This window comes from Niallia sp. FSL W8-1348, assembly GCF_038006745.1.
GTDB classification, from domain to species: domain Bacteria; phylum Bacillota; class Bacilli; order Bacillales; family Cytobacillaceae; genus Niallia; species Niallia alba.
Genome location: NZ_JBBOVV010000001.1, coordinates 173,014 through 288,356 on the forward strand (window position 1 = coordinate 173,014; position 115,343 = coordinate 288,356).

Consider the following 115,343-nt stretch of genomic DNA (forward strand, 5'->3'; position numbering starts at 1 on the left):
TGATTTATATAAACATAGTAATGGCTTCTGTGATTCGGCTTGCAACTAATATGATGCCCCTTCAACTTTGTGAAGCTTTCTTAAACATTTCGAACTGTTTTGATAACAGATAAAATTCTTCCAAATAGTATTTGTTCTCAATATGCTTATCTTTGTTTATATCAAACGTGTCAATAATTAACTTTACATCAGGACTGCTGGGGATATTTTTGACTTTATCATTCCAAAGTTTTCTATACGGCATTAACAATTCTTTCACTAAAGCATCTATTTTTTCATGCTCCAGATCAGAGCCATAGTTTACTAGAAAAATAGGCTACAATACAGGGATCTCCCTTACCTATCAAAATCAATTATTATCTTCTGCTCAATCTAAGGAGTCTATCTCTTTATTTTTGTGATTCTTTGTTGCCTTAATAGCGAAGAACTGCGGAATCAAATTCAACAGACTAACCAAAATTAATAATTGATATGGAGATATTGGCTTAAAATAGCCCTCCCATCTTTCGTTCCCTGCCATCTCGCTGATAAAATAAAAAGAAATGATGACAGATAATAGATTACCAATTATAAGAAAAAGTGTATGGCTGTATGCTTTCCCGAAGTAAGCAAGAAACACAGTCACCACAATCATTACTACATAGCCACGCATGGAACCATTTGCAAAATCCTGATACATGGAAAAATAAACAAAAGGAAAACAATATAAAATAACAAGCAGAATTCCTATTAAAATTTTTTTCATTTGCCACCTCTCTTACATAAATATTGTTCATCATTCCCTATTCCGTAATCACTTCAATATCCTCATACGTAGGTTTTTCCTTTGTGTAGGTAATCCAATATTTATATTCTCTTGAAAAATTAGCTGTAAAATGTTCTATATAGGTTACTGCCTTTGCTGATTCTCCCAGCACTTTTACTTCTTTAATAGTTTTATCTCTAAATGGCAAGGTAATGGTAACAGAAATATCCTCTCTTTCAAATATCATAGATGTATCACTAGAACCCATACGATCCTCTGGACCCGCTACCCATTTTAACTTTCCTTCTTTATTCTCTAAAATTACTAAGTCAGGATTATGCGTGTTGCCACTTTCATGTTTATTTTTAAAAATAACATAAATGAAATCATCTTTTAGGTCATAATCAATTATTTCTTGATTCTTTAATTTGTTTTCTGCCATTACATTCATGATTTGTTCTTCAAGTGATCCAGTATCTGTTGATTTTTTCCCATCATACTCTTTCCCTTCATCCAAACACCCTACCAATACGAACAACATTAATAAAGAAAAAAATATCTTTTTCATATAATAACAGCTCCAGACAGTTTTCTTTAATATACGGTTTAGAATAGAGAAGAGATTCAATAAGTGATGTTATTATACAATTTTTACACTATATGGATTTTTTGTAAGATGGGTATTTCTAATGAATGAAAGATTATATATTGGAAAATTTCTTGAACAAGTGTTATTGTAAAATACTAAAAACAAAACAATTATCGGCAAAAAAGAAGCCTATCTTATATGAATTACGCTCTTATATAAAAAATTAATACGTTGTGGAAAACTTACTTCCCATTTTCTTTTATGTAATCACCCATTAGTTCTAAAAATGTTTTAAACAATTGATTATCACTTTTTTCAAATTCGCTTATAAGTTTGTCTAGATATTCTTTATTAATGTCATAACTAGAAATTATCATCTTCCATGCTGCTATTCCAGCTTCATCAACTATCTCTTGATCAGAATGTTTTAATAATCTTAAGATATTATCAAGTTGTTCTGCTAAGATTTCTTCATCATAAAGCATGTTATTGAATGCCTCTATCCCTGTTAGAACATCTATTTTTTCTTGACTTAATACTAACTTTCTCGCTTCTTCCAAGGTATAGGATATCACTTCTTCTCCCTCATCATCTTCTTGCATTTCTTCCTCTATTTCTTCGTGAAGATAGAGATTTTCTAGCATCTTATCAAATGAAGAATATATTTCTATTATCCTCTCATTATCTGTTTGTATGAATATCACTTTAGGCTCTTCTGTTTTATCGTAATCTAACGCAAGCCATTCATGCCCATCCCCACTTAATAAAATGATATTTCTCCTTTTGATTTCCCATTCTTTCACATAATAATCCGTTTCCATAATTCCGTTATTTTCTTTTATTCCTAATAAGTGGTCTATTATAATATGGTTATCATTTTCCCATCGATCCAGGGATATTGGTAATGCATTATAATGTAATTCTCCACCGTTTTTTTGCTTTAAAAGATTTATATATGCTTTAGGAAGCTTCACATTAAAATGCTTTTCTGCTAGATTAATATCTTCGTTCGTTAAACGACTTAAAGTATAACTACTCTCGTCTTCTTTCCAGATATCCATACCTAAATTCCCCTTTCTCCAAAAAACGTTATTATTTCCATTTTTTATTATATTATACAAGTAGGTTTAATAACAAAAAATCTCAATTAATAACAAGACTATACAACTATTAAATATTTAAATAGTTGTATAAATTTTCCTTTTAACCTTCCTTTCTTCACAAAAATTGCAACTTTTTCAATTACCAACCGTATAACTAGTAAATGATCCTAAAGGCGATGATAATTATGTTTAAATCTGATTTAGCAAACTTAATTTCTAAGCTAGTTTTTTATTTTATTATTCATATGATTGTTTTAGTTAATGGTTTCTTTAATGATCGATTACATTTGATCTTTCTAAGCCTTTTTATATTGTGGGTTTCCATAGACGACATCATAAAATATAAAAAACGAAAAAGGAAGGAGTCTTAAAGAGCTTCTCTTTTCACCCTTTCTTTCCGTTTATAAGTTACAAATTTAGACATAAATCACCATTTACTGTAACCTCCAAGAATGTTAGGCTTTTATTATATAGGAGGTTACGTACTGTGAAGGATAAACTTTTATATATAATATTAATTAGTATTTTACTTACTTTTACTTTTGTTGGATTTGGTATTCAGCAATTAATTGAACAATGCTATTCAACCAAAGGTTCGAACTGCGACATCTTTTTTCTTTAAAATAGATTGTTTCTGTTTATTATAGAAATGCAAATTATTCCATTAGAATAGAGTGTCTAAGTTGAAGATAGAAACTAACGACAAATTATAGTAATACATAATTCTGACTCCATTTTATTAAAAGATTGGCAAAGCGCATTGGATCTTATTATGACAATTAGCAGCGAAACTGGCAGTAATCAAAGAAGCTATATCCGATGATTTTTCAAACTTTGTACAAGACTTGTTGGAGGTATCCTTCCAAAGTTCATTAACTACCAGTAATGCCTTTCTTACTTACTGTCTGCTTTTCCTCTACCTTTGTAATAGACTCTTTTTTGTCCGTTCGGTGTATAGATTAGGAGATGCTCTCCTTTTTCATCATGTTCCGATTCAGCTAAATTACCAAATATGTAAATTAGGCCAAAACCATCACATTCCATTATTAAACGATATGCTTGCTCCTGGTTATAAGCAACAACTAAGTGGTTTTGGTCTCTTGACCTAATCAGATAATCAGACACCAACTGTTGTTTTACTTGAACGGGTCACTTCTAATGTGACATCATAAGAAGCAGTAATTATTTGTTTTTATTTAGGAGAAAAAGTAATCATTCATTTTATAAGAGTACCGTCTACTTCAAATGCATTCATTAAACCAACAAAACTTTATAAACCTATAACACTATCGCCTTTCCCAGAAATAAAATCGTTGCATGCAAGCCTGATATACCCTAAATATTCCCATGTAAAGTCTTTGAATGAAGTATCTTGTGTAACTGAAACTAATTGATTTCTATTTAAGAATAAGACCTTTTTTTACCTTCTAACATTGATTTTCTAGCTCCAACCCAGTTCACAGTAAACCTTCCTCACAATAGTTATTGAATCGTTAAATATTAATTGCTAAGTGTGTTATCATAGATAGAAATACGCATAAGAATAAACCGAACACTGCTCCAAAAATCCCCACTATTACATAACCCTTCATGTTCTTATCCCACATAAGTTATCAATTTAGCAATAACCCAATTATCACTAGACAACCATCTCTTTAATTTATTCAACATAAAATAAAACAAAAAATTAATGGAGGTATAGGTTAATGCAACGAACAATAATTACCGGTCTTAATGGTGGTGCTATATACCAAAACTTTCCGAATCCCACTTATGGAGCATGGAACCAACAATTGTTAGGATATTCACCCTATCATTATATGATTGGAAATCAATATTACCAAATTGCTCCAAGACCACCAGGAACACAGATTTCTTCTCCCTATTTAGGACCTAATGTTCCGTTCAGTATTAGAAGAGTGTTTTAATATCTTATATTGCTCTTCCTCCCAAAGGAAGGAGAGCAATATTAAGATATTAATCCAATTCTTGGTTCCGACACAAATGTCGGTAGCAAATACCGAACAATAGTTTCAAGCTGCACAACAAAATAAACATTTACTAAATTTAATTATTGATGTTAGTATTCTTAATATAAAAAATTCGGGGGCGATATTATGTCATTTGCAAACACACCAAAACCACCCTATTACGCTGTGATTTTCACTTCTAAAAGAACAGAAGAAGATGATAAAGGTTATGGTCAAGTTGCTAATTTAATGGTTGAACTTGCTTCTAAACAACCAGGCTTCTTAGGTGTAGAAAGTTCTAGAGATCAAGATGGCGTCGGCATTACTGTTTCATATTGGGAAAATCTAGAATCTATAAAATCTTGGAAAGAAGTAAGCGTCAAATAACTCCCACCTTTATCAAGATGGGAGCCTATAGTATTATTTAGATAACTTATTAAAGACTATACAATTTACAGGAGTTGATGATGACCAAGGAAGCAATTGATCTAAGGCTTTATCATCTGTCAAATCAATATTGGGAAGCTGCTCAAACAGATAGCGAAGGTAGTAAAATGGATTTAATCCATTTGCTTTGGCTGTCTCCACAATGCTGTATATAATGGCACTTGCTCGTGCACCCTGCGGTGTATTTGCGAATAACCAATTTTTCCTTCCAATAATTACTGGTTTAATGGAGCGTTCGCTTCGATTATTATCTATCTCCAAACGTCCATCCTCTAAATAGGCCACTAACTTATCCCATTGATTTAGACTGTATGCAATAGCTTTTCCAAGTGCACTCTTTGGTAAAACTTTTTGTTCTTGTATTTTAAGCCATGACAAATAAGCGTCTAGTACTGGTTTACTTTGCTTAAGACGTTCATCATAACGATCTTTTGGATCAAGTTCTTTTAATTTACGTTCAATCGCAAAAAGTTGATTACAGAAATTTAGACCTTCTGTTGCTGTAACTGGTTTTGTGCTATTTGCTGGCATGGATTTTAGTGCATCCGTGTACATTCTACGGGCATGACCCCAACAGCCTACCAGTGTTACATCGGGTACCTTATGGTACCCGGCATAACCATCAACTTGTAAGTATCCTTTAAAACCATTCAGGAAGTTCTTCGGATTTTCTCCTGCCCTTGTTTCCTGGTAATCATAAAGAATAATGGGTGGTCCTTCTTTTCCTGTGCGATATAACCATAAATAAGATTTAGATGTGGCTGGTCTGCCAGGTTCGTGTAGAACTTGGAGAGTAGTTTCATCAGCCATCAATAAATCCAGCTTTAATAAAAGGGAATGCATCCGATTATATAGTACACTTAACCACCGATCCGTACCAATAATCATCCAGTTGGCAAAAGTTTGACGAGACAGATTAATACCCATCCTATTAAATTGTTGTTCTTGACGATATAAAGGAAGACCATCTACATATTTTTGAGTCATAATATGTGCCAAGATAGAAGGAGATGCTAGGCTTCCCGGTATAGCCGGTTTGGGCGTAGGTGCTGTTTTAATAGGTGTATGAATCTCCTCATGCTCACAATGGCGACAAGAATAAACATACTTAACATGTTTTTTCACTTTCAATTCCGCAGGAATATAAACTAGCTCTTGTCGAATGTCTGTACTCATTTCATGTAATGCTCCACCGCAACACGAACAGACCTGTTCCTCAGTTGGCAAACGATATTCAATCGTTTCCACAGGCAGGTTTTCTAACATCGCTTCACGTTGACCACGTTTTTTACGACGACGCTGAAAGGAAATAGATTCTAAAACAGGTTCTGGTAACTCAGAATTTGATTCCTTTTCGATCTCATTAAAAAGTTCCAATTGACCAGGGAGAGTTTTTTCGCTTGATACGCCGAATCTTTTATGTTGCAGAAGACGAAGCTGTTCTTCAAGCCATTTTAATTTGGCTTCTAATTCGTTTTTTTCTTTGAGCTTCGCCTCTAATTCTGCATTTTGCTTTTCCAGCATTTCTAAGCGTTTTAGAAGTTCTTCAGTTGTAGGAGTTTTGGTAGATAATTTCGCTGTCTTTTTCATGAATTTATTATACAACAAGATAGACAAATTTTCGATTTTTCATTATTTAAATAACGGTTCTTGCAGTTACGACAGGATGGGCATGTTTTTGTTCCAAGGATAACCCATCTAGTAACCAATTTAGTTGTCGCCTAGTTATTATTAAAGGAGTAGAACCATTGTCATCTGATGGCCATTGGAATTGTCCCTTTTCAAGTCGACGGTAATAGAGCCAAAATCCATTTTTATCCCAATATAAAATTTTCATTTTATCTCGCTTTCTATTACAAAATACAAATAGATTAGGAGAAAAAGGATCTAGATCAAAGGCTTCTTGAACAAGTACAGCTAATCCATCAATCGATTTTCTCATATCCGTGACTCCACGTGCGAGATAAACGCGATCAACAGTAACTTCATTCAACATTCTCTTTCAATACCTTTATGACATTTGTAAGAAGTGTAGGATCAAAGCCAGGATTTACTTCGATAGAAACAGTGCCGACCTTGATCATTAAAGAACTGCATTGTGTTGGTTTAGTTTCTTCTATGATTACTGAAACCCACGAATTATTCTCTTTCTCCTTATGTTGATCTTTAATTCTTTTTTTCCAATATCCAAATTGATGATAACTTACACCATTAGCCTCACACCATTTAGCCTGGGATTGACCACTTGCTTTGTGGGCGGCAATTCTCTCTTCCCATTCTTTCCGTAATGCTAGATTGCGGCTTTTAGTCATGAAAAAACCTCCTCAAATTTATAGTATTTGAAAAGATTATCTCAAAGATTATTATATATAAACATGTGGGAAGAGTTTGACGCTTACGGAAAGAAAACATGCCTCACCAAAAAGCTCAAGAAAAAGGTAAAAGTGATTGGTATTCCAAATACATAACTCGCATTAGTAAAGTGGAAAGAGATTATTCTTTTAGCATATAAAAATTGATCTGTGGCTTCGTGCAATCGAAGCTCTTTTTATTACACATTAGTTATCTTTCTGCAGCTCCTCCCATTACTAACACCGTATCGCTAGGACTCCATTTTTTAGATGTTTGAGCAACTATCCCGCGAACCATAGCATACAAATCATTGGACTTAGTTGTATTGCATCCGAAATTAATGGTAAAAGAATCTTTATCGATATACTTTCCGTCCACAAGACTAGCACAATTTATTGTCGCACTTCCTGCATCTATTATTCTCACTAGTACTGTTTGTGGATTACTCCAAAACGCCGCTCCTCCTTCTGCTGCTACTTCTACACGATTTATTTTGATTGTCTTTTTCACTCCGTTTAAAGTTAGATCGTGAGAGCCTAGTAACATGTTCTTGATCCGTTCTTTTTCTATGGAATATGCTTTTTAATTGGCTGACCAACAACAATCTGATATGTTGTTCCAGGTAGATGATGTAATGCTAATAAGACTCTTATTTTTGTATCCTCATGGGCTTTGCTATCTACCATAAGTGAGCCGCCAAACTCCGATTCAGCAAGCGCCAGAGTACCTGCAAAACCTTTTCTACCGTTAAATTCGAATATCATATCATCCTTTCCGTGACTACTTTCTATGTGCCTATTACGGTATTCTCCAATAGCACTTTTAAACTTAACTATTCCAAATCTACTTGCATATTTAACCTCCTCATTTCCAGGATCAATGCCTACTATTTCCATGAGTCTCACCTTCTTGCAAAATATTAAGTAGTTAATATACTATATGGCAGTTATCTCTATTAATGCCTGTCTATCAAAATAAAAGTTAAAAAATATCTAAATAAAAATTAAAAAGGATTTTACAAGATTGTACAGAATATTGATACTGAGGTGTTTATAGATGAAAGTACATATTGATAAGTACATTGAAGAAAGTGGATTACGGAAAGGCTTTATTGCGAAGAAGTTGGACATTTCATCTACTCAACTATCGAATGTCCTAGCTGGTAGATCTTTCTTAAGAACGCCTAAATTATTTTTGTTGGGGAAAATATTGAATTGTAAAGTGGATGACTTTTACGAATTTGAGGAGGATGATTATTTGAAATAAAAACAGCCCAACTCATTTGAGAAGGGCTTCTTTTAAACTACATTAACCAAATTTATATTCTTACTATTTCTTTATCTTTCATTATCATTTAAATACTCAGATATAAGATAGAGAAACGTTTTAAATATTTGATCTTGTCTTTTTTCAAAATCTGAAATGACATAATTTATAAATTCTCTTTTCACATTATAGCCCATTGTAATGGCACTCCAAGCCTTTTGTGCAGCGTATTCGACCACATCCTCCTCATCATGTTTTAACAATCTAATGATATCATCTTGGTGTTCGGCTAAAATGTTGTCCTCATATATATAATGTTCGAATGCATCAAGTCCATTTTTAATTTCAGAAATATCATTACTTCTTACTAATTTTCTTGCTTCTTCAAGTGTAATTATAATTGCACCTTCGCCAACTTGATCATTTTCATTTTCTTCTTGAATAAAAAGATTATCTACCATTTCATCAAACGATGAATATAATTCTATAATCTTGTCTTCCTCTGTATCGATATAGATAACTTTAGGATTCACTGAATGATTGTAATCTAATGCAAGCCATTCATGGCCATCACCACTTAACAAAATAATATTTTTTCGTTTTATCTGCCATTCTTTCACATAATAATCTGTCATCATGATACCCTCATTTTCTTTTATCCCTAATAGGTGCTCAATTAATAAATAATTATCACCTTCCCAACGATTTAGAGATATTGGTAATGCGTTATATAATAGATTCCCTCCGTTCTTTTCCCTTAAAGTATCAATATATGCCTTTGGCAATTTTACACGAAAATGCTTTTCTGCTTTATCTATATCTTCACTTGTTAAATTATTTAGAGTATAACTACTCTCTTCAGATTTCCAAATATTCATAATTTTAACATTCCTTTCATATAAATGTTTATTTTTGTAAAAAAATAATATATTATGTAATTTAGGTAAATATTCTGACTTGTTACAATAATATACCAATTTATTAAAAAGGAGAAGAGTTGTGAAAAAATATATTTTAAAAATAGCAACAGTATTATTACCAATTCTATTAATTTTTAGTACATTAAGCGAAGCAAATATTAACGCTGCACCAAATATAAATATATACCCAAAAGATCCAAGCGATCCTGTTACAGAAGAACAATATGAATACCTTGAGCCAGATTTAAAGACTTATGAAGATATCAATATAGACGAACTAGAAACAGTACCAGTTGAAACCTTAGAAGATGAACCTGAAAATATTGATGATTTTGATGATGAACCAATTATCGATTTTGATTCTGATTCAGAATCACCTGATAAAGCGCCTGCAATAGAAGAAGCTGAAAAAAATAATAATCCTCCCTATGGTGGAGCTATAAATATCTATCCTACTACAAGAATAAAAACAAATGGTAAAACTAAAACAGTAGAAGTTCAAGTTTTTAAAGGAAATGGTAAGAAGGTATATGAAACGGTTAAAAATGGTCATATGGCTAATAAATATCACCCAGTGACTAAAACTTTCTATAATAAAAATTCTTTCCCCGTATTCCCTGGTAAATCTTTTACAGTTTCATCTAAATATTGGAAGTCGTCTAAATCAACGGTTTGGAATCAAATAAAAGGTGATGTAAAAAAGCTGTGACTTCTGATTTCAATTATTCTAAATTATTTAATCAAAAGCAGATTAATCAAATAAAAAATGGAAAATTCCCTGATGACTTTAGATTACATCACCATGAGAAATCAGGAAATTTCCAATTAGTTCATAAAAATTTACATGATAAAACTGGCCATACCGGCGGCAAATCTATTTGGGGTAGCTGGTAAACAAATAATAAGATAGAAAATATCCGCCTTTATATTTTATAAAATTCGGAATATTTACCCAATTAAAGGATAAGCCCCTCTCACCTAAGAGAAGGGCTTTTGTGTGGAGCCTAAGCTGTACAACTATTTTATATCCATCCACATTACTTTATGCGGATTTTTTGCTTTGGATAGATTTTATCAATATTTTTAATACTTGGATTTAACTTTTTGATTGCTGTAACGGTTGTACTATATTTCTTAGCAATCTTAGTTACATTGTCTCCACTTACAACTGTATGATATTTCTTAGTGTGTACTTTAATGTTTGTCCTACATAAATTTTATTCGGCCGTTTAATTCTTGCAGACGTTTAACTGTAGTACCCCATTTAGATGCTAGTTTACTTAATGCATCTCCACTTTTCACCTTATATGTCTTAGTAACTTTCTTAGTTGTGCTTGCGGCTGGTTTGGCAGCAGTTTCTTTTTTATCTACAGAAAACTTTAACTTTTGGCCAGCTTTAATTAAATTTGCATTTTCAATATTGTTCCAACTGGCTAGATCTTTGACAGTCACGTTAAAATCATTCGCAATCTCTGAAAGAGTATCACCACTTACAACCGTATATATGCCATCAGAATTCTTCTTACATTTGCTCGGAGCTGATGGTTTTGTAACGATTTCACTACCTACTTTAGTTTCTTCTGGAACAACAACTTTCACATCTCCCCAATGACCAGGTTCTTTTTTAATATCATTTCGGTCAATCGCTACTCCTGCAACTTTGACATCATTCTCAAACTGATGCATGTGAATAAAATCAGCAACATGACCGCGACTCCATGCATATGTTTTCCAATAGTAATCAACTTTTCCTTTCACCGCTTGCATTACATTGTAGGAACCATATATCCCAACCTTATAATCCTTCAATTATGATTTAATACCTTCCACAAACTTTAAAATTTTGCTCATATGACTAGACTGAGCATTGAAATCTACAGCAAAGTAAATAGCTGTCCCTTCTGGCTGTTCAACTGCTTTTGCAAAACCCTCAGCTTCTTTCGCATGAGAAATTCCCTGCTCCTTGCTAAAAAATTGAATTCCATTATTACTTTTCTGAAAAATACTAATCAGCTTTAAACCAGCATCTTGAATTGCCTTTGTCTCCGCTTTATCAAAAGACTTCCAACTATTCCCGAGATAACGAGCCACATATTCAAAGCCCTCTTTTCTCAAACCAGCTGCTGTTATACTATTTAATTTAGTTGCACAATCAAATCCTTTTACCATTATCCATTCACACTCCATTTAATTTTTTATAAAAGAAATTTATAAAAGAAAAAGGATAGCCGTCATAGCCATCCCTTACTTTGTTATAGATTTAGCTCCACTGTATAATCCACAAGCTGACAAACCAATGATTAGTCCATATACAATCCCTGTTTTCAGGTCCACATCCAAATATAAAATCCCTACCGGTACCCCCAAAAGAACAGAAACTAAAGGAGCATACCTAACTGGTAATCCTAAACTTTTCTTAAACAACTCCACTAATGCAATAAATACTTCAACTGTTAATTCTCCCACTTCCAACCTCTCCCTTACTTTAATTTTTGCTTGATATCATCCAATTTCGTAATGACTAAATCATACTTATCACTAAACTTATCAAGCAGATCCTACAAACGATTTTCCCTCTCCTTGTTATTCTTCATAACATAAATAAGGAGCCATACGAATAATAACGCAAATGGCCCCTGAGTAAGAAAGTATTTAGTTAGTTCTAATTCCAAAATGGTTTCACCTCCTCAAAAGGACATAAAAAAGACTCCTCCTAGTGGAAGAATCCAAAAATACCATTAAATTTAACGATAAAAACTTGCAACAAAATTTTTCACATTCTCATCTGAAACAACATTCGTGTATGCAATATTAACATTCAATCTATTTGTACTAGGCTCTGCTACTATATCTATATAGCTAACCAAATCATACCTAGCATTGGGAATTACAAGTTGAACAAGCTAACCAGGATTGAGTATCAAAAACATTTAAACCGATTAAGTGAAAAATATGCTAAAACAACCGTACAAACCATCCATTCCATTTTCTGTACTGCCATAAATAAAGCTGTTGAACTTGAGTTATTGCAACATAATAATTTTCTAAATCTGAAAGTTCAAAAAGATAATGAAATAGAAAAGAGAAATTATTTAACTAGGGATGAGGTCAGTACTTTTATTAGAACAGCAAAAAAGGCAAGCCTCATCACTACTTGATTGTATCCTTCTTATTAAGAACAGGTCTTCGAAAAGGTGAACTATTAGCATTAAAAAGGCAGGACATTAATTTTGAAAAAAACTTATTGTCATTTCGAAGTCTAGAAATGATAAAAAAGTCATAAAATCTAAGACGTCTTCTAGCTTCCGAACAATTCCTATAGGTGATAAGCTTATTAAAGATTTATCAGCGTATAAAGATTGGCAAAAACAGAATAAAGAGAGATACGGGGAGAAATACATTGATCAGGATTATGTCATTACAACGTGGAGTGGAAGACCACTAGGTCCATATGGTATCAACAAAGTACTCAAAAGCATTATTGATAAAACAGATCTTCCTAAAATTAGTCCACACGGCTTACGTCATACACATGCTATTATGATGCTCGAGAGTGGTAATGATATTAAGGTTGTTAGTGAGAGACTTGGACACCCAGCACTTAACGTGACCTCTGATGTATATTTATATATAACCAAAAAGCACGAGTTGGAAAGTGTTAACCGATTAGAAAAGTATCTAGAAGGAGATGAAGAAGATGAGGAATAAAAAATTGGGGGGGAAATTGGGGGCAACGAACATTTTCACCCCCTCATAACCCCTGTAAATCCCGCTACATCACGCGTTTAAATATGCATTTTCGTAAAGTTTCATATGTTTTCGATATGTATTTATTTAGTAGGATTTTTTAAAACTGTTGAATAATTATTTTTCATTTTATTTTATCGTGTGATTGCACATTGGTGGTCAATTGTGTGGTCACATGATTTTTTGGTGGTCATTTTTTTCAAATTGCTTTCCCTACATCTGCAAGCAAAGATAAAAATAATGGTGACAAATTTACAAGCACATAACCAAGACTACAGTTCATCATTAATTTATATCCATAATCTTTTTGGCCAATCATTATAAGCAATGCTCCACCAGTAATCATTACTCCCGCAATAGGAAGAGATAAACCAACCATCAAATCAATTAGTGGATCAAATGCATGTGCGATTGTATCCATCGCTGCAGCTGGTACTGCTTCTTGTGCAAAAGCTGATTTAGTTGCTAATTGACCAACAACTGGTACCACAGTGCCCCATTTAATAAAACTTTTAATCTTCTGTTCCTTTATCGTTTTCTTTTCTTCTTTATACTTTCCAGACATAAAGGTGTTAAAATTAATCGTCTCAGTATACATGTTCATCCCCTCATTTCACTTTTTTATAAATGCGATATAAATCAAACCCTAATTTAGCTGTCTTTTTCATGTTTCTACTATTAAATAACTTCCTTTTCTTTTTCTTCTTTTTGGTCACTGTAACCACCTCACAGAATTATTAAATATAGCAAAATTGATCCGATTGCATACATTCTAGTCGGCTTAAAAGTAAATAAAGCTAATATAAAGATACACACAGCAATTGCACCAGTTGGATCTCCATAGATTTGTGTAAATAGCCATCCTCCAAACTCTTTCATTAAATCGCTAAATTTATCTAAGTAATCAATCATGATGAACCTCCTTACATGATGTCATTAGCCGTATCATAAATGGAGTTTGAACAATTGTGGACCTCAAATTTTTATAAATGCCCCTACCTGGTATGTCCGGTAAATCTTCCGCTCCTGCTTCATCCAATACAACATTTGAAGCAATAGAAGTGTCGAGAACATAACATAAACGCGCAATTATATTCCGTTTAGTTTGAGATGGGATTACTTCAATTGTTGGGTATTGGGTGCAAAACACTAAATAATAACCAGCTGATCGTCCTCGACGTGCTATATCTGTGATTATTTCCATAGCCTGTGGGTAATCGGCTAAGTCTGCTGCTTCATCGATAAAAACAAAATGACGTTCCTTTATTCCCGCTTCTTTTACATCTTTATAGCCGTTGTCTACAACTTTTTTAAAACTGCTATTCATTCTTTCTTGTATTTTTTTTAATGTCTGTTCTGCTTCTTTAGGATCTCGAGCGTAGTATTCAACTTGTTTGCAATCTTTATATCTGTGAAAAGCCGAACCACCTTTTAGATCGATTAAACTTAATTTTGTATTAATAGGCTCTTGATGAATAAGACTAGTTACAAATAGTTTCATTGCAACACTCTTTCCATAACCAGTAGCTCCAGCAATAATAAGATGTTTAGCTTTATCAAAGTCATGCACTATCGGTTTGCCTTCTCTTGTATAGCCAACAATAACTTTAAAATTCTTCAATAACATTGATTCATTCCATTCGATTTTAGGTGGCATTGGAGAGTTATAAACTTTAATTCGCAACATGCCATCAAAATCAAATACAACTTCTTTTTTGCTTATTTTTTTAGTGGTTAGAATGGTTTTAATTTGGCGTAGGATTGTTTTATCTAGTTTGATAGTTAGGAGGTCAGAAGGTTGAAATAGAAGGTATTTATGGCGTGTATTTAGTCCGTCTTCAAGTATTTGTTTATTTGATTCTATTTTGTTTCGGTCAAATCCTAGTGGCAATTGAAATACATATTCTGTTCCATTTTTAAATTTACTTTTCCGATGCAATCGCATGGTTTCTCCATTTGCTCCAATCCAACCAGAATTACGGAAAATTGTCTTAATTTTTTCTGTGTCATTGATTGGGGAGGAAGATGTTTGTAGATAAGAGTATCCAGCAACACCAGCCATCAAAATTGATGAAGCGATTGAGAAAAACATTTTGCCACCTCCATTTAGGTATTTACATAGTAAATAGTTACTGTTGTTTAGAATGTTCTGATACAAGCTAAATCGAAGGAATAATAGAGTTCGAAATATTCTTTTCTGAATTCTGTAAGAGTACAAAGAACAGAATGGTTAAATAAAGCTTTTGGCTATCCCTTTTTTCTTCGATGACTCATTTGAAACTTCTATTATATTGGTAAATGTTTTTTCTTTATCTCTTTGTATAAGTCGTTTAATATACTTTGAAAAAACACCGTTCTTGTTAGCATACTCATTGAGTTCAAATTCAAATGGATCGTCAAGATTAAATGACACTGGCCGTACTTTTCTGTTATCCATATAACTCACTTGCCAGTTCATAGCATCCTACCGCATTAGCAAATGTTGGTTGCAAAATTTTTAAAACAGTCCCCACTCTAATTTTGGGTTTTATTACGATTGCCTTTGCAAAATATTGACTTAATAAAGGTGCAACTAATTCAGCAATTCCTCCACAAACTCTTATGTGTTCCGTCTTCTTCCACCCCTTGATAGTAGCCTTAGCAATTATTGCTGAAGCTAGATTTTTTATGTCGTAGACCTCTTCGCTATTTGCTCCAAATGTTAGTGTAAAACTTTCTAAATCAATAAATTCACCATCTAGGATAGTTGCTGCGTTAACAGTGCCACTACCAACATCAATTATTCTTTCTAGCTTATTTGGTTTTTCTAGCGCCCAATAACTAATTGCTCCCTCTGGTGCCACTGATATTTTGTTGATTCTCATTGTTTTTGTCATATCGTTGACTTTTATCACATGTTTTCTCTGTATCATATCGACCATTTTTATTTTGTCCTGCTTATGTTTGACAATTGGTTGATTAACAACTATGTCAAAGTCATTATCATCAGTAAATCGATGCAAAGCTATTAAAATGCGAATTAAGGCATCTTCATGCGCTTTACTATCTCCAGCCATTTGACGTTTAAACAAAGACTCTTTTAATGCTAACTTTGCAGCAAATCCTTTTTCTCCTTTAAACTCGTAAAAAATATCCTCCTTCCCTAATCCTTTATCGATTTTTAATTCTCGATATTCTCCTAGGCAAGATAAAGTTTGGAATGCACCATAAGGAGTAACTATCTTTGTTTCATAATTACCTGGATCCATACCAACTATCATTAATATCACCTCATCTCGTATTACATCCGTAATACCTACTCTCTCTAATTTACTTTCTTGTGTTACGGTTGTAATACATTCTTATTTTGAACACAAAAGAAATATTCACTTTTTACGTTATTTTTTATAATAAAATACGTTATATACGTACTTAATAAAATAGAAGGAATATTGTTGGAAATAGTGAATATAAATAGTAAGTTGACCATGAAGGAGTTTTATATATGAAATCTCAGATAGGTGAAATAAGGAAGGCTAAAGGATTAATGCAGAAGTATGTTGCTCAACAGGTAGGAATTTCTCATCAACAATTAAGTGATTTTGAAAATAATAGGACTTACCCACGTATAGATAAAGCTTATAAGATAGCTAAAATACTTAATTGTACTGTAAATGACTTGTATATTTGGGAAGACTAAAAAACCCTACTCGCTATTAAGTAGGGTTTTAAAATTACTACATTATTTTATTAATCTCTAAAATTAAACAAGTATATTAAATGGACTTATTTTATAGGCTCTGAACGAGTTAGTTCAACATTAACATCATTTTTATTTACAGCTGTACCAGAGGCAGTTTCATAATAGTAACCTACTAGTGAAGATCCTCCTGGAGCATATTTTTTATATCTTAATCTACCATTATCATATCCACCAACAGCATAAGCAGTTATATAGTGTGTAGTTTTTGGAGGAACTTCTTGTTTCACTCCATATTTTTTACCCTTTGTAGTAGTTTTTGAGTAGTCATAGCTCCCACCAATTGTTGCTTCAATCCCAGCAAGGAATGACTTACCTATTGTTCCTTTACCACTTAAGTTAGCGGAAACTTTCCAATTTGTTGTTACAGTTTCTTGTTGTTCATATTGCGCTTCTGCTTTAACCGTATTTTTATTAGCAATTCTAAATACCCCCAGGTTTTGGAAATACCAATCTTTCCTAGGACTATTCTTCACATAAGAATCAAAAGAGTATGTATACCCATCCTTAGGAGGAGCAAATAAAGAAATTTCTCCACTTTTAACGCCATTATTTCTTTCGCTTAAAGGTGTAACCTCCGTAATATTACCATTTAAATCTTCTTCCCATGCTTTAATTTCCTCAACCTCATTTTCTGAAATTTCTACTTTTTCATTTGCTAAATCAATTACTTCTTGCGGTATAGAATCATTCTTCTCTGCACCGACAATACTACCTCCATTACTTATGAAGGCCCCCGTAAATAAAGCGCTTGCAATAATTCCTTTAAATATTACTTTTTTCCTCTTCATAAAAACTCTCCCTCTAATTATATTTAACTACCACATAACAATACCATATATCACCAATTAATAAAACATTTTTTTACATTTTACCCAAAAAACGCACAATGCTTTTTCCTGCATCTACAGTATCATCCATAGATATTTGAGCAGTGGAAGTCTGTAATATAGTGAATAGCAAATTTTTATAACTTATGGTTAAAATGTCATTATTGATTAAGCTCTCATCTAAATCATATCCCTCATAAGAATTATAGAAAACTAGATCATTCCCTATAAAAGCATCCGTATATGATATAGTAATTGTTAAAAGTCTATCCTTATTTTTATTTAAAAAGTACATCGTTTCTTGTGTTGATTCCCAAGAGTTCGATCCATCAGCTGTAAGGAATTCTCGCTTGCCAAAACTTAAATCACTATCTACTATAATGAGATCATTACCTAAAGTGCTCTTGTCTAAAGAGTAACCTGATATTACCAATCCACTTACTAATTTTTCAAATAACGACTGATATTCTGTATAAGAAATAATAGGATCAGTTTTTACTCCGTCGTTATTTTTCGTTTCATTATTCTCTTTAGTTTCAGCTATTCCACCACTACTATCATCTATTATTTCTTCTCCTTTGACACAACTAACCAATAAAAGTGTAATGGTAAAGACTAAAACTATCATTAATTTACTATTTTTAATAATAAACAACCCTCTCTATTAGTTTTTGATAATATCATATCATACTAAAAATAGAAAACAATAGATTTATTTCCAAAATACGTATTTTTTAAAAGAAATATCCTGTTAATAATTAACACTATTTTGGGAGACTATTTAGATGAATATGATCATAAATTATCTTAAATCTAATATAAGCTCAATTAATAACCTGAATCTAAAAACCTAGACAATTTTGTAAAATAATAGTAGTAATATTGGAATACCAAAGGAAGCTTATCAAAGGTGAGAATGATAGTGTTTTTACAGAATATGATTTTTACATTAGTGGCACCATAAAGTGCATCGATACTTTAACCACAGCCTAAGAAATAACACGGAAAGGTTGCTTACTTATTACTTATTACTTTATACATCGTCATTCGGATTGATCAATAGGAAAGTTTTCTAAGAAGGTATCAATAAGGAGTTTAAGTTCTGCGGAGTTATTAGTGGATTCATACTGTTTTTTGCAAAATAAAAATACACAATGTTGCAGAGAATTTGGCGTAGCCCAACTTTACATGGAGAGGCGGGTATGATAGCCTTGTTTGGCTAAGCCAGCCCTTGATACAGCTGGCTTCTTGGCTTAGCAGTCATGCCCGCAGAGGCTCCATGTCAAGTTGCAATTCTCTGCATTCCCCGCTGCACAACTATGTATTTTTCAATTGCACAAAACATTCATACTGCTCTTTCAGTTGGAGTAATAAATCATAGTCGTTCATTTTATCCCTCCTTTCTGTTAGGAGGTTTCTTTATTGCGGAGGGAAATTCCTTTATGTTCAATAAAAAAGACAAAATTATAAAATTAGAATACACTTTCCATAATTGTATATTTATGTTAAGTTAAAAGAGTGATATTTCAGAATTATCACACAATTATTTCTAGGAGGAGAAAAAAATGGGAAAAAAGTTTTAGTTTTACTAAGTTCATTTTTACTTGTAATTGGTACTCTTTTACCAACTGGACAAGCATTTGCTTCAAAGACATTAGAAAAGGAGAATTGGGAAACAGAGAATTTGGAAATGGTTTATATAACCTTGTATTCAGATGACAATCAACAAATTATTGCAGAAGTTCCGAAAATTCATGAACAAGAATATCTAAAAAAATTAGAAAATAGTGACTTTAGAAGCAATGAAATTAGAAGTTCAGTAAGTTATAATGTCCCTATTAGTATTTCTAGTAACGATGGGTTAATTACCCCCTTCGCTAATAAAGGGGACGAACCAGGTGGTCAACCATACACAAAATACTTTACAAAGTATGATGTTTTTAAAGTAATTGATTCAATCGACAACTCACGAAATTGGATGTCGTATGCATCTAACCCGTTAACTGATGCAGTAGTTGGCGCTGCTGTAAAGGTAATCACAAAAAGTAATTGGTTAGGAGCTTTAACTGCTGCAAGCATTTGGGCAGCTGCAGATATTGTTAATAGAAGTAACGCTTGGTGGAAAGATTCAGCTATTATGATAGTAAGAGGACAAATTAAAGGAGTTAAAGTAACAGTAAAACCTAATCCATCAGGTTCAAATTATCCTGCTGCGATTAGAACTTATACAAGATATTAATTAAAGGATAGGGATGAATATAATGACAAAAAAAAGAATCATAAACATTATCGGATGGATATACATACTTATTTTAGGTATTGGCAAAATAATTGCTCCAGAAAAATTTTCTTTTGTTACTACAGGATTAGTTGGATTTATCCTTCTGATAATTGGCTTATTTTTGATATTCTATCCTTTCCACAAACAAAAGGTAAACTAAATTAGAAAAAAGCATGGATTCTATACAGCTCCATGCTTTTTTTCAGTAAATGATAAATATTTGTTACCTGGGACTATCTTAATAATAGATTTTTTAGTGATAATCAAGTTGTACTATTCTTATAAATCCACCCCTATTATTTTATGCAGATTATTAGCATTAAAAAAGCCTTATTCTAGAATCGAATATGGTCCAAAAGAAGAAGTGATGTGGGAGGACAATTATTTAGTATATATTATTCTAACTTATACAAATGCCCCACTCCGAAGAGTAGGGTTGTGTGAGATAATCATGCTGTACAACTATTTTATACCCATCCACATTACTTTATGCGAATAGTTTGACCAACTTTTAATTTCTTTGGATCAATATTTGGATTTAATTTTTCTAATGTACCATGTTTCAATTGCTTCGCTTCTTCTATCCCCCAAAACTGGAATGAGACGAGGAGAATTACTTGGTTTAAGATGGGGAGATGTAGATTTTGATAATAAACGAATTGTCGTTAAACACTCATTATATTTCATAGGCGGTAAAGGTCTGGTTTTACAGGAACCAAAAACAGCAAGTGGAAAAAGAAATATTGCTATTGACGAAAATATTATTAATGAACTTAAATCATACCGTCTGAAAAAACAACAACAGCTTTTACAAGTTGGCCAAAAATTGAATGATGAACATTTTGTTGTATCAGCTTTTGGTGGAGAACCAGTTAATCCAAATACAATCCATAAACAGTTTTTGTATGATATTAAATTAGCTGGAGTAAAAAGAATTAGATTTCATGATTTACGACACACACATGCAACTATCATGTTAGAGATTGGAGAAAATACAAAAATTGTATCAGAAAGATTAGGTCACGCGAACACATCCATCACTCTCGATAAATATAGTCACGTGACACCTAATATGCAAGACTCATCAGTCGAAAATTTCACAAAAGCATTCCTTAAATCTAGCTCAGACAAGTAAAAGTGGTCAAAATGTGGTCAAATCTATCTTAATCACTCAACAGACCCTTATAAATAAAGGATTTCTTCTACTAAATAATTACATCACGCGCTTAAACATCTTCTCCATCTCATAAGTAGAATAATGCACAATAATCGGTCTCCCATGCGGACAAGTAAATGGATCCGATGTAGTCCGAAGTTCGTCGAGTAGGCTCTGAATTTCGTCGTTTCGCAAATGACGGTTTGCTTTGATTGAGCCTTTGCAACTCATCATGATGGCTGCTTCTTCTCTTAATAGTTTGATGTCTACTTTTTTCATGGAGAGAACTTGTTCGATCATTTCTTCGATTGTTTCTTTTTCTTCGCCTTTTGGGAACCATTGTGGATGAGAGCGAACTAGGTAGCTTTGCTGGCCAAATGGTTCGAGAAATACGCCTACTTTTTCTAATTCGACTTTATTTTCTTCTATTTTCATCCACTCATCTAGCGAATAATCTAAAGTTAATGGAATGAGCATTTCTTGTAATTCATTATGAACTTCTCCGACTTTTTCACGGAAAAATTCGTATTTGATTCGTTCTTGGGCAGCGTGTTGATCGATAATGTACAGCCCTCTTTCATTTTGGGCAAAAATATACGTTCCATGCATTTGACCAATTGGATAAAGTGGCGGTACTCTTGATCCTTCGACTACATCGGCTATTTCTTTCTCTTCCCATGTTTCCTCTTCTACCTCGGCTGGTAATGGTGGAAGGATAGTATTCGACTCTCCGCCTAAAAAGAATGGTGCACTGTCCATTGGATTGTTCTCTACTTCCTCAGCCGGCCAACTACTTGGTGCATCTTCAACAGGCTGATTCCATGTCGATTTTTCTTCTACCTCTACTTTTGGAATCGAAAAAGTTGGTTCGGTCTTTGGAATAGATGGTATCGCCGGTTCTCTTATCGTGTCAAAGCTAAAAGCTGCTTGTTCTTCCTTCGGAGCTGGCTTTTTCTCCCGGATAAGCCCTGCTGGAATAAGTTCTTTTTTCTTGAAGGCAGCTTTAATCGTATTACTTACGAGTTCATATAATTCTTGTTCTTTACTGAAGCGAACTTCCATTTTCGATGGATGGACATTAACATCTACTAAAATTGGATCCATTTCTACATTTAAAAGAACAATTGGATATCTGCCAATCGGCAATAACGTGTGATACCCTTCTTGAATGCTGCGAACAAGGGAATAGTTTTTAATAAACCGTCCATTAATCATCGTGGAAATGTAGTTACGTGACGCACGAGTGATTTCCGGCAGTGCCATATAACCACTTAATTTAAAATCAAGGGTGCTTGCGGAAATAGGAATCATTTTTTTCGCTATATTTAAGCCATAAATGCTCGCAAGAACCTGTCTTACATCCCCATTACCATTTGTATGAAGTAACTTGCGGTCATTATGGACTAAACGGAAACTTACATTAGGATGTGCAAGTGCCAGTCGGTTAACGATATCGGTAATATTGCCAAGCTCTGTATGAATCGACTTCATATATTTCAGTCTTGCCGGTGTATTAAAGAATAAATCGCTGACGATTATCTCTGTTCCTTTTCTTCCGGGTGCGCCCTCTTGTTTTACTAAATGGCCACCTTTCAGCTCAACTGTTGTTCCTTGTTCTCCTATCGAAGTCGTTAAAGTGACATGGGAGACTGAGGCAATACTCGGTAGTGCCTCTCCTCTAAATCCAAGAGTGCGAATACGGAATAAGTCATTTTCATCCTTGATTTTACTTGTCGCATGTCTAGAAAAAGCTGTTAAGACATCCTCTTCCTCAATCCCTTGTCCATTATCGAGAATGCGAATGCTTTGTAAACCAGCTTCCTCGATAAATATTTCAATCGACGTACTTTTGGCATCTATGCTATTTTCCACTAATTCTTTTACAACAGAGGCTGGCCGCTCAACAACTTCACCTGCAGCAATTTTATTCGAAAGTGCATCATCCAGTTGAATAATCTTTGCCATTGTTTCTCCTCTTTTCTTTCCTACTTTTAATCAGATTAATCGGCATATGCATAAGATTGAACTGTAGTACTAATTTCGGCGTTCAACTTGTACATGAAGACCATTATTTTCGGTGTTTCTCTGTTTTTGGCTTTCATCTTGCTTATGAACACCATTTTTTCAGGCGTTTATCTATTTTTCGGCTTTCATCTTGCTTATGAACGCCACTTTTTCAGGCGTTTCTCTATTTTTCGGCGTTCATCCCACTTATGAATGCCACTTTTTCAGACGTTTCTCTATTTTTCAGCGTTCATCCTGCTTATGAAAACCACTTTTTCCAACATTCCTCTGCTTTCAGCGTTCATCCTGCTCATGAACGCCATTTTTTCAGACGTTTCTCCATTTTTCAGCGTTCATCCCGCTTATGAAAACCACTTTTTCGAACGATCCTCTATTTCATAGCGTTCATCTCACTTATGAACACCATATTGACTCACTTTATCCGTCGTTTCGAACTTTTTTGTGAAGTTCATACAGTGTATTTAATGCCTGCATTGGTGTCATTTCTAAAATATCCAAGTCTTTAAGTTTGTTTACAATTTGCTTTTCCTTTGTAGAAAGAGCTTTTTGAGGCTTTTTCACTTCTGTATCAAAGAAGGATAATTGTGCTTCTTCCTCGATTTTTTCTGCTTTTACAACAGGTTGTTCGATTTGCGTGACTGCTGCTTCTCCAGCAAATTGATCTTTTTGCTCTAGACTTGTTAATAGTTCTTGTGCGCGTTCAATTAGTGCTTCTGGTAATTCAGCAAGCTGGGCAACGTGAATTCCGTAGCTTTTATCTGCTGCTCCTTCTTTAATTTTATGAAGGAAGACTACTTTTCCATTTTGCTCCATTGCGCTAACATGAACATTGCTTAATGACTGAAGCTCTTCCGCAAGTACAGTTAGTTCATGATAGTGGGTCGAGAATAACGTTTTAGCGCCGACTTCATGATGGATATATTCAATAATCGCTTGGGCAAGCGCCATTCCATCATAGGTGCTTGTACCGCGTCCAATTTCATCAAAGAGAATTAAGCTGTTATTGGTTGCATGTAAAAGTGCATTTCTTGCTTCTAGCATCTCAACCATAAATGTGCTTTGACCAGAAATAAGATCATCTGCTGCACCAATTCTCGTAAAGACTTGGTCAAATAATGGCAATACTGCTTCGTCTGCTGGTACGAAACAACCGATTTGCGCTAAAATGCTTGTTAAGGCAATTTGGCGCATATACGTACTTTTACCAGACATATTTGGTCCTGTAATTAACAGCAACTCTCTCTCTTTATGCATCGTGCAATCATTAGCGACATAGTTCTGCGCGTTCATCACCTTTTCCACTACTGGATGACGGCCATTTTTAATAGAAAGAGTTCGATCACTTGAAAACTCTGGCTTCACATAGCGACGATCTTCACTAACAGTTGCAAAGCATTGTAATACATCTAGCGTACTGACTGTTTTTGCTAAATTTTGCAAGCGCGGGATATATTCTTTGATCGTTTCTCTGATTGTTGTGAAAATCTCATATTCTAGTTCAACCATTTTTTCTTCTGCTTGCAAGATTAAGCTTTCTTTTTCCTTTAATTCTGGTGTGATATAACGCTCTGCATTGGCAAGTGTTTGTTTGCGCTCATACTGTCCTTCTTGTAAAAGATGAACATTTGCTCTTGTTACTTCAATGTAATAACCGAATATACGATTATAGCCGATTTTTAATGATTTAATGCCTGTTTTTTCGCGTTCTTCTCTTTCCAGCTGGGCGATCCACGTTTTACCGTTTCGACTTGCATCACGGTAGCTGTCTAATTCAGAATGATAGCCATCTAAGATGATATTTCCTTCTTTAATGGAAAGTGGTGGATTTTCAACAATTGCCCGTTCTAATAAATCGGTTATATCTTCACATGGATCTAGTTCATCAGCAAGTCTGGTTGCTTCTTCTGATCCGAACGATGCAACGATTTGCTGAATGATTGGCACTTGTTGTAGCGATTTTTTTAGCTGTACAAGATCTCTTGCATTTACATTACCAAATGCCACTCGGCCTGCTAGACGTTCTAAATCGTACACTTCCTTTAGCTTTTCCCGTAAATCTTGGCGTTCAAAGTAATGACCGATCATCGTCGCTACTAAATTTTGACGATATTCAATCTCCTCTTTATTTAAGAGTGGGCGGTCAATCCACTGTTTTAAAAGTCTTCCGCCCATCGCTGTTTTCGTTTCGTCCAATAACCAGAGGAGCGATCCTTTTTTCCCTTTTGAACGAATCGTTTCTGTTAATTCTAAATTTCGCTTGGAATAATAATCTATTTTCATAAACTGATCGATTACATAAATCGAAACAGGCTGTAAGTGATCCAAGCTTCGTTTTTGTGTTCGATATAAATAATTAAACAAGCGTGCAACGGTGTTTTTCAGCTGTTGCTTTTCGACTCCTTGCAATAAAGGAGCATGCATATCTTTTTCATCGGTATCATTTTCGATTGAAAGCGTTAAAGTTCCTCGCTCCTGCAATCGCTTCTGATACTCTTTGGAAAAGTCATCTGAAATAACAACTTCTTTCGCTCCTGACAAAGATAGTTCATTTAATAACGAATCGATGCCAGTTAAAATGGTTGCTTTACTTTCCCCAGTCGATAAATCGCTATAGGCAAAGCCAAATTTTTCGTCTGCAAATAATGAAATAGTGGCAATATAGTTGTTTTCTTTATCGGAAAGATTTTTTCCTTCCATCATCGTACCAGGCGTGATGAGCTGAACAACTTCTCTTTTCACGACTCCTTTTGCTTGCTTTGGGTCTTCTGTTTGTTCACAGATTGCTACTTTGTAGCCGCGCTCGACAAGCTGTTCAATATAGTTAGGAGCAGAATGATGAGGAACTCCACACATCGGAATTCGCTCCGCTCCCCCACCTTCTCTACTCGTTAACGTAATTTCGAGCTCTTGTGATGCTTTGATTGCATCATTAAAGAACATTTCATAAAAATCCCCTAAACGAAAAAATAAAAAGGCATCCTGATAATCTGCCTTTACTTGTAAGTATTGTTGTATCATTGGCGTATATGTCGTCATAACTTCCTCCAAAATCCAAGTCCAAATCTATTATTCTCCCATTATAACATAAAGAAATAGAATATTTCAGTGGGGGGTTTTGGGAGATTGAGTCAAGTTTTTGTGGGAGTTTTTTTTGGATAGAAAAACTCCCCTCTTATTTAGTTATATTTCCCACCTAAATGAAAGCGTTATCTAAACAATTTAGTTTTGTTTTTGTTCATTTCCTTCATTTTTTAAAAACCTCGTAAGGCTTGTAAAGCATGGTATATCGGCTTTCCTTTTTGCCGATTTAAATATGATAAATTATTTCTTGTTAGCTCTCCGACTGAACTCTTTAACTTTTCCACATAATATTTTGGCTGAGAAACAGAAGCGGTTTGATCGTTAGGGTTAATTCGTCCTAAAATCGTCTTGATTTCTAATTCATCCTTCATACCAACCATAAAGTCAATAAATGCTTGTATTCCTTTATCGCACCAGCTGCGGCCGTTTTTAAGCCGTTTAGCGAATACACTCATCGTTCCTTCCGCACTTCCCATTGGACGATAGTGGCTTGTGTCTATGTCTTTTTCCTTCAACCATTCGCGATAATCTCCAAGGGCCTGAGGATATTTTGACAGCTGTTGTATGAACTCTTCTAACCGTTCTTCTTTCTTTTCGTTTTCAAGAGTACCAACTGCACTATTAAGTTCCACTAGGAATCCTTTCGCATCATATTGAGCCAGTTTCTTACGAATGACTCTATATCTCTTATGGCCTTTGAAAAGCGTTTTAACCTCACGAGCTACATGGAATCGGTCGATGACAAAGAATGCATTCTTATAGTGATCCTGACAAGCCGTAATCCACTGGGCTCCATCCCCATTAATTACGAGGTGATGTTCACTCGGATTGTAGTTGTAATTATCTATTAAGAACTGCTCAAATCCTTCCCAGAACGCTTCTTTACCTTTGTGGACATAGTGACGTTTTGCGATTAAGGATGTTCGTTTCCCGTTGACTATCCAGCCCTCATGTACGGAAGCAATCTTTTCTTCCCGCCCACGTCGTTTTCCACGTTGCCTTTTCACATATAGTCCGTCTACTTCTACAAAGAGCACTTTCCTCAATTGGTCGGTCGGCTTGACGAAAGTAACTTCTGTTTGTAGAAGGTGTTGACGAATAGTCTCATGGCTGATTACTTTGTAACCTAGTAGTTTCTCAATCATGGAGGAAGCATGACGATAGGATGTACCTTGAACTGCCATTTCCATTGCCATCGTTTCAACTAGGGGACTGAAACCTTTTGACCCCTCAAACTCTAAATAGTGATCAAGGAGATAAACGTATCCACCCTTTTCCCTGTCCCTATAGTAATTCCGATTGATGATAATAGAACCGAATGAAGTATCCATCTCTACGGCTCGCTTATCCTGAAGGTAAAATCTCTTTTTATCTCTATTTTCTGCAATCTGTTGATCCATTTCTTCGAGTTGCTTCGTGAGAACTTCACCAAATGTCTTTTGAAGCATAACAAATAAATCTTTTTCCAGTTCTTTTAATGTGGGTAATTGTATGGTATCTTTTTTCATAGGACTCCTCTTCCTTGTATTTGTGGTTTTCGCAGACTTTACTATACAAGAAGAGAGTCCTTTTTTCATTTGATTTTATTTTCCATCTACCGCACTTCCGTTTGGTGACCTGTTTCTCAATGGATGGATCTACGCCCCATCCATTGAGAAACAGGGTACAACATCTCCCACAAACATTTTACTCATACGTTTTGGGAAAAGACATCAAATTTATCCTTATAAAAAATTAGCTGTTTTCATGAAGTAAGATGTGATAACTAGTTCATTCCATTGCGCTCGAGACATTCCACTATCTTTTTAAAAATAATACTAGTAATTCGCAAGCAAATCTTCTATAATTTAGCTTGCTACAAAAGTTAATATTAGGTAAAGGAGCAATTATCTTGAAACGTTATTTATCGATTCTTTTAGCTATAGTTCTCATGTTTAGTTTTATGCCGTTTTCAAGTGCTGATGCAAAGACAAAGGTTAAAACGTACAAAAATTGTACTGCCCTTAATAAGGATTATAAGGGTGGCGTTGCTAAATCTAAATCCACAAAAAATAAAGGTGGAAAAACGAAGTACAAACCTTATGTTTCGAAAGATTTATATGAAGCAAACAAAAAAAGCGACCGTGATAAAGACGGAATAGCTTGTGAAAGATGATAGGAACGCCTTTCTCCTATACATATAGGAGAAAGGCGTTTTTATTCTTTATAAGGTTAAGCAATACTAACCAGAACCCCCATTATAAGAAAAAAAGACTAGGAAAAGCTCCTAGCCTTTACTCCTCTTCTCCGCCTACGAGAAAGTCTGGATTTAATTCTTCAAATTCTTCGTCTTCTACTTCATCTTTAAACCATGCATCATCATCTTCTTTGCCGCATTCGTCTGTGCAAACTTCTACACAGATTTTTGTTTCTCCAATAACTTCTACGATAAATTCTCTTTCTACATGAACAATAATTTTATTGCCATTTGGAGAAATAACTGCTTCGATGCAGTTTGGTTGTTGTAATACGCGTGCAATCACATCGTGGTCTTCTAGGCAATCAGGGTCACGATATTTTAGTTTAATGACATCTGTATATTTTACACGCTCTGTAACAACTTCTGTTTGTGTGTTGTCATTATAGGAATACCAAACGTTAATGTCATAGTATCCGCAAATTTCTACTGTTTTACCAACCTTTTCCGCTTCATACGTATGGTTGATAATCCAGCAGCCCAAGATGCTTGAAGGGCTGTTGTCTGGGCAGATCGTATGATTGGATTTTGTGAATTTACGTCCTTTCGCTACGACTGCCTTTGTAATAATCTCTCTATATTCTCCCATGTTCGAGCGAAACCTCCTCATTCATTTTCATTTCATCCTATGCGGGATAGGAGTCTAGTGTGCGACAATTTTTAAAGACTATAAATAATGCTTAAATCTACTTCATTGTATGTAAAACTTGGGTAAGTGTGCCGATATTAACCATTTTTCTAGACGAATAACCTCTCCTTTATCCCCTTTCCACACTGCTTTGTTAACCCACATATACGGAATTCTCTTCTTAGGTAAAAACCAGCTTTCCATCAAAACTATCTTAACCATGAAAAAAATATGCGTTTGTATTAATACATTCGCGGATACAGCTTGTTCGAATCTTTATATACTGTAGTATACGGTAAGGGGGTGAGGAAGTTGGCAGGGTTATTTAATAAAAACGATCAGTTTGATTTTAAATTCAATGTGAATGGTAAAGAGGTTACTGGAGAGGACGGAGCTAAATACGCACAAGAATTAATCGAGAAGCTATCAACAGAAATGGGTGGCTTAGTACAAAAATTAACAAAAGGTGTTTCTGAAAATGTAGCGGGAAGTACGATTGAATCGCTAAAAGATAAGGTTGCAACAAATGTTGATTTGGATTCTATTAAGGAAAAAGTATTGCCTAATCTTAATCCAGAAACGCTTAAGAGTTTACTAAATCAAGATACACTAAGTAAACTCCAAGAGAAATTACCTGTCATTGATGCTTCAAATGATGATGGGAATCTTAAATTAAACGTTAATGGCAAGCCTATTTTTTCACTAGATATTTCAGATTTCATCAAAAAATAACGATTAAATCTCACTTTTGAAAGGAGGTGAAATCATATGTTGTCTAACTACACATCTGATTGTCACAAAGGTAACGGTTCAAGACTTGCTGGTACTGATGTTACTGCTAAAGGTAAAAGCATTGGAAATAAAGGGGCAGAACTTCGCGGATTCACTAACGCTACTCAAGGAAATGGTAACCTTGCTAACCAATTTACTGCTTCTGGTGCTGCTGGTGGTGCTGCTGTAGGTGTTAACTTATTAAACTTCTTTGTTGGCGGTATTTTAGTTAATGCTAATGTTGCAGGTGATGCTACAGCTGTATCTTACAATGAGAACAGACCTGAAATGGTGAACGAAGGTTAATCACCTTTATTGAATAATCACTCCTACAAGAGATAAGCATATAATAAAGGGCAACATCTACTTGATGTTTGCCCTTTTCTTTTTTTACATACCTAATAGGAGGAGGGGAAAAGAATGGCGAAGGATAAAAATTCTGGATTGACTGCTGAAAAATTAAAAGAGCTTGGTGTACCAGAGGAGTTAATTGATACAATTCTTGAAACAGGAGGGCCTTCTGTTAATACACATGCAGAGGGCGGAAATGGCGGAAGTGCTGTCAGTCTTACTTATGTGGATAATTATTCTGTTCTATTTCTTGTCTATACGTTTCTTTTGCAAACAGTTAATGATGGAAACGCAAAAGATAAAGAAATGAAGCAGCTTAATAAAGCATTGCTATCGACCTTACAAACGGCTATGAAGGAACAGCAGGAATATCGCAAGGCTTTCTTACGCGCGATTAACATTTTAAATAATCAGAATAAGTAAAAACCAAGCAAAATTATGCTTGGTTTTTCTTTTGGATGTTTTAATTGTATTCGTAAATAAATGGAGCTCGTTGCTTTCCGCTTCAGACACAAGATTCGTCTGTGGGGACTAACATTCCCCCTCATCTCCTCCAGGAGTCAAGTGTGCTTCACCCTAAACAACACAGAATGCTAACGTTATTTAACGAGAAACAATCCAATCTTACAAAAAGCCATTTTTTACTCTTCTTTCTTTTTCTCAATGGAGGAAAGAATTTCGGTTTCGACTGTTTCTGAGATTGTTTTTGTTACCATTTGTAGCATGTCATTGACAATTCCCTGTGATTCTTTAAATTCACTGACAATTGGTAGTTCGTCGATTTCCTTTTGCAGTGCATCAATTTTTGCTTCTGTTTCTTTTAGAGCAGCAATTTTCCCATAATGTTGGAGATTAACTGCTTGCTTTTGCAATTTTTTGATTTGGGCAATTCGATCATTCACTTTTTGGTTTTGATTGATTTGCTTTTCTGCACGCTGATAAAACTCAACTTCTTCTGTATCACGAATCATTTTGGCTAGTTGTTCTGTTCGCTCGATGATTTCTTCACGTGTGTACTTAGCCATTAATTTGCCTCAACAGCTTCTGCTTCTAATACCTCAATCATTTCTCCATTTAATGACCATGTTTTCGCATCTGTAATTTTAACAGAAACAAGTTTGCCGATTGCTGACTTTGGTCCAACAAAATTCACTAGCTTGTTTTTGCGAGTATAACCAGCAAGTACATCTGGATTATTCTTACTTTCCCCTTCCACAAGAACCTCCACGATTTTGTCTTGGTAGCCCTTCATGGAATTAGCAGAATACTCATTAACTAATGCGTTTAGGCGCTGTAAGCGTGCCTTTTTCACTTCCATTGGAACATTATCTTTCATTCTTGCAGCTGGTGTGCCTTCACGTGGAGAATAAATGAATGTATAAGCAGCTTCAAAGCCAACTTCTTTATAAAGAGATAATGTTTCTTCAAATTGCTCATCTGTTTCATTTGGATATCCAACGATAATATCCGTTGTTAAGGTTAAATTAGGAATAGCTGCTTTCATTTTGCGTACTAATTCTAAATACTGCTCTCTTGTATATTTACGTGCCATAATTTTTAACACATCAGAGGAACCAGACTGAACTGGTAAATGGATATGCTCCACTAAGTTTCCGCCTTTAGCTAGTACCTCAATTAAATGGTCATCAAAATCTCGTGGATGACTTGTTGTAAAACGAACACGTGGAATATCAATTTTACGCATTTCTTCCATTAAATCTCCAAAACGAAATTCAATATCTGTGAAGTCTTTTCCATATGCGTTTACGTTTTGACCAAGTAGCGTAATTTCTTTATAGCCTTGTGCAGCTAAATGGCGCACCTCTTGAATAATATCCTCTGGACGGCGACTACGTTCTTTCCCGCGAGTATAAGGAACGATACAATAGGTACAGAATTTATCACAGCCGTACATAATATTTACCCATGCTTTAATTTTTCCGTTACGTACTTTTGGAAGGTTCTCGATTACGTCCCCTTCTTTAGACCAAACTTCGACTACCATTTCTTTCGACATATATGCTTCATGAAGAATGTTTGGTAAACGGTGAATATTATGAGTACCAAAGATCATGTCTACTTGTGTGTAAGTTTTTAAAATCTTATTTACTACTGATTCTTCTTGGGACATACATCCACAAACACCTAATAAAAGGTCTGGTTTTTCTGTTTTTAAATGTTTTAAATGGCCTAACTCGCCAAATACTTTATTTTCTGCATTCTCACGGATTGCACATGTATTAAGAAGGATAACATTTGCATCATCCACTGAATCTGTTGCTTCATAGCCTAATGCTAAAAAGATCCCTGCCATTACTTCTGTGTCATGCTCATTCATTTGACAGCCGAATGTGCGAATATAGAATTTACGTCCTTCTCCCATTCCACGGAATTGTTCGGGAATAGAGAAATCTTTTTCATATCGAACTTCTTCTTTTCCACGTCTTTTTGCATCTTTTAGAGAAGGTGCTTTATATACTGTCTCGAAATATTTGCTATAATCCTTTTCGGATTTTTTGTCCGAAGAATTATTGCTTTCAATTTTTTGTCCTTCTAAACGTTGTTTTTCGTTCATTTCAACTACTCCTCTCTTATCGATGATTTGGTTTCATCCATAAGTTTGTTAATATACATGTTTTAGATTAGTTCTTATAGATTGTTATTTTGCTTATGTTAGGAAGTTGGTTGTTTTCGTCTCAGGAATTTTTTCGCAAGGGAAGTTGAGCATCCCTTTTATCTACAGAAAGTAAACTTAAAAACTTCCTAGATTTTATAAGCAAAAATCTATATAATAGCAGTTGCTTTTATATGTACTATTCTTTATAGACATATTTTCATTATTCTAGTATAAGCCTTTCACCATTTGAAAACAATAGCTAGGTTACAAAGAAAAATTTCTACTGTTTTCTTTATGTATAACTTATAATTCACAACAACAGGCAGTTCAAACCCTCCCTCACAAGGAAGAAATTAAACTGCCTGTATAGCTAGATTGGAATACCCTTTATTTAGGGAATCTTTTTACCATATTCGTATATAAAAACTTCTCTACTTGCGTACTAGTATAATATTTTGTTAGTTCGTTTATTAGATTAGGATAATCAGCAATGGAAGCTAGACCTTTTACCGTTTGAGAGATTCCATCAAAATCGGAACCAAAGCCGACATGATCTTCTCCTCCGAGTGAGCAAATATAATCTAAATGCCGCAATATGTCCGTAATAGTTGCTGTATTTGTCCCACTTAAAAACTGTGGGACAAATGTAATTCCGATTACACTATCCGCTTCTATCATTGCTTTGATTTGCTCATCTCGTAGATTACGAGGATGGGGGCAAAGATTATACGTATTGGAATGGGATGCATAGGGATGATCTGCTTGCTCCATTACATCCCAAAAGGCATTTTCTGATAAATGAGAAACATCCACCCATATATCTTGCTTATTTAAGAGCTTTACTGTTTCTTTACCAAATAAAGATAAACCTGCACCTCGAGGTTCTAAAGCACCATCAGCAACAGCATTCGCATAATTCCAAGTTAGACCGACTGCCGACACACCTAATCGAAGCAATGTTTTTAATTTCAATAAGTCTCCACCAATTGCATCACAACCTTCAAGTGTTAGAAGCGCACCGGTTTCCCCATCTTTCAAATCCTCGATATCTTTTTTCGTACGAATAAATTTAAAATCTGGATTCGGCTGTAAGATTTTTTCGTAAAAAATTGTCGCCATCGATAGTGCTGCTTCAAAACGCATATCGGGATGAACGGACTCTGGAACATAGAGGGCAAAACACTGAATCTTTGTTCCCCCTTTTTGCAACCCCTCCTTCGTTACATGAAGCTTATCACTATTCTGAAAATTGATTGTTTTATCCATAAACATTTTATATAATACATCACAATGCCCATCAAAGTATTTCAAAAAAACTTCACTCCTATACGAATATGTTCTATCTTTTTCTATGTAAATCTTGGCGGCTTTCCATCAAGACATCATTAATTACAAACAATTTAATCCTATCCTTATATAAAGAAAACTTCCATCAGTGGAGTTCTTATTGACCGTTAAGAGTGAGATAAATAAAAAGAAAGGGCGTCTCATTCATTCGGTTTGCTTACGCACAGAGTCAAGAGTCTAGTTGGCGAAAGTTCGTTTTCCAACTTTTCATTCTTGCTGTGGGAGACTAAACCTTATTGATGAGACACCCCCCTCCTTTTCGGAGGTTTGCTCTATTTTTCTAAACAGAATCTCCCTCAAGAGGATTCTTTTGGCCGAGCATACCACTCATAAGAAGGGATAAATTGGGAAAGTAATCAAAATCATACTTTCTTATTTTTCATCTAATCTTATTTTCTCTTTATCTAGGCTCCACAATGAGCTTGATGGCTGTTCTTTCCTCACCGTCAATAACGATATCAGTGAAGGCAGGGATACAAATTAAATCCACTCCGCTAGGTGCTACAAATCCTCTTGCGATAGCAACTGCTTTAACCGCTTGATTTAATGCACCTGCACCAATTGCCTGGATTTCTGCTCCACCTCTTTCTCGTAGAACACCTGCAAGCGCACCAGCTACAGAATTGGGACTAGACTTTGCTGAAACCTTTAATATCTCCATTTCTAGCTCCTCCTTGTTTAACCCCCCCGCATGTACATTAAGATTAATGAACATATCAGGATATATATCATTCCAATGTTACTATATTCCAAGTTAATTACACATATTCCAGCTTGGACATAAAAACTTAGAAAATTATTTGATTTTTCAAGGAAGAGCTAATTTTCCATAAAGAAAATTTCCATCAGTTGGGATTTTTCCTCATCCCACTGATGATTAGTTGCACTTATCAAGCCTTTACGAGAGGATTCGATTAGGAATAAAAAGGATGATCGTCATTAATTAAGATTCGTTCGATTTTTTTCGCTTTGCCAGTCTTGTTATCCACTTCAATTAGACAGCCGCTTAACTGAGCTCTCCCGCTTTTTGGCGGCTCAAATCGTGTTGGCAAATTTGTTAAAAAGCGATTTAGTACTAATTCCTTTTGCATACCAAGTATTGCATCATATGGACCTGTCATGCCGACATCTGCCATAAAGGCTGTTCCATTTGGTAAAATGCGATTATCAGCTGTTTGCACATGTGTATGTGTTCCAACAACAGCTGTAACTTTTCCATCTAAATACCATCCCATTGCTTGCTTTTCACTTGTTGCCTCTCCGTGAAAGTCAACAAAAATAAGATCGGTACGTTTTTTCGCTTCATTAACTAAACGATCGATGACGATAAATGGATCGTCACTCGGATTCATAAAAGTCCGCCCTTGTAAATTTATAACTGCTACTTCTATATCGTTAATTTTAACAAAGACCATCCCTTTACCTGGATTATTTTCAGGAAAATTTGCCGGTCTTACTAAATATTTCGCTTTATCGATAAATTCAAATATTTCGCGATTATCCCATGTATGGTTTCCCATTGTTACCGCTTGAGCACCAATTTCTAAAAAGCTTCGGTAAATTTTCTCAGTAATTCCTTTTCCACCGGCAGCATTCTCCCCATTGATAATCGTTAACTGTGGACGATATTTTTCCTTTAGCTTTGGTACGTACTCTTTAATCATGTCACGGCCCATAGAACCTACAACATCACCAATAAATAAAATATGCATGTCTTTTATCCTACTTTCTACTCTTCACTATGTAACAGTGTAACATACAATTCCCTTTCGTTCACAATCCCATTTGACTCTAATTAAACTTCCGGAAATTATTTGCTTTTTCATACAAAAAAACGGTGCAATCGCACCGTTTTTTATTTTGCATATTCAACCGCTCTTGTTTCCCGAATAACGGTTACTTTTATATGACCTGGATAATCAAGTTCTTCTTCGATTTTCTTACGAATATCGCGAGCTAATCGATGAGACTCTAAATCATCTACAAGATCTGGTTTCACCATGATTCGAATCTCACGACCTGCTTGAATAGCGAATGATTTCTCTACTCCATCATAAGATTCTGAAATTTCTTCTAGTTTTTCCAGACGGCGAATATAGTTTTCTAATGTTTCTCTTCGCGCCCCTGGTCTTGCAGCTGAAAGTGCGTCAGCAGCAGCTACTAGTACAGCGATGATTGAAGTTGGTTCCGTATCACCATGATGGGATGCGATACTATTGATTACAACAGGATGTTCTTTATACTTAGTAGCAAGCTCAACCCCAATTTCCACATGGCTTCCCTCTACTTCATGGTCAATTGCTTTACCAATGTCATGTAGTAAGCCGGCTCTGCGGGCAAGGGTTTGATCTTCCCCTAGTTCAGCAGCTAAGATTCCTGATAATTGTGCCACTTCCATACTGTGCTTTAATACATTTTGTCCATAGCTTGTACGGAATTTTAGACGTCCAAGGATTTTGATTAAATCTGGATGTAACCCATGAACACCGACCTCAAACGTAGTTTGTTCCCCGATTTCACGAATATGTTCATCCACTTCTCGACGTGCTTTATCAACCATTTCTTCAATACGAGCTGGATGAATACGACCATCCTGAACGAGCTTATCTAACGCAAGTCTTGCAGTTTCGCGTCTTATTGGATCAAAACCAGATAGAATAACTGCTTCTGGTGTATCATCAATAATTAAGTCAATTCCTGTTAATGTTTCAAGTGTGCGAATATTACGTCCTTCTCGACCAATAATTCGACCCTTCATTTCATCATTTGGAAGGTTAACAACGGAAACTGTAGTTTCTGCAACATGATCAGCTGCACATCGTTGGATTGCAAGTGACAAAATTTCTTTAGCCTTTTTATCTGCTTCTTCTTTTGCTCTAGTATCACTTTCTTTAATCATTATCGCAATATCATGAGCAACTTCTTGCTCTGTACGCTCTAAAATGATGGACTTAGCCTCTTCTCGAGTCAAGCCAGAAATGCGCTCTAGTTCTGTTTGCTGCTTGCGAACCATCTCGTCCACTTTGCTTTCCATCTCTTCCATATGCTGTTGTCTTTTATTAAGAGAATCGTCCCTCTTTTCTAAAACCGATTCACGTTTATCTAACGCTTCTCCCTTGCGATCAAGATTCTCCTCTTTTTGCAATAAACGATTTTCTTGTTTTTGTAGTTCATTTCTTCGATCACGAACTTCTAGTTCTGCTTCACTACGAAGCTTGTGAATCTCATCCTTTGCTTCTAACAAAGCTTCTTTTTTCAATGCGTCTGCTTCACGCTTTGCATTTTCAATAATTTGTTCAGCAGTCATGGTTGCATTGCTAATTTTTGCATTAGCATTGGACTTTCGAATAAAATATACGACAAAGCCAACAACGGCAATAACGATTAGAATAAGCAAAATGGAGATGAGTGTTATTAGATCCATCATTTTCACCTCCTCTTGCTATCAAATTGTGTTTGTTACGATTTTAAAAGTATTGGCTTAATGTTCCTTTTTTCAATCGAATTTCCCTAGTCATATAATTTGTTTTCTAGGTTTTCATACTTATAAAAATGTAAAATATACAATTCAATTGTATAGTTGTACCAATTTATTGTCAAGACTTTGAACTAGTAGGTTTCACCTAATTCTCATTGGCTATCTAACTATTATTTTTCTCTAACAATTGCTCTATTCTTCCTATATGTATGAAATGTCACTTTATTAAAGCTGTAATAGATTATCCAAACCTAACCTATCATCCGTATTATGGTCAGAAAAAAAGCTTGTTAAACCTGATTGAGTCTTTTATTCCGTCCGTTTTTTTCAAATGCATTATTGATTGGTGCACTAACAATTATATTTTGCATTAATATATCTATGAAAAACAAGTATGTTTTCTAAAAAACACAAAAAAGATGGTAAGCTAGAAACGCCGTTTACCATCTTTTTTAGCATTAATCGATTAATTCAAATTGTTCTTGGTCGTCATTTTCAGGCTTCAATGGTACTTCTTTATCTAGCCCGTAATGGTCGCGAATTTTCTTTTGAATTTCTAGGCGCATTTCTACATTTTCTTTTAAGAAAAGCTTCGCATTTTCACGGCCTTGTCCTAATCTTTCGTCATTATAGGAATACCAAGCTCCGCTCTTCTGAACAATATCAAGTTCTGAACCAAGGTCAATTATCTCGCCTTCTTTAGAGATACCTTCTCCATACATGATATCAACTTCTGCCACTTTGAAAGGTGGTGCAACTTTATTTTTTACAACTTTAATTTTTGTCTTGTTCCCTACCATATCTGTCCCTTGTTTTAGCGTTTCTGCACGACGCACTTCTAAACGAACAGATGAATAGAATTTCAACGCACGACCACCAGGAGTTGTTTCAGGATTTCCGAACATTACTCCAACTTTTTCACGAATTTGGTTGATAAAAATAGCAATCGTTTTTGATTTATTAATTGCTCCAGATAATTTACGAAGAGCCTGTGACATTAAACGTGCTTGAAGTCCAACGTGAGAATCTCCCATTTCTCCTTCAATCTCCGCTTTTGGTACAAGTGCTGCTACAGAGTCAATTACTAGAATATCAACTGCTCCACTTCGAACTAAAGCTTCTGCAATTTCTAATGCTTGTTCCCCTGTATCTGGTTGGGAAAGTAATAACTCATCAATATTAACGCCAAGCTTTTGTGCATAAACTGGGTCTAATGCATGCTCTGCATCAATAAATGCTGCTTGTCCGCCATTAGCCTGAACCTCAGCAATAGCATGTAGTGCTACTGTTGTTTTACCTGAACTTTCAGGACCATATATTTCAACGATACGACCTCTTGGATATCCACCAACACCTAGGGCTGCATCTAAAGCTAACGATCCACTTGGACTAGTAGAAATGACTTTATCAGCTTGCTCTCCCAGCTTCATGATACTACCTTTACCGAATTGCTTTTCTATTTGTTTTAACGCCATTTCTAATGCAGCTTGACGATCACTCAAATACGTTCTCCTCCTTATATAAAAAATGAATCTCACTATCATGATTCATTCGTTGTTTAAAAGATTATATACTTAATATACCTTTTTTCTATTCATTTGTACAGTAAAAAATCGAACATTCATTCGTTTTTTTATTTTTTCACGGAAAGGAGCTCTAACTTTAGTAGAACGTAAGCCACTACTAGTCATTATCTATTTCCCAACATTTTTAATAGAAAGTATTGACCGTATTTCACACTTCTAACTCGATTGCCGGCTCTTGTTCCACTTAAAGCTAACGCCTCTACTTTTGTCGGCTCGCCTTTTTTGGCAATCCCAATATAGACCGTACCAACCGGGTTACCTTCTAATTCATCTGGACCTGCAACCCCTGTAAAGCTTATTCCAATATCCGCATTTAGTAATTGGGCAACATTTTCAGCCAACTCTTTTGCGCATTGCTCGCTTACAACACCATGCTCTTGTATCGTTGACTCTTTTACATGAAGAATTTGGTGCTTTACTTCATTCGTATAACAGACAACACCACCTTGAAAGATGTTCCCAGCGCCAGGTATGCTTGTAATTTCCTGCTGGAATAATCCGCCTGTTAGACTTTCTGCCGCTGCTAAGGTCAATTTTTTCTTTAATAACACATGAGAAAGTTCATTCATTAAAGTTGTATCATCATAGCCATAGAAAAATTCGCCTACGCGCGCAAATATTTCCTCTTCTGTCTTTGCAATTAATTTATCTGCTTCTGTTACCGAATCATGCTTACATGTTATACGTAGTGTTACCTCGCCATCTCCCGCAAGCGGTGCAATGGTAGGGTTTGTCTGTGCATCAATTAAATCTTCAATTTTTGTTTCTAATAACGATTCACCAATTCCGAAAAAGCGCAGCACGCGAGAAACAATTACATCTATACTTGTCATCTGTTTCTGAAGCGCTGGAAATCCGTATTTTACAAACATCGGCTGAATTTCTTTAGGTGGTCCTGGTAAAAGCATATAAAAATGATCGTCTTTTTTTAGAAACATTCCCGGAGCCATCCCATGGTCATTTGGAAGAACATCACATTCTTCTAAAACTAATGCTTGTTTTTTATTATTTTCTGTCATTGTGCGCTTTGTCCGCACAAAATAGTCTTCAATCGATTGTAGTGCTGTTTCATCAAAGACAAGCTCTTTTCCTATATGATTAGCAATCGTCTCCTTCGTTAAATCATCCTTTGTTGGTCCAAGTCCTCCTGAGAAAATAAGTAATTGCGCCCGTGTTTCTGCAATTTTAATTGCTTCCTTTAAACGACCAGCATTATCTCCAACAACAGTATGATAATAAACATTTACTCCTAAGTCTGCTAAATGTTTAGAGATAAATTGTGCATTTGTATTAGCTATTTGCCCTAGTAATAACTCTGAGCCAACAGCGATAATCTCTGCATTCATCTATTGCTCCCCCTTTGTCTTCTTAAAGGATGTTTTCTAAAAGATTGTTGTTTTAGCTTTTTAAGAATACACGTAGACTCTTGCAGGAATTAGTGAAACAGGGAAAACTCCCAAAGGCTGGTGCCGAGGAGGTCCCCGCTCGCTCCAAAAAAATTGAAGTGTATTCAGAGACTGCGGGTTACAAACAACAAAATTTACGAAAACAGCCTCATAAAAAAAGACATCTCTTTATAAAGCAATATTCGCTTGTAATAGTAGATGTCCTCTTTTTTTATTCCTCTATTTTATTTGGATGAAACAAAAGCTTGTTTGTTTTTTGCAAAATAATCCCAACCAGACCAAACTGTAAAGAACAATGCAACCCATAACGCAATCAAGTCAAGCGGAAGAGATATAAGTTCAAAAATCATATTATGTAATAAAAGTGCCGAGATGGCAACAATTTGTGCCCAAGTTTTTATTTTCCCGAGCATGTTTGCAGCGACCACTTCTCCACCACCAGCAAGCACTAAACGCAAGCCAGTTACAGCAAATTCTCTGCTTATAATAACAATAGTAATCCACGCAGGGGCCATATCTAATCCAACTAATACAATTAATGCAGAAGAAACGAGTAATTTATCTGCTAAAGGATCTAAAAATTTCCCTAAATCCGTTACTAAATTATATTTTCGCGCAAAGTGTCCATCAATCCAATCTGTGGTTGAAGCAATAATAAAAATCAAGGCACCGATAAAATGTGTCATCGGCAATGTGACACCTAAAAGCGTCAGCTCTCCCCATGGAAAATCTATTAGCATGATTACTAGAAAGACGGGGATTAATAAAATTCTTGCTACGGTAATCCTATTTGGTAAATTCATCTTACATCCTCCATTACCATGACGATAATCGCCACTTCCATAAAAATAATTAAAAACATTAGTATTATAACCTAAATACGTTAGAATAGCGAAAAATAGCCATCGAATGGATGACTATTCTTCTTTTAAATATTTAATGACAAGATCCTGTCTAGAAGAAGAATCACCAAGCTCTAATTTCTCATCATTAACAAAAACATCTACCTGACTATTTCCGATTATGATATGAGCTTCTGTTTCTTTTGATAAATCTACTTCCTTGGATTCAGATCCACCTTTTTCAATAATACCTTGGAAAAAAGAATAGTTTTTGCCATTTTGAATATCTACCCAAACTTTTCCTGTTGCCACAAGCTTAACAACAAACTTTTCTGCATTTTTAACTTCATAAGTAGTTGTTCTTCCAACTGTATCTTGTTTCGTAATCTCTTGTTTCGGTGTCTCTTCTTCTACTTTTTCCTCTTCTTCTATTACTTTTTCTTCATCTTTATTAGCATCTTCGTTAGCTTTCTCTTTTTCCTTCTCCTCTAACGCATCAGATCTCATATAAACTGAATTTTGTTCACCTGTATTATTGGATTGTTTTTCTGGATTAGAATCTTTTGCAAACACAAAATACCAAACCAAGAAAACAACTGCTAACACAAGGATAGCAATAAGGATAGTAGGCAGAATATCAAATACTTTCGAACTGCCTCCATCTAATGATCTTCTCGAGTTTACTCTTGATAAATTTTGCGGCAACTCATCGTTTACCGTCGTCGGTACCTCATCTTTATACTCTTCAAATAATTCTTCTGGTACTAAATCTACGGCTTCCGCGTATTGTTTGATAAATGCCCGCGTATAGAATTTACCTGGCATCATACTGTAATTACCTTCTTCAATGCCAACTAAATAGCGGACTTGAATTTTTGTAATTTCTTGTAATTCTTCTAACGTTAGTCCTTTGGCTTCCCTAGCTTCCTTTAATCGATTTCCTAATTCACTCAAGATAACACCTTCCAACTTACTAAAAATCAAAACCCTCGAATTCACTTTCTAAGGCAAAAGTATTCTTTTTATGAACATCATAAAGAATCTCCTCGCCTGGCTCATGTCTTAACTCAATAATATAATCAAAATCATCTAAAGTGTATTCTGTATTATGTACAAAGGCGTCGGGATGTTCTACCACTTTGATGCATGGCAGGCGCATCACTTCTCTAATTACTGCCCAATGTCGCTCATTAATTTGCTTGGAAGATACAATTCCATCCATAATAAATAAATTGTTTTCATTATATTCTCCTTGCATTAAGGACTGGCGAATTGTTTGCTTTAACAAAGTGGAACTTAATAAAAGCCATCTCTTATTGGCACAAACACTAGCAGCAACAATAGACTCGGTTTTACCTACACGCGGCATCCCTCTTATGCCTATTAATTTATGGCCTTCTGTCTTAAATAATTCAGCCATAAAATCGACCAACAGTCCCAGCTCATAACGAACAAAACGAAATGTTTTTTTATCATCAGCATCTCTTTGAATATAACGACCATGTCTCACCGCAAGTTTATCTCTTAAAGATGGTTCTCTAAGCTTGATTACTTTTATTGTGTCCATTGTATAGAGAATAGATTCTAACCTTTTTATTTGTTCCTTATTTTTTGCTAACATTAATAAGCCGCGACGTCCATCGTCCACCCCATTAATGGTGATAATATTAATAGAAAGCATCCCTAGTAAAGAGGAAATATCCCCTAATAGGCCAGGTCGGTTTTTTTGAATTTCGTATTCTAAATACCATTCCTTCTGTTCCAAAAAAATCCTCCTACAATTATCAAGTGAAATTTTCTAGTCTTTTAATTTCTATCATATAGGAATGGTATAAATAATCAAGAAAAAAGGGGTAAAAATAGAAAAAAAGATAGACCTTTACTCGAAAGTCTGTTTTCTAGAAGAATCATGCTTTATTTTTTAAAGGAAGACCGTAAATTTCTGTATTTATTTGAGGATGAGTGGCGATATTTGATAATGCACTTCCTCTGTTACCTTTTGCTTTGTTTTTTCTTGCGCTCGGTCACTGACAAGCTCTCTCTGTTCCCTTTCCCTTTTTTTCCAAAGTCAATTCAGTCACTGATCCAACTTTCCGACAACGGAAGAAGCTCGATAAATAGACTTATTCCTTCGTCTATTTATCGAGCTTCTTTTCCTAAAATTATTTTGTTCCGTTATTGTGCACTAATTTTACCATCATATTGGCAATTGCATGTTGTTCTTTTTCATCTGCAACTGACCATAGATCAGAAAGAATCTTTTCTTGTTCGTTTTTAGGTTGAACTTGGTTAGATAAGTAATCTCCAATTTGGAAAGCAAGGTCTCCGATTACCGCTTGGCTCATGCCCTCATTTTCCGCATGATGAAGACGATCTGCTAAAAAGTCTTTCCATTGATCCCAATTTTCTAATATAGACATACTGAAATTCTCCTTCCATTGCTTAAATGAATTACATCATTATTTTGGTTAGTTCCAAGTAATAATATGCATGGAAAGCAATTGGAAAAGCTATCTATACATACCAGCCACCATTTAGAGAAAGGATTTGGCCAGTCATATAAGAAGATTTTTCTGATAATAAAAAGGCCACGCTTTCTGCCACTTCTCTTGGGCTCCCCAATCTTCCCATTGGTATTTCTTCTGTAATCAGCTGCATTTCTTCTGGCGAAAATGTATGAAGCATATTCGTTTTAATGGCACCAGGCGCTACAGCATTGACACGAATCCCGTTGTAGGCTAATTCCTTGCTTAATGCCTTTACAAAGCTTATTTGTGCCCCTTTAACGGCAGAATACGCTACTTCCATCGCCGCACCTACCTGTCCCCAAATACTTGTAATAACAATAATATTACCACTTTGTCTAGATAGCATTTTGGGTAATATTGCTTTTGTTATACACATTAATGAATGAACATGGATATTCCATAAAGCTTTCATTTCTTCCTCTTTGAGATCGGTAAATAATCCGTATGTACTGATACCACTCGCATGAATGATTCCATCTATTGTAAAAATATTTTCCACTATTTTTTTATAGTCGTTTTCTTGTTGTAAATCTGCTTGAATCGGTAAATATTCTCCATCATACGCAGATAGTGATTCTAAAAGCTGCTTTATTGCCGTTTCATTTTGATGATAATGCAAATAAAGGGAATAACCTTCTTTAGCTAACTGTTTCGCAATTGCTTGGCCGATTCCCCCAGAGGCACCAGTAATTAAAATCCATTTCCCCATTATTACTCCACTCCATTGACTTTTAGTTACACATAAACAGCAACAGACACAAAGAAAACTATTTCTTTGTGTCTACAAATGCTTATTTAGGCACCACTTGACAAGTGGTTATTCTTTCTTCTGCTAATAATTTATTCGCTGCATTCTTTATATCTTCAACCGTAATTTCTTCAACTGCTGGTACTACATCAAATAAATTCATCTCATTAAATGCATAGCGCGTAAATTGGTTAGCGATGTATTCTGGTGAATTAATCGCGCGCAAAAATGCACCAATTTTCTTTTTCTTTGTTCTATCTAGTGTTTCATTTGCGAAATCCGTAGTTTTTGCTTTCATTAAGATATCTTTGATTGCACTTTCCAATCGATCAGGATCACTCGTATCGCCACCGATCATCGCAAATCCAAAACCATGCTCCTGTGTGTAATCATAAGAAAAAGTATCATCAATTAAGCCTTCTTGAAAAAGGTTTTGATAGTTTTCAGAGCTTTCGCTGAATAGAAAATCTAATAATAAATTAATGCTCCACTCTTGTTTCATCATTTCTTTTCCTGATTGCTCTACATCAATTCCTTTAATTCCAATCAAGCATTTTGACGTATGCACATTCATTTTCAATACTTGCTTTTCTTTATTTACATGCTCTGGTTCACTAGCAAATTTGCGCTGGATTTTACTATGATTGGTATAATCTTTTTTCTCCTGATTTTCTTTTATATGGGCCATGTATTCTTCTGGATCAACTGGTCCCACAATAAAAAGTAGCATATTACTTGGATGATAGAACGTATTGTAGCACTCATATAACATATCTTTCGTAATGTGTGAGATTGATTCAATCGTGCCAGCAATATCAATTTTCACCGGATGATTTACATACATATTGTCAATTAAGCCAAAATATAAGCGCCAATCTGGATTATCATCATACATCGTAATTTCTTGACCGATAATTCCCTTTTCTTTTTCCACGGTTTTTTCCGTGAAATAAGGCTCTTGCACAAAGTTTATGAGCGTTTCTAGATTATTAGCTACATTGGATGTACTCGAAAATAAGTAAGCTGTTCTCGTAAAGGATGTAAATGCATTAGCACTTGCTCCTTGTTTACTGAACTCTTGAAAAACGTCTCCGTCTTCTTTTTCAAATAATTTATGCTCCAAGAAATGGGCAATCCCATCAGGAACTTGGGAAAATTCAGAACCGTCAAGGGGAATAAAGGTGTTATCTACCGAACCATAATTAGTTGTAAACGTACAAAATGTTTTATTAAAACCTTTTTTCGGCAAAATATATACTTTTAGTCCATTCGCTAATTTTTCATAATATAATTCTTCTTGCAACTGTGCAAATTCTATTTTTTCCATTATGCATTCCCCTCCGATCCGGTTAAGAAATAAATAGTGTCTAATTCAATCTTCTTGGCAGCTTCGATAATTTCTTCTCTCGAAACTTTACTCATAATGTGGAGCCACTCGCCCATTTCGACATATTTGTCACTTACGCTATTATGATAGAATAGTTCGATCATGCCGCGGGAGGTGTCTAACGTTTCAAGCATTTGATTATGAATCACTGCTTTTGTTTGCATTATTTCTTGATCAGAAAACTCGCCTTTTTTCATTAGCTCCATCTGTTCCTTAATAATCTTTACTGCTTTATCGTAATTTTGATTATCAATCCCCGACATTACGAGCAGCAACCCTTTATGACTTTCAAGACGACTTGCTGCATAATAAGCAAGACTTTCTTTTTCCCTAACATTAATAAATAACTTGGAATGCGAGAAGCCTCCATAAATGCCGTTTAGCACTTGAAGGGCAAAATACTCTGGGTCTCCATAAACAACATTTGTACGGAATCCCATATTTAATTTCCCTTGTTTTATATCCTGAACTTCACGAACCTCTTTTACTTCTCTAGCTTCGTGAGGCGTTCTGCGATCAATAGACTTTACCGTTCTTTCTTTAAACGGAAATAATTCCTCTAGATATGCGTCTACCTCTTCTTCCTGAATATCACCGACCATATACAGATCAATTTGATCCTCTGTTACTGCTTTTTTGTAATAAGAATACAGGGATTGTGGTGTAATGCTATCAACTTCGTCTTTTTCTCCATATACGCTTAATGCATATGGTTCATCTTCACACATTACATCAATCACACGTTGGTTAGAATAACGCATTTTATCATCATAAATGGATTGAATTCTTTGCTTTAAAGCCCGTTTTTCATTTTCAATTACGTTTTGATCGAAACCATTCTCGGAGACATTTGGCTGAAAAATAACCTCTGCTAAAAACTCCAGTCCCTTTTTCAATAAAGGAGTTGGATCTGATAAAAACTTTTCGTTTGCTATTTCTAATGAAAAAGAAACAATATGGTACTCACCTTTTTTCGCAAGATCAATAAAAAAAGTAGCTCCGTAAAGTTCTTCCACATAGGAACGAAGCTTTGCTGTGGATGGATATTTCTTCGTGCTATTTTGCATCACATAAGGAAGAAGCGCCCTGTGTGTCGCATTTTCTTTTGTAATGGGAGTTCGCCATTTCACCACAATCGTATTCGTTTTAAATTTTCCTGTCTTTACTGTATGTAATTGAAAGCCGCTATATTTCGTAATCTTTTCTGTTGCTACACTCATAACATACCTCCTACGTATCCTTCACTAATCATACACTATTTGTTAGTATTAACTCTATTCATAAGGTTATTCTTACAAAGTCTAGATTAGGATAATTTTTCCCATCATCTTATGGATTCTACTTGGCCTATATCTTTTCCTTCTTTATGGTCTAGCTAAACACGGAACAAAAGGTTTTCTTATTTTTCACATCCACATCTATGAAAGTTATTCCATTTAATATGCAAAAAATTGCGTTTTATCCCTATTAACTGTTTAAAAGATTATTTAAAGAGAAATAAGAACAAAATAAAGCGAAACTTCCATAAGTGGGGGTTTTCCTTCATCCCCCACTTATGGTTAGTTGAACCAATCGGACCTTTACATGTGCTTGAGGTGGAAGTCTTACTGTCCGTTAAGAGTGAAATAAAGGAATCATTAAAAAGATAAAAAGGAGAAATATGCTATGCCGAAACTTGTTTTAATCCGTCATGGAGAAAGTCTTTGGAATGTAGAAAATCGTTTTACTGGCTGGACTGATGTTGACCTGTCTGAAACAGGATTAACAGAGGCTAGAGAAGCTGGCATTATTTTAAATAGTAATGGTTACACTTTTGATATTGCTTATACATCCTATTTAAAAAGGGCTATCCACACATTATGGATCATCCTTGCTGAAATGGATAGCATGTGGATTCCAGTGTATAAAACATGGAAGTTAAATGAACGCCATTATGGTGCACTGCAAGGACTTAACAAAGCAGAAACAGCTGAGCAATATGGACTGGATCAAGTACAAAAGTGGAGAAGATCAATGGATATCAAGCCGCCTGCATTAAGCAAAGATGATCCTCGATATACGATTAACGACCCAAGGTATCGAGAGCTTAAAGACGGGGAATTCCCTTTAGCAGAAAGCCTTGCAGATACGGAAAAAAGAGTGTTAACATTCTGGAATGAAGAAATAGCACCAGTGTTAAAAGAAAACAAAAAAGTTATCATCACAGCACATGGTAACACACTTCGAGCTATCATACAGTATTTAGACAACATTTCACCGGATGGGATTGCATCCTTGAACATTCCTACGAGCATTCCTCTAGTATATGAATTAGATGACAACACACTTAAGCCAATTCGTCATTATTATTTAGATATGAAGGGCGAAGTACCTGCGAATGTCATTCCAAAACATATTCCGATTGAGTTACTGGATAAAGAAGTAAAGAGCAAGGCGATTAATACCCATGAGGAATAAATAAATTGATCCTATTTATTACGTATATATTAGGTGATTTGTACCTATTGTTGCTTCGAATATGAAAAAAGCGCCCACTTTAAAAAAGTCGGTCACTTTTTTCATTTTATAAAAATAACTAGGAAATTTTATTTATCTACTTCCTTTAATATAAGGAACACCAGATGCTTTTGGCGCATCTGCACGACCAATAAAGCCTGTTAATGCAATAATCGTTAATACATATGGTGCAATTAACAGATACACATTTGGAATGTTTTCTAAAAACGGTAAACTGCTACCAACAATACTCAAACTTTGAGCAAAGCCGAAGAAAATCGCAGCTCCCATAGCCCCAAGCGGATTCCATTTTCCGAAAATAAGGGCAGCAAGTGCCATGAACCCTTGTCCACTAATAGTAGCATGTGTAAAATCATTTGTAATCGACTGGGCAAATACACCACCGCCGATTCCGCCAAATGCCCCAGAAAGAATAACAGCAATATAGCGCATTTTTGTTACGTTAATTCCCATCGTATCTGCAGCCATTGGGTGTTCCCCTACCGAACGAAGACGCAGGCCAAACGGCGTTTTATACATCACATACCAAGCTATGATAGCGATAATAATTGCTAAGTAAGAAGTCCAATACGTATTGGAGAAAAATAAATCACCAATCACCGGTATATCTTTTAACACGGGAATATCAATTTTCTTAAAGCTATAGCGAATGGTACCTGTTTGCCCTTTTCCATCATAGATTAATTTCACTAAAAACATAGCAAGACCTGCAGCAAGCAAGTTAATTGCCACACCGGAAACGGTTTGATCGGCACGGAATGTGATACTTGCCACCGCGTGTAGGATTGAAAATATCGCCCCAACAACCATCGCAACAAGCAACGAAATCCAAGGTGTCCAAGCACCGAGACTATCTGCAAATGTTAAGTTAAAAACAATGGAGGAGAAAGCTCCCATCACCATTAGACCTTCTAATCCAATATTAACAACTCCAGCTCTTTCGGAAAAGTTACCGCCAAGAGCAGTAAAGATTAGCGGAGCAGCAAACAATAGCGAAGAGGGTATGACAATTAATAATACATCCATTAATCCCATTTACTTCTCCCCCTTTTTACTTTTATTTTTACTTAATCTATCCAAGAATAAGCGGATCATGTAACTTGATGCAACAAAGAATACGATTAAAGCAATAATGATATCAACCATCTCATTTGGTACACCTGCTTCAAGTGGCATATTTAAGGAACCTACTTTTAAGAAACCAAACAAGCATGCTGCAAGTACAATTCCTAGTGGTCCATTTGCCCCAAGTAACGCTACCGCAATTCCATCAAATCCAACACCAGTAAATCCACCTTTATTACTTACATATTCGAAAGTTCCTAAGCCTTCCATTGCTCCTGCAAGGCCTGCAAAAGCACCAGAGATAACCATAGATAAAATAATATTACGGTTAACATTCATCCCAGCATATTGAGAAGCCTTTTGGTTAAAACCAACCGCTTTTAATTCATAACCTTTTACTGTCTTTTCTAAAATCACCCACATAAGAATAGCGCAGCCTACTGCGATTAAAATCCCCCAATGAAGACGAGAATAATCGGTAATACTAGCTAAAAACTCTGAGCGTAAACTAGCAGATGGCGGAATTGTTTCTGTACGGTCTGCCTTGTCTGTAAGAACATTTCGAATCAAATAATTAGATACATGTAGGGCAATATAGTTCATCATGATACTTACGATAACTTCATGTACTCTAAATCTTGCTTTTAAAAATCCTGGCACAAATGCCCATAGTGCTCCAGCTGCTGCAGCAGCTAATACTGCTAGTGGTAAATGAATGATTTTTGGTAGATCAAACGCAATACCAACCCAAACAGCAGCAAGCCAACCAACAATTAATTGTCCTTCTACCCCGATATTAAATAGTCCTGTACGAAAAGCAAAGGCAACTGCCAGACCTGCAAGAATCAATGGAGTAATTTGGCGAACTACTTCTCCAGTGAAATAGATTTCACCAAACGCACCATTCCAAAGTGCCGTATAGGCATCTCCAGGATTGTATCCTGTTGCAAACATTATGATTGTACCAACAATAACCCCTAATAATACGGAAATAATTGGAATACTAATTTTCTTTATTGTATTAGACATTATTCTCCACACCCACTTTTTTAGCATTCGATCCTGCCATTAATAATCCTAACTCTTGTTCTGTTGTAGTCTTTGGATCAACAGTAGCAATAATTTCCCCGTCGAAAATAACGGCAATTCGGTCACTCACATTTAAGATTTCTTCTAGCTCAAAGGAAATTAATAATACTGCTTTTCCTTTATCTCGTTGTTCGATTAAACGTTTATGAATAAATTCAATCGCGCCGACATCCAGACCTCTCGTAGGCTGAGCTGCAATAAGCAAATCAGGATCACGGTCTACTTCTCTACCAATAATTGCTTTTTGCTGGTTTCCACCAGAAAGTGCTCTTGCAGGAGTGTGAATACTTGGTGTTCTCACATCAAATTCTTCGATTAATTCGCTTGCCTTTTTCTCTATTTCTGTTTGATTTAAGAATCCATAATTAGAAAATGGTCTTTTATAATACGTTTGCAATGCCATGTTTTGTCCAATTGAAAAATCAAGGACTAAGCCATGTTTATGTCTATCCTGTGGAATATGACCAATTCCACTTTCCGTGATTTTCCGTGGCGTCAAGACACTAATTTCTTTGCCATTGAGGGTAATGCTACCACTATTTTTCTTCATTAATCCAGTGATTGCCTCAATGAGCTCTGATTGACCATTGCCATCTACACCGGCAATCCCGACAATTTCACCTGCTTTAACATCTAGGTTAAGAGAGTTCACTACATGAACACCGCGACTGTCTTTCACCGTTAAATCTGTAATGTTTAATACTGTTTCTTTCGGATTTGGAGCTTTCTTCTCTGTTTTAAAGGACACTTCACGGCCAACCATTAAGTTTGCAAGTTCATTTGGGTTTGTATCTTTTACATTATAGGTTCCGATACCTTCGCCTTTTCGAATGACCGTCACACGATCACACACTTCCATAATTTCTTTTAATTTATGGGTAATTAAAATAATCGATTTTCCTTCTTGAATTAGCTTACGGAAAATGCCAATTAATTCTGTAATCTCTTGCGGCGTTAAAACAGCAGTTGGTTCATCAAAAATTAAAATTTCTGCTCCGCGATATAATGTTTTTAAAATTTCTACCCTTTGCTGCATTCCAACAGAAATATCAGCAACTTTCGCTTTCGGATCAACCGCAAGACCATATCGTTCAGAAATTTCTCTTACTTCTTTTTCAGCTCTTTTCAGATCAATTTTCCCTTTGCTTACTGTTTCTTTTCCTAAAATAATATTTTCCGTAACAGTAAATGTATCAATCAACATAAAATGCTGATGAACCATTCCAATTCCTAAATCATTTGCGATATTAGGATTTGAAATGTTAACTACTTCCCCACGTGCACGGATTTCCCCTTTTTCTGGCTGATACAACCCAAAAAGAACATTCATAAGCGTTGACTTTCCTGCACCATTTTCCCCTAAAAGTGCATGAATCTCACCTTTTTTTACTTGAAGGGTAATATTGTTGTTTGCAACAATACCAGGGAATTCTTTTCGAATATTTAACATCTCGATTACATATTCCATCTAATCCACTCCTTCTTTACCTCACAGATAAATGATTAAGCTTTAAAAAACAGTATGATGTCAAAGAATTTATTTTTCTAAAACAATCCACAAAGGAAATTATGTAATTTTTATGTTACGATAATTCCAGCTTATAAAATTTTGAATAAAGAATAGAATAACACTTCTACTCTTTAGTTAAAATTCTATTTTTTGTCGTAAAAAAGGAATAAGTGTTTGCATTGCAAACCACTTATTCCTGGAAAATTAGCATATGCTATTTACTTAACAGTATCAGGAACAGTGTACTCACCGTTTTTAATTTTTGCAGTCCATTCTTCAACAGCTGCATCGATTTCTGCTTTGTTTTCTACTTCTTCATTAATTGCTGCTAGACCAACACCATCTTCTTTTAAGCCGTAAACAGTAGTTTCGCCACCAGGGAAATTACCTTCTTTGGCTTTAGTTGAGATATCTTGTACTGCAGTAGAAACACCTTTTAATGCAGAAGTTAACACAATATTATGATCTCCTACAGCGCCTTCTGCTGCTTGGTCAGAGTCAACACCGATTGCCCAAATGTATTTTTCAGGGTCTTTTTCTTTTAAATCACGTGCTTCAGAGAATAATCCAGCACCAGTTCCACCAGAAGCATGGAATACTACGTCAGCACCAGAAGAGTACATTTTACTTGCAATTGTTTTACCAATTTCAGGTTTATCAAAAGCACCAGCATATTGTACATCTACTTTAATATCAGGGTTTACCGCTTTAACGCCATCAACGAATCCAGCTTCAAAACGCCCGATAACTTCTCCTTCTACACCGCCGATAAAGCCGATTTTTTCAGATTTAGTAGCATGAGCAGCTGCTACACCAGCTAAGAAAGAAGCTTCTTGCTCTTTGAAAGTAATACTTGCTACGTTTGGTTGATCTACTACAGCGTCAACGATACCAAAATGAGCATCTTTTTGTTGTTGAGCGATTTCTGAGATTGCGCCTTCCATCATAAATCCAATACCAAATACTAGATCATTTCCTTGACGAATTAAGCTGTTTAAGTTAGTAGCATAATCTGAATCTGATTGTGATTGTAGGTAATCAATACCATTACCTTTTGATAGGCCATTATCTTCACCAAATGCTTGTAAACCTTCCCAAGCTGATTGGTTAAATGATTTATCATCAACACCACCTACATCTGTTACCATTGCAACTTTAAATGAGTCTTTATCCTTATCACCTTCTGCTGCATTGTCGTTACCTTTGTCATTACTTCCACAAGCACTTAATACAGTCCCAGCAGCTAGTACTAAAGACAGTGCTAAGCCAAATTTACGCTTCTTCAAAGCTTGTACCCCCTAGATTTTGTTATTTAGTAAGAAAATTTACGATTAGTTTGTCCAGCTTTTAAGAATAAATGCGTTTTCTTAATACTTGAAAGCTAAACTTATCGGATCGAAAATAATTTACTGAATAAAGAATCGGCTCATCCTTCTCATCATAATGCATCTGTTTTAAAACAAGCAGAGCAGTTTCTGGTTCGCATTGCAGAATGGGAGATACTTTCTCATGATATCCAATCGGTTCGATTTGTGCCACAGCGTATGTAATATGTCTTTGACTATCCGATTCCAAGAACTGAAAAATCGATTCTTGATCGTATGAAAATCGGTCAGGCAAGATTTTCTGCGGCAATTTATCAATACAATAAACAACCGGTTCGCCATTAGCTGTTCGAACTCTTTCGATAACGAGCAGTTCTTCCTCTTGCATAGCGGAGAAGCGTGTCGCATCTTCTTCAGTGGCAAACATCGTGTTTGAGCTTAGAAATATGGTGCCTGGATTCATTCCTGCCTGCATAATCATATTCGTGACACTATTTAATTGTTCTATGCCAGAATTAAACAATGGCTTGCTGTTAACAAATGTGCCAACACCATGTCTTCTGACAACCACATTTTCTTCTTCCAATGTACGAAGTGCTTCTCTTAACGTCGCACGACTTACACCTAAAGTTTTTGCAAGCTCGAATTCAGAAGGGAATTTTTCTTTTTCTTTATATACTCCCATCTTAATGTCTCTTTTCAGACGATCAACGACTTGCAAATATAAATGTCTCGTATCCGATTTAATTAGCATATGATGTTCCTCCAAACATTTCTAAGACATCAGACCTCTGATGTTCAATCATTCCTACTAATCGAAAATACTATAACACTTTTTGACTAATAAATAAATAGACTTTTAAGAATTTCGTCGAAAAAATACTGAAATGAGAGATTGTTCGGAAATCAATCGTTTTCAATTGTATATTCTTGTAAAAATAACGGTTAATCCCCCCTCTTTTTCCTCCGTTACTCGTAGGATTGTTCTGAATATACGATAAAAAAGGAACCTGAAATAGGTTATACTATTTCAGGTTCCCTTTGTTAAATATGATTATTTACTATACATTTCAATAGAGTTCTTTATATTTAAATATGGATCATTTCTATTCATGCATACTAATTCATATTTATATTTTATTGTATATTCATTTCTTCTGGCCCTTTTGAAATGAGGACGGTTCTAGGTTTACTACCCTCATATGGTCCAACTACCCCGCGGGCTTCCATTTCGTCAATTAATCTTGCTGCTCTCGTATAGCCAATACGAAATCTTCTTTGTAACATGCTAACAGACGCTGTTTGCATTTCGACTATTAATTCAACTGCGTCGTTATACAGCTCATCTTCGACTGCTCCTGTGACTTCGACAATTTCATCTGGGATCATTTCTTCCTGGTATTGTGCCTTCTGCTGTCCAATAACGAAATCGACTACTTCTTCTACTTCTTCATCAGATAAGAATGCACCTTGTACCCTAACCGGTTTACTTGCACCATAAGGGAAGAATAGCATATCTCCTCTTCCTAGTAGCTTCTCTGCTCCTCCCATATCTAAAATAGTACGAGAATCGGTCTGAGAGGAAACGGCAAAAGCAATTCTGGATGGAATATTAGCTTTTATAACTCCTGTAATAACATCAACAGATGGACGCTGAGTTGCAATGATTAAATGGATTCCAGCGGCACGCGCCATCTGGGCAAGCCTTGTAATGGCATCTTCTACATCAGATGAGGCTACCATCATTAAGTCAGCAAGCTCGTCCACAATCACAACAATAAATGGCAGAAGGGGCTGCTTTTCCTGTTCTTCTGCATTATAGCGTTTGATATATTCGTTGTATCCTTCAATATTTCTTGTCCCTGTATGAGAGAATAAATCGTATCTCCGCTCCATTTCACTGACGACCTTCATCAATGCTTGCGATGCTTTTTTCGGATTGGTTACAACTGGTGCAAGTAAATGAGGAATACCATTATAGACATTTAATTCAACCATTTTCGGGTCAATCATCATTAGTTTCACTTCATGTGGCTTTGCTCTCATTAAAATACTTGTAATGATCCCATTAATGCAGACACTTTTCCCGCTTCCTGTTGCTCCAGCAACAAGTAAATGGGGCATCTTATTTAATTCAGCACATACTGCTTCTCCTGTAATGTCCCGTCCAAACGCGATCATCAACTTAGAATCAGGTTTATCATTTTTACTTGATTCTAAAACTTCTCTTAGCGAAACTACTGCGACTTCTGAGTTTGGCACTTCAATCCCAATAGCAGATTTCCCTGGGATTGGTGCCTCGATCCTAATATCTTTCGCTGCTAGCGCTAATGCTAAATCATCACTTAAATTGACTATTTTACTTACTTTTACCCCTTCGCTTGGATGAACTTCATACTTTGTAACTGCTGGTCCTAAATGTACCTCTGTTACTCTCGCTTTTACTCCAAAACTATGGAATGTTCTTTCTAATTTAGCAGCATTTGCATGAATTTGCTCATATTCACCACTTTGATCTGCCTTTCTTGGCAGCTTTAATAGTTTTAAAGGAGGAAGCTCATAATCTTTATTCTCCACTTCCGTAAAAGTAATTGGGACAACATCCCCCTCATCTAACGGCTCGTCCATTGGTTCTACAACAGAATCTTCCGGAATGGGCTCATCTTGGTATGCTCTTTCCGCAAAAGTATTAATGATTGGCTCTTGTATGTAGGCTTCTTCCTCTTGAGATGAAGGATTCACGATGATGGCTGGAGTTGTATTTTGCTCACGCTGATTATTCTCTCTCCTTGCCTGTTTGTCTGCTTTGCGTTTTTCTTTATTTTTTTGGATAGATTCTTTCCAATCTTTCATATCTTGCACAAAAGCAGCCCATTGATCTTGAGTAAAATTCCAAATACTTGATAATACTTTTTTAAAGGCACCACTTAAAGTTTTACCTGTAAGCAAGATAAAACCAATCATAATCACAATAAAACTTATAATCTGTGTACCTACCGTATCGAATAAATAGTGGAAGAGGGCAAACAAAACGGCACCGATCATTCCACCGCCTAAATCAATATTCGTTGCCTGCTTTTCTACTTCCATCCAAAATAATTCCCAAGTATTATAAATCACACTTGGATTCGTAAAATTGCCTTGACTTGCAAGCAACTTAAATAGTGTCACATGACTGAGTAACAAAACGGCACTAACAATCAAATAAATGCCATTTAATTTTGTATGGAACATATAAGGCTTTTCTCGCTTCCACATTAAATAACCACCGTATACGATTAGCCCAATTAGGCAAAGCATATACCACTCTCCGAAAAAGAAACGGAAAAAAGAAACCATTGTTGCTCCTACGGCACCTAGTTTAAGAATAGAGATAAAACTTAATGCCATTATGACGAGAGCTGTTAGTTCATATTGTATCGTTAATTTAAGATGTTGTTTTTTTCTTGTTTTTCTTTTTTTTCTTTTAGCCATCTTGATCACCTAATATTTAAAATTATCTTCCTCATTTGTAATAAAGAAGCAGCCTAAGGCTGCTTCTTTATTGATTACTATATTATATCATAGTTTATAAAGCGAAACTTCTATCAGTAGGTTTTTTTATCCTTTGCTGTTGATAGAAGGCGGATGTTTGCTGTTGCGTTTTTTGGTTTGGCTGATTTGCTGTCTGCTTTGGCTGATATCTCGTTCGGTTGGCTGATTTGCTGTCTGCTTTGGCTGATATCTCGCTCGTTTGGCTGATTTGCTGCCTGCTTTGGCTGATATCTCGTTCGGTTGGCTGATTTGCTGTCTGCTTTGGCTGATATCTCGTTCGGTTGGCTGACTTGCTGCCTGTTTTGGCTGATATCTCGTTCGGTTGGCTGATTTGCTGTCTGCTTTGGCTGATATCTCGTTCGGTTGGCTGATTTGCTGTCTGCTTTGGCTGATATCTCGTTCGGTTGGCTGACTTGCTGCCTGTTTTGGCTGATATCTCGTTCGGTTGGCTGATTTGCTGTCTGCTTTGGCTGATATCTCGTTCGGTTGGCTGATTTGCTGTCTGCTTTGGCTGATATCTCGTTCGGTTGGCTGACTTGCTGCCTGTTTTGGCTGATATCTCGTTCGGTTGGCTGATTTGCTGTCTGCTTTGGCTGATATCTCGTTCGGTTGGCTGATTTGCTGTCTGCTTTGGCTGATATCTCGTTCGGTTGGCTGACTTGCTGCCTGTTTTGGCTGATATCTTCCCAAATTTGCTAATAAATCAAATTTCAAAGTAAGTTTCTTTCCTTATTATTCCCTCTAATCGACTTTTTCAGATAAAAAGCCATTAAATTGTTGGAATTTTTGCTCCTGGTTGCATTTCTGTATGCAGATAATGATTTGGATCGGTGCTAAGTACTCTAATGACTTCAAATTCATTTGACTCATTTCTAGCCACTAATAAAGGTATACCGTTATACTGAATAACTTGTTGTCTTTCATAGATGTCTTGACTCATTGGGAAAATTAATTCTTCAGGCATCATTGTATACATAATCATTGAATAATCCCTTCATTCTGTTCTTTATTGGCATCAATCAATTCATTTAGCTTTTTCATAGCATCTCCTACGCCGCCAACAGAGTCAATAAGTCCAGAAGTAACAGCATCACTTCCAATTACATTTGTCCCGATATCTCTTGTTAGATTTCCTTTAGCAAACATTAAGTCTTTAAAATTTTCTTCACTAATTTTGGAATGTTTTGTTACAAAGTTAACGACTCTCTCTTGCATTTTATCTAAGTATTCGAATGTTTGTGGGACCCCGATAACGAGACCTGTCAAGCGGATTGGATGAATCGTCATTGTTGCTGTTTCTGCAATATAAGAATGATCACAGGACACAGCAATTGGAACACCGATTGAATGCCCTCCTCCTAATACTAAGGAAACAGTTGGTTTAGAAAGAGCAGCAAGCATTTCAGAAATAGCTAATCCAGCTTCTACATCGCCCCCAACAGTATTTAAAATAACAAGTACCCCTTCAATTTTCGGGTTTTGCTCGATTGCTACAATTTGGGGAATTAGATGCTCATATTTCGTTGTTTTATTTTGCGGTGGTAATTGTAAATGTCCTTCAATTTGACCAACAATCGTTAAACAATGTATTTTGGAATCCTGAGATAGCTGCGGTACATTTGTTTGTCCCAACTGTTGGATTTTTTCCATTAAGCTAGATGGTTTATCCTCTTTCGGCTGTTCCTCAGGTTGAGCGTTATTATTATTTACTGAAACCATAAAGTTCTCCCTTCCTAAAAACCATAATAGTCTTAGTATGAAGCGAGAATCACTATTTCATGCGGCTGAAATCGAAAAGACAATTCACCACATTTACTATCGAAATGAAAGAATATTATTTTACGGTGTTGCTTTTAATTTTTGCATTCACATCCGAGTAATAAAATGTTAATCAACTGTCTGAATGCATAAAAAACAACCGTCTTACCAATGTATTCAATCGATAAAGACGGTTGTGTGTATTATTTTCTAGCCGGTTTTACTTCCATAATAATTGGCAAGATCATCGGTCTGCGTTTTGTTTTTTCATAAAGGAACTGGTTTAATGTATCTCGTATATCTTGCTTGATTCCAGTCCAATCAAAGCTATCCTTGCTGATACTTTTTTCCACAATATCTCTTACTCGGTCAGAAGCTTCTTCTAATAACTTTTCTGATTCACGAACATATACAAAGCCTCGTGTAATAATTTCTGGACCAGCAGAAATCTTTCTTTCCGCCTTATTTAACGTTACGACAACCGTTAAAATACCATCCTGAGATAGTAGCTTACGATCTCTTAAGACAATATTTCCAACATCTCCAACACCGCTGCCGTCAATTAAAACATTTCCTGCTGGAATCTTGCCGCCAACACGGAGCGTATCTTCCTTATATTCAAGAACCTCTCCTTGTTCAGGAAGATAAATATTTTGCGGAGCTATTCCGCATTCAATCGCAATTTTCTCATGCGCTTTTAATACACGGTACTCTCCATGGATTGGCAAAAAGAATTTAGGCTTCATCATATTAATCATGAATTTTAACTCTTCTTGGCTGCCATGATTGGAGCTATTGAATGTTTTATAGCCTGCAAGTAGTGTTGCACCTGCTCGATATAGTTTATCGATTGTTTTTCCAACAAATACTTCGCTTCCTAAGAAGGAAGACGCTGCAAATAAAACAGTATCTCCTTCCATAATGCTTGCTTGTTTCTGATTTTTCTTTACCATCTTTTGCAGTGCTTCAATAGGTTCCCCTTTTGTGCCAGTTGTAATGATTACCATTTGGTCTTGTGAATATGTTTGAAGCTCATTATAGGAAACGATTGTTTCTTCGTTCACTAACAAATAGTTATGCTTTAAGGCAATTTGTAATACTCTTTGCAAATTCTTGCCAATAATTGCGACTTTACGATTTGTTTTTTCTGCAGCATCAATTATATGCTGGATTCGATTTAAGTCAGTAGCAAAACATGCAGCAATGATACGACCCTTTGTGTGTAAAAATGCTTCAATTAAGCTTTGTGTTACAATAAAGTCAGTTGTAGAATAACCTGGTTTATCTGCATTCGTACTATCAGAAAGTAAAGCTAATACTCCCTCTTCGCCTATCTTTGCCATCTCACCATATTCTGGCTTATATAAATCACTTGCCGTCTGGTCGAATTTGAAATCCCCAGTATGTACAATTGCGCCTTCTGATGTATGGATAACGATCCCAATACTATCAGGGATACTATGATTCGTCTTAAAGAAGGACACCTTTGAGGAAGCAAATGTTAGAACGGATTTAGAGGTAACAATTTCAAATTGTGCTTGTCCTTTGAAGTCCTGCTCTTTCATCTTTTCCTTTGTCAGTTCAGCTGTTAAAAGCGTCGTGTAAACTGGAACATCCAAATCTCTTAAAATATAAGATAAGCCTCCAATATGGTCTTCATGTGCATGTGTTAGGAAAATCCCTTTTACTCTGTCTTTGTTTTGCTTTAAATACGTGATATCTGGAATAACAATATCAATTCCCAACATTTCATTTTGTGGATACATTAAGCCAGCATCAATTATAAATATGTCTTCATCCACTTCGACTACAAACATATTTTTTCCGTTCTCGCCCACTCCACCGAGTGCGACCAGCTTTATTTTTTCATTTTTCATCACTTTTTGTTTCCTCCTATGTTGAGTTAAGCCGACCATTGATCAGTTATGATTATTATACTTGATGTTTAAAAATGTTTACAACCAATTTTATGAAATCTTCCTTTTGAAAGAGCTTTTTCTGCCAAAAATCGGGATGTTTACTTTTGGTATCCACCTTGATTTCATAGGCTTTTTCCATAGAAAATTACTATTTATTTTTCACCGCTTATTCGACTGAAATTTAAAAATAGAAATAAATATTACGACTGCAAAACAAGCTAAACATGCCATAATACTAATTCGGTTTGCCTCATCGAACAAGAAACTAATACTAATAATTGCTAAGCATATAACCGTAAAAATGGGAATAAACGGATAACCCCAAATTTTAAAGCTTGGCTGAAATGGATAAGATCTTCGTAACTTTAGTTGCGCTAAACATATCGTTATCCAGACAATCGATACAACAAAACCTGGAAATGCCATTAATAAAGAGAATACTTGATCTTGCTTCACTAATGCAATCATAGAGCCTGCAATTAAAATAACAGCTGTAACCATTAAACTATAAAGAGGTACTCCACTTTTATTTACCTTACTAAATGCCTTTGGACCTTGTCCTTCTATAGCAAGGGAATACATCATTCTTGTACATCCATATATACCCGAATTTGCTGCAGATAACACGGCAATAATTAAAACAAAGTTCATAATATGTGCTGCGCCAGACAATCCGGAAATAGAAAGTACTTGTACGAAAGGACTAGAAGCTTCTGTTAGCTCGTTCCAAGGAATTAGTCCACAAATAATTAGAATTGGTAGTGTATAAAATAAAATAATTCGTAAAATAAAGCTTTTAATTACTTTAGGTAGTATTTTGTCTGCATCTTTTACCTCTGTTACCGTTACTCCAATCAGTTCAGAGCCACCATAGGAGAACATAACAATTAATAATGCTGAAAAAACAGACATCCAGCCATTTGGGAAAAATCCACCATTCTCTGTGTAATTTTGCAAATAATTCGTTTCTCCTGATGGAATGATTCCAAATAATACCGCTGCTCCTAATATAATAAAGAGAATAATCATTCCAATTTTAATACCTGCAAACCAAAATTCAAATTCACCATAATTTTTAACATTCATTGTATTTACTGCGATTAATACAACAGAACAAATAATACTTAAAATCCATAACGGGATATCTGGCAGCCAATATTGCAAAAAGCTTCCAGCAACAACAACTTCAATCACGCATACAGCAAGCCATAGAATGCAATACATCCAGCCAATAATGAACGCCATTCGATCACCAAAAGCTTTCCCGATAAAACCTTTCATATTAGTATTCGGATAAATAATAGCCATTTCTGCAATACTTCCCATTACGACAAGCAATAATAGTCCAGCAAATATATATGTAAAGATAACGCCTGGGCCGGCAATAGACACTGTTTCGCCGCTTCCTTTAAATATCCCTGTTCCAATTGCTCCTCCCATTGCCATTAGACTAATATGTCTTGGCAACAGATTTTTCTGTAACTGATTTTTTGCCATGTCTTCTCCTCCGTACTTCACTCATTACTTTTAAAATTTTCTTCTACATTCGCACATTCACTATGTATCCAATCATAATCAATTACAAGTTTAGAAACAAGCTTTTCTTGTGATGCTATCCAACAAAAAAGTCAGAAGAGCTAGCATTCTCTGAAGGAATAACCAATGGCAATACCATAATTTATGGTATGCTGCAGGCTTACCCGTAATAAAAGAGAGAGCTAAATTCTTCTGACACATATACATTAAATAAAGCTTATTTATCGGTATGAAGGAAATTCACAAAATTATTTTCGTATTTTTATAAATTATTTTGGATAAGCGTAAGCTAACATAACTTATAAAAATCTTGCAAGTTCTGTTCGTTCTTCCTCTGTTAATGGTACTAAAGGTAAACGAACTGAACCAACATCAAATCCTTTTAATTGCAGTGCAGTTTTGACAGGAACAGGGTTAGGTGCTTTAAATAAAGCTAACATAAGAGGAAGTAATTTTTGATGCATTTTAGAAGCAGCGTCTATTTTTCCATCTAAAAAAGTACTTACCATTTCTTGCATTTCCTTACCGATTACATGAGAAGCAACCGAGATTACCCCAGTTCCACCTACAGATAACAACGGCAATGTCAAACTATCATCTCCACTGTATACATAAAAATCATCTGGTGTAGATGCAATAATTTTCGTGATTTTATTCAAATTTCCGCTAGCTTCTTTTACTGCTACTATGTTTTGAATTTCGGACAAGCGAATAATAGTTTCTGGTTCAATATTAACAACAGAACGACCTGGAATATTATATATCATAACGGGAAGTTTTGTAGATTCTGCAACTGCTTTAATATGTTGATACAAGCCTTCTTGATTCGGTTTGTTATAGTATGGTCCAACTACCATAACCGCGTCCACGCCTGCAAGTTCAGCTTGTTTCGTTAATTCGATGGACTCATATGTGTTATAACTGCCAGTTCCTGCAATGATAGGAACTCTCTTTTCCACTACCTTTACCACATGTTTAAATAAAGCAATCTTCTCTTGTTTGGATAATGTTGGCGATTCTCCAGTTGTACCAGCTACCACTAAAGAATCTGTTCCGTTTTCAAGTAAATGATTAATTAACTGTGTTGTTTTTGGAAAATCTATATGTCCCTTGGCATCAAATGGTGTAATCATGGCCGTTGACACCCTACCAAATAAACCCATCGTTCCACTCCTATTCTCATCTCGATCTCGTCGTATCTATATCGTATCTTTTCTATTCTTTCTCTAGTTCAAATGCATCATGCAATACATTAACAGCACTTACTAAATCATCCTGTTTCACAAGTACCCATATCGTCGCATGGCTATCAGCTGATTGGAGAATTCTAATTCCTTTATTTGATAGTGCTGTAACGATTTTAAATGTGACACCAGGTACACCGGCCATTCCAGCACCAACAACGGATACCTTTGCACATTCTCTTTCAATAACAGGTTCATAACCCATATTCTCAAGAACAGCTATCGCTTTGTTTGTCATTTCATTTGTAACTGTATAGACGACACTGTTTGGTGAAATGTTGATAAAGTCTACACTAATTTCTTCATTAGCCATCGCTTTAAATACTTGTGCTTGCAAATCATATTGGTCTTTTTTCGCAAATACCTTAATTTGTGTTACATTCGCTACATGAGCTATGCCAGTAACAGGTCTCTCTTTAATATCACTGCCTCTGCTTTCTGGATTGCTTGATGTAACAAGTGTACCAGTACCTTTAGAATACGTAGAACGAATTCGAATCGGCACCTTTGCCTGCATAGCAATTTCTACTGCTCGTGGATGGATAACTTTCGCCCCTTGGTATGCCATATTACATACTTCTGAATAAGTGACAACCGATAATGGACGAGCATTTTCTGCAATTCTTGGATCAGCTGTCATAATCCCTTCTACGTCTGTAAAAATATCAATATATTCAGCATTAAGTGCAGATCCTAAAGCAGCTGCTGAAGTATCGCTTCCGCCTCTACCTAATGTTGTTGTATCGCCATTTGGTGCTGCTCCTTGGAAACCAGCTACTACTACGACATCATGATCCTCCAACTCTTGCAAAATTCGGCTGCAATCCATTTCCATAATTCTTGCGTTGGTAAAATCATTATTTGTCTTAAAGCCAGCTTGCGCACCTGTTAGTGAAGTTGCAGAAATCTGATTTTCTAATAATAGCTGCGTAAATACTACACTAGAAATAATTTCGCCACACGACATTAACAAATCATTTTCCCTTCTGCTAATACTCGATTCGGATCCACCGACTAAGGATAATAATGTATCGGTTGCGTATGGCTCCCCTTTACGTCCCATTGCGGAAACAACTACAACTACTTTATACCCTTCACTTAATGCATCTTTAATATGATCTTTTGCTTGAATTCGGCTTTTTTCATCTCTTACCGATGTTCCACCAAATTTTTGAACCATTATCTTCACAATAAACACCTCTGAACACTTTCTAAAAGAGTGTAATATAAGGGTGCCTTTTTCTAGAACAAATTTGAGGTCTCTCTATCAATAAAAACTAAAGATAGAGATTAGCCTCATTCATCATTTTACTAGGAGGATCCCTTGTTGATTTGGACTTAGTTACTTTACCCTTGAGTCCGTTGATTTTACGAAAAGTATTCCTAAAAAAGAGAATCTCTTTCAGATAGATACTTCCTGATATGAAAGACAAGAATTTGGCACGCCAGCCATTGCGGTGTCCAAACTTGTACTTCCTGTATGTAGAAATAATCGAATCTACTTACAGGCACATTCCTGCATTCCATTCTTACAGTCTTGCCTTTCTAAGTTGCTTAAACAAGCTCTAATTTAATTAGACTTTCTGCTATTTGAACAGAGTTCCATGCGGCACCTTTTAATAAATTATCTGAAACTACCCACATATGGAATCCATTTTTCACATCTAAATCTTGACGAATGCGTCCAACAAATACATCGTTGCTTCCAACACAGTCTGCAGGCATTGGATAGATTTGATTATTTGGATCATCTTGAAGCACAATACCAGGTGCATCACCCAGTAATTCTTTTATTTCAGCAACCGTTACTTGATCATTATCTAATTCAAAATAAACAGATTCAGAGTGACCTGTAGCAACTGGAATACGTACACATGTTGCCGCAACTTTTAAGTCATCTGCATGCATGATTTTTTTTGTTTCATTAATCATTTTCATTTCTTCATAAGTGAATCCATTTTCTGTAAACACATCGATTTGCGGAACTGCATTGAAAGCTATTTGGTAATGTTTTTTATCACTTTTCACTGGAAGAATTTTCGCCTCAAACGCTTCGTTATTTAGAATAGCTTGCGTTTGACTATTTAATTCCTCTACTGCAGCTGCGCCTGATCCAGAAACAGCTTGATAAGTAGATACTAATACTTTAGATAGCCCATATTTTTCTTTTAATGGTTGTAAAGCTACAACCATTTGGATAGTAGAACAGTTTGGATTAGCAATAATACCATTATGTTTATGAAGGTCTTCTTCATTTACTTCTGGTACTACTAATGGCACATCTTTATCCATACGGAATGCGCTTGTATTATCAACAACAATCGCTCCATGTCTAACTGCATGTGGAGCAAGGTCCTTCGATACCCCACCGCCTGCGCTAAATAACGCGATATCAATTCCTTTAAAACTATCTGGAGTCGCTTCTTGTACCACAAATTCCTTCTCTTTATAAAGAACTTTTGTCCCTGCTGAACGTTTTGATGACAAAAGAGTTAAGGTTGAAATCGGAAAATCTCTGCTTTCTAATGTTTTAATCATTTGTTGACCAACAGCCCCTGTTGCTCCAACTACTGCTACGTTATATCCTTTTAATTGCTCCATTTAAGGTTCTCCTTCCAAAGGCTTTCTCTAATAATCATAGGCAAGCGTAAAGCGCCGCCTTAAATAATATTATCTATTTTAACATATTCAAGCAGCAATAAAAGAAACTTTTATCAGATTCTTTCAAAAAACACCGATTGGCGCTATGGATTCCCAATTGGATACCGACAAGCGCCATGTTTTATCGGTGAGTTTTCAAAAAATACTCGGATTAATCTAAATACTTTTCCACAATTACTGGTTGAATCTGTTTATATTCTAATGCTGCCTCAATTGTTTCTGCAAGCATAGACATTCTTGCTACCATGGAATTTGGTTTTTTTATTGGATCATCCTGACCAAATGGAATAAAGAAAATATTTTTTGTTGCCATTAAACGCATTAGATTAATGCCGTTTAATCCTAACGCATCATTGGTAGAAATCCCTAAGACAACAGGTTTTTGGTTGCGTAATGTTGCTTTAGCTGCCATTAGCACTGCATTATCTGTCATCGCATTCGCAAATTTACTCATGCTATTTCCTGTTAAAGGTGCAATGATCATACAGTCAAGCGGTGCTTTCGGTCCAAGTGGCTCTGCAGCGACAATACTGTCAATTATGTTCTGCCCCGTTATTTCTTCTATCTTACTAACCCAATCTTTCCCTTTACCGAAACGTGTGTCTGTATTTTTTACATTGCCCGTTACAACTGGTACTACTTCCGCCCCAAGTGATACTAACTTTTCTACTTGCGGTACCACTTCTTCATACGTACAGTGAGACCCAGAAATTCCAAACCCAATTCTTTTTCCTTGTAGACTCATTCTTCTATTCTCCTCTCATTATCGCAGCTGATCTTCTAGTAATTGAGATAGGACATCTGCCAAAATATTCCCGGCTGTTTTTGGCGCTACGATACCTGGTAAACTTGGTGCAAGTAATGCCTTAACCCCTCTTTTTTCAGCATATTGAAAATCCGTTCCGCCTGGTTTAGATGCCAAATCAATTACCAGCGTGTGTAAAGGCATTTTTTCAATGACATCAGAAGTTACGACAAGATGTGGAATCGTATTGATACAAATGTCAATATCTTCGACCGCAATCTTTAAATTATCTAAATGTACAGGAGTTAATCCCATTTCTATAATGCGAGCAATATGTTCACTTTGACTTGCTGCAACCTTCACTTTTGCCCCTAATGCGTGGAAAGTCCTTGCAACACTCATCCCTACACGTCCTAGCCCAAGTACAATTACCTTTGAGCCATGAATCGTTGTATCTGTATGTTGGATTGCCATCATAATCGTACCTTCTACGGTTGGAATGGAATTTAATATTGCTACATCATCTCGATCAAATAATTGAACGAGTTTACGTTTTGTTTCTTTCATTAGCAAACTTAAATATTGATTCGTTATCCCTGAATATACGGTGCAATGCTCTGGGGTTTTTTCTAATATTTCTTTTGTTAAAATAACTTTTTCGTTCGAAAAGATAGTATCGACTTGCCCATTTAGATCTGTTCCTCTAACGGGTAAGATAATAGCATCTATTTCTGAAAAATCTACGTTATCGATTTTTTCTTTTGTAGCCCCAGTGAATGCATGGTCTAATTGCTCGAAGCCGATTAATGAAAGAATTGCTTGTTGTTCCGTTAGTTTTCGAACAATCTCAAGCTGCCTTGCATCACCGCCGATAACCGCGATTTTCATCCCTTTCAGCATGAATATTTCACCTTCTTTTTTTAAAGATCCTATTTTTCATAGCTCGCTACTTCAACATCTTATGTGATTACTCATTATTAGGTGAGTTGTTTAAATTAATTCCACAAAAAGAAGGCTTTCTTCCTTATATAGAACAGAATGAGTGAAAATAATCCATTTTAGAAGTAATTAGTATAGCTAAATATCATTTTTAAGCTAGTTGACTGTAGGGAAGGTGCGAGTCTCCTGAGGGGATTGGCGGAAAATATGAGCCCTCCGAAAGTGAGCATCCTTGAACGAAAAAGCAACCTACTAATGCACAGAGGAATTTTTCTCCACAAAAAAAACTAGGAAACAGAAGTAATTTCTGTTTCCTAGTCCTCATTTAATTTATGTAGCTGTTGTTTTTATAGTGCTTTTGGTAGTTGTCCGTCTGGACTAATTAATGAGACGGAGAATGTGTCGGTGAATATATCATTTGCCATTTGATCGACATCCTCTTTTGTGACACGGTCAATATCGGCAATGATATCATCTAAGGAACGATGCTTACCTAGCAACAGTTCGTTTTTGCCATTTCTGCTCATTCGACTATTTGTGCTCTCCAAGCTTAGCATTAAGCTTCCTTTTAACTGCTCTTTACTATTTAAAAGCTCTTTTTCTGTAATTCCTTCTTTTTTCAAGGTAGTAAGCGTATTTTGAATCGTATCGAATAATTCATCAAGCTGTTTTGCCCCTGTACCACCGTAAATAGTCACGATTCCACTATCTTGGTATGCGGAATGATAAGAGAATACAGAATAAGCCAAGCCTTTCTGTTCACGGACATCTTGAAATAGTCTGCTGCTCATACTGCCACCAAGAATATTATTTAAAGAAACAAGTGTATACATTTTATCATGACCAACTTGTAATCCATTAAAGCCTAGACAAAGATGCGCTTGCTCTGTTTCTTTTTTTCTTGATAAATTATTAGCATGGAAGGAAGGCTTTACTAGCTCTAATTCCGATTTACCTGCTTCATATGTTCCAAAATACTTTTCTACCTCAGCAATAAATGTTTCGGTTATGTTACCCGCAATCGAAATAACGGTGTTTTCCGGGGTATAGTGATTAAACATATACTCTCTTAACGTGTCACCATTAAAGGTAGCTAATGTATCCTCTGTACCTAAAATCGGAAACCCGAGAGGATGTTTATCATAAATTGCCTGACTTAATAAATCATGGACAATATCATCGGGCGTATCATCATACATTTTAATTTCTTCACAAACAACATTTTTTTCTTTCTTTAACTCTTCTTCGTCAAAAGTAGAATTAAAATACATATCTGCTAGTACTTCTAAAGCCATATCCGCATGAGTATCTAGCACTTTTGCATAATAGCAAGTATATTCCTTTGAAGTAAAAGCATTTACTTGACCACCAATACTATCAAATGATTCTGCTATTTCTCTAGCGCTGCGTGTTTTTGTTCCTTTAAAAAACATATGCTCTAAAAAATGGGATACACCATTATTTTGTTCATCTTCTTTCCGAGACCCTGTACCAATCCATACGCCAATAGCAACAGAGCGAACGGTCGGAATGTTCTCCAATACGATTCTTACTCCATTTTGGCAAGTATATCTTTTGATCAATTATGTTCCTCCTGTTCTTCTACCATGTTGTAAAAAATAGTTGCGACTGCTAGTATATCTTATTCCTCTTGTTTTTTACAAAACATTGTTTGAATATAATAATAACATATAACAGTTTTAAATATGAAATAGCGCATATTCCCCTATTAAACGCAATGATATCAATATTTTCAATGTTTTTTTGTTTTTCTATTAGGGGCAATCCCCTTACAAAAACGTTTTCTTCTTATAGAATACTATAAGATGGGCCGAACTACTATTTTTTTGTATTAAAGCTTTCTCTTTCTTCACTAAGCATGTCACTGACGGTATCGATTTTATACCCCTTTTTATCAATTTCAATAATTAGTCGTTCAAGACTGTTAGTGGTAACCTCTGTTGGATGCATAAGAATGAGCGCTCCATTATGGATTTTTCCTAGTACTCTTTGGAGTAAAGTATCTGGACTCGGTTTTTGCCAATCAATCGTATCTACAGACCATATTACTGTTTTAAGGTTCTGCTGATCGGCAATTTTTACTACCTCATTATTAAAATACCCACTTGGTGGCGCTAATAATGTGACTTGCTCTCCAGTTGTTGCTTCAATGACATCATTTGTCTTTACTATTTCCTCGTGAATCTTACTGCTACTAATTTTACTCATATCCGGATGCGTATAGGAATGATTTCCGAGCTCATGCCCTGCTTCTGCGATCATTTTTGCAAGGTCTGGGTTTTTCTGGACCCATCTGCCCTCTAAGAAAAAGCTGGCTTTGACATGATGCTTTTTCAAAGTTGCTAATATATCAGGTAAAAATTCGTTCCCCCATGCTACATTTATAATAAAGCTTACCATTTCTTTATCTGGATTTCCTTTATATACAGGAGCAGGTGGTAAATCATTTAATGTAATATCTGGTTTCACTTGCTTAAAGACTAATTTTTGTTCATCGAATTTCCCCTCTTTTTTCATATTCTTGTAAGAGGCATCCACATCGACTTTTAGCCCATTTAAGCCAGGAATTGCTTTCCATACAGGATCTAATTTTGCATCAATCGGTTTCTTCTCATAGTCTTTCGCTTTTTCACTAATCGTTGTGTATAAGGAATTATTTGTTGTGACCGCAACCGAATTTTCTTGTAAAGTACTAACATATGAATCAGCTAAAGGATTATTAACTAAAAACCAAGAGATAACAAGAATCCCTACTAATGGAACTAATTTCTTCATCACCTTTTCCCCTCCTAGTTACTACAATATGATAATAAAGGACAAGGTAGAACGTTGAACTATGGACTTTAGCTTATCCTTATTCTCTATTATTTTGTTCAAGATGTTCCTTTTCATTCCACAAAAAAAAGTGCCTGATAAAAAAACAATAGCAGTTTTTTTATCAGGCACTTTTATTTTGTATTTCAATTAGTTTTTAGCATTCTCTGCTTGCTCTTTTTGTTCTTTTAAAACCGCTTTGCGTGATAGGTTAACTCTTCCTTGTTTATCGATTTCTGTTACTTTCACAAAGATTTCATCACCGATGGCTACAACGTCTTCTACTTTGCCAATTCTTTCTTCAGCAAGTTCAGAAATATGAACAAGTCCATCTTTTCCGTTGAAGATTTCAACGAATGCACCGAATTTCTCGATTCGTTTTACTTTACCAAGGTACATTTGTCCGACAACTACTTCACGAACAATATCTTCAATAATTTGTTTTGCTTTGTTATTCATTTCATCATCAACGGAAGAAATGAACACTGTACCATCTTGCTCAATATCAATTTTCACGCCAGTTTCTTCAATGATTTTATTGATTTGTTTTCCGCTTGGTCCAATAACATCACGAATTTTGTCTGGGTTAATAGACATCATTAAGATTTTTGGTGCATAAGAAGATAAAGATTCTCTAGGTGTATTAATTGTTGCCATCATGGAATCTAAAATTTGCATACGACCAATTTTTGCTTGTTGTAGTGCCTCTTCTAAAATTTCACGAGATAATCCATCAATTTTAATGTCCATTTGAAGTGCTGTTACCCCTTTAGAAGTACCAGCTACTTTAAAGTCCATATCTCCTAAATGATCTTCCATTCCTTGAATGTCTGTTAAAATACTGTAATGTTCACCAGATTTAATCAGACCCATTGCAATACCAGCAACTGGTGCTTTAATTGGCACCCCAGCATCCATCATTGCAAGTGTACTTGCACAAATACTCGCCTGTGATGTAGAACCATTGGATTCTAATACTTCTGATACAAGACGAATTGTATATGGGAAGTCTTTTTCAGAAGGAATGATCGGTTCTAATGCTCTTTCCCCTAATGCACCATGACCGATTTCTCTTCGTCCAGGTCCACGCATTGGTCCTGTTTCACCAACACTGAAGTTAGGGAAATTATAGTGATGCATGAAACGTTTTTCTTCTTCTACACCAAGACCGTCCAATATTTGTACATCCCCTAAAGCGCCTAATGTACAAATACTCAAAGCTTGCGTTTGTCCACGAGTGAACAGACCAGAACCATGTGTTCTTGGTAATAAATGAACTTCAGAAGATAGTGGGCGAATTTCTTCTAATCCACGTCCGTCTGGGCGAACTTTATCTTCTGTAATTAAACGACGAACTTCATTTTTCACTAATTTATCTAAAATTGCTTTCACTTGCTTTAATTCTTCATCTTCTGTTTCTTCTGCTTCATACTTCGCAATAACAGAATTTTTTACTTCTTTAATAGCTGCTTCACGAGCATGCTTTTCTTGTACACGAATCGCATTTAGCATTTCGTTTTCACATAGTGCGCGCACATCTGCTTCGATGTCTTTATCCAATTCGTATAGTACAACTTCCATTTTCTCTTTGCCAATCTCTTCAGCAATTTTTTCTTGGAATGCGATTAAGCGTTTAATCTCATCATGACCAAACACAATTGCTTCAAGCATTACTTCCTCTGGTACTTCATCTGCACCAGCTTCAACCATGTTGATTGCATCCTTTGTTCCTGCAACAGCAAGGTTAATATCACTTTTTTCTGCTTGCTCTACTGTTGGATTGATAACAAATTCGCCATCGATTCTTCCTACATATACTCCAGCGATTGGTCCACCAAATGGAATATCGGAAACAGATAATGCTAGAGATGATCCAAACATTGCTGCCATTTCAGATGTACAATCTTGATCCACACTCATTACTAAGCTGACTACTTGAACTTCATTACGGAAGCCATCAGCAAATAATGGTCGAATTGGTCTATCGATTAAACGACTTGCAAGAATGGCTCTTTCACTTGGACGTCCTTCTCTTTTAATGAAACCGCCTGGGATCTTACCAACTGCATATAGGCGTTCTTCATAGTTTACTGTTAATGGAAAGAAGTCTAAGTTTTTCGGTTCTTTTGAAGCAGTAGCTGTGCTTAATACAGCAGTATCACCATATCGTACGAGCACTGCACCATTTGCTTGTTTTGCTAATTGTCCAATTTCGACTGTAAGCTTTCTTCCAGCCCAGTCAATGGAATAGACATGCTTATCTTGTCCCATTCATAAACCCCTCTCTACTCATTCACTTCATGGAGGTTTCCGGCTAAAAAGTACTACCTAAAACCTACGTTATTTCATAAAATGGCTGTTTTCGTAAAGTTTGTTGCGATTACCCGCAGCCGGAATACACTTCGCTTTCCGTGGGGCGAAGCTTAAGCCTCCTCAGCTTCGCCTCCGGGGTCTCAGACTGTCTCACTAATTCCACAGGAGTCTACGTGCATTCCGGCTGCTCCAATTTTCCAACTAATTCTTTTTTTATTGCAAAAACAATAATCCATTAGAAAACAGCCTATAAAATAAAGAATACTTTACCTAAATTTCTCTTCTACTAGTATACACATTTTATGTAACTAAAAAACGAAATTAATTTATGTAATCTATAGAAACCATATGTTAGATTCGCATTTATTTACAATAAAAAAGCGGGAAAAATATCCCGCTTTTTTTAACTATCTACGTAGACCAAGTTTGTTAATTAAAACACGGTAACGTTGAACGTCTTTATTACGTAGGTAAGTTAAAAGATTACGACGTCTACCTACCATTTTCAAAAGACCACGACGTGAGTGATGATCCTTTTTATGCGTACGTAAATGTTCATTCAAGTTATTGATTGACTCAGTAAGGACAGCGATTTGAACTTCTGGAGATCCAGTATCGTTCTCATGCGTTTTGTACTCATTGATAAGTTCGTTTTTACGTTCTTGAGTGATTGCCATCCTGTTTCACCTCCTAATTCTATTACACTAATCCCCATTTACCGAGCAAAACGTTGGTGATTCGATTTGCCAAGCAAAGGTTGTTTTTAGTACGTCTTTAAGAATACCTGTTTTCGTGTGAAAAATCAAGATAAAAGCTATTATTTTTCAAAATAAAGTAATACCATCACGAATCTTTCAAATTTCTACGTTGGGATATATTTCATAGTATTGCCAATTTTCTTCTGAATTATAACTAGTATTTTCTTATGTCTATTGTGCTTTATCGTAAAAATAGTGTAAGGCGGTTTGCTTATCTTTTTCGATTTGGGCTATTAGTTCGTCGATTCCGTTAAATTTCTGTTCGCTTCTAATTCTTTTATGCCATTCGACCGTAACAGAATGACCGTAAATGTCTTGATGGAAGTCAAAAATATGAACTTCGATACTGGCATTCTTCTTTTCTGGATGAAAAGTTGGTTTTGTCCCTAAATTGCATACTCCTTCATACCATTGATTATTTACAAGTAACTTTACTGCATATACACCAAGGGGCGGTAAAATAACATCACTTGCTGGCTTCACGTTTGCGGTTGGAAAACCAATTGTTCTTCCACGCTTATCGCCATGAATGACAGTACCATTAATCGTATAATATCTGCCTAATAGAGCAGGAACTTTTTCCATATCACCATTATTAATAAGCGAACGAATTAAGGTCGAACTTACTTTTTCTCCTCCAAATGTTTCTTTGCCAATAATGGTTGTTTCGTATTTACCACGAGAATGCTCAGAAAGTGTTTCCGCTGTTCCTTGCGCTTTCTGCCCATAAGTGTAATCAAACCCTGCTATTACATGCTTTACATTTAAGTCAATTAAGTACAAATCAACAAATTCTTGTGGTGGTAAACTAGCAAATTCAATTGTAAAATCAACAATAAATAAATAATCAATACCTAATTTCGCTAATTGTTCTACCTTAGATTCAAAAGAAGTTAAGTAGTCTACTTTTTTTGTTTTTCCACCAAGTACGATGGATGGATGAGGATCAAATGTCATAACTGCACTGCTCCATCCATTTTGATCAGCTACTTTTTTTGCTTCGCCTATTACTTTTTGGTGGCCAAGATGTACTCCATCAAAGGAACCTAACGCGATGGAAATTGGTGGATAATCATGCTCTTTATTTCTTTCTGAATGATTTATTCTTACTATCTTCATTATGCTACTCACCTTTTCTAGCTCAAATTTCTTTATTTGCTTTGCCAAACTTTCTTTTCAAGGTGTACGAAGCATCAATTCTTACTCCAAGATTTTTAATATTTTGGACGGTTTAATTAATCCTTTTTTTGTTGGATGCTGAATGTATATGGCTAACGCTTCCCCTAATGTTGTTTGAATGACAATTGGCTCCTGTTCATCCAATAAATGAGCAGGAGCTTCTAATACCGATCCATTTCGTACCTTCAAAGCTAATGTATCATTTATTTCATATTTCGGCAAATGTAAAAGCGCCTCTTCTATAGGATAAATATGCTTGTCGAGAACTCCTTTTTCTATATATTCCTCTAGTTCATCGAAGGTCACACACTCTTTCTCCGTAAATGCCGCTGAACGTGTTCGACACAAATCTGACATATGAGCAGGATATCCTAATTTTTCTCCGATCATCACAGCAAGGGTTCTAATATATGTCCCCTTACTACAGCTAACTTTAAAACGGAATGATACAGTATCCCCCTTTAATTCTTTCCATTCCTCTATTAATTCTAACGAGTAAATGTTTACTTGTCTGGAGGGACGTTCAATCACTAGCCCTTGTCTTGCGTATTCATAAAGCCTTCTTCCATTTACCTTAACAGCAGAATACATCGGTGGTGTTTGCGTAATAGTTCCCGTTAAATCATTTAAGATTCCTTCTATTCTATCTCTAGTGACTGTTTCTGTTACTTTCTTTTCCTCTACTTTTTCTCCAGAACGATCTTCGGTTGTAGTGGAGTAACCAATTGTTACCTCCCCAACGTATTCTTTGCCTGCATCTGTTATGTATTCCGCTACTTTCGTTGCCCTACCTAAACAGATTGGCAATACACCCGTTACATCAGGATCCAGTGTTCCAGTATGGCCAATTCTTTTCATATGTAAAATCTTTCGTAACCGAAAAACGCAATCATGAGAAGTAAGCCCCTTAGGCTTCCATAACGGTAAAATTCCTTCCATATATCTCATCCTTTATTCATTTATAAATTAAATAATTAATGCGAAAATAGATCTTGCTCTTTACTTGTAATGTCATTTAAAATTCTGAGTTGATTGTAGTGGGAGGGAACTTGACTCCTGCGGGAGATGAGGGAAATGAGAGACCCCAAGGAGGCTCTCATCCCTCCCCGCGGAAAGCAAGTTCCTGGAACGGAAATCAACGGGCTTTGTTCTAAAGTTAACTTTATTCAAGCCTCTATAAAAAACTCCTATCGTCCATATCCATAACCATGGAAAAAGTCCGATAGGAGCATATTTTTACATCATCTTATTTTTCGTCGTTACTAGACGGATTTTCTTTTGCGATTTGATGCAATAATGTATCAATTCTATTTCCGTAATCTATCGACTCATCAAATTCAAACGTAATTTCTGGGGTTTTGCGTAAACGAATTCGTTGTCCTATTTCAGAACGAATAAAGCCTTTCGCTTTTGCTAGCCCTTTTAATGTGTTCTCACGTTGTTCTTGATCGCCAAGTACGGAAATATACACAGTTGCTTGTTGAAGATCACCAGTAACATTCACATCTGTAACTGTTACGAAACCAATGCGAGGATCTTTTATCTTACGACTAATAATCTCGCCTAGTTCCTTCTTCATTTGTTCACCAACACGATTTGGTCTTAGACTCATCGCGCAATTCACCTCATTTTTTTAAAGCCATTCTATATCTGTAATGGTTCTCTCTATTTCCGGAAAAGAATCGATAAACTGCTGTGTTTGTTGCAACACGCCTTCTGCAGAAACACGGACGGAAGCAACAGTAACAATTGCAAGCTTTGTTCTTTGCCAAGTATCTTGATACTCGACTTCTGAAATAGAGATATTAAATTTTTGTTTTAAGCGGGTCATAATTCTTTGCAGAACCGCCCGCTTTTCTTTTAATGAGTGGGCATCATAAATGATGCATTCCACTGTCATTAAACCAACAATCATTTACGCTCAATTTCTTCCATTACGTATGCTTCAATTACATCGCCTTCTTTAACATCATTAAAGTTTTTGATTGTAATACCACATTCGTAACCTTGAGCTACTTCTTTTGCATCGTCTTTGAAACGTTTTAAGGCATCGATTTCCCCTTCGAAAATAACAACACCGTCACGGATTAAGCGAATTCCGCTATCTCTTGTAATTTTCCCGTCCGTTACGTATGAACCTGCAATTGTACCGATTTTAGAAACTTTGAATGTTTGACGAATTTCAGCCTGACCAATAATTTTTTCTTGGAACTCAGGATCAAGCATTCCTTTCATCGCTGCTTCAATTTCTTCAATTACTTTATAAATAATACGGTGTAAGCGTACATCTACTTCTTCAGCGTCTGCAGCTCTTTTCGCATTTACATCTGGACGCACGTTAAATCCGATTACAATTGCATTTGATGCTGCTGCAAGTGTAATATCTGACTCATTAATTGCCCCTACACCAGTATGAATGATTTTAACGTTAACACCTTCTACTTCTATTTTATATAGAGCGGCAGCTAACGCTTCTGCTGAACCTTGAACATCGGCTTTAAGAACGATGTTAATATCTTTCATTTCCCCTTGTTTCATGTGTTCAAACAGGTTGTCTAAGCTGATTCTTGTTTTTTCTGATCTTTGAGCTTGAATGGCTTGAGTAGAACGAGCTTCCCCGATTTGTCTTGCTGTTTTCTCATCATTGAAAACAACGAAGCGGTCACCAGCTTGAGGAACTTCATTTAATCCTGTAATTTCTACTGGAGTAGATGGTCCAGCTGTTTTCACACGTCTACCTAAATCATTTACCATCGCACGAACACGACCAAATGTATTACCAACTACAATAGGGTCACCAATGTTTAGCGTTCCGTTTTGAACAAGCAATGTTGCCACAGAACCTTTCCCTTTATCTAGCTGTGCTTCAATAACAGTACCTACAGCGTTACGTTTTGGATTTGCTTTATATTCTTCTACTTCACTTACTAGAAGGATCATTTCAAGTAATGAATCAATACCTTCTCCAGTTAACGCGGAAAGTGGAACAAAGATAGTTTCCCCACCCCAAGCTTCCGGTACTAATCCATGTTCTGTTAATTCTTGCATTACACGGTCAGGATTTGCTGTTGGTTTATCCATTTTATTGACTGCAACAATAATTGGAACTTCAGCGGCTTTCGCATGGTTGATTGCTTCAATTGTTTGTGGCATTACTCCATCGTCTGCAGCGACAACAAGAATCGTGATATCAGTAATTTTTGCACCACGTGCACGCATTGTTGTAAAGGCTGCGTGTCCAGGTGTATCAAGGAATGTAATTTTCTTACCATTTTCCTCGATTTGATATGCACCAATATGCTGTGTAATTCCACCAGCTTCTCCTGCTGTTACTTTTGTATTACGAATGCTATCAAGTAATGTTGTTTTCCCATGGTCAACGTGTCCCATAATTGTAACAACAGACGGACGCTCTACTAATTCTGCGTTCTCATCATCTGTAAAGTATACTTCTAGATCGGTTGTGTCGATTTTCACTTCTTCTTCGACTTCAACACCGTAATCTGTACAGATTAATTCAATTGCATCCTTATCTAACTCCTGGTTGATTGTTGCCATTACACCAAGAAGGAATAATTTTTTAATGATTTCAGATGGTTCACGATGCAATTTTTTTGCTAATTCAGCAACTGTCAAAGACTCGCTGAATGTAATTTTTTCCGGTAATTCTTTTTCTTTTTTCGGAGCTGGAGGTGCAACTGGAGCAGCATTTTGCTTCCCTTTGCGATTATTGTTGTTTCTATTCTTATTGTTGTTATTATTAGTTTTTGGTTTATTAAAACCTGGTTTATTATCTTTAGTATTTTTCACAGATTGATTTACTTTCCCCTTTTCAGCCATTTCATCGCTTTCTTTTTCATACTCGTCCGCGATATTTTTAGCAGCCGCTTTTTGAGCCGGTGCTTTTGGCTTATTTTCTTCACTCTTTTTATTATATACACTATCCAATTTTTTAATTGCGTCCTCTTCCAATGTTGTCATATGGTTTGAGACTTCTACATTCATCTCTTTTAATTTAGCAATAACATCCTTGCTTGAAATGTTATATTGTTTTGCGTATTCGTATACTCGCACTTTACTCATCATTTCACCCCCGCTAGAATTAATCGAGCAGCGTTAAAAGTTTTTTTGCAAATCCATTATCCAAAACAGCGACAACCACTCTTTGCTCTTTCCCTATTGCTTTCCCTAGGATTTCCCTATTTGAAACAAGCTTCACTGGTACTTTATAGGAACGACATTTATCGGTGATTTTTTTTGTCGTGTTTTGTGATGCATCTTCCGATAATAATATTAGTTTTGCATTACCGCTTCTAATTTCTTTTACGGTCAATTCCTCACCTGAGGTTATTTTCCGTGCTCGATTTGCTAAGCCAAGTAATGACATCCACTTGTTATCGTTCATTTGGATTGTCTTTGCTCCTTATCTATTAGTTCTAACAGCTCATCGTAAACAGTATCATCTACTGTCACTTCAAGCTGGTTAGAAAGAATATTCTTCTTCTTGGCTAATAGTACTGCTTCTTTGTCCAATGAAAGATATGCTCCTCGACCGGATTTTTTTCCCGTTAAATCGACGGATACAACCCCTTCTTTGGAACGAACGATGCGAACTAGTTCTTTTTTCGGCTTCATTTCACCGGTAGCAACACATTTACGCATTGGTACTTTTCTTGGTTTGTTCACACACATTCACCTCAAATCTCGAAATCTTCCGTGCTCAAACGGAAATCATCCTCTTCGTCTGCCTCATCATCAAATTTAATCAATGAATTTTCAGTTGGATATATTCCAGCCTCTCTTGCTTCTGATTCAGATTTGATATCAATTTTCCAGCCAGTAAGCTTCGCTGCTAAGCGTGCATTTTGGCCTCTTTTACCGATTGCCAATGATAATTGATAATCGGGAACAATAACAGTTGTTGCTTTTTCTTCTTCGTTTACAATAACTTCTAGTACTTTCGAAGGACTTAAGGCATTCGCAACAAATACTGTTGGATCACTTGACCACTTAACAATATCAATCTTTTCCCCTTTTAACTCATTCACAATCGTCTGCACACGAGTTCCTTTAGGACCTACGCAAGAACCTACTGGATCTACTTCTTCATTATCAGAATGAACGGAAATCTTTGAACGATCTCCAGCTTCACGCGCAACTGATTTTATTTCTACTGTTCCATCATAGATTTCAGGAACTTCCATCTCAAACAATCTTTTCAGTAGACCAGGATGTGTTCTAGATACAAAGATTTGTGGACCTTTTGTTGTCTTTTCCACTTTTGTTAAGAAAACCTTAATGCGATCATGTGGTTTATAATGCTCATTTGGCATTTGTTCATTTGTAGGTAAAATTGCTTCAATTTTACCTAAGCTGACATAAATGAATTTACTGTCTTGACGTTGAACAATCCCTGTCATAATATCTTCTTCGCGATCGATAAATTCAGAATAAATAATTCCTCTTTCAGCTTCGCGAACTCGTTGTGTAACTACTTGTTTCGCAGTTTGTGCTGCAATACGTCCAAAATCTTTTGGTGTAACTTCTAGTTCAACAACATCTTCTACTTCATAGTTCGGATTAATTTTTTGTGCATCTTCCAAAGAAATTTCAAGACGTGGATCAAATACCTCATCAACTACTTCTTTTCTCGCAAATACACGCATGGACCCTGCACCTAAATTCAAATCAATTCGTACGTTTTGTGCCTGGTTAAAATTACGGCGATAAGCAGAGATCAATGCTGCTTCAATTGCATCCATGATCACTTCTCGCGATATTCCTTTTTCTTTTTCAAGTAACACTAGAGCATCAACTAATTCACTGCTCATGAGCGTGTATCCCCCTTTATTCTCTTTTATCAAAAATTATTGATCATTGTAAAGAAGCTGTCATAAGCTGTCTCATTTGATCTTTATAATTAGGAAAAACTAACAGCAAGTCTTGCTTTTGCCACTTTTTCATATGGAATTTCAATCGTTTTCTTTCTAGTCTTAATTTTGACTTCGACTGTCACTGATTTCCCATCAAAAGCTGTTAAGATTCCTTCAAATGTTTTTTCCTTTTCAATTGGTTCATATGTTTTAATATAAACATTTTTCCCAATCGCTTTTTCGAAGTCTTTGTCTTTTTTCAATGGTCGTTCTGCTCCAGGTGAAGAAACCTCAAGAAAATAGTTCTCTGAAATCGGATCGACTTCATCTAACTTCTCACTTAGTTTTTCACTAACGACTGCACATTCATCAATATCTACACCAGTTTCTTTGTCAATATATACACGTAAAAACCAGTTTGGTCCCTCTTTTACATATTCGACATCTACTAATTCTAAGTGTAGTTCATCTAAAATGGGATGTACCATTTCTTCGACTATTTCTGTTACTTTGCTCAAAATTTTTCCCTCCTTAAGCAAGGAACCTTATTATGTTTTTAGAGTCAACTTAGCAAACTAAAATATGTACACTTGTTGCTCATCCATCAATTTGTGCGATAATATTCACTCTGTTTTTCAAGAAAAAACCCTAATACAAACAGGAAAGAGTGGGTTGCCCCACTCTCCATTCGCGAAAGTTATCCTTAGTATTTCCAACTAAACTATACCATAACCGCTTCAGTTATGCAAATGAAAGTCCGTAACTTCAACGTTTCTTCCCCTATCCAAAAAAATTTTAGAATAAAGAAAGCTGGTTTTGATCCGGCATATCAGCCAAGCAACCATGATTGTCAAGATATTGCATAATTGTTTTCGAAACTTTTCCGCGTTGTTGTAAATCCTCTTTCGATAAGAATTCCCCATTTTTTCTTGCTTCGACAATGTTAATAGCAGCATTTGTTCCTAATCCTGGGATACTGTTAAACGGCGGTATAAGAGCATTTCCTTCAATAATAAATTCAGTAGCACTTGATTTATATAAATCCACCTTCTTAAAGGTATATCCTCTTTCTACCATTTCGAAAGCAAGTTCCATTACTGTTAACAAGTTTTTCTCTTTCGTAGATGCATCTAACCCTTTTGCACTAATATCATCTATTACTGCTTTAATACTATGAGATCCCTTTACCATCGCATCAACATCAAAATCATCGGCACGAACAGTGAAATAGGCTGCGTAATATAATAATGCATGGTGCACTTTGAAATAGGCAATCCTAACTGCCATTAATACATAAGCAGCAGCATGCGCCTTAGGGAACATATATTTTATTTTTTTACAAGAATCAATATACCATTCCGGTACTTCGTTCTTTCTCATCTCTTCTTCCATTTCATCTGTTAGACCTTTCCCTTTACGTACACTTTCCATGATTTTGAAAGCAAAACTAGGATCAAGTCCTTGATAAATCAGATAGACCATGATGTCATCACGACATCCAATAACTTCACTTAAGTTACAAATATTATTATGAATAAGTTCTTGGGCATTCCCTAACCATACATCCGTACCATGAGATAGACCAGATATCTGTACTAACTCAGAAAATGTAGTTGGCTTCGTATCTTCGAGCATTTGCCGAACAAATTTTGTTCCAAACTCAGGAATACCAAATGTACCAGTTTTACAATATATTTGTTCCGGTGTTACTCCAAGGGACTCTGTACCGCTAAATATTTTCATTACTTCAGGGTCATCTGTTGGAATCGTCTTAGGATCTATCCCACTTAAATCTTGAAGCATTCTGATAACAGTTGGATCATCGTGACCAAGAATATCGAGTTTTAATACATTGTCATGAATAGAATGGAAATCAAAATGGGTCGTTTTCCATTCCGAATTTCGGTCATCTGCTGGAAATTGAATTGGCGTAAAATCATATACATCCATATAATCTGGAATAACAATGATCCCCCCCGGATGCTGACCAGTTGTTCGTTTAACACCTGTACAGCCAGAAGCTAATCGATCAATTTCCGCTCCGCGAATTTGTAAATTATTATCGTTTTGATAAGCCTTAACATAACCATATGCTGTTTTATCAGCTACTGTACCTATTGTTCCTGCACGGTATACATACTCATCACCAAACAGTACTTTTGTATAGTTATGGGCGATCGGCTGATATTCACCGGAAAAATTCAAATCTATATCAGGTACCTTATCCCCTTTAAATCCAAGGAAAGTTTCAAACGGAATATCATGACCATCTTTCTTTAAGCGAGCCCCACAGTTTGGACAATCCTTATCAGGCAAATCAAATCCAGATCCAACAGAACCATCATTAAAGAATTCCGAATATTTACATTCTGCACATATATAGTGTGGGGGCAATGGATTAACCTCGGTTATCTCTGTCATCGTGGCAACAAAGGAAGAACCAACAGATCCACGAGAACCTACTAAGTATCCATCATCTAATGATTTTTTCACGAGTTTATGAGAAATCAAATAGATAACGGCAAATCCATGCCCGATGATACTTTTTAATTCTTTTTCCAAGCGTGCTTCCACGATTTCCGGCAATTCATCTCCGTAAATTCGTCTAGCCATGCTATAGCTCATTTCTCGCATTTCTTCTTCTGAGCCTTCAATTTTTGGTGTATAAAGATCATCCTTAATCGGTTTAATGACATCAATCATATCGGCGATTTTATTAGTGTTCGTTACTACTAATTCTTTCGCCTTTTCTTTTCCAAGGAAGTTAAAACAGTCTAACATTTCATTCGTTGTCCGAAAATGAACATCAGGAAGCTTATGGCGGTTAAGTGGATTCGCTCCACCTTGTGAACCGACTAAAATTTCTCGATAAATCTTATCATTTGGATTTTGATAATGAACATTTCCTGTCGCCACTACTGGTATGTCTAACTTGTCGCCAAGTTTTACAATATTAGCGATAATTTCTTCCAATGCTTTTTCATCTTGGACGAGCTCCATCTCCATTAAATGAGCGTACACTTCTTTGGGCATTACCTCTAAATAATCATAAAATGGGGCAATATCTTCTACTTCCTCAGGAGCCTTTTGCATCATTGCCTCAAAGACTTCCCCTTTATCACAGGCTGACCCTACAAGCAAACCTTCTCTATATTTTTGCAACACAGATCTTGGAATACGCGGGACACGATAGAAATAATTAATATGAGAGATTGATACGAGCTTAAACAGATTTTTTAAGCCAACGTCGTTTTGAGCAAGTACCGTACAGTGATAAGGACGAGCTCTTTGGTATGCATTTCCCTGCCCCATATTATCGTTCAATTGATTATGATTAATGATCCCTTTTTCAGAAGCATCCTTCAACATTTTTAAAGCAAGGTATCCAGTTGCTTCTGCATCATAAATAGCTCGGTGATGCTGAGTTAATTCGATATCAAATTTCTTCGCCAACGTATTTAAACGATGGTTTTTCATTTCAGGGTATAAAAATCTACCCAGCTCCAATGTGTCTATGACTGCATTAGTCGATTTAGGCAACCCTGCTTTCTGATAGCCGACATTTAAGAAACCAACGTCAAACGATGCGTTATGCGCAACTAGAATACTATCCCCTGTCCAATCGGCAAACTTACGCAATACAATATCTATTTCAGGTGCACTTTCTACCATATCATCGGTAATACCTGTTAAGTTAATCGTCGTTGCGGAAAGGCGATGATGTGGATTCGCAAACGATTCAAATCGATCAATGATTTCGCCATTATGAATCTTAACTGCCGCAAGCTCTATAATCGTATTATAAACGGCAGAAAGTCCTGTCGTTTCAACGTCAAACACGACATACGTAGCATCCTCGAGTACGATATCTTTTGGATTATAGGCAATCGGTACGCCATCGTCTACTAGATTCATCTCTACCCCATAAAGAATTTTCACATCATTTTTCTTTCCAGCTCCAAACGCTTCAGGGAATGATTGCGCAACAGCATGATCTGTAATAGCGATCGCTTTATGCCCCCATTTTTTTGCTTGAGTAACAAGCGTAGCCACTGATGAAACAGCATCCATTTGACTCATTGGTGTATGAAGATGCAGCTCTACACGCTTTTCATCCTCTTTCGCTGTATCTTTTCGTTCGACAGGCTTAATTTCATTTAAATCATTCCCGATCATTACTAAATCGCGAACAAATGTATCATTTTGAATACTTCCTCGTGCTCTAAGCCACATGCCCTTTTTCACTAATTGAAAAAGCGCTGCATCTTCTTTATCACGTGAGAACATTTTTACAAGAATAGAACTTGTATAATCTGTTATTTTAAATGTCAACAATGTTCTTCCACTACGAAGCTCTTTTGTTTCTGCAAAAAAGACATATCCTTGCACGGTAACACGTCTTTCTTCATCCACAATTTCTTCGAGGCGACGATAATCGCTATCGTCTTTAATTGTTAATCCAATTGTTAATGGACCACTCGGGATTGGAGAATCACCAGCTTCTTTTTCAGCTTCCATCTTCTGAATGTCTAGTAAAGCTTGCTTTCCTCTTTCCTCATCCTCTTTTTGCTTCGCAAGTAAAAATTGTTCATACTCTGAATTTGATTTTTCTTCTACTATTTCTGTATCTAAGCTCATGGCAGGGAAGCCAAAATATTGATAGGCATCCGTAATCAAGTTAGCATATTTCCTCTTGATCGCTAAGCCTTCCATCTCGTTTCTAACTTGAATGGTTAGCTTATTCCCATTAAATTGAGGCACTTGTTCATTTAATAGCTTTAAAAGGGGTGGAGAAATCCCTTGCATCTCCTCTATACATGCAGACCAATAGTCACGAATTAATACGTCTGTGACGATTCCATTTCTTACTCGAATATCATACGTAATAGTAGCAATATGCGAAAAGCTACTTCTTAACTTGGTAGTAAATAATTGATAGACTTGAAATGGAATGATATCATCAAACAAAAAATGAAAATGCCATTTTTTGGACCGCTTTTCGACAACAATTTTTTCAATGCTGGCGTTGCGAAAATGGGAAATATATGGATCGTCCGTTAATTGCAATTGCTGCAACAAAATCTGGAAACGATCCACTTTTCCTTGTATATCACTCATTTATGTCGCTCCTTCCACTCTTGCTAAATTCTATAAAAATATTATATCACAGATAAAAAACTGTTCATTTACTTAAAGCAGTTTAGCATACAATCCAATACACAAAAAGAAAAAGATTTAGCAATTGGCTAAATCTTTTTCTTTTATCCTGTTTTTCGCTTATCCCTTTACTTGTGTTAATCGAAGGATCGTTGCCACTAACTCACTTTCATGAACTTCCAGCATTTCTCCTGTACTTCTTACTTTCACTTCAACAATTCCTTCAGCTGCTTTTTTACCAACTGTTATGCGAATTGGCAGTCCGATTAAATCAGAATCAGCAAATTTAACACCAGCACGCTCTGCACGGTCATCAACTAATACATCGAAGTGATTGGCTTTTAACGCGGTATATAATTTATCTGTTAACTCATTTTGCGATTCGTCTTTTGTGTTTACAGTGATTAAATGTGCATCAAATGGGGCTACAGCGTTTGGCCATACAATTCCCCTGTCATCATTAAACTGCTCCACAATTGCCGCCATCGTTCTGGAAACACCAATTCCATAGCAACCCATAATCAACGATTGGCTTCTACCGTTTTCATCTAAATAAGTAGCTCCCATTGCTTCACTATAGCGAGTGCCAAGTTTAAAGACATGACCTACTTCAATTCCTTTTGCAAAAGTAATTGTGCCTTTTCCATCTGGTGAAAGGTCGCCTTCTTGAATGAAACGAATATCTGCATATCGGTCGACTGAGAAATCTCGGTCAGCATTCACATTCACATAGTGAAAATGCTCTTCATTTGCCCCACAAACACCATTAATAATTGCTTTCACAGCGTTATCTGCAATTACTTCCACATCTTTAACATTAATTGGACCTAATGAACCAACCTTGCTTCCTAATATTTTTTCCGTATCTGCATGGTCTGCTAGTTCAACTACATTTGCTTCTAATAGGTTTTTCACCTTTATGTCGTTCACTTCATGATCGCCGCGAACTAACACAAGCACAAATCTTTCATCCACTTTAAATAATAGAGACTTAATGCATTTATCTGCATGAACATTTAAGAAAGAAGAAACTTCTTCAATTGTTTTCTGATCTTTCGTTTCTACTTTTTCTAGCTCTTTTACCGGCTCTTCTACTTTTTCATAAGAATTTATAACTGGTGCCATTTCAATATTTGCAGCATAATTGGATTCTGTTGAATAAGCAATTGTATCTTCTCCAACATCAGATAATACCATGAATTCATGCGTATCTTTCCCACCCATTGCACCACTATCTGCGATTACAGCACGATAGTTTAAGCCACAGCGCTCGAAAATATTGCAGTACGCTTGAAAAATAGCATCATAAACTTCTCCTAAACTTTCATGAGAAGAATGAAAACTATAAGCATCCTTCATAATAAATTCTCTGCCGCGCAGGATACCAAAACGTGGTCTTTTCTCATCTCTGAATTTCGTTTGGATTTGGTAAAGTGTTAGTGGTAGTCTTTTATATGATTTTACTTCGTCTCGCACTAAACTTGTTATTACTTCTTCGTGGGTTGCACCTAGTGCAAATTCACGACTATTGCGATCTTTTAGGCGCATTAATTCTGGTCCATATGTAAACCATCTGCCGGATTCTTGCCATAATTCTGCTTGCTGCAAGGCAGGCATTAATAATTCGACTCCGCCAGCGGCATCCATTTCTTCGCGAATAATTTTTTCAATTTTCTTTATTACTTTGTTTGCCAATGGTAAATAAGAGTAAATCCCACTTGCATTTTGTCTAATAAACCCTGCTCTTAATAATAGCTGATGGCTTTTAATATCTGCATCTGCTGGCACTTCTCTTAATGTTGGAATTAACATTTTACTTTGCTTCATCTATGTTTGCACCTCTATTATTTGTATATGTTTATAATGTTGTTACGAAGAAATAAAGTTTATTACCCCGAGTTCATGCTGCTCCGACACAAGACTCTTGTGGGGAAGGGGAGACCTCACAAGGAATACCCCCTCTCTTACGGTGAATCTTATGTCCATGTGCCACTATCAACGAGCAGCATTCATCTACAAAAAACCTTCTCCACAAAACAACATTCCCCTTTCAACAAGGGGAATGAATAGTACCCTACTTTATAAAAAATCGTTGGATATCATTCCAAGTGACGACAATCATCAGTAGCATTAATAAGGCAAAACCAATAAAATGAACTAATCCTTCTTTTTGTCGGTCAATTGGTTTACCACGAACTGCTTCAATTGCAAAGAACAGTAGTCGCCCACCGTCTAATGCAGGTAGTGGAAGTAAGTTCATGATACCTAAATTAATGCTTAGAACAGCAGCCCAATTCATTAAAGAATAGATGCCTGATTGAGCTACAGTGTCTGTAGATTGATAAATAGCTACTGGTCCGCCTAATGCATCAATCGAGAACTGACCAGTGACAAGTTTACCGACTGCCCCAATAATATTCTTTGTCCATGTAAAGGTTTGTGTAGCTCCATATTGAATAGATTTTAATGGTGATTTTTCCATCGGGCTATAGACACCGACTAGACCTATTGTTTTCCCATCTACTTCTGTTTCTTTCGGTGTAACATCAATGGTCATTTCTTGTCCATCACGATCGATTAGAAATTCTAGGTTTTCCCCGGGACTCTTTTGAATGATGGAAACAACCTCTTTCCAAGATCCAACGGATTGACCATCAATACTTATAACATTATCCCCTTCATGCAGTCCTGCACTGAGTGCTACTCCATCATCTGTTAACTTTCCAAGCTTTGCCTCATTTGATGGGATGCCTTGCAATAGAGCTATAACAATAAAGATTAGAAAAGCTAATACGAAATTCATCGCTGGACCTGCAAAAATAGCAAGCGTTCGCTGTCCTAATGATTTACTTGCAAATTGACGGTCATAGGGTGCAATTTGTGTTTCAATCCCATTTTCAACAAAAACAGCATCTTTTTTCACCGGAAATACGAGAAGATTTTCTTCCGCATCTTCCTCAGCGTATCCTTTAATAAAAAGCTTATGTTCTAAATCAGCATCTTCTACATTAATAACACGTGCATTTGGATACTTTTCTTTGTTGTTAATAATCAATTTTGTTACTTCTTCTTTTTCATTAAGAATTAAACCAATTCGATGACCTGGCTTAATATCAACCATCTCAGGATCTTCTCCTGCCATACGAACATAGCCTCCAATTGGTAGAAGACGAATCGTATAAACGGTTTCTCCCTTTTTTAAGGAAAGAACTTTAGGTCCCATTCCAATAGCAAACTCACGGCATAAAATACCTGCCCGCTTAGCTAACACAAAATGCCCTAATTCATGGAAAAATACTAATGCACCAAAAATGATGATAAAAGCTATAACTGTATACAAAATTTAACCACCTTTTTATAGAAGTGTGCTTACTCTTTTTCTTGTTTCTAAGTCTACCTCTTGGATCACTTCAAGACTAGGGTTTAGTATATTCTGATGACTATTTAGCGCTTTTTCGATTAAATCCTCAATTTGTAGAAAGCTAATTTCCTGATTCAAGAACTTTTGTACGGCTACTTCGTTTGCTGCATTCAATACAGTTGGTAAAGTTCCACCTGCTTTTCCAGCCTCATAGGCAAAACGAAGACATCTAAATCGCTCCAAATCCATATGTTGAAAGTGTAATTTTCCAATTGTAGCTAAATCTAATCGCTTCCCATGTGCTACAGGAAGACGCTCTGGAAACGCAAGAGCATATTGGATTGGTATCCGCATATCTGGGGTACCTAATTGAGCAATCACACTGCCATCCTGAAATTCTACCATGGAATGAATAATACTTTCTTTATGTAGTAATACATCTATTTTCTCATATGGAAGCCCAAATAACCAGTGTGCTTCAATTACTTCTAAACCTTTATTCATCATGGTCGCAGAATCAATCGTAATTTTTGCTCCCATTGACCAGTTTGGATGGTTTAGAGCATCTTCTATTGTAACTTTCTCTAAATCTTTTCTGCTTAGATTTCGGAAGCTTCCGCCTGAAGCAGTAATAATAAGGCGTTCAATATTCTTTTGATTTTCCCCTTGTAAACATTGAAAAATAGCAGAATGCTCACTATCAACTGGTAATACAGGTACATTATATTTTGCAGCAGCCTCCATCACAATATGCCCTGCAGTAACTAATGTTTCCTTATTTGCAATTGCTATAACCTTTTTAGCTTCAATTGCTTGTAGCGTTGGATGGAGACCCACGCTTCCAATTACTGCATTCACGAGTATATCCGCTTTATCGAAAACAGCTACCTCAACCAAGCCTTCCATTCCATAGCTAAAACGTATAGTCGGAAAGATTTGTTTTAATTGGTCATAATCTTGTTTTTCGGCAACAGAAACAAGCGATGGTCTAAATTTTTGGATTATCTTTTTTGTAAGTTCCATATTTCTTCCTGATGAAAAGGCAACTAACTGGAACATGTCAGGATGATTTTTAATAACATCCAAGGTTTGCGTTCCAATCGAACCAGTTGCCCCAAGCAAACTAATATACTTCACTACCTCACTCCTACACCCATATTTCCTACTATTTATTTTAAATTAGGCTGTTCTCGTATAGTTTGTTGCTATTACCCGCAGCCGGAATACACTTCGCTTTCCGTGGGGCTAAGCTTAAGCCTCCTCAGCTTTGCCTCCGGGGTCTCAGACTGTCTCGCTAATCCCACAGGAGTCTACGTGTATTCTGGCTGCTCCATTTTTCCAACTAATTCTTTTCTCCTATTGAAAAAACAACGATTTTTAAAAAAAACAACCTTAAATTAAATCAAGAAATCGTTCAAAGATAAAATAAAGAAGTGGCCAGACAAAAATAAGGCTATCAAAACGATCAAGAATCCCGCCATGTCCTGGTAATAAACTACCAGAGTCTTTTACATCATAATAACGTTTTAACGCTGATTCTGTTAAATCCCCAATTTGTCCAAAAATAGATAAAATAACGGTAGTAAAAGCAAAGCCTATAGACCATTGTATGTAGTCAAACACACTAAATAGAACTCCTACCACTAAAGCACATAGAATACCACCTAAAAAACCTTCTACGGTTTTATTTGGACTGATTTCCGGCCATAGCTTTCTCTTACCAATAGCTTTACCAATAAAATATGCGCCAGAATCAGTTGCCCAAATGATAAATAAGGAATAAATAAGATACGCTAAATGCGTTTCTCTAATTTCAATGAAGAAATGAAAACCTGTTCCTATGTAAATAACAGCTAATATGGAGAATGCAACATCATCAAAGGTAAATCGATTTTTAGAAAAAACCATATAAGTTAAATATAACAAAACAGCAATTAAACCAATTTCTATTTTTGTCATATTCAAATTAGCAAGATAATGGTTTGGCAATACTATCATCCATACCGCTAATAATGATAGTAGCCCTGGAACAGAAAAAAAGGAGATTTTTCTCATCCGATACATTTCAAATATACCGACTCCAACTAATAGAAAAGTAAACAACACTAATGGTAGTTTCCCAATTAATACAAACGGTAAAAATACGGCTATTGCAATAACTGCTGTAATGATTCTTTGCTTCATCTCTCTAACCCAACTCTCTTCAGACTCCACCAAAACGGCGTTGTCTGTTTTGAAATTCTTCGATTGCTTCGATTAAATGTAGTTCACTGAAATCCGGCCATAATACATCAGTAAAATATAGCTCGGAATAAGCTATTTGCCATAACATAAAATTGCTAATTCTTACTTCCCCACTTGTACGAATTAATAGATCAGGTTCAATTATTTTCCCTGTCATTAAATAAGTAGAAAACATTTCTTCTGAAAAGTTATCTATCTCTATTTTCCCCGTTTCACTGTCTTTTACAACATTTTTAACAGCATCTATGATTTCAGCCCGAGAGCCGTAATTTAAAGCAAAGTTTAATTGAAGACCCGTATTATACTTTGTTTGTTCCACGGCATGATTTAGCGAATTAAGTGTAGACTCCGGCAACCCTTCTGTATAACCAATAGCAGTTACTCGAACATTTTTTTCAATCAATTCAGGCAAGAACGTACCGAGAAATTGTTCAGGTAGTGACATAATATAATCTACTTCCGATTTTGGCCTTTTCCAATTCTCTGTGGAAAAAGCATATAAAGTTAACACTTTAATTCCAAGATCATTTGCACTTGTTGTAATTCGCTTTACACATTTCATTCCTTCATGATGGCCGGCAATTCTAGGCAAGGTTCTTTTTTTTGCCCATCGACCGTTTCCATCCATGATAATTGCAACATGTTCTGGAATTTGTCGCATTTTAAGTGCTGATATACGGTCTTGGAGATTAGAAGAAACAGGTTTCTTCTTCCATAACCTTATTTTGTTAAACATAAAATAGCTCCTCCAAAATAGATCCCTTATGTATCCTTCTATTAACAGTAATATATATACGGTAAATGACCTGTATCTATTTATATTCTCTACTAAACGATTATGATGATAATCATCAAGATAATGATATTTATTCGTTATAAACAAGGATCCACTTTTCTATTAAATTCTTTTGTCTAATAATCTTATCCAATAATAGGATAACAGAATAAGTTCCCTTTCTATATTATAGGAAAATAGTCAGCTTAAGCAACTATGAAATTAAAAACTCCCTTGTTTTGACTATTTTAGGGCAAAAGAATTAATATTTTGGACATTATTTAAATCTGGTTTTTGATGAGATGAAGAAAAAAACCCCCTATATAGTAGAGGGTTAAATCAACATATATATAAAGCCTGTTGATTGCACCAAGGAGTTCTTGCTTTCCGTGGGGAGGGATGGTGCTCCTCGGCTTTACTTGTGGGGTCTCACACTTCCCTCATCCCCCGCGGGAATCCCGTATCCTACGCTTAATCAACTCACCATATTAAACTTCGCATTCCATAAGCTAATTTAGTGTTATACTTCTAAAATTTCTTTTTCTTTCTCTTTTGTCAAAGCATCGACTTTAACGATGTATTCGTCAGTTAATTTTTGAATATCATCATTATAACCGCGAAGATCATCTTCTGTGATATCTCCGTTTTTCTCTAATTTTTTCAAGTCATCATTACCGTCTCGACGAATATTACGAATAGCAATTTTCGCTTCTTCGGATTCTTTTTTCACATTCTTCACTAATTCCTTACGACGTTCTTCCGTTAGCATAGGAATAGAAAGACGGATAACACTTCCATCGTTAGAAGGATTTAATCCAATATCTGATTTAAGAATTGCTTTTTCAATGTCCCCAAGAATACTTTTATCATATGGTTGAATAACAAGCAATCTAGCTTCTGGAACACTGATACCAGCAAGTTGATTAATTGGTGTTGGTGCTCCATAATAATCTACGGAGATTCTGTCTAATAACGAAGCATTTGCTCTTCCAGCTCGAATACTTGCAAGTTCACGCGAATAACTTTGGATTGCTTTATCCATTCTTTCCTTTGTATTAGCGATAATTTGTTTAGGCATTATTTTTCCCCCTCACTATTGTTCCAATTGTCTCGCCCATTACAGCTCTTTTAATATTACCGTTTTCCATAATAGAGAATACAATTAACGGAATATCATTGTCCATACATAATGATGAAGCGGTTGAATCCATTACAGCTAGACCATCTTTAATGACATCAAAATAAGTAAGTTCTTCATATTTTGTAGCAGATTTATCCACTTTCGGATCTGCTGAATATACGCCGTCTACATTATTTTTTGCCATTAAAATAACATCTGCTTCAATTTCAGCAGCTCTTAGGGCAGCTGTTGTATCTGTTGAGAAATAAGGGTTTCCTGTTCCTGCTGCAAAAATCACAACACGTTTCTTCTCAAGATGGCGAATCGCACGTCTTCTAATATATGGTTCAGCTACCTGTCTCATTTCAATAGAAGATTGGACACGTGTTTCGATGCCCATTTGCTCTAAACTATCTTGAAGCGCCAATGAATTCATTACTGTAGCAAGCATTCCCATGTAATCAGCGTTAGCACGGTCCATTCCCATTTCTTCCCCGATTTTACCGCGCCAAATATTTCCGCCGCCAACTACTACAGCAGCTTCTACACCAAGATCTGCAACTTCCTTCACTTGCTGTGCTACATTTTTTATTACGCTAGGGTTAATACCAAATCCAGCTTCACCGGCTAATGCTTCCCCACTTAATTTCAGAACAACACGTTTATATTTTGGATTACTACTCATGGAAACCTCCGCTTTATTTTTAATATCTTGAAAAATAGGGAACACCATGGTGCCCCCTATGAAAACATTAATCGTTCACTTATTATTTCTTATTTACTTGGTTCATTACTTCTTCAGCGAAGTTATCTTCACGTTTTTCGATACCTTCTCCAACTTCGTAACGAACGAATTCACGTAAAGTTGCACCCTTAGATTCTACAAATTGACGAACCTTTTGATCTGGGTTTTTAACAAATGATTGATCAAGTACACATACATCTTCAAAATATTTACCTAAGCGGCCTTCAACCATTTTCTCAACGATATTAGCTGGTTTACCTTCGTTAAGTGCTTGTTGTGTTAATACTTCTCTCTCATGTGCCACTTCTTCTTGAGAAACTTGGTCACGAGAAACATATTTAGGGTTTAATGCAGCGATGTGCATTGCAACATCCTTAGCAGCTGATTCATCAGTAGTTCCTTCTAGAACAGTTAGAACACCAATGCGTCCGCCCATATGAAGGTAAGCACCAAATGAATCGTTATCTGTTTTTGTTTTGATTTCAAAACGACGTAAAGATAATTTTTCACCAATTTTAGCAATAGCAGCATTGATGTGTGATTCAACAGTAGTTCCTTCAATGATGTTTGAAGCATGTGCTTCTTCAACAGTTGCAGGCTTAACTGCTAAGATATGTGAAGCAAGTTCTTTTACTAAGTTTTGGAAACCTTCGTTTTTCGCAACGAAATCTGTTTCAGAGTTTACTTCAAGAATTACTGCTTCGTTTCCCTCTACTGAAATGTAAGTAGAACCTTCAGCAGCTACACGATCAGCTTTTTTAGCAGCACTTGCAATACCTTTTTCACGTAAGAAGTCAATTGCTTTATCTAAATCACCATTAGTTTCAGTAAGTGCTTTTTTACAATCCATCATTCCAGCACCAGTTTTTTCACGTAGTTCTTTTACCATTTGAGCTGTAACAGCCATAGTAATTTGCCTCCTTAAGGTTTATGTATTATTTTTTTAACCAATTTATTTCATTTTTAAGCAGGATGCTTGAAAAAAAGGTGATAAGAGGGTTGCTCTTTATCACCTTTTCCACAAGTCCCTAAACAATTACTTATTATCCATCAAGTTTATTTATCTAATGATCCTAAACTAATACGTATAACAAGTCATGCGGTTCTAATTAAGCAGTTGTTACTTCTTCGCCTTGTTTAGCTTCAAGAATAGCATCTGCCATTTTTGCAGTTAATAATTTAACAGCACGGATTGCATCATCATTCGCAGGAATAACAACATCAATTTCGTCTGGATCACAGTTAGTATCAACAATACCAACGATTGGAATATTTAATTTATGAGCTTCTGCAACTGCAATACGTTCTTTACGTGGATCTACGATGAATAAGCAGTCAGGAATTTTTTTCATATCTTTAATTCCGCCTAGGAATTTTTCTAAACGCTCAAGCTCTTTGTTTAATTGAACTACTTCTTTTTTAGGAAGTACGTCGAATGTACCATCTTCAGCCATTCTTTCAATATCTTTAAGACGCGCAATACGTTTTTGGATAGTTTCAAAGTTAGTTAAAGTTCCACCTAACCAGCGTTGGTTTACATAGTATTGACCAGAACGGATAGCTTCCTCTTTAACTGAATCTTGTGCTTGCTTTTTAGTACCAACAAAAAGAACTGTACCGCCGTTTCCAGCTAATTCTTTCACATAGTTATAAGCTTCTTCAACCTTTTTAACTGTTTTTTGAAGATCGATGATGTAAATGCCGTTACGCTCTGTGAAAATATATTTTTTCATTTTTGGGTTCCAACGGCGAGTTTGGTGACCGAAATGTACACCAGCTTCAAGTAATTGTTTCATTGAAATAACTGACATGTTTTTTCCTCCTAATGGTTTTGATTTCCTCCGCTTTTTTCATTTTTAATCAAAACTGTAAAATTACAGCACCAATGATTAAATCCAAAAGCGTGTGTATTAACACCATGTGTTAATATAGCATATGTAAACTTTGCAATCAAGTATATTTACGAATTTTGTCTAAATTTCAGTAGCAATTCCATTTCAGTCTTGCCTTTGTTTAACGATTTTGCTATTTCTTCGATACTTTTCCCTTCTGCTTGCATCGATTTTGCTATTTCAAGAATCGACTTTTTCTTCGGCTCTTTCTCTGAAGGTAGTATTAAATTCAATAACTCATTCACATCTTCTTTTTCCAAGCGATCTTCTTTTTTACTTGTCGTTTCAATAGTAGGAACCGTTTTCTGATAGACATTTAGCATTGCTTTATTCACTTTCAACTCTTTCGGCTTAAAATCAGGACTTGCTGATTCATCCTTGCTTTTTTCCTCTTCTCTTTCATGTGATGACTCTTTTGGGTGAGAATAAAGTTTATCCAAGAACTGCTCATTTTCCTCTTTAATTTCCGAGATAAAAGTGGCGATCACTTCTTCCATTTCTTCTAAAGTCTTTTTCTGATCCTTTTCTAGGTCCGCAAACCGATTTTGACGAACATACAATATTACGATACAAAGAATAGCAATTAAATTTAAAGTAATACTTAAAAAAAGTAAAAAATTAACCATTTCATCCCTCTATCCACTAAAGTCGATACTTTGTCCTTTATAAGGATGTATCGTTTGTCTACTCTCTATTTCATCTAGTTCTATTTCTTCTTCGCTATTTTGTTGACCGAATACCTGTTTATCTTTTTTCTTATGAGAAGTAACTTTCCCTTTTCCTTCTCCCTTTATAACCGTTGTTCTTTTCCTTACCTCTTCCTTACCGGCTTCTTGTGAAGCAATGGAATACATTTGCTGATGTTTTTGATCCTGTTGTTCTTGTAGCTTTCCTGCATCATAAGTTCTCGGTAATGCAACTTGCATCTCTATTGCTTTTAAACTCATGTGCACCACACCCTACTCATTAAATTACTTTTTCCAATGAATGCCTTAATTTAAAAATAGCTTTTGAATGAATCTGCGATATTCTAGAAGTAGATAAGTTCATTACTTGTCCAATCTCCGTTAAGGTTAATTCCTCCTTATAAAACAAACTGATTACAAGCTGTTCTTTATCATTAAGCTCCTTAATTTTGTCTGCCATCTCTTGAACTAGCTCATCTTTTACTACTTTTTCTTCTGGTATAACCGTTTTATCATCTCGAATCGAGAAACTTTGTGCCTCTTTCTCTTCGCTCTCATTCATTTGCTCATCAATAGATAGGATATTAGCAAAAAAGTGTTCATTCATTGTTGCATACACTTCATCTACACTAGTCCCTAACTCATCAGCAATTTCTTGAACCGTAATATTTCTCATTAATTTTTGTTCAAGTTTTTCAATAGTAGCCTCAATCTTTTTTGATTTTTCCCTTGTTCCCCTTGATAGCCAATCTTCTTTACGAAGTCCATCAATTATACTACCTCTAATTCGAAAAGATGCATATATATCAAATTTCAAGTCTCTATTCGGATCAAATCGTTGTAAAGCATCATATAAGCCCATCATTCCAAGACTTGTTAGTTCATCTCGGGATACGCTTTTTGGTAATCCTATTGAGATTCTTTGCACATGAAAACTGACTAAGGGCATATACTTTTTTATTAATTGATTGCCAGCCTCTTGATCTCTCGAATTAATCCACATTTCCCAAGCTTGCTTTTCTTCTGTTGTTGACTCCTTCGCCATTAAATACCCTCCTCTTAGAACAATGAACAAACCCAAACATATCTATAAAGTGAAACTTCCATCAGTGGGGGCTTTCCTTCCTCCCCCACTGATGGTTAGTTGAACCAATCGGACCTTTACGGGCAGTTACCACCTAGCTTCCTCGTATTCTTATAAGCTTGAGGGGGGCGTCTTACTGTCCGTGAAGAGTGGGATAAACGCAAAAGAATATAATACAACTTAACCATTTATATCCCCTTTTTTTCAACAAAAAAATCCCATTTGTGTAATAGTTCCAATAAATTACTGAATATTCTTCTTTCATACCTTTACTCTCTATGTTATATAGCATTCTATTTTACCTATTTTATTTCAACCGTCTTTATATAGATTGGCACTATTTCATTTTCTCCAATAATCAGCTTCTTTATTTTTATCATTTACATTCCTATCCATTCAGCCAAAAAATAAGAATTGTAAGCCAAAAAACCCTCACACTTTTTATGTATATATTTCACTATTGATTTTAGCAGAAGACATGATTTTTTATCTATTCTTTCTAATACCAACACTAAAAATAGGCATAAAGACCCTAATTGTTTTTCTCTATTTTTCCAACTCATTCATTTTTCCGTTTTTAAAAATAGAACTTCCCCACCTCAACTCTTATTCGATTTTTGAGGAAAGGGTCTTCATGCTAAAGATGATAAAAAAGACTAGCTCTAAATAACAGAATTCATCCCAAAATAATAAGATTGGATGCTTCAATTTAGAGCTAGTCTCATTTCTAGATAGTATTAAATAACGTATTCCCTACACTAAATAATATGAATCCCTTTATTCACGGTACGAATCGTCAATTGATGCGTAGCTGGAGAAAATTCAATCGTTCTACCGCTATTTCCACCGACATCTTCGCTAACTAATTTAATTCTTAATAATTGTAACGTATTTTTTACTGCTTCCACGTTTCTAGGACCGATTCTCATGATATCACTTGTTCCGTTGAACTGAAACATTTGTGCCCCTCCAGCAATTTTAGCTAGCATCGTGCTTTTCTTTACCCCTAATACTTCTAATCGATCTGCTAATTCTATAATCGCAGTATCAGCAAATTTCGCCTTATTAAGGCTTCCTGATTTCGCTATGGATGCTTCTGGAAGCATAATATGAGCTAAACCAGCAATTGGTTTTATTGGACTATATAAAACAATTCCAACGCATGAGCCAAGTCCTGAAGTTCGAATTGTATTAGGGGACTGCACCACATTCATATCAGCTATCCCAACTTTAATTACTGTAATTTGTTCAGTCACCATCTTTCACTCCTAATGACTGAAATAAAGGGGTAAAAGAATCTGGATCAGGTAATAAAAAGAAATGGCCATTTACAGTATTAGACAGACTTGTATTTTCCTCATTTAATTCTGTGTTGATCACAATCGCATAATCACTTACTTGAGAAAGTTCCACTAATCCATATGTAACAATAGCGCCAACCATATCAATCGCAAGGGCTGGAACAGAAGGATACAATGATAACTGGGTAAAATCAGATAAAGAGGATAAATAGGAACCTGATAAAATATTGCCTAATTCCTGTAACGCAGAAATAGATAGCTCATCATATGGTGGCGCAGCTAAGTCAACAGAAGTATCTCCGATCATATCTTGGACAAATGTAGTCGCTTGCTCTAAAGGAAGGATGAAAAACATGCTTCCTGGGATATCTCCCTCAATTCTTAAGAAAACGCCCGCAACGATATTATCTGCACCACCTGCCATTTCCATCATCTCATCAAACGTAACAATTTGAACATCTGGTACCTTCATATCAATCTTTTTATTAAGCAGCTTGGACAAAGAAGTGGCAGCATTTCCTGCTCCTATATTACCGATCTCTCTTAAAACATCTAATTTTAACGAATTTATATCATTAATATATCCCATATTTACTCATCGCTTTTTGCATTGGAATATGTTCTTAAAATATTTCGATCAAATACTTTTTCCAAATCAACAAGAATTAGTAAACGCTTATCAAGCTTCACTACCCCTTTTATATAATCGACTTCATCACCATTAATTGTCTCTGGAGCAGGCTCATAAAGCGAAGTATTGACATCTACAACATCATTAGCAGAATCAACAATAATTCCTACTTCCATATCTTCTATCATGATAATAATAATTCTTGTGCTGTCTGTGTAAGGAATTTCTTCTAAATTAAAACGAAGTCGTAAATCAATAATTGGAGTAACGACTCCTCTTAAATTAATCACACCTTTAACAAAAGGAGCGATATTTGGAATTCTAGTAATATGCATGTTCTTCTCAATCGACATCACTTCATTGACAGAGATAGCATATTCCTTCCCCTTCAGTTCAAATATTATTAGTTTTTCTTCTGTTGAAACTACATCGCTCATTTCTTTCATCCCTCTCAAGTTAACCTGTCTGCTTTACATAAAATGCAAAGCCCTATATCATCACCATCATATTGTCTAGATTAATTTATCGTAAAAAACAATGGAATATCCGCTTTTCTTCAAGGCTGTTTCGTATCGTTTGTTGCTATTAACCCATAAGTCTGAATACACTTTGCCTTCCATGGGGCATGCTATACAGGATCTCACCTGTCTCGCTAATCCCTCTGCTATCTACGTGTATTCAGACTACTCTGTAATTCTTTTTAGAAATTCCCCTATTGAAAACAAGCTTGTAGAAAACAACCTTCTTCAACATGTTTCGATCTATTAAAAAGGTCAATACTAAACGAAAAAGCTTTGTTCAAAATTCATTTATCTTTCATGTAATGATTATTTAATTAAAGCATTACAATCCATAATTAACGCTACTTGTCCATCTCCTAAGATGGTTGCTCCAGATATAGCATAAGCACTTGATAGATAAGAACCTAGTGACTTTAAGACAACCTCTTGTTGTCCAATAAATCCATCTACAACAAGTCCAGCTAATTTATCGCCTTTTCTTACAATTACAACAGAATAATAGTCACTTTCCAGTCCTGCTGAAGGAACATCAAATATATCTTTTAAGAATAGTAATGGTACCACTTTGCCACGGAAATCAATTACTGTTTGATTATGGGCATACATGACATCATTTTTATTCACAATAGCTGTCTCAATAATAGAAGACAATGGAATAGCGTATTTTTCTGCTTGAATTTCAACTAACATAACGGAAATTATCGATAAGGTTAATGGCAATTGGATAGAGAAGAGCGAGCCTTTTCCTTCCACTGATTCGATCGTAATCGAGCCACCTAAGGATTCAATCGTATTCTTTACTACATCAAGTCCTACCCCACGTCCTGAAATATCAGAGATTTGATCTGCAGTCGAAAAACCAGATGCAAATATAAGTTCAGCAATTTGAGAATCAGTTAATGTTTTAGCCATTTCTTTTGTAACGATTCCTTTATTAATCGCTTTAGAAAGAACTTTCTCTTTATTAATTCCAGCACCGTCATCTTCCAACTCAATAAAAACATGATTTCCGCTATGATAAGCACGAAGAACAACCGTTCCTTCTTCCTCTTTATTATTAGCTCTTCTTACTGCTGGCGTTTCTACTCCATGGTCAAGCGCATTTCGGATTAAATGCACTAAAGGATCACCTATTTCATCAATAACTGTACGATCAAGCTCTGTTTCGGCACCAACGATTTGCAAATTAATTTTCTTATTTAAATCACGTGCAAGCTGTCTCACCATTCTAGGGAAACGATTGAAGACAGTCTCAACAGGAACCATACGCATATTTAAGATAATATTTTGAAGATCCCCTGTGATTCTGGACATTCTCTCAACTGTCTCATGAAGCTCTTGATCTTTAAGGGTAGAGGAAATTTGCTCTAATCTTCCTCTGTCGATAACGAGTTCTTCAAATAAGTTCATGAGAATATCCAAACGCTCAATATTCACACGAATGGTTTTATTGGAAACTTTAGTCGTTGATTGCTTCTCAGCTTGTTTATTGTCTGTAGCGGTAGCCTTCTCTGGAACTTGCGGATTCATTATTTCTTTCTCCACTTCTTCCACAATCTGAGTTTCTGTTAGAACTTGTTCCTTTTGATTAACAGATTGACTATTTGTATAGAACTCTCTTACAACTACCTTTTCTACTTCTGAGACTTTCATGATAGCTGCTTCAATTTTATCTGCTGTTTCTTTTGATATAAGGGTAACCATAAAATCATACTCAAACTTTTCTTCCTCAAGTTCTTCTACTGGAGGAATCGATTTGACAACTTCTCCTAATGATTCTAAAGCTTCAAATATCATATATACCCTTGCAGCTTTTAATAAACAGTCACTTTTTAACGTAATGTTAATTTCATAAGTGAAAAAACCTTGATCAGATGATTGCTGTAATACAGTAGTTTCAAATTCATCATACTGGTTTATTGTTGCTGGTGCCTCCTGCATGACATCTACAGTGGCCGCAACCTCAGTTTCTGAAGAATTGATTTGATTTAAAGGAAGTCCTTTTTCAATTTGTATAAGCTTTTCAACAACTGCCTCTACATTTCTTTTCCCATCTCCACCACTAGCAATTGACTCCACCATTGCATCCAGATCATCAACAGCTAAGAAAATGACATCCAATATTTCTGGAGAAAAAACAATTTTCTTATTTCTTATAGCATCGAGAACATTTTCCATTTGATGGGTTAGACTTGCTAAATCCTCATAACCCATTGTTGCTGACATTCCTTTTAATGTATGAGCTGCACGGAAAATCTCATTTACTATTTTCAAATTTTCCGGGTCCTTTTCCAATTCTAATAAATGTTCATTACATGCTTGTAAGTGCTCTTTACTCTCTTCAATAAAAACTTCTAAATACTGACTCATTTCCACTTGCTTCACATCCCTTGACGTTATACATATTTCATAATAGTTTCAGCAATATGATCTACCTTCTGAACTTCATCAATATAATTCGTGGCAATAGCTGTTTTGGGCATTCCGTAAACTATACATGTTTCCTGTGACTCAGCGATAGCTTTGACATTGCCTTTTCTCGCTAACTTCTTTAACCCATCTGTTCCATCTGATCCCATTCCAGTCATAATAACTGCTATTTTTGCATAGGCTTTCAAATCACTTACCGATTCAAACATGATATCAACAGATGGTCTATGCCCATTTAGAGGGGCTGACTGGTCCAAATCAATTGCTGTATGGACACCAACTGTTTTCACCTTTAAATGCTGGCCTCCTGGAGCGATATAGGCAACTCCATTACGGATAATTTCGCCATGCTCCGCTTCCTTTACCGTAATTGCAGATAACGTATTAAGACGATTTGCAAGAGAACGGGTAAATCCTGCTGGCATGTGTTGAACGATTAAAATCGGCGCTTCTATATCACTTGGTAAATTAGTTAATACTTTCTGTAATGCCCTTGGACCACCAGTTGATGTTCCAATGATTACTATCTTTTTCATGGATTGCATCCAATCATTAGGCGAAACAGTCTTTTGGACTATTCCCTTAACATCTTCTCTTGGTTCCATTTTACTATAAGAAGTTCGTGAAGTAATAGTCTTTTTTCCTTCACTTGAGAGATTTAATAATGTTTTCGGCTTTACATTGCTTGCTAATATAACTTTTTCTACTAATTCCTGCTTTACTTTATATAAATCTAGTGAAATAGATCCAGAAGGCTTTGTAATAAAGTCGATTGCTCCTGCCTGCATGGCTTGAATGGTGCTCTCTGCTCCAACCTTCGTAATACTTGATAGCATAAGAACTGGTACAGGATGTTCATTCATAATTCGCTTTAAAGCACTTAATCCATCTAAGATGGGCATCTCGACATCAAGTGTTACAACATCAGGTGTTAATTCCTTGATTTTCTTAATACCATCTTCGCCATTCCTTGCTGTACCAATAACGGTTATTCTCGAGTCTTCGGAGAGAAAATCTGAGATTAGCTTACGCATAAATGCAGAATCATCAATAACGAGAACTTTTACTTTCTCCACTTTACTCAACTACCTTTCAAACAAAAACCTTTTTAATTTAGACACAAAAGTATGTCTATTAGTTGAATAGGATTCTGTAAACTGTTGTTTACCATATCTATCGGCAATTTCGCGCAAAGCTTTAGCTGCTTCTGATTTTTCATTATAAAAGACAAAAGGAATTTGTTTTCTTACAGCTTGTGCCACATTTTGATCATCTGGGATATATCCTAAATTAATGAGATCTCGATGGAGAAATTTCTTTACTACTTGCTGAAGCTTTTGTAAGGTTTCCACACCATCTTTTCTCGTAAATGTTCGATTTACGACTAGATATAATGGGAGTAAAGGATTTCTGGTATGAATAAATTTCATTGCCGCATAAGCGTCTGTTATAGAGGTCGGCTCAGGTGTAGTAATGACAATACAATCATCAACAGACAAAATAAATTTTAAAGAATCTGTACTGATACCCGCTCCCATGTCAAATAAAATATAATCATAGCGATTTAATAAACCTTGAAAATGCTGAAAGAAGCTATCTAACTTCTCATCCTCCATATTCACAAAATCACTTAGTCCAGACCCGCCTGCAATATACTCTAAACCATCAAATCCTTTAGTAATGATATTCTCAAAATCAATACTATTTCTAAAAAAATCAACAATAGTATATCGAGATTGGGTTCCCATTAAAATATCAATATTTCCCATACCGATATCCATATCAATAAGCAAAGTACGATATCCTTGATTATGGAGGGAAAGGGCAAAATTTAGAGAAAAGTTAGACTTTCCAACCCCACCCTTACCACTTATAATCGCCAGCGTTTTATTATTCGATTGACTTTGTCGATTTGCATTCAATTGTTCGATTTTTTTTCTTAAGATAGAAGCCTGGTCAGTCATTCTTCATCTACCTCAATTATTTTATTTACAAGCTCTAGTGGGGTTGCTGGAACTATATCATCTGGAACATTCTGCCCTGTTGTCATATAAGCAACACCTTTTTTACAAGTTACAATTAAATTAATCATTGCACCATAAGAAGACGTTTCATCTAATTTCGTAAAGACAAATGAATCAATGTTTATTGCTGAAAATTGTTTATAGATCTCTTCTAAATCCTTTTGTTTTGCTGTCATCGATAAAACGAGCAACGTTTCCATTTCCCTTTTATAATCGACCACTTGCATTAAATCTTCAACATATTTTTTATTGCGGAAATTTCTTCCTGCTGTATCAATTAAAATAACATCGCAATCCTTCAGTTTTTTTGTTGCATGTTCAAAATCTTCCATGGAATAACAAACTTCTAAAGGAACATCTAATATATTTGCATACGTTTTGAGTTGTTCGATTGCCCCAATTCTATATGTATCTGTTGTAATAAATCCTACTGTTTTTTGTTGTTTTAAAATAATATTTGCTGCAATTTTAGCCAAAGTAGTTGTTTTCCCAACACCTGTAGGTCCAATGACATTAATATATTTTTTAGATAAAGAAACTTCCCCAAAGGAATATGGGGAAATTTCTCCTAAAAGAAACGCTTGTGCCCACTTGAAAACATGAACATCTAACACATCTTCGCCAGCTGCATACCATTTAGCCACAAGATCTTTTACCAATCTAGCTTTAATCATTTCGTTGATTTCCTGTTTATCCAGCAGTTTTACTACATTTTTTATTGGTGTGGGAATAGAAAAAGACACATTATTGCTTCGTTCACCGAAAGCTTGTACATTTTGATTAATTTCATCTAATTGCTTTGCGATATCTGGAAAATCAGAAATCTTTTTTTCTTTATTTGCAATAGATGAACCAGCTTGATTAATTGGTTCTATCCGTGATGATGGTTCTTTAATTAATACAGAATTGCGCACTTCACGATTCTTCGTTTGGGGCGGGATAGGTGTATCAGAAATACTTGGATCAATGGCAGCAAGTACTTCGATATTTCTCTTTTTAAAAAGGCCTAAAAATCCCCCTGTATAAATTACTTTCGAATGGAGAATTACTGCATCATTTCCTAATTCTGCCCGGATCTTCTTCATTGCCTCTGGCATATTTGGTGCTACATACTTTTGTATTTTCATTCGATATTCACAACTCCCACACTTTGAACTTCCACATTTGCTTCTAATTCATTGTAAGATAATACTGGAACTTGTGGAAAATAACGTTCTGTCAATTGTCTCACATACATACGAACAGCAGGCGAACACAGGAGGATTGGCAACTGCTCCATTACAGATAGTTGTTCTATTTGTCCTGCAATACTCTCTAGGATAGATTGAGAAATGCTTGGGTCTAATGCTAAAAAGTTTCCATGTTCTGTTTGCTGAATATTATCTACTATTAGCTTTTCCACTTTACCTGACAAAGTTACAACCTTTAGGGAATCATTTTGATTCGTATACTGATTAGTAATTTGACGTGCTAATGACTGCCTTACATACTCAGCTAAAAGATCGGTATCTGATGTCATTTTTCCAAAATCAGCTAACGTTTCAAAAATCACTGGTAAATTGCGAATGGAGACATTTTCTCTTAACAGTTTTGCTAAAACCTTCTGAATTTCTCCAATCGACAATGGAGTCGGCGTAACTTCCTCGATTAAAATTGGATAGCTTTCCTTTACATGATCAACTAATTGTTTAGTCTCTTGTCTACCTAATAATTCATAGGCATTTGCCTTAATAACTTCTGTAATATGAGTGGAAACAACAGATGGTGGATCCACTACTGTATAGCCAAATATTTCAGCTTGTTCCTTTGTGCTCTCCGTTATCCATTTAGCTGGTAAGCCAAAAGACGGTTCAATTGTATCGATTCCTTCAATAGAATCATCATCCATACCAGGACTCATCGCTAAGTAATGGTCAAGCAATAGTTCCCCGCGTGCTCTCTCATTACCTTTTATTTTTAATCGATATTCATTAGGCTGTAATTGAATATTGTCACGAATTCGGACAACAGGAATAACTAACCCTAATTCTATTGCTAACTGCCTTCTTATCATGACTACGCGATCTAGTAAGTCTCCCCCTTGGTTAGCATCTGCAAGTGGAATCAGTCCATAGCCAAACTCAAATTCGATTGGATCTACATTCAATAAACTTACTACACTTTCTGGACTCTTTAGTTCATCTGTTTGTATTTCTTCTTCAAGGTCTTGGATTTGCTCTAAGTCCTCTTTTGGTTTTCTCGATAAATAATAAGCACCAAAAATAAGAAGTGCTGCAATTGGAATCGTTAAAAAATCATCAATCGGCGTAAATAACCCTAATAAAAAGATTGTACCACCTGCAACATACAGCATTTTAGGATATGCCATTAACTGAGAAGTGATATCTGAACCAAGATTACCTTCTGAAGCGGCTCTTGTAACGACAATCCCTGTTGCTGTTGAGATTAATAAAGCAGGGATTTGACTGACGATTCCATCTCCTACTGATAATAATGAAAAATGCTGTGCAGCATCCCCTGCCGCCATTCCAAGTTGAGTCATTCCAATTACTATTCCAAAAATCAAGTTAATAAAAACAATAATAATACCAGCAATTGCGTCCCCTTTGACGAATTTACTTGCCCCGTCCATGGAACCATAAAAATCAGCTTCTCTACTAACTTTTTCGCGACGTTGTCTTGCCTCTTGTTCTGAAATAATTCCTGCGTTTAAATCAGCGTCAATACTCATTTGCTTACCTGGCATTGCATCTAACGTAAAACGCGCAGCAACTTCTGAGACACGCTCAGACCCTTTTGTAATAACAACAAATTGAATAATAACAAGAATTAGGAAAACCACTAACCCAACAGCGATATTACCGCCAACAACGAATGTTCCAAAGGTATGGACTACCCCACCTGCATCTCCAGTAGACAAAATAGATCTTGTCGTAGATACATTAAGCCCAAGGCGAAATAAAGTTGTTAATAATAATAGTGAAGGAAAAATGGAGAATTCTAGAGCTTCACTCATATTCATTGTTAATAATAGGATGAGTAGTGCCAACGTAATATTAAGTAATATAAGAACACTTAATAACCAGGTTGGAAAGGGAATAATCAACATTGCAATAATGAGAATTACACCAATCACTACAATTAAGTCTCTTCTTGCCATTTCTTCCGCTCCTTAAAAACATACATTTGTTTCTTTATTATTTACAATAATTCATTTACTAGTTATTCTTCCGTTATTTGTCTCTACTCTGGTAGACAAATGCAAGAATTTCTGCAACTGCTTTATAAAATTCTTCAGGCACTAGATCACCTATTTCTACTTGATTATACATAGCTCGTGCTAATGGACGATTTTCTACCATGACAACATTATTTTCTTTTGCAACTAATTTTATTTTTTGTGCTAGAAAATCTACCCCTTTTGCAACAACATAGGGTGCATCATACTTTTCTTCGTCATACTTTAAGCAAATAGCATAATGCGTTGGATTCGTAATAACGACATCAGCAGTAGGGACATCTTGCATCATACGGTGCATCGCCATTTCTCTCTGTTTCTGCTTAATTTTAGACCTTATTAGCGGATCTCCTTCCATGTTTTTGTATTCGTCTTTAATATCTTGTTTTGACATTCGTATATTTTTTTCATAGTCATAGCGCTGATACATATAATCCATAAGCGACAAAATTAAAAGCGACACAGAAGCATAAAGACCCATTTGCACCGTTAACTTCGCAATTGTTACGGCAATAGAACCAATAGATTTATGGGAAAGGATAAGAATTTCGTTCATTTTGCCCCATAAAACAGAAAATACCACGATACCGATTACCGTAATCTTTAGCAATGACTTCAATAGCTCTACGATCGAGCGCAGCGAGAACATCCTTTTAAATCCTGCAATAGGATTTATTTTCTCTAATTTAAATTTAATGGCTTCTGGAGAGAACAAAACACCAACCTGCATATAATTAGCAATGATGCCTCCTACCATAGCCGCTATTAGAATAGGACTCAACAAAAGTGCCACTTCTTTGACAATATCAAAAAACAATGTCTGGAGATTATTCACAGATAAATTAATGGACGAAAAGTCACTAAAGGTAAAGGTAAGAATGGACATTAATCCATTTAACAGGTATTCGCCTGTAAAACTTAGTACACCAAAAACAACTAAAAGAACAAGTGCTGTATTCACGTCCTGACTTTTTGCCACTTGTCCTTTTTTTCTCGTGTCTTGTCTTTTCTTTGGAGTTGCCTTTTCTGTTTTTTCTCCTGCAAAAAACTGGAGATCTAATGATAGGAGTTTCATTTAACCCGCTCCTCCTAAAATATTCATAATCCCCCTCATTGTCGTTACAATGGAAGAGAATAAATGAGATACTGTTGACATTAGTACACCCATTACAATAAAAAGAACAACTAAGCCTGCAATTATCTTGATGGGTACACCAACTACAAAGATATTTAACTGTGGTACAGTTCTTGCGACAATTCCCAAACCAACATCCACTAAAAAGATGCTTCCGACAACAGGAATCGACATCTGAAAAGCAATCATAAACATCAAACTGAATGTTTTTATGAGAAACTCCGCTAGCTCCCCGTTACCCAAGTTAATCCAGGGCTGTTCCAGCGGAATAAACTGATAACTATAATAGATACCATCCAGTAATAAATGATGTCCATTAGAAGCTAGTAAAAAGAACATGGCAATAATCGTTAAGTATTGACCTGTTAGAGGACTTTGCATCCCTGTTTGAGGATCTATGACGTTTGCGATCGCAAAACCCATTTGGAAATCAATAAATCCTCCTGCGATTTGAATTGCGGCAAATAACATGTATGCGGCAAATCCAATTAGCAGTCCGACCAAAGCTTCTTTAAGAATAAGAAAATAGTAACTTGTATCAATTGTTAATACTGGTACATCCATTCCCCAAAACATTACTAAAGATAAAAAAAATCCTAAACCTACTTTAAAAGTCGTAGGAATCGTCCGATAAGAAAATAAAGGTAGCATTAAAAAAAACGAAGTGACACGAACAAGAATTAAAAGAAATGCTGGGAAATTTGATAAAAGTTCATCCATCATTCTTCTATCCAATAAACCTTGTTAAATTTGAAAAAATATCTTTTGTATAGGAAAGCATATGACTCAGCATCCATGATCCAAAAAAAACAAGGCCAACAAGGACCGCCACAATTTTTGGTACAAATGCCAATGTTTGCTCTTGAATTTGTGTTGTTGCTTGAAAAATACTTATGATTAGCCCGACTGCTAATGCAATAATTAGCAGTGGACCGCTGATAATTAAAACGGTAAGGACACCTTTCTCAGCAATAGAAATAACCATTTCTTGTGACATATTTTCACCTTCTTAAAAACTTTCTAGCAGTGATTTTACAACTAAATACCAACCATCAACCATAATGAATAACAGAATTTTAAATGGCAATGAAATCATAACAGGCGGAAGCATCATCATCCCCATGGACATTAAAATACTTGCTACAACCATATCAATGACTAAGAATGGAATAAAAATCATAAACCCTATTTGAAAGGCTGTTTTTAATTCACTTATCGCAAAAGCAGGTACCAATGTCGTTAGCGGGATATCCTCAATCGATTCTGGAGCTTCTGCTTTAGAATAATTTAAAAATAAGGCTAAATCTTTCTGCCTCGTATGCTTGCTCATAAATTCTTTAAGGGGTAATGCAGCATTGTCATAAGCTTCTTCCAATGTTATTTCTTCATTAAACAATGGAGTTAATGCTTTATCATTCACTTCCTGAAAAGTAGGAGCCATAATAAAAAATGTCAAAAACAAAGCTAACCCTACGATTACTTGGTTAGGAGGCATTTGTTGTGTTGCAAGCGCCGTTCTGACAAAGGAAAGAACAATCACTATTCTCGTAAAGCTAGTTAGTAATATAATGATACTAGGTGCTAAAGAAAGGACGGTTAATAATAATAACAATTGAACAGAAGTAGAGACATTACCTGGGTCATTGTTATTAAAAAACTGCATAAACTCATTCATTTTTTTCTGACGATCCTTTCTTTTTCTTCTCTAGTACTTCCATCTTTTCCTTACGTTCACTTGATATTCGTTCTAATTCTTTTGACAAACGAATGGAAAAAGATTCTTTTGTCTTCGAAGTAGAAGGATTAGAAGTTACTATATTCTTCACCTTTGTCACAATATCGCTTGGTTGTACTAGCTGATCTAATTTTCGATTATACTCTTCCAATATTTCTTTGTACTCTTGTTCATCCTCAATCTCTTTTATTAATTGGATGCTATCCCCAACGCCTACTATTAATAGACGTTTTCCCACTTTGATTAATTGAATCGAACGATTGGCACCTAGTGCTGTACCACCAATATTTTCAATTATTTGCGAGCTTTTATATCCGTGGTTTCTTTTATTTATAAATCGTAAAATAAAATACATTAAAAACACGACAAAAATTGTTGCAAAAATCATCTTAACAAAGTCCCAAATCGTCACTCCTATAGAACTTTCTTCTTCCGCATTTGTTTCTTCAAGAAGTAAGTCTGATTGATCCGAATTTTGTTCATTGGTTTTAGAATCTTCTTCTACAGTATCTTTTTTAGTACCTTTTTCAGTATCTTCTTGAACATTATTCTCTTTCGATTCATTATGTAATATGTCATATACACTTTTATCAATTTGTTCTGCATAGGCTTGATTTCCAAAGCCTAGCAGAACAATGATGAGTAGTGAACATCGAATTAAGAAATTTGCTTTATTCACATTCGGCACCCTCTAATTTAATTTTTAGCCTAATGTTTTACTGATTGCTTCCAAGACACGATCTGCCTGGAATGGCTTAACAATAAAATCTTTTGCTCCAGCTTGTATTGCATCAATAACCATCGCTTGTTGTCCCATTGCTGAACACATAATAACTTTCGCATTCGGATTAATATTTTTGATTTCTTTTAATGCAGTAATTCCATCCATTTCTGGCATGGTGATATCCATTGTTACTAGATCTGGTTGTGTTTCCTTATATTTTTCAATTGCTTGCATGCCGTCGGCTGCTTCTCCTACGATCTCATATCCATTTTTAGATAGAATATCCTTGATCATCATACGCATAAAAGCTGCGTCATCAACGATTAGTATTTTTTGTGCCATTTTCCTCAAAACCCCCAAAAATTATTTTAAATTCTTTAATCGGTCCTTTTGACTAACAATATCGGTTACACGAACACCGAAATTCTCATCAATTACCACTACTTCCCCTTGTGCAACCAATCGATTATTTACAAGAATATCAACAGGTTCTCCAGCTAACTTGTCCAATTCAATAATAGACCCTGAAGATAATTCTAATATCTCTTTAACAGATCGTTTTGTTCTTCCAAGCTCAACCGTTACTTGTAAAGGAATATCTAACAACATATCCAAGTTCTTTGTTTCCGTAACCGTTTGAGGCGCTGTATCAAAATTAGAGAATCCTGCAGGTTGCACGTTTGGTGGTGGACCTTGTGTAGTATGATGTCCTGAGCCAAAATGTTGTTGCTGATGATTCACATTTGACGAAATGGAATTATTAGTATGAGTATTGACATGATTATTAGCCATTTCATTAGAAGCTTGCTGATAATTATTTGTCGAACGTGACTCTTGCATCGGTTCTTTTGGCTCATATACTGAATTATAATCGACTTCGGGAATATTGGAAACTTCTTCTTCTCCAATATCAGGATTTAATAATCCTTCCACTAACTTTTTCGCAAAAGAAAGCTGTAATAGTTGCATGATATTTGAATCAATTAACTCTCCAATCTTAATTCGAAAGGAAATTTTTGCGAAAATGTCTTCATCAGGAATCGACTCAGTTCCTTCCCCTTGATTAAAGTCTAAAATATCGATACTAGGAGGAGAAATATCAACTTTTTTGCTAAAAATGGTGGACATGGATGTAGCCGCAGAACCCATCATTTGGTTCATTGCTTCTTGCACTGCACTTAACTGTATTTCCCCCAGCATTTCTTTATCAGCATTTAATCCATCACCACCAAGCATTAAATCAGCAATAACAGCTGCATCGGCTTGCTCGATTACAAGCAAGTTCATGCCAGAGAATCCTTCTGTATAATTGACTCTTATTGCTACATATGGGTGTGGGAACTCCTCTGACAGCATATTTTTCGATATTACACTGACAGTTGGTGTTGTAATATCTACTTTTTGATTTAACAATGTAGATAGCGCAGTTGCTGAGCTACCGAAGGATATATTTCCAATTTCCCCTAAGGTATCTTTTTCTATATCCGATAAGTACTTTTCCACATCCAATTCTGGACTATCGTTCGTTACACTATCTCCCCTTAAGAGAGCATCAATTTCATCTTGTGAAAGCATATCCTTACTCACCATCTTCCTTCCCCTCCTCTAAAGTTCCTAATACTTGAACAGCCATTTTTTTATTTAACTTACCAGGTTGTCCAATAAATTTAGGAATATCTCCAACTTTAATGATTAAGGGTTGTTGTATCGTTTGATTCATTTCGATAACATCTCCAATATCCAACATTAAAAAATCTTGGATGGAAATATCAGATGTACCTAGTTCTGCGACTATTGGCACAATCGACTGCTGAATATTCTCTTCTAAACGAGAAGTAAATTCAGGTAATCTTTCTTTCTTCTCTGCCTGCATCCAATAATGGCCAGATAGCTTTGGCATGATAGGCTCTAATACGACATGCGGAATACAAATATTAATCATTCCACTTGTATCTCCAATTGTCGTACTCAAGGAAATTACCACTACTGTTTCATTCGGAGAAACCATTTGTAAAAACTGTGGATTCACTTCAAATTCAGCAAGACTTGGTTCAATATCTATTAGATCCTCCATAGCCTCTCTAAAATGATCAAAAGCACTTTCAAAAGTATTTGACATGATTTTTGTTTCAATTTCAGTCAAATTTTCTACTTTATTTATACTGCTGCCTCTTCCACCCATCATTCGATCCATCATGGCATAGGCTATGTTCGGATTAACTTCCATCAAGATTCTGCCTTCTAATGGAGGAACATCAAATACATTTAAAATCGTCATTTTTGGTATCGAACGAATGAACTCTTCATATGGAATTTGATCTGCTGAAGTAACAGATATTTGCACATATGTTCTTAATTGGGCAGAGAAAAAAGTTGTTAACAACCTAGCATAGTTTTCATGTATTCTTGTTAAACTGCGAATTTGATCTTTCGAAAATCTTAACGCTCTTTTGAAATCATATACCTTAACCTTTTTTTCCTGCTGCTCTTTTTTGAGCTCATCTGCATCCATTTCACCAGATGATAAAGCTGAAAGCAGGGCATCAATTTCATTTTGGGATAAAATATCAGCTGACAAAATTACTCACCTCCATCTTTTTCTCTTTTATTTTATTGGAGTAGAGAGTTTACAATATAAACTTGGACTACTTTGCCTTCTTGCATCAGTTCATTAATTTTATCCTTGAGATCACTCTCTAATTCAATTTGTCCATTTTTTCCTTTTAAATCTTCTGTATTCTTCTCAGATAATTCTTGAATAATGATATTCTTAACTTGGAAGTCTCTTTTTTCTAATTCTTCCTTTGCTTTCTTACTATCTGTCTGAATCTTAAAGGATATTCGGATGAAATTATCGGAAGCTAAATTTGTTGTAATTTCTTCAATATCTACAGATGACTCCAAGATTTCTTCGATCGAAGGTTCTTTTTCCTTTTGATCGCCAGTAAACTTCCATATATAAATGAAAGCTCCAGCTCCTGCCAGTGTAATAACTAGTAATAAAACGAGCATTATAATAATAACTTTATTATTCTTCATCGTCTTTCTCTCCCACATGCGGTAATCCGAAGAGGTTCACTTTTTGAAAAAAATGATTCATTCTCTCTAATACTTCCTCTTCACTTTCTTTAACAACAAATTTGTTTCCATTTGTTAAAGTAATTGTTGTATCAGGAAAAGATTCGACTGTCTCAATAAATAAGGCATTTAATAAAAACTTTTTTCCATTTAGTCGAGTTAAATGTATCATTTTTCATATGAGAGGCTAGCCTAATAGGTAGCCCCTCCCCCCTCCAATTAAATTATCGTTTTAAGTTAACTAATTCTTGAAGAATTTCATCAGAAGTGGTAATGATTTTTGTATTTGCTTGAAATCCTCTTTGTGAAACAATCATTTCCGTGAATTCTTCAGAAAGGTCTACGTTCGACATTTCCAAATAACCGCTGTTAATAGAACCAGAACCATTCTGTCCAGCAGTAGTTAACTGGGCTGCACCTGAGTTACTTGAAACTTGATACGTATTTCCTCCAACTTTATCTAAGCCCTCTGGATTTTCAAACTTA

Annotated in this window: 114 protein-coding genes and 3 pseudogenes (1 of these 117 running past the window's edge); 16 read left to right on the forward strand and 101 right to left on the reverse strand. The window is 35.7% G+C overall.

Features of this window, described 5'->3' with window-relative positions; translation table 11 throughout:
• Positions 1-367: 367 nt before the first annotated feature.
• The 4 genes and pseudogenes from NST60_RS00980 to NST60_RS00995 form a co-directional block, all read right to left on the reverse strand.
• Positions 368-745, reverse strand: a complete 378-nt coding sequence (locus NST60_RS00980) for a hypothetical protein (RefSeq protein WP_101729995.1) — start codon at positions 743-745, stop codon at positions 368-370.
• Positions 746-782: 37 nt separating this feature from the next.
• Complete coding sequence (locus NST60_RS00985) at positions 783-1,313, reverse strand: hypothetical protein (RefSeq protein ID WP_016201231.1); 531 nt, start codon at positions 1,311-1,313, stop codon at positions 783-785.
• Positions 1,314-1,576: 263 nt separating this feature from the next.
• On the reverse strand, positions 1,577-2,395 hold the full coding sequence (locus tag NST60_RS00990) for an SMI1/KNR4 family protein (RefSeq protein ID WP_016201230.1): 819 nt from the start codon (positions 2,393-2,395) through the stop codon (positions 1,577-1,579).
• A 942-nt stretch (positions 2,396-3,337) separates the two neighbouring features.
• Positions 3,338-3,547, reverse strand: a pseudogene (locus NST60_RS00995) (PBSX family phage terminase large subunit); the annotation flags it as partial.
• A gap of 596 nt (positions 3,548-4,143) precedes the next feature.
• Here NST60_RS00995 and NST60_RS01000 point away from each other — a divergent pair.
• Both NST60_RS01000 and NST60_RS01005 read left to right on the forward strand, forming a co-directional pair.
• Complete coding sequence (locus NST60_RS01000) at positions 4,144-4,365, forward strand: hypothetical protein (protein WP_016201227.1); 222 nt, start codon at positions 4,144-4,146, stop codon at positions 4,363-4,365.
• A gap of 186 nt (positions 4,366-4,551) precedes the next feature.
• Positions 4,552-4,779, forward strand: a pseudogene (locus NST60_RS01005) (antibiotic biosynthesis monooxygenase family protein); the annotation flags it as partial.
• 48 nt (positions 4,780-4,827) lie between these two features.
• Here NST60_RS01005 and tnpC read toward each other — a convergent pair.
• The 5 genes from tnpC to NST60_RS01030 all read right to left on the reverse strand — a co-directional run bounded on the left by tnpC (position 4,828) and on the right by NST60_RS01030 (position 8,102).
• Positions 4,828-6,378, reverse strand: a complete 1,551-nt coding sequence (gene tnpC / locus NST60_RS01010) for an IS66 family transposase (RefSeq protein ID WP_341099768.1) — start codon at positions 6,376-6,378, stop codon at positions 4,828-4,830.
• A gap of 112 nt (positions 6,379-6,490) precedes the next feature.
• Entirely contained in the window at positions 6,491-6,850 is a 360-nt protein-coding gene (gene tnpB / locus NST60_RS01015; RefSeq protein ID WP_341098000.1) for an IS66 family insertion sequence element accessory protein TnpB, read from the reverse strand.
• Positions 6,840-7,166: an IS66 family insertion sequence element accessory protein TnpA gene (gene tnpA / locus NST60_RS01020; protein WP_341098001.1), complete on the reverse strand. Its 327-nt coding sequence runs from the start codon at positions 7,164-7,166 to the stop codon at positions 6,840-6,842. Before tnpA ends, tnpB begins: the two co-directional genes overlap by 11 nt.
• A gap of 250 nt (positions 7,167-7,416) precedes the next feature.
• A complete protein-coding gene (locus tag NST60_RS01025) occupies positions 7,417-7,752 on the reverse strand; it encodes a ParM/StbA family protein (protein WP_169188399.1) in 336 nt (111 codons plus the stop codon).
• 20 nt (positions 7,753-7,772) lie between these two features.
• A complete protein-coding gene (locus NST60_RS01030) occupies positions 7,773-8,102 on the reverse strand; it encodes a ParM/StbA family protein (RefSeq protein ID WP_040342588.1) in 330 nt (109 codons plus the stop codon).
• Positions 8,103-8,262: 160 nt separating this feature from the next.
• Between NST60_RS01030 and NST60_RS01035 the strand changes: the two genes are divergently transcribed.
• Positions 8,263-8,472 carry a helix-turn-helix domain-containing protein gene (locus NST60_RS01035; RefSeq protein WP_224428111.1) on the forward strand — a complete coding sequence of 70 codons (210 nt, stop codon included), beginning with the start codon at positions 8,263-8,265 and terminating at the stop codon, positions 8,470-8,472.
• Positions 8,473-8,543: 71 nt separating this feature from the next.
• On the opposite strand, the gene NST60_RS01040 is transcribed toward NST60_RS01035, so the two are convergent.
• Positions 8,544-9,350 carry an SMI1/KNR4 family protein gene (locus tag NST60_RS01040; protein WP_101729997.1) on the reverse strand — a complete coding sequence of 269 codons (807 nt, stop codon included), beginning with the start codon at positions 9,348-9,350 and terminating at the stop codon, positions 8,544-8,546.
• Positions 9,351-9,471: 121 nt separating this feature from the next.
• Between NST60_RS01040 and NST60_RS01045 the strand changes: the two genes are divergently transcribed.
• Together NST60_RS01045 and NST60_RS26715 are read left to right on the forward strand one after the other, a co-directional pair.
• Complete coding sequence (locus tag NST60_RS01045) at positions 9,472-10,101, forward strand: hypothetical protein (RefSeq protein ID WP_224428110.1); 630 nt, start codon at positions 9,472-9,474, stop codon at positions 10,099-10,101.
• Positions 10,098-10,286 carry an HNH endonuclease gene (locus NST60_RS26715; RefSeq protein ID WP_224428109.1) on the forward strand — a complete coding sequence of 63 codons (189 nt, stop codon included), beginning with the start codon at positions 10,098-10,100 and terminating at the stop codon, positions 10,284-10,286. The genes NST60_RS01045 and NST60_RS26715 overlap by 4 nt, the downstream gene beginning before the upstream one ends.
• Before the next feature lie 312 nt (positions 10,287-10,598).
• On the opposite strand, the gene NST60_RS01055 is transcribed toward NST60_RS26715, so the two are convergent.
• The 4 genes and pseudogenes from NST60_RS01055 to NST60_RS01070 all read right to left on the reverse strand — a co-directional run bounded on the left by NST60_RS01055 (position 10,599) and on the right by NST60_RS01070 (position 12,067).
• Positions 10,599-11,201 (reverse strand): LysM peptidoglycan-binding domain-containing protein, encoded by a 603-nt coding sequence (locus tag NST60_RS01055; RefSeq protein ID WP_016201222.1) that lies wholly within the window; start codon positions 11,199-11,201, stop codon positions 10,599-10,601.
• Entirely contained in the window at positions 11,202-11,561 is a 360-nt protein-coding gene (locus NST60_RS01060) for a glycoside hydrolase domain-containing protein (protein WP_224428108.1), read from the reverse strand. It abuts the gene before it with no gap.
• 75 nt (positions 11,562-11,636) lie between these two features.
• Entirely contained in the window at positions 11,637-11,858 is a 222-nt protein-coding gene (locus NST60_RS01065; protein ID WP_016201220.1) for a hypothetical protein, read from the reverse strand.
• Positions 11,859-11,872: 14 nt separating this feature from the next.
• Positions 11,873-12,067 (reverse strand): annotated as a pseudogene (locus NST60_RS01070) (BhlA/UviB family holin-like peptide).
• Between the two features lie 180 nt (positions 12,068-12,247).
• Here NST60_RS01070 and NST60_RS01075 point away from each other — a divergent pair.
• Together NST60_RS01075 and NST60_RS26720 are read left to right on the forward strand one after the other, a co-directional pair.
• Positions 12,248-12,550: a hypothetical protein gene (locus tag NST60_RS01075; RefSeq protein WP_268870219.1), complete on the forward strand. Its 303-nt coding sequence runs from the start codon at positions 12,248-12,250 to the stop codon at positions 12,548-12,550.
• A 121-nt stretch (positions 12,551-12,671) separates the two neighbouring features.
• Positions 12,672-13,100 carry a tyrosine-type recombinase/integrase gene (locus tag NST60_RS26720; protein WP_445304403.1) on the forward strand — a complete coding sequence of 143 codons (429 nt, stop codon included), beginning with the start codon at positions 12,672-12,674 and terminating at the stop codon, positions 13,098-13,100.
• A gap of 238 nt (positions 13,101-13,338) precedes the next feature.
• Here NST60_RS26720 and NST60_RS01080 read toward each other — a convergent pair whose 3' ends face one another.
• From NST60_RS01080 to NST60_RS01100, 5 genes are all read right to left on the reverse strand, one after another.
• A complete protein-coding gene (locus tag NST60_RS01080; protein WP_224428107.1) occupies positions 13,339-13,737 on the reverse strand; it encodes a hypothetical protein in 399 nt (132 codons plus the stop codon).
• A gap of 128 nt (positions 13,738-13,865) precedes the next feature.
• A complete protein-coding gene (locus tag NST60_RS01085) occupies positions 13,866-14,051 on the reverse strand; it encodes a hypothetical protein (protein ID WP_224428106.1) in 186 nt (61 codons plus the stop codon).
• Entirely contained in the window at positions 14,044-15,231 is a 1,188-nt protein-coding gene (locus NST60_RS01090; RefSeq protein ID WP_341098004.1) for an FtsK/SpoIIIE domain-containing protein, read from the reverse strand. Before NST60_RS01090 ends, NST60_RS01085 begins: the two co-directional genes overlap by 8 nt.
• A 138-nt stretch (positions 15,232-15,369) precedes the next feature.
• Positions 15,370-15,597, reverse strand: coding sequence for a hypothetical protein (locus NST60_RS01095; protein WP_224428103.1), 228 nt, complete (start codon positions 15,595-15,597; stop codon positions 15,370-15,372).
• A complete protein-coding gene (locus tag NST60_RS01100) occupies positions 15,569-16,399 on the reverse strand; it encodes a ParM/StbA family protein (RefSeq protein WP_341098005.1) in 831 nt (276 codons plus the stop codon). Before NST60_RS01100 ends, NST60_RS01095 begins: the two co-directional genes overlap by 29 nt.
• A gap of 224 nt (positions 16,400-16,623) precedes the next feature.
• On the opposite strand from NST60_RS01100, the gene NST60_RS01105 reads away from it, so the two are divergent.
• Positions 16,624-16,818, forward strand: coding sequence for a helix-turn-helix transcriptional regulator (locus NST60_RS01105; protein WP_224428101.1), 195 nt, complete (start codon positions 16,624-16,626; stop codon positions 16,816-16,818).
• 86 nt (positions 16,819-16,904) lie between these two features.
• On the opposite strand, the gene NST60_RS01110 is transcribed toward NST60_RS01105, so the two are convergent.
• Both NST60_RS01110 and NST60_RS01115 read right to left on the reverse strand, forming a co-directional pair.
• Positions 16,905-17,669, reverse strand: coding sequence for an epsilon-toxin family protein (locus NST60_RS01110; RefSeq protein WP_224428100.1), 765 nt, complete (start codon positions 17,667-17,669; stop codon positions 16,905-16,907).
• Positions 17,670-17,742: 73 nt separating this feature from the next.
• Positions 17,743-18,363, reverse strand: a complete 621-nt coding sequence (locus NST60_RS01115) for a hypothetical protein (protein WP_224428099.1) — start codon at positions 18,361-18,363, stop codon at positions 17,743-17,745.
• Positions 18,364-19,392: 1,029 nt separating this feature from the next.
• On the opposite strand from NST60_RS01115, the gene NST60_RS01120 reads away from it, so the two are divergent.
• The 3 genes from NST60_RS01120 (at position 19,393) to NST60_RS01130 (ending at position 21,124) form a co-directional block, all read left to right on the forward strand.
• A complete protein-coding gene (locus NST60_RS01120; RefSeq protein ID WP_224428098.1) occupies positions 19,393-19,947 on the forward strand; it encodes a hypothetical protein in 555 nt (184 codons plus the stop codon).
• Between the two features lie 22 nt (positions 19,948-19,969).
• Positions 19,970-20,149, forward strand: a complete 180-nt coding sequence (locus NST60_RS01125; RefSeq protein WP_224428097.1) for a hypothetical protein — start codon at positions 19,970-19,972, stop codon at positions 20,147-20,149.
• A gap of 390 nt (positions 20,150-20,539) precedes the next feature.
• On the forward strand, positions 20,540-21,124 hold the full coding sequence (locus NST60_RS01130) for a site-specific integrase (protein ID WP_224428234.1): 585 nt from the start codon (positions 20,540-20,542) through the stop codon (positions 21,122-21,124).
• Positions 21,125-21,202: 78 nt separating this feature from the next.
• Here NST60_RS01130 and mutL read toward each other — a convergent pair whose 3' ends face one another.
• The 3 genes from mutL to NST60_RS01145 all read right to left on the reverse strand — a co-directional run bounded on the left by mutL (position 21,203) and on the right by NST60_RS01145 (position 27,759).
• Positions 21,203-23,110 (reverse strand): DNA mismatch repair endonuclease MutL, encoded by a 1,908-nt coding sequence (gene mutL / locus NST60_RS01135; RefSeq protein WP_016201216.1) that lies wholly within the window; start codon positions 23,108-23,110, stop codon positions 21,203-21,205.
• A 477-nt stretch (positions 23,111-23,587) separates the two neighbouring features.
• A complete protein-coding gene (gene mutS, locus NST60_RS01140; protein ID WP_341098008.1) occupies positions 23,588-26,206 on the reverse strand; it encodes a DNA mismatch repair protein MutS in 2,619 nt (872 codons plus the stop codon).
• A 215-nt stretch (positions 26,207-26,421) separates the two neighbouring features.
• Positions 26,422-27,759, reverse strand: coding sequence for an ISLre2 family transposase (locus tag NST60_RS01145; RefSeq protein ID WP_169187606.1), 1,338 nt, complete (start codon positions 27,757-27,759; stop codon positions 26,422-26,424).
• A 422-nt stretch (positions 27,760-28,181) separates the two neighbouring features.
• On the opposite strand from NST60_RS01145, the gene NST60_RS01150 reads away from it, so the two are divergent.
• Positions 28,182-28,406: an excalibur calcium-binding domain-containing protein gene (locus tag NST60_RS01150; RefSeq protein ID WP_101730573.1), complete on the forward strand. Its 225-nt coding sequence runs from the start codon at positions 28,182-28,184 to the stop codon at positions 28,404-28,406.
• Positions 28,407-28,524: 118 nt separating this feature from the next.
• Here the strand turns inward: NST60_RS01150 and NST60_RS01155 are convergent, their stop codons facing one another.
• Entirely contained in the window at positions 28,525-29,076 is a 552-nt protein-coding gene (locus NST60_RS01155) for an outer spore coat protein CotE (RefSeq protein WP_016201213.1), read from the reverse strand.
• A 351-nt stretch (positions 29,077-29,427) separates the two neighbouring features.
• On the opposite strand from NST60_RS01155, the gene NST60_RS01160 reads away from it, so the two are divergent.
• From NST60_RS01160 to NST60_RS01170, 3 genes are all read left to right on the forward strand, one after another.
• The gene (locus tag NST60_RS01160; RefSeq protein WP_016201212.1) at positions 29,428-29,847 is read left to right on the forward strand and encodes a hypothetical protein; all 420 of its coding nucleotides are present in this window, start codon (positions 29,428-29,430) and stop codon (positions 29,845-29,847) included.
• A 36-nt stretch (positions 29,848-29,883) separates the two neighbouring features.
• Entirely contained in the window at positions 29,884-30,192 is a 309-nt protein-coding gene (locus NST60_RS01165; RefSeq protein WP_016201211.1) for a hypothetical protein, read from the forward strand.
• A gap of 114 nt (positions 30,193-30,306) precedes the next feature.
• Positions 30,307-30,660: a hypothetical protein gene (locus NST60_RS01170; RefSeq protein WP_341098009.1), complete on the forward strand. Its 354-nt coding sequence runs from the start codon at positions 30,307-30,309 to the stop codon at positions 30,658-30,660.
• A gap of 218 nt (positions 30,661-30,878) precedes the next feature.
• Here the strand turns inward: NST60_RS01170 and NST60_RS01175 are convergent, their stop codons facing one another.
• The 15 genes from NST60_RS01175 to yfmF form a co-directional block, all read right to left on the reverse strand.
• The gene (locus tag NST60_RS01175) at positions 30,879-31,262 is read right to left on the reverse strand and encodes a RicAFT regulatory complex protein RicA family protein (RefSeq protein WP_016201209.1); all 384 of its coding nucleotides are present in this window, start codon (positions 31,260-31,262) and stop codon (positions 30,879-30,881) included.
• The gene (miaB, locus tag NST60_RS01180; protein WP_101730002.1) at positions 31,262-32,812 is read right to left on the reverse strand and encodes a tRNA (N6-isopentenyl adenosine(37)-C2)-methylthiotransferase MiaB; all 1,551 of its coding nucleotides are present in this window, start codon (positions 32,810-32,812) and stop codon (positions 31,262-31,264) included. Before miaB ends, NST60_RS01175 begins: the two co-directional genes overlap by 1 nt.
• Before the next feature lie 429 nt (positions 32,813-33,241).
• A complete protein-coding gene (locus tag NST60_RS01185) occupies positions 33,242-34,165 on the reverse strand; it encodes a dipeptidase (protein WP_016201205.1) in 924 nt (307 codons plus the stop codon).
• A gap of 436 nt (positions 34,166-34,601) precedes the next feature.
• A complete protein-coding gene (spoVS, locus tag NST60_RS01190) occupies positions 34,602-34,862 on the reverse strand; it encodes a stage V sporulation protein SpoVS (RefSeq protein WP_016201204.1) in 261 nt (86 codons plus the stop codon).
• Positions 34,863-35,115: 253 nt separating this feature from the next.
• Positions 35,116-35,913: a TIGR00282 family metallophosphoesterase gene (locus NST60_RS01195; protein ID WP_016201203.1), complete on the reverse strand. Its 798-nt coding sequence runs from the start codon at positions 35,911-35,913 to the stop codon at positions 35,116-35,118.
• 143 nt (positions 35,914-36,056) lie between these two features.
• Positions 36,057-37,625: a ribonuclease Y gene (gene rny / locus NST60_RS01200; protein WP_016201202.1), complete on the reverse strand. Its 1,569-nt coding sequence runs from the start codon at positions 37,623-37,625 to the stop codon at positions 36,057-36,059.
• Positions 37,626-38,137: 512 nt separating this feature from the next.
• Positions 38,138-39,181, reverse strand: coding sequence for a recombinase RecA (gene recA, locus NST60_RS01205; RefSeq protein ID WP_016201201.1), 1,044 nt, complete (start codon positions 39,179-39,181; stop codon positions 38,138-38,140).
• A 188-nt stretch (positions 39,182-39,369) separates the two neighbouring features.
• Positions 39,370-40,611 carry a competence/damage-inducible protein A gene (locus tag NST60_RS01210; protein ID WP_341098011.1) on the reverse strand — a complete coding sequence of 414 codons (1,242 nt, stop codon included), beginning with the start codon at positions 40,609-40,611 and terminating at the stop codon, positions 39,370-39,372.
• Positions 40,612-40,895: 284 nt separating this feature from the next.
• Complete coding sequence (gene pgsA, locus NST60_RS01215) at positions 40,896-41,474, reverse strand: CDP-diacylglycerol--glycerol-3-phosphate 3-phosphatidyltransferase (RefSeq protein WP_016201198.1); 579 nt, start codon at positions 41,472-41,474, stop codon at positions 40,896-40,898.
• 114 nt (positions 41,475-41,588) lie between these two features.
• Complete coding sequence (locus NST60_RS01220) at positions 41,589-42,467, reverse strand: helix-turn-helix domain-containing protein (RefSeq protein ID WP_040342572.1); 879 nt, start codon at positions 42,465-42,467, stop codon at positions 41,589-41,591.
• A gap of 19 nt (positions 42,468-42,486) precedes the next feature.
• Complete coding sequence (locus tag NST60_RS01225) at positions 42,487-43,278, reverse strand: YmfK family protein (RefSeq protein WP_016201196.1); 792 nt, start codon at positions 43,276-43,278, stop codon at positions 42,487-42,489.
• A gap of 397 nt (positions 43,279-43,675) precedes the next feature.
• Positions 43,676-43,933: a DUF3243 domain-containing protein gene (locus tag NST60_RS01230; protein ID WP_016201195.1), complete on the reverse strand. Its 258-nt coding sequence runs from the start codon at positions 43,931-43,933 to the stop codon at positions 43,676-43,678.
• 94 nt (positions 43,934-44,027) lie between these two features.
• Positions 44,028-44,750 carry an elongation factor P 5-aminopentanone reductase gene (gene ymfI, locus NST60_RS01235; protein WP_016201194.1) on the reverse strand — a complete coding sequence of 241 codons (723 nt, stop codon included), beginning with the start codon at positions 44,748-44,750 and terminating at the stop codon, positions 44,028-44,030.
• An 82-nt stretch (positions 44,751-44,832) separates the two neighbouring features.
• Entirely contained in the window at positions 44,833-46,116 is a 1,284-nt protein-coding gene (gene yfmH, locus NST60_RS01240) for an EF-P 5-aminopentanol modification-associated protein YfmH (RefSeq protein WP_341098012.1), read from the reverse strand.
• Positions 46,116-47,396 carry an EF-P 5-aminopentanol modification-associated protein YfmF gene (gene yfmF / locus NST60_RS01245; RefSeq protein ID WP_169188390.1) on the reverse strand — a complete coding sequence of 427 codons (1,281 nt, stop codon included), beginning with the start codon at positions 47,394-47,396 and terminating at the stop codon, positions 46,116-46,118. The genes yfmH and yfmF overlap by 1 nt, the downstream gene beginning before the upstream one ends.
• 445 nt (positions 47,397-47,841) lie before the next feature.
• On the opposite strand from yfmF, the gene gpmA reads away from it, so the two are divergent.
• Positions 47,842-48,633 (forward strand): 2,3-diphosphoglycerate-dependent phosphoglycerate mutase, encoded by a 792-nt coding sequence (gpmA, locus tag NST60_RS01250; protein ID WP_101730006.1) that lies wholly within the window; start codon positions 47,842-47,844, stop codon positions 48,631-48,633.
• Between the two features lie 132 nt (positions 48,634-48,765).
• Here gpmA and NST60_RS01255 read toward each other — a convergent pair whose 3' ends face one another.
• The 61 genes from NST60_RS01255 to flgG all read right to left on the reverse strand — a co-directional run.
• On the reverse strand, positions 48,766-49,728 hold the full coding sequence (locus NST60_RS01255) for an ABC transporter permease (protein WP_016201188.1): 963 nt from the start codon (positions 49,726-49,728) through the stop codon (positions 48,766-48,768).
• Entirely contained in the window at positions 49,729-50,787 is a 1,059-nt protein-coding gene (locus tag NST60_RS01260; protein WP_016201187.1) for an ABC transporter permease, read from the reverse strand.
• Positions 50,780-52,315 (reverse strand): ABC transporter ATP-binding protein, encoded by a 1,536-nt coding sequence (locus NST60_RS01265; protein WP_016201186.1) that lies wholly within the window; start codon positions 52,313-52,315, stop codon positions 50,780-50,782. Before NST60_RS01265 ends, NST60_RS01260 begins: the two co-directional genes overlap by 8 nt.
• Positions 52,316-52,575: 260 nt before the next feature.
• A complete protein-coding gene (locus tag NST60_RS01270) occupies positions 52,576-53,643 on the reverse strand; it encodes a BMP family lipoprotein (protein WP_016201185.1) in 1,068 nt (355 codons plus the stop codon).
• A 61-nt stretch (positions 53,644-53,704) separates the two neighbouring features.
• Positions 53,705-54,436 (reverse strand): GntR family transcriptional regulator, encoded by a 732-nt coding sequence (locus NST60_RS01275; protein WP_016201184.1) that lies wholly within the window; start codon positions 54,434-54,436, stop codon positions 53,705-53,707.
• 383 nt (positions 54,437-54,819) lie between these two features.
• A complete protein-coding gene (locus NST60_RS01280; RefSeq protein ID WP_016201183.1) occupies positions 54,820-57,156 on the reverse strand; it encodes an FtsK/SpoIIIE family DNA translocase in 2,337 nt (778 codons plus the stop codon).
• 126 nt (positions 57,157-57,282) lie between these two features.
• Positions 57,283-57,930, reverse strand: coding sequence for a hypothetical protein (locus tag NST60_RS01285; protein ID WP_341098014.1), 648 nt, complete (start codon positions 57,928-57,930; stop codon positions 57,283-57,285).
• 55 nt (positions 57,931-57,985) lie between these two features.
• Positions 57,986-58,198, reverse strand: coding sequence for a YlzJ-like family protein (locus tag NST60_RS01290; protein WP_016201182.1), 213 nt, complete (start codon positions 58,196-58,198; stop codon positions 57,986-57,988).
• On the reverse strand, positions 58,195-58,935 hold the full coding sequence (locus NST60_RS01295; RefSeq protein ID WP_341098015.1) for a ClpP family protease: 741 nt from the start codon (positions 58,933-58,935) through the stop codon (positions 58,195-58,197). Before NST60_RS01295 ends, NST60_RS01290 begins: the two co-directional genes overlap by 4 nt.
• Before the next feature lie 242 nt (positions 58,936-59,177).
• Positions 59,178-60,851 carry a ribonuclease J gene (locus tag NST60_RS01300; RefSeq protein ID WP_341099771.1) on the reverse strand — a complete coding sequence of 558 codons (1,674 nt, stop codon included), beginning with the start codon at positions 60,849-60,851 and terminating at the stop codon, positions 59,178-59,180.
• Between the two features lie 201 nt (positions 60,852-61,052).
• Positions 61,053-62,390, reverse strand: a complete 1,338-nt coding sequence (locus tag NST60_RS01305; protein WP_169188388.1) for an amino acid permease — start codon at positions 62,388-62,390, stop codon at positions 61,053-61,055.
• A 338-nt stretch (positions 62,391-62,728) separates the two neighbouring features.
• Positions 62,729-63,592 carry a 4-hydroxy-tetrahydrodipicolinate synthase gene (gene dapA / locus NST60_RS01310; RefSeq protein ID WP_016201179.1) on the reverse strand — a complete coding sequence of 288 codons (864 nt, stop codon included), beginning with the start codon at positions 63,590-63,592 and terminating at the stop codon, positions 62,729-62,731.
• A 52-nt stretch (positions 63,593-63,644) separates the two neighbouring features.
• Entirely contained in the window at positions 63,645-64,862 is a 1,218-nt protein-coding gene (gene dapG, locus NST60_RS01315) for an aspartate kinase (protein ID WP_341098016.1), read from the reverse strand.
• 365 nt (positions 64,863-65,227) lie between these two features.
• Positions 65,228-66,274 (reverse strand): aspartate-semialdehyde dehydrogenase, encoded by a 1,047-nt coding sequence (gene asd, locus NST60_RS01320; protein WP_016201177.1) that lies wholly within the window; start codon positions 66,272-66,274, stop codon positions 65,228-65,230.
• A gap of 211 nt (positions 66,275-66,485) precedes the next feature.
• Positions 66,486-67,079 carry a dipicolinate synthase subunit B gene (gene dpaB / locus NST60_RS01325; RefSeq protein WP_016201176.1) on the reverse strand — a complete coding sequence of 198 codons (594 nt, stop codon included), beginning with the start codon at positions 67,077-67,079 and terminating at the stop codon, positions 66,486-66,488.
• An 18-nt stretch (positions 67,080-67,097) separates the two neighbouring features.
• Complete coding sequence (gene dpaA / locus NST60_RS01330; protein WP_016201175.1) at positions 67,098-67,979, reverse strand: dipicolinic acid synthetase subunit A; 882 nt, start codon at positions 67,977-67,979, stop codon at positions 67,098-67,100.
• 386 nt (positions 67,980-68,365) lie between these two features.
• Entirely contained in the window at positions 68,366-69,601 is a 1,236-nt protein-coding gene (locus tag NST60_RS01335; protein ID WP_169188386.1) for a M16 family metallopeptidase, read from the reverse strand.
• Between the two features lie 256 nt (positions 69,602-69,857).
• Complete coding sequence (locus NST60_RS01340) at positions 69,858-70,814, reverse strand: polysaccharide deacetylase family protein (RefSeq protein ID WP_169189653.1); 957 nt, start codon at positions 70,812-70,814, stop codon at positions 69,858-69,860.
• A gap of 189 nt (positions 70,815-71,003) precedes the next feature.
• The gene (gene pnp, locus NST60_RS01345; RefSeq protein ID WP_101730012.1) at positions 71,004-73,124 is read right to left on the reverse strand and encodes a polyribonucleotide nucleotidyltransferase; all 2,121 of its coding nucleotides are present in this window, start codon (positions 73,122-73,124) and stop codon (positions 71,004-71,006) included.
• A 449-nt stretch (positions 73,125-73,573) separates the two neighbouring features.
• Entirely contained in the window at positions 73,574-73,843 is a 270-nt protein-coding gene (gene rpsO, locus NST60_RS01350) for a 30S ribosomal protein S15 (protein ID WP_016201171.1), read from the reverse strand.
• Positions 73,844-74,095: 252 nt separating this feature from the next.
• The gene (gene ribF, locus NST60_RS01355) at positions 74,096-75,043 is read right to left on the reverse strand and encodes a bifunctional riboflavin kinase/FAD synthetase (protein WP_341098019.1); all 948 of its coding nucleotides are present in this window, start codon (positions 75,041-75,043) and stop codon (positions 74,096-74,098) included.
• A gap of 81 nt (positions 75,044-75,124) precedes the next feature.
• On the reverse strand, positions 75,125-76,042 hold the full coding sequence (truB, locus tag NST60_RS01360; RefSeq protein WP_341098020.1) for a tRNA pseudouridine(55) synthase TruB: 918 nt from the start codon (positions 76,040-76,042) through the stop codon (positions 75,125-75,127).
• A gap of 307 nt (positions 76,043-76,349) precedes the next feature.
• The gene (rbfA, locus tag NST60_RS01365) at positions 76,350-76,715 is read right to left on the reverse strand and encodes a 30S ribosome-binding factor RbfA (protein ID WP_016201168.1); all 366 of its coding nucleotides are present in this window, start codon (positions 76,713-76,715) and stop codon (positions 76,350-76,352) included.
• 21 nt (positions 76,716-76,736) lie between these two features.
• Positions 76,737-77,018 carry a DUF503 domain-containing protein gene (locus tag NST60_RS01370; RefSeq protein ID WP_016201167.1) on the reverse strand — a complete coding sequence of 94 codons (282 nt, stop codon included), beginning with the start codon at positions 77,016-77,018 and terminating at the stop codon, positions 76,737-76,739.
• Positions 77,015-79,186, reverse strand: coding sequence for a translation initiation factor IF-2 (gene infB / locus NST60_RS01375; protein ID WP_016201166.1), 2,172 nt, complete (start codon positions 79,184-79,186; stop codon positions 77,015-77,017). The genes NST60_RS01370 and infB overlap by 4 nt, the downstream gene beginning before the upstream one ends.
• A gap of 19 nt (positions 79,187-79,205) precedes the next feature.
• Positions 79,206-79,508, reverse strand: coding sequence for a YlxQ family RNA-binding protein (locus NST60_RS01380; protein WP_016201165.1), 303 nt, complete (start codon positions 79,506-79,508; stop codon positions 79,206-79,208).
• Positions 79,505-79,789: an RNase P modulator RnpM gene (gene rnpM / locus NST60_RS01385; protein ID WP_016201164.1), complete on the reverse strand. Its 285-nt coding sequence runs from the start codon at positions 79,787-79,789 to the stop codon at positions 79,505-79,507. Before rnpM ends, NST60_RS01380 begins: the two co-directional genes overlap by 4 nt.
• Positions 79,790-79,800: 11 nt before the next feature.
• The gene (nusA, locus tag NST60_RS01390) at positions 79,801-80,934 is read right to left on the reverse strand and encodes a transcription termination factor NusA (protein WP_016201163.1); all 1,134 of its coding nucleotides are present in this window, start codon (positions 80,932-80,934) and stop codon (positions 79,801-79,803) included.
• Positions 80,935-81,023: 89 nt separating this feature from the next.
• A complete protein-coding gene (rimP, locus tag NST60_RS01395) occupies positions 81,024-81,497 on the reverse strand; it encodes a ribosome maturation factor RimP (RefSeq protein WP_169189652.1) in 474 nt (157 codons plus the stop codon).
• Between the two features lie 274 nt (positions 81,498-81,771).
• On the reverse strand, positions 81,772-86,094 hold the full coding sequence (locus NST60_RS01400) for a PolC-type DNA polymerase III (protein WP_169188383.1): 4,323 nt from the start codon (positions 86,092-86,094) through the stop codon (positions 81,772-81,774).
• A 159-nt stretch (positions 86,095-86,253) separates the two neighbouring features.
• Positions 86,254-87,960 carry a proline--tRNA ligase gene (locus tag NST60_RS01405; RefSeq protein ID WP_016201158.1) on the reverse strand — a complete coding sequence of 569 codons (1,707 nt, stop codon included), beginning with the start codon at positions 87,958-87,960 and terminating at the stop codon, positions 86,254-86,256.
• A gap of 247 nt (positions 87,961-88,207) precedes the next feature.
• Positions 88,208-89,473 (reverse strand): RIP metalloprotease RseP, encoded by a 1,266-nt coding sequence (gene rseP, locus NST60_RS01410; protein WP_016201157.1) that lies wholly within the window; start codon positions 89,471-89,473, stop codon positions 88,208-88,210.
• A 15-nt stretch (positions 89,474-89,488) separates the two neighbouring features.
• Positions 89,489-90,631, reverse strand: a complete 1,143-nt coding sequence (locus NST60_RS01415) for a 1-deoxy-D-xylulose-5-phosphate reductoisomerase (protein ID WP_169188382.1) — start codon at positions 90,629-90,631, stop codon at positions 89,489-89,491.
• A gap of 255 nt (positions 90,632-90,886) precedes the next feature.
• On the reverse strand, positions 90,887-91,678 hold the full coding sequence (locus NST60_RS01420) for a phosphatidate cytidylyltransferase (RefSeq protein ID WP_016201156.1): 792 nt from the start codon (positions 91,676-91,678) through the stop codon (positions 90,887-90,889).
• 19 nt (positions 91,679-91,697) lie between these two features.
• Positions 91,698-92,474, reverse strand: a complete 777-nt coding sequence (locus tag NST60_RS01425; RefSeq protein WP_016201155.1) for an isoprenyl transferase — start codon at positions 92,472-92,474, stop codon at positions 91,698-91,700.
• A gap of 559 nt (positions 92,475-93,033) precedes the next feature.
• Positions 93,034-93,591, reverse strand: coding sequence for a ribosome recycling factor (gene frr, locus NST60_RS01430; RefSeq protein ID WP_016201154.1), 558 nt, complete (start codon positions 93,589-93,591; stop codon positions 93,034-93,036).
• Positions 93,584-94,318 (reverse strand): UMP kinase, encoded by a 735-nt coding sequence (gene pyrH / locus NST60_RS01435; RefSeq protein ID WP_040342548.1) that lies wholly within the window; start codon positions 94,316-94,318, stop codon positions 93,584-93,586. Before pyrH ends, frr begins: the two co-directional genes overlap by 8 nt.
• 82 nt (positions 94,319-94,400) lie before the next feature.
• Positions 94,401-95,285 (reverse strand): translation elongation factor Ts, encoded by an 885-nt coding sequence (gene tsf, locus NST60_RS01440; RefSeq protein WP_016201152.1) that lies wholly within the window; start codon positions 95,283-95,285, stop codon positions 94,401-94,403.
• 202 nt (positions 95,286-95,487) lie between these two features.
• Positions 95,488-96,189: a 30S ribosomal protein S2 gene (gene rpsB / locus NST60_RS01445; protein WP_016201151.1), complete on the reverse strand. Its 702-nt coding sequence runs from the start codon at positions 96,187-96,189 to the stop codon at positions 95,488-95,490.
• A 149-nt stretch (positions 96,190-96,338) separates the two neighbouring features.
• A complete protein-coding gene (locus tag NST60_RS01450) occupies positions 96,339-96,896 on the reverse strand; it encodes a hypothetical protein (protein ID WP_101730018.1) in 558 nt (185 codons plus the stop codon).
• A gap of 9 nt (positions 96,897-96,905) precedes the next feature.
• Complete coding sequence (locus NST60_RS01455) at positions 96,906-97,217, reverse strand: hypothetical protein (RefSeq protein ID WP_016201149.1); 312 nt, start codon at positions 97,215-97,217, stop codon at positions 96,906-96,908.
• A 19-nt stretch (positions 97,218-97,236) separates the two neighbouring features.
• Positions 97,237-98,001 carry a FliA/WhiG family RNA polymerase sigma factor gene (locus tag NST60_RS01460; RefSeq protein ID WP_341098022.1) on the reverse strand — a complete coding sequence of 255 codons (765 nt, stop codon included), beginning with the start codon at positions 97,999-98,001 and terminating at the stop codon, positions 97,237-97,239.
• Positions 98,002-98,798: 797 nt separating this feature from the next.
• Positions 98,799-99,296, reverse strand: a complete 498-nt coding sequence (locus tag NST60_RS01465) for a chemotaxis protein CheD (RefSeq protein WP_016201147.1) — start codon at positions 99,294-99,296, stop codon at positions 98,799-98,801.
• Positions 99,289-99,930, reverse strand: coding sequence for a chemotaxis protein CheC (locus tag NST60_RS01470; RefSeq protein ID WP_101730020.1), 642 nt, complete (start codon positions 99,928-99,930; stop codon positions 99,289-99,291). Before NST60_RS01470 ends, NST60_RS01465 begins: the two co-directional genes overlap by 8 nt.
• A 2-nt stretch (positions 99,931-99,932) precedes the next feature.
• A complete protein-coding gene (locus tag NST60_RS01475) occupies positions 99,933-100,409 on the reverse strand; it encodes a chemotaxis protein CheW (RefSeq protein WP_016201145.1) in 477 nt (158 codons plus the stop codon).
• 390 nt (positions 100,410-100,799) lie between these two features.
• Positions 100,800-102,869 carry a chemotaxis protein CheW gene (locus NST60_RS01480; protein ID WP_101730022.1) on the reverse strand — a complete coding sequence of 690 codons (2,070 nt, stop codon included), beginning with the start codon at positions 102,867-102,869 and terminating at the stop codon, positions 100,800-100,802.
• Between the two features lie 20 nt (positions 102,870-102,889).
• Positions 102,890-103,999, reverse strand: coding sequence for a protein-glutamate methylesterase/protein-glutamine glutaminase (locus tag NST60_RS01485; protein ID WP_016201143.1), 1,110 nt, complete (start codon positions 103,997-103,999; stop codon positions 102,890-102,892).
• Positions 104,000-104,008: 9 nt separating this feature from the next.
• Positions 104,009-104,887: a MinD/ParA family protein gene (locus NST60_RS01490; RefSeq protein ID WP_016201142.1), complete on the reverse strand. Its 879-nt coding sequence runs from the start codon at positions 104,885-104,887 to the stop codon at positions 104,009-104,011.
• On the reverse strand, positions 104,884-106,074 hold the full coding sequence (flhF, locus tag NST60_RS01495) for a flagellar biosynthesis protein FlhF (RefSeq protein ID WP_016201141.1): 1,191 nt from the start codon (positions 106,072-106,074) through the stop codon (positions 104,884-104,886). Before flhF ends, NST60_RS01490 begins: the two co-directional genes overlap by 4 nt.
• Complete coding sequence (flhA, locus tag NST60_RS01500) at positions 106,071-108,107, reverse strand: flagellar biosynthesis protein FlhA (RefSeq protein ID WP_016201140.1); 2,037 nt, start codon at positions 108,105-108,107, stop codon at positions 106,071-106,073. Before flhA ends, flhF begins: the two co-directional genes overlap by 4 nt.
• A gap of 73 nt (positions 108,108-108,180) precedes the next feature.
• Positions 108,181-109,260, reverse strand: a complete 1,080-nt coding sequence (flhB, locus tag NST60_RS01505; RefSeq protein WP_016201139.1) for a flagellar biosynthesis protein FlhB — start codon at positions 109,258-109,260, stop codon at positions 108,181-108,183.
• Positions 109,261-110,040 (reverse strand): flagellar biosynthetic protein FliR, encoded by a 780-nt coding sequence (fliR, locus tag NST60_RS01510; protein WP_016201138.1) that lies wholly within the window; start codon positions 110,038-110,040, stop codon positions 109,261-109,263.
• 7 nt (positions 110,041-110,047) lie between these two features.
• Entirely contained in the window at positions 110,048-110,317 is a 270-nt protein-coding gene (fliQ, locus tag NST60_RS01515) for a flagellar biosynthesis protein FliQ (RefSeq protein ID WP_016201137.1), read from the reverse strand.
• A 12-nt stretch (positions 110,318-110,329) separates the two neighbouring features.
• Positions 110,330-110,995, reverse strand: coding sequence for a flagellar type III secretion system pore protein FliP (fliP, locus tag NST60_RS01520; RefSeq protein WP_016201136.1), 666 nt, complete (start codon positions 110,993-110,995; stop codon positions 110,330-110,332).
• On the reverse strand, positions 110,988-111,734 hold the full coding sequence (locus tag NST60_RS01525; protein WP_016201135.1) for a flagellar biosynthetic protein FliO: 747 nt from the start codon (positions 111,732-111,734) through the stop codon (positions 110,988-110,990). The genes fliP and NST60_RS01525 overlap by 8 nt, the downstream gene beginning before the upstream one ends.
• A 24-nt stretch (positions 111,735-111,758) precedes the next feature.
• Positions 111,759-112,121 carry a response regulator gene (locus NST60_RS01530; protein ID WP_016201134.1) on the reverse strand — a complete coding sequence of 121 codons (363 nt, stop codon included), beginning with the start codon at positions 112,119-112,121 and terminating at the stop codon, positions 111,759-111,761.
• A 21-nt stretch (positions 112,122-112,142) separates the two neighbouring features.
• Positions 112,143-113,369, reverse strand: a complete 1,227-nt coding sequence (gene fliY, locus NST60_RS01535; protein ID WP_016201133.1) for a flagellar motor switch phosphatase FliY — start codon at positions 113,367-113,369, stop codon at positions 112,143-112,145.
• Positions 113,359-114,357: a flagellar motor switch protein FliM gene (fliM, locus tag NST60_RS01540; RefSeq protein ID WP_016201132.1), complete on the reverse strand. Its 999-nt coding sequence runs from the start codon at positions 114,355-114,357 to the stop codon at positions 113,359-113,361. The genes fliY and fliM overlap by 11 nt, the downstream gene beginning before the upstream one ends.
• A 32-nt stretch (positions 114,358-114,389) precedes the next feature.
• Positions 114,390-114,818: a flagellar basal body-associated protein FliL gene (fliL, locus tag NST60_RS01545; RefSeq protein ID WP_016201131.1), complete on the reverse strand. Its 429-nt coding sequence runs from the start codon at positions 114,816-114,818 to the stop codon at positions 114,390-114,392.
• Positions 114,808-115,029 (reverse strand): flagellar FlbD family protein, encoded by a 222-nt coding sequence (locus NST60_RS01550; RefSeq protein ID WP_016201130.1) that lies wholly within the window; start codon positions 115,027-115,029, stop codon positions 114,808-114,810. Before NST60_RS01550 ends, fliL begins: the two co-directional genes overlap by 11 nt.
• Before the next feature lie 52 nt (positions 115,030-115,081).
• Positions 115,082-115,343, reverse strand: partial view of a flagellar basal body rod protein FlgG gene (gene flgG, locus NST60_RS01555; protein WP_101730023.1) — the 3' portion only. Its footprint extends 521 nt past the window's final position; only the last 262 of its 783 coding nucleotides appear in the window; the start codon falls outside the window, past its right edge; the stop codon is at positions 115,082-115,084.

Excerpts from the sequence above, each read along its gene's own strand:
- NST60_RS01040 (WP_101729997.1), bottom strand. The coding sequence starts at position 9,350 with ATGAATATTTGGAAATCTGAAGAGAGTAGTTATACTCTAAATAATTTA.
- asd (WP_016201177.1), bottom strand. The coding sequence starts at position 66,274 with ATGGAGCAATTAAAAGGATATAACGTAGCAGTAGTTGGAGCAACAGGG.
- infB (WP_016201166.1), bottom strand. The coding sequence starts at position 79,186 with ATGAGTAAAGTGCGAGTATACGAATACGCAAAACAATATAACATTTCA.
- NST60_RS01370 (WP_016201167.1), bottom strand. The coding sequence starts at position 77,018 with ATGATTGTTGGTTTAATGACAGTGGAATGCATCATTTATGATGCCCAC.
- mutS (WP_341098008.1), bottom strand. The coding sequence starts at position 26,206 with ATGACGACATATACGCCAATGATACAACAATACTTACAAGTAAAGGCA.
- tsf (WP_016201152.1), bottom strand. The coding sequence starts at position 95,285 with ATGGCTGTTACAGCTCAAATGGTAAAAGAACTACGTGAAAAAACTGGT.
- NST60_RS01170 (WP_341098009.1), top strand. The coding sequence starts at position 30,307 with ATGGCGAAGGATAAAAATTCTGGATTGACTGCTGAAAAATTAAAAGAG.
- NST60_RS01425 (WP_016201155.1), bottom strand. The coding sequence starts at position 92,474 with ATGTTTAACAAAATAAGGTTATGGAAGAAGAAACCTGTTTCTTCTAAT.
- NST60_RS01530 (WP_016201134.1), bottom strand. The coding sequence starts at position 112,121 with ATGGCACAAAAAATACTAATCGTTGATGACGCAGCTTTTATGCGTATG.
- nusA (WP_016201163.1), bottom strand. The coding sequence starts at position 80,934 with ATGAGCAGTGAATTAGTTGATGCTCTAGTGTTACTTGAAAAAGAAAAA.
- NST60_RS01455 (WP_016201149.1), bottom strand. The coding sequence starts at position 97,217 with ATGAGTTTAAAAGCAATAGAGATGCAAGTTGCATTACCGAGAACTTAT.
- flhB (WP_016201139.1), bottom strand. The coding sequence starts at position 109,260 with ATGAAACTCCTATCATTAGATCTCCAGTTTTTTGCAGGAGAAAAAACA.
- NST60_RS01130 (WP_224428234.1), top strand. The coding sequence starts at position 20,540 with ATGTACCATGTTTCAATTGCTTCGCTTCTTCTATCCCCCAAAACTGGA.
- NST60_RS01105 (WP_224428101.1), top strand. The coding sequence starts at position 16,624 with ATGAAATCTCAGATAGGTGAAATAAGGAAGGCTAAAGGATTAATGCAG.
- NST60_RS00980 (WP_101729995.1), bottom strand. The coding sequence starts at position 745 with ATGAAAAAAATTTTAATAGGAATTCTGCTTGTTATTTTATATTGTTTT.
- mutL (WP_016201216.1), bottom strand. The coding sequence starts at position 23,110 with ATGGCAAAGATTATTCAACTGGATGATGCACTTTCGAATAAAATTGCT.
- fliR (WP_016201138.1), bottom strand. The coding sequence starts at position 110,040 with ATGGATGAACTTTTATCAAATTTCCCAGCATTTCTTTTAATTCTTGTT.
- NST60_RS00990 (WP_016201230.1), bottom strand. The coding sequence starts at position 2,395 with ATGGATATCTGGAAAGAAGACGAGAGTAGTTATACTTTAAGTCGTTTA.
- rbfA (WP_016201168.1), bottom strand. The coding sequence starts at position 76,715 with ATGAGTCTAAGACCAAATCGTGTTGGTGAACAAATGAAGAAGGAACTA.
- NST60_RS01150 (WP_101730573.1), top strand. The coding sequence starts at position 28,182 with ATGTTTAGTTTTATGCCGTTTTCAAGTGCTGATGCAAAGACAAAGGTT.
- NST60_RS01060 (WP_224428108.1), bottom strand. The coding sequence starts at position 11,561 with ATGGTAAAAGGATTTGATTGTGCAACTAAATTAAATAGTATAACAGCA.
- NST60_RS01290 (WP_016201182.1), bottom strand. The coding sequence starts at position 58,198 with ATGATTATGTATACAATGATGCCTGAAGAATTAATTTTCCCAATGAGT.
- fliQ (WP_016201137.1), bottom strand. The coding sequence starts at position 110,317 with ATGTCACAAGAAATGGTTATTTCTATTGCTGAGAAAGGTGTCCTTACC.
- NST60_RS01255 (WP_016201188.1), bottom strand. The coding sequence starts at position 49,728 with ATGGGATTAATGGATGTATTATTAATTGTCATACCCTCTTCGCTATTG.
- NST60_RS01275 (WP_016201184.1), bottom strand. The coding sequence starts at position 54,436 with ATGCTAATTAAATCGGATACGAGACATTTATATTTGCAAGTCGTTGAT.
- truB (WP_341098020.1), bottom strand. The coding sequence starts at position 76,042 with ATGGAAGGAATTTTACCGTTATGGAAGCCTAAGGGGCTTACTTCTCAT.
- rny (WP_016201202.1), bottom strand. The coding sequence starts at position 37,625 with ATGGATCTAATAACACTCATCTCCATTTTGCTTATTCTAATCGTTATT.
- rpsB (WP_016201151.1), bottom strand. The coding sequence starts at position 96,189 with ATGTCAGTTATTTCAATGAAACAATTACTTGAAGCTGGTGTACATTTC.
- frr (WP_016201154.1), bottom strand. The coding sequence starts at position 93,591 with ATGCCTAAACAAATTATCGCTAATACAAAGGAAAGAATGGATAAAGCA.
- NST60_RS01470 (WP_101730020.1), bottom strand. The coding sequence starts at position 99,930 with ATGGGATATATTAATGATATAAATTCGTTAAAATTAGATGTTTTAAGA.
- rpsO (WP_016201171.1), bottom strand. The coding sequence starts at position 73,843 with ATGGCAATCACTCAAGAACGTAAAAACGAACTTATCAATGAGTACAAA.
- NST60_RS01095 (WP_224428103.1), bottom strand. The coding sequence starts at position 15,597 with ATGAACTGGCAAGTGAGTTATATGGATAACAGAAAAGTACGGCCAGTG.
- NST60_RS01035 (WP_224428111.1), top strand. The coding sequence starts at position 8,263 with ATGAAAGTACATATTGATAAGTACATTGAAGAAAGTGGATTACGGAAA.
- spoVS (WP_016201204.1), bottom strand. The coding sequence starts at position 34,862 with ATGGAGATATTAAAGGTTTCAGCAAAGTCTAGTCCCAATTCTGTAGCT.
- NST60_RS01300 (WP_341099771.1), bottom strand. The coding sequence starts at position 60,851 with ATGAAAAATGAAAAAATAAAGCTGGTCGCACTCGGTGGAGTGGGCGAG.
- NST60_RS01280 (WP_016201183.1), bottom strand. The coding sequence starts at position 57,156 with ATGGCTAAAAGAAAAAAAAGAAAAACAAGAAAAAAACAACATCTTAAA.
- dpaB (WP_016201176.1), bottom strand. The coding sequence starts at position 67,079 with ATGAGTCTACAAGGAAAAAGAATTGGGTTTGGAATTTCTGGGTCTCAC.
- NST60_RS01400 (WP_169188383.1), bottom strand. The coding sequence starts at position 86,094 with ATGAGTGATATACAAGGAAAAGTGGATCGTTTCCAGATTTTGTTGCAG.
- NST60_RS01145 (WP_169187606.1), bottom strand. The coding sequence starts at position 27,759 with ATGAAAAAAGATACCATACAATTACCCACATTAAAAGAACTGGAAAAA.
- NST60_RS01025 (WP_169188399.1), bottom strand. The coding sequence starts at position 7,752 with ATGTTACTAGGCTCTCACGATCTAACTTTAAACGGAGTGAAAAAGACA.
- NST60_RS01305 (WP_169188388.1), bottom strand. The coding sequence starts at position 62,390 with ATGGCAAAAAATCAGTTACAGAAAAATCTGTTGCCAAGACATATTAGT.
- gpmA (WP_101730006.1), top strand. The coding sequence starts at position 47,842 with ATGCCGAAACTTGTTTTAATCCGTCATGGAGAAAGTCTTTGGAATGTA.
- flhF (WP_016201141.1), bottom strand. The coding sequence starts at position 106,074 with ATGAAAATACAAAAGTATGTAGCACCAAATATGCCAGAGGCAATGAAG.
- NST60_RS00985 (WP_016201231.1), bottom strand. The coding sequence starts at position 1,313 with ATGAAAAAGATATTTTTTTCTTTATTAATGTTGTTCGTATTGGTAGGG.
- NST60_RS01100 (WP_341098005.1), bottom strand. The coding sequence starts at position 16,399 with ATGATAGTTGGTATGGATCCAGGTAATTATGAAACAAAGATAGTTACT.
- yfmF (WP_169188390.1), bottom strand. The coding sequence starts at position 47,396 with ATGAGTGTAGCAACAGAAAAGATTACGAAATATAGCGGCTTTCAATTA.
- NST60_RS01125 (WP_224428097.1), top strand. The coding sequence starts at position 19,970 with ATGACAAAAAAAAGAATCATAAACATTATCGGATGGATATACATACTT.
- pgsA (WP_016201198.1), bottom strand. The coding sequence starts at position 41,474 with ATGAATTTACCAAATAGGATTACCGTAGCAAGAATTTTATTAATCCCC.
- NST60_RS01085 (WP_224428106.1), bottom strand. The coding sequence starts at position 14,051 with ATGATTGATTACTTAGATAAATTTAGCGATTTAATGAAAGAGTTTGGA.
- NST60_RS01080 (WP_224428107.1), bottom strand. The coding sequence starts at position 13,737 with ATGTATACTGAGACGATTAATTTTAACACCTTTATGTCTGGAAAGTAT.
- NST60_RS01490 (WP_016201142.1), bottom strand. The coding sequence starts at position 104,887 with ATGACTGACCAGGCTTCTATCTTAAGAAAAAAAATCGAACAATTGAAT.
- tnpA (WP_341098001.1), bottom strand. The coding sequence starts at position 7,166 with ATGACTAAAAGCCGCAATCTAGCATTACGGAAAGAATGGGAAGAGAGA.
- NST60_RS01550 (WP_016201130.1), bottom strand. The coding sequence starts at position 115,029 with ATGATACATTTAACTCGACTAAATGGAAAAAAGTTTTTATTAAATGCC.
- NST60_RS01230 (WP_016201195.1), bottom strand. The coding sequence starts at position 43,933 with ATGTCTATATTAGAAAATTGGGATCAATGGAAAGACTTTTTAGCAGAT.
- miaB (WP_101730002.1), bottom strand. The coding sequence starts at position 32,812 with ATGAACGAAAAACAACGTTTAGAAGGACAAAAAATTGAAAGCAATAAT.
- tnpB (WP_341098000.1), bottom strand. The coding sequence starts at position 6,850 with ATGTTGAATGAAGTTACTGTTGATCGCGTTTATCTCGCACGTGGAGTC.
- NST60_RS01405 (WP_016201158.1), bottom strand. The coding sequence starts at position 87,960 with ATGAAGCAAAGTAAAATGTTAATTCCAACATTAAGAGAAGTGCCAGCA.
- NST60_RS01265 (WP_016201186.1), bottom strand. The coding sequence starts at position 52,315 with ATGGAATATGTAATCGAGATGTTAAATATTCGAAAAGAATTCCCTGGT.
- NST60_RS01030 (WP_040342588.1), bottom strand. The coding sequence starts at position 8,102 with ATGGAAATAGTAGGCATTGATCCTGGAAATGAGGAGGTTAAATATGCA.
- flhA (WP_016201140.1), bottom strand. The coding sequence starts at position 108,107 with ATGGCAAGAAGAGACTTAATTGTAGTGATTGGTGTAATTCTCATTATT.
- NST60_RS01195 (WP_016201203.1), bottom strand. The coding sequence starts at position 35,913 with ATGCATATTTTATTTATTGGTGATGTTGTAGGTTCTATGGGCCGTGAC.
- fliY (WP_016201133.1), bottom strand. The coding sequence starts at position 113,369 with ATGGTGAGTAAGGATATGCTTTCACAAGATGAAATTGATGCTCTCTTA.
- fliP (WP_016201136.1), bottom strand. The coding sequence starts at position 110,995 with ATGAATGAGTTTATGCAGTTTTTTAATAACAATGACCCAGGTAATGTC.
- fliL (WP_016201131.1), bottom strand. The coding sequence starts at position 114,818 with ATGAAGAATAATAAAGTTATTATTATAATGCTCGTTTTATTACTAGTT.
- NST60_RS01155 (WP_016201213.1), bottom strand. The coding sequence starts at position 29,076 with ATGGGAGAATATAGAGAGATTATTACAAAGGCAGTCGTAGCGAAAGGA.
- pyrH (WP_040342548.1), bottom strand. The coding sequence starts at position 94,318 with ATGAGTAGTAATCCAAAATATAAACGTGTTGTTCTGAAATTAAGTGGG.
- NST60_RS01000 (WP_016201227.1), top strand. The coding sequence starts at position 4,144 with ATGCAACGAACAATAATTACCGGTCTTAATGGTGGTGCTATATACCAA.
- pnp (WP_101730012.1), bottom strand. The coding sequence starts at position 73,124 with ATGGGACAAGATAAGCATGTCTATTCCATTGACTGGGCTGGAAGAAAG.
- tnpC (WP_341099768.1), bottom strand. The coding sequence starts at position 6,378 with ATGCTGGAAAAGCAAAATGCAGAATTAGAGGCGAAGCTCAAAGAAAAA.
- NST60_RS01260 (WP_016201187.1), bottom strand. The coding sequence starts at position 50,787 with ATGTCTAATACAATAAAGAAAATTAGTATTCCAATTATTTCCGTATTA.
- ymfI (WP_016201194.1), bottom strand. The coding sequence starts at position 44,750 with ATGGGGAAATGGATTTTAATTACTGGTGCCTCTGGGGGAATCGGCCAA.
- NST60_RS01210 (WP_341098011.1), bottom strand. The coding sequence starts at position 40,611 with ATGAATGCAGAGATTATCGCTGTTGGCTCAGAGTTATTACTAGGGCAA.
- dapA (WP_016201179.1), bottom strand. The coding sequence starts at position 63,592 with ATGGGTTTATTTGGTAGGGTGTCAACGGCCATGATTACACCATTTGAT.
- NST60_RS01175 (WP_016201209.1), bottom strand. The coding sequence starts at position 31,262 with ATGGCTAAGTACACACGTGAAGAAATCATCGAGCGAACAGAACAACTA.
- NST60_RS01460 (WP_341098022.1), bottom strand. The coding sequence starts at position 98,001 with ATGGCGAAGGAGTCAACAACAGAAGAAAAGCAAGCTTGGGAAATGTGG.
- NST60_RS01295 (WP_341098015.1), bottom strand. The coding sequence starts at position 58,935 with ATGGTTTCAGTAAATAATAATAACGCTCAACCTGAGGAACAGCCGAAA.
- yfmH (WP_341098012.1), bottom strand. The coding sequence starts at position 46,116 with ATGGAAAAAATAGAATTTGCACAGTTGCAAGAAGAATTATATTATGAA.
- NST60_RS01380 (WP_016201165.1), bottom strand. The coding sequence starts at position 79,508 with ATGAACGATAACAAGTGGATGTCATTACTTGGCTTAGCAAATCGAGCA.
- NST60_RS01165 (WP_016201211.1), top strand. The coding sequence starts at position 29,884 with ATGTTGTCTAACTACACATCTGATTGTCACAAAGGTAACGGTTCAAGA.
- ribF (WP_341098019.1), bottom strand. The coding sequence starts at position 75,043 with ATGAAGATAGTAAGAATAAATCATTCAGAAAGAAATAAAGAGCATGAT.
- dpaA (WP_016201175.1), bottom strand. The coding sequence starts at position 67,979 with ATGCTGAAAGGGATGAAAATCGCGGTTATCGGCGGTGATGCAAGGCAG.
- NST60_RS01420 (WP_016201156.1), bottom strand. The coding sequence starts at position 91,678 with ATGAAGCAAAGAATCATTACAGCAGTTATTGCAATAGCCGTATTTTTA.
- NST60_RS01090 (WP_341098004.1), bottom strand. The coding sequence starts at position 15,231 with ATGTTTTTCTCAATCGCTTCATCAATTTTGATGGCTGGTGTTGCTGGA.
- NST60_RS01450 (WP_101730018.1), bottom strand. The coding sequence starts at position 96,896 with ATGGTTAATTTTTTACTTTTTTTAAGTATTACTTTAAATTTAATTGCT.
- NST60_RS01475 (WP_016201145.1), bottom strand. The coding sequence starts at position 100,409 with ATGAGCGATGTAGTTTCAACAGAAGAAAAACTAATAATATTTGAACTG.
- NST60_RS01340 (WP_169189653.1), bottom strand. The coding sequence starts at position 70,814 with ATGAAGAAATTAGTTCCATTAGTAGGGATTCTTGTTATCTCTTGGTTT.
- NST60_RS01110 (WP_224428100.1), bottom strand. The coding sequence starts at position 17,669 with ATGAAGAGGAAAAAAGTAATATTTAAAGGAATTATTGCAAGCGCTTTA.